The following is a 112,413-nucleotide window of genomic DNA, read 5'->3' on the forward strand; positions in this document are numbered from 1 at the left end:
GGTAACGAACTCGCCGGCCTCGACGCGGAAGTCGAGGCGCTCGAGCACGACGTGGTCGCCGTAGTGCTTCTCCAGGCGCTTGGCTTCGAGCAGGCTCATGGCTTGTCTCCCTCTTCGGCGTGGTACCAGGGGAAGGCGAGTCGCGAGGTGCGCGCCAGCAGCTGGTCGAGCAGGAAGGCCAGCAGGGTGATCCAGGCCACGTAGGGCAGGATCACATCCATCGACAGGTAGCGACGCACCAGGAAGATGCGATAGCCCAAGCCTTCCTGGGCGGCGATGGCCTCGGCGGCGATCAGGAACAGCCAGGCCGTGCCCAGCGCCAGCCGAGTGGCGTTGAGCAGCCTCGGCGTCAACTGCGGCAGGAGTACCCGAACCAGCACCTGCCAGGAGTTGCCGCCCAGGGTCTGGGCCTTGATCAGCTGTTCGTCGGGCAGGCGCAGGGCGTGGCCCTGGAGGTCGCGAATCAGGAAGGGCGTCACCCCGATCACGATCAGCGCGATCTTGGCGGCCTCCCCGGTGCCGAAGGCGATGAACAGGATCGGCAGAATCGCCATGGGCGGAATCAGCGAGATCACCGTCACCAGCGGCGAGAACTTGGCGCGGATCAGCGGCAGGCCACCGTTGATGAGCCCCACGCTGAGGCCGATCAGCGCGCTGATGGCGACCCCGATCAGCAGCCGTTCGAGGCTGGCGAAGGTATCCGCCCAGAGCACGACCTGCCCGGTGCGCTGATTCTCCTCGCTGGCCATGATGTAGAAGGTGTTGGCCATGGTCGCCGGGGCCGGCAGCAGCCGATCATTGGGATTCTCGGCGAGCCGCGCATTGGAGAGGCTCAGGTAGACCATCGCCACGACCAGGAAGGGCAGCAGGCCCAGCAGCCAGCGGCCACCGCGGGAGGGGGTGAGATTGATCAGGCGTTTCATGAAGGCTCCACGTCAGGGTAAGGGGGCAAGCGAGCTGCCCACTGGGGGCAACTCACTCCTGACGGCTGGCTTACTGTTGTGCGTCGATATAGGCCTGGGTGAAGCTCGGGTCGAAGCGCAGCTTGATGTTGCCCTCGTCGCCGAATATGCCCTGTGGGGTCTCGATTCCCACCACGCCGGGATCGGGCGCCATGTCGCCGAGCAGGCCGTGTTCGAAGCTGAACTCGGCGACCCGCTGCATGGTCTCGAGCAGGTCGTCGCTCTCGATCAGCTCGAGGGCCTCGGCGGGATCGGTGTAGAGGTAGGTGGCGTCGAGCTGGGCGCGATAGCCCGCAAGGTCGGTGCCGGCGGCCTCGGCCATTTGCGAGAGCGCCTCTTCATCCTCTTCTGCCATCAGCGCCATGGTCTCGTACCAGGCGCCGACCAGGGCGTGGCCAAGTTCGGGGTAGTCGGCCAGGGTCTGGGTATTGACCACCATCAGGTCGAGGATCTCGCCGGGAATCTCGCTCGAATCGAAGGCCAGGGTGCTGCCTTCGAGCTCGGTCACGGTGGAGAGTTGGGGGTTCCAGGTCACCACCGCGTCGATGCTGTCGCGGCTGGCGAACAGCCCGGCGATATCGGCGTCGCCGGTATTGACGGTGGAGACATCGCGCTCGCTCATGCCGACGCTGTCGAGCGCCCGGGCCAGCAGGTAGTGGGAGACACTGAACTGCACCAGGTTGACGTCACGTCCGGCGATGTCCTCGAGGCTGTCGGCATTCTTCAGCACCACGCCGTCGTTGCCGTCGGAGTAGTCGCCTACGATCAGCGCGGTGGAGTCGACGCCGCTGGCGGCGGGAATGGTCAGGGCGTCCATATTGGTCATGGCGCAGCCGTCGACGTTGCCGGAGGTGAACTGGTTGATCGATTCGACGTAGTCGTTGACCTGGATGATGTCGATCTCGATACCGTACTGCTCGGCCCAGCGATCGACGATGCCTGCCTCGTCGGCATAGCCCCAGGGCATCCAGCCGGCATAGATCGACCAGCAGACGCTGAACTGGTCGCGTTCCTGGGCCTGTAGGGGGGCGGTACTCAGGGCAGAGACCATCAGCGTGGTGGTGATGGCGGCGGCGAGGGGGAGTCGCTTGGCGGAGCGGGGACGCAGTGGCTGGGACATGGTGGCCTCCAATGGGCTCGAGAAAATGTCGGGGGGCATCGGCGCATCCTGCTGCACCTTATCCTCCCGGGCTTTTCTCCCGCCGTGTAACCTTGCGCCTCGAAGTGGAGTGCCCCTGCGAGCACCTCATCTCTTGCGCCGGGTCGACAGCTCTCGGACCAGTCATCGCATCGGGGTAAGTGGTGATGCGATCGGAACCCTAGCCGTCCATTGGAAACTGAATTGTCTGGCAGCCGATGATGCACTACCGATACCCCGTATCTCCCTGTTCAAGGCAAGATGAATGCCCGAGGCGAGGTTATCGTCGGTTAAACAGCAGCTTGAAGGTGTCTGGTTGCTCGTGTTGTCAGGCAGCGGCGGCATCGTCGCTTATTGTTGGTGCAAAAGCCGCACCGAATGTATTGATATGGTGCGCCGAAGTGGCGCGTGTACCCGGTTTGGGCTCGCTAAAGCGGCGTCTTGCTTGCCTCGCCGGGGATCTCCCTGACCAGGCGTGGCATCAGGAAGCCCGGCAGCACCTCCCGCAGGCCCGCGACCAGTTCGCGGGCCTCTTCGTCGGGCACGTCGAAATGCGCCGCGCCCGCCACCGGGTCGAGCACGTGCAGGTAGTAGGGCAGCACGCCGGCCTCGAACAGCCGCTCCGAGAGCTCGGCCAGCGACTCGACCGAGTCGTTGATGCCGCGCAGCAGCACGCTCTGGTTGAGCAGGGTGACCCCTGCGTTCTTTAGCCGTTCACAGGCCTCGACCACTGCCTGATCGATCTCGTTGGCATGGTTGATGTGCAGCACCATCACCTTCTGCAGCCGGGTGTTGCCGAGCCAGTCGAGCAGGACGTCGTCGACGCGATCCGGGATCACCACCGGCAGGCGGGTGTGAAGGCGCAGGCGCTCGAGATGGGGAATCGCCTCGAGGCGCTCGACGAGCCAGGCCAACTGGCGGTCGCTGGCGGCCAGCGGGTCACCGCCGGAGAGGATCGCCTCCCGGATGCTCGGGTCGCTGCGCAGCGTGTCCAGCGAGCCCTCCCACTGCGCGCGAGAGGGGCTGTTGGCGTCGTAGGGGAAGTGACGGCGGAAGCAGTAGCGGCAGTTCACCGCGCAGGCGGGGCTCGCAATCAGCAGCACGCGGCCGGCGTACTTGTGAATCAGCCCCGGCCCCGGCGTGTGCGCGGCCTCTTCCAGCGGATCGGCTACGTAGCCGGGTACGCTCTCGCCCTCGGCACTCAGCGGCAGCACCTGGCGCAGCAGAGGGTCGTGGGGATCGCCGGGGCGCATGCGCGCCAGGAACGCCTCGGGCACGCGCACCTCGAACAGCGCGTGACCGCCCTCGGCGCCGGGCAGCCAGGTGTCGTCCAGCCCCAGGCGCCGGCACAGCTCGCGCGGGTCGCGAATCGCCCGCGACAGCTGATTCTGCCAGGCGCTCTGCAGCGTCAAGGGCGTCACGTCAGCGCCCGGCGTTTCCGGTCTCTGCAAAAGGGCGGAGCTTCGGGTTATCATGCGGCACACCAGTCACAATGGGGCGAGGGTTCGATTCCTCGTCGTACGGTACGTTGCGCGTCCGGAGCCTACCGCGGCGCGCCCGATCATTCGAGAGGCAACATGGCTAGCTATTCTACCAACGAATTCAAGGGCGGTCTGAAGGTGATGCTGGACGGCGACCCCTGCGCGATCGTCGAGAACGAATTCGTCAAGCCGGGCAAGGGCCAGGCGTTCAACCGCGTGAAGCTGCGCAACCTGATCACCGGCCGCGTGTGGGAGCGCACCTTCAAGTCGGGCGAGAGCCTGGAAGGCGCCGACGTGGTGGACCTGGAGATGGAGTATCTCTACACCGACGGCGACATGTGGCACTTCATGAAGACCGACGGTTCCTTCGAGCAGTACGCGGTGGAGAAGAAGGCGCTGGGCGATACCGCCAAGTGGCTCAAGGAGCAGGTGGTCTACACCGTGACGCTGTGGAACGACAACGCCATCAGCGTGACGCCGCCCAACTTCATCGAGCTGGAAGTGGTCGAGACCGACCCGGGCCTGAAGGGCGATACCGCCCAGGGCGGCTCCAAGCCGGCCACGCTCTCTTCCGGCGCCGTGGTGCGGGTGCCGCTGTTCATCAACCAGGGTGAAGTGCTGAAAGTCGATACTCGCTCTGGTGAGTACGTTTCTAGAGCATAAAGGGCTGGCGTGCGGCGCCGCCGACAAGCCGCGGTTCAACGTAGGCCACGCTATTCCGGCGTGGCCTTCATCATTGTGGAGACCGTGTCATGGCAACTGACTGGCGCCCCACGGCGAGTATCGAGACGCTGCGCGAGCGGGCGCGGCTGCTGGCCGAGGTGCGGAGGTTCTTCGCTGCGCGCGGTGTGCTGGAGGTGGAAACGCCGGTGCTGGGCCACGGCGGCAGCACCGACGTGCACCTGGCCTCGCTGTCGCTGGCGGCGACCACGCCGGCGGGGCGCGAGCGGCTGTGGCTGCAGACGTCACCTGAGTTCCACATGAAGCGGCTGTTGGCCGCAGGTAGCGGGCCGATCTTCCAGCTCGCCCGCAGCTTTCGCGACGGTGAGGTGGGCGGGCGACACAACATCGAGTTCACCATGCTGGAGTGGTATCGCCCGGGCTTCTCTCTCGACGCGCTGATCGAGGAGACCGTGGCGCTGATTCGTCAGGTGCTCGGTCAAAAATCGGGGGGTGAGGCAGGGTCGCTGCGCCGACGGCGCTACCGCGAGCTGTTCCGCGAGGCGCTGGAGCTCGACCCCTTCGGCGTCGAGCTCGGTGAGCTGCGGCGGCTGGCCGGCCAGCGCGGTGGCCTCGACATGGGCGATGCCGCCCGCGACGACTGCCTCGACCTGCTGATGAGCCTGGTCATCGAACCCACCCTGGGGCGCGAGGGAATCGACGTGGTGGTGGACTACCCGGCGAGCCAGGCGGCCCTGGCGCGGCGCCATCGCGACCCGGAGGATGGCGAGTGGGTCGCCTCGCGCTTCGAGGTCTATCTTGCCGGGCTGGAGCTCGCCAACGGCTACGACGAGCTCACCGATGCCGACGAGCAGCGTGAGCGCTTCGCCGAGGACAACGCCGCCCGGCGACAGCTGGGCCTGCCCGAAGTGGACGTCGACCGGCGCCTGCTGGCCGCGCTGGAGCACGGCATGCCGGACGGCAGCGGCGTGGCGCTGGGCATCGACCGGTTGATTCAGCTGGCGCTAGGGAAAACGAGCGTGGCGGAGGTGATGGCTTTCGCCACGCCCAATTGCTGATACAGGCTTCGTCTGAAAGCCGGCGGGCGAAGCCTAGACGAACGCCGGGCCGGGATCGGGCACCCCACCCAGCGACTGACCCATGCTGACCTTGGTCTTGGGGGCCAGCGCGGCGTCGAAATCGACCTTGCCGCCGAAGGCCAGCACCACCGTGGAGCCGAGCTTGAAGCGACCCATCTCCGCCCCGCGCTCCAGGTGGATCGGCTGGTCGAAGCGGATGCGCTGCACCTGGCCCGAGAGCGGCGTGACCTGGCCGGCCCACACCGTCTCGATGGCGGCGACGATCATGGCGCCGACCAGCACCACGGCCATGGGGCCGTGCTCGGTATCGAAGTGGCACACCAGGCGCTCGTTGCGGGCGAACAGGTTGGGCACGTGGTCGGTGGTGGCGGCGTTGACCGAGAACAGCCGCCCCGGCACGTAGACCATCTCGGTCAGGGTGCCGGCCAGCGGCATGTGCACGCGGTGGTAATCCTTGGGCGAGAGGTAGACGTTGGCATAGCTGCCGCCGCTGTAGCGCTTGGCTGCCTCGGCGTCGCCGCCCAGCAGGTCGATCATCGAGAAGCGGTGCCCCTTGGCCTGCAGCAGCTTGTCGGCCTCGACGGGGCCGAACTGGGACAGGTTGCCGTCGGCAGGGCACAGCAGGCCCTCGCCCAGGGGGCGGGCGTCCGGCTTCAGCTCGCGGGTGAAGAAGTCGTTGAAGGTGGCATAGGCGGTGGGATCCGGCTCGGCGGCCTCGCCCATGTCGACCTTGAACACCTTGATGAAGGCGCGGATCAGCGCATTCTTGAGCCAGGCCACGCGGGTTTCGGCTAGGCAGCCCACCAGCCGCGAGAGCAGGTGATGGGGAATCGGATACTGGATCAGGGCGAAGAACTTGGCAGGGGTCACGAAGGAGTCATTCCTCAAGAGGGGGTGGAAGAAAGAAGAAGGAAGAGGGAAGAAGGAAGAGGCGAGCCCTTGCCCTGCCAGGTGCAAAGCACTGATCTTCCCTCTTCGAGCGGCGCAGCCGCGTCTTCCAGCTTACTTCTCTATCGGCGTATCGTCGCGGTTGCCCCACTCCTTCCAGGAGCCGGCGTAGCCGCGTATTTTCTCGAAGCCCAGCGCCTTGCCCACCAGCCAGGTGAAGCCGCTGCGGTGGTGACTCTGGCAGTGAGTGACCACTTCCATGTCCGGGGTGAGCCCCAGCGCCTCGAGTTCGGTGATCAGCTCGGCGTAGTCGCGGATGCGCAGCGCACGCTCCTTGTCCATGGCCTCGGTCCACTCCATGTTGACCGCGCCGGGAATGTGCCCGAGCTGTCGGTTCTCGCCCTTCTCGCCGCGATACTCCGCCGGCGAGCGGGCATCCCATACTGCAAAGCCCTTTTCACCCAGCCGCTCCTGCAGCTCCAGCCGGTCGATGGCGACCTGCGGATGCAGGAATTCGGCCTCGTACTCGCTGGGCGTCGCTGCGCTCGGCTCATGGGAAACGGGCTGGCCGGCCTGACGCCAGGCGTGGATGCCGCCGTTGAGGTAGGAGTAACGGGTATGCCCGATCAGCTCCAGGGTCCACAACAGGCGTCCGGCCCAGCCGCCGCCCTCGTCGTCATAGGCCACCACGTGGGTATCGCGGGTCAGGCCCAGCGACGAGAACAGCCGCGACAGCGCCTCGGGGCTCGGCACCTCGTTGGGCACCTCGCCCTCGCCACGCATCAGGCGGCGAAAATCGAGGAATACGGCGCCGGGCACGTGGCCCTCGTCGTAGCTCTCCGACCTCAGCGGCACGTCGACGATCAACAGTTGGGGATCGTCCAGATGCTCGGCGAGCTGCTCCGGTTCGACGATCAGCGGCAGCAGATTCTCTTCGGAACTCATGGCGCTCTCCTTATCTCATGGTCGCGATGCGGCCGAATCAGGTCTCGTTGAGACTATCGACGATATGGCGATAGCTGGCAAAACGCTGGGAATGAATGTCGCCGCGTTCCACGGCCTCGAGCAGGGCGCAGCCGGGCTCGTGGCGGTGGCTGCAGTCGCGAAAGCGGCAGCGGCCGAGGAAGTCGCGAAACTCGATGAAGCCTTCGGCGACCTGGCGTTCGTCCAGATGCACGAGGCCGAATTCGCGAATGCCGGGCGAGTCGATCAGCTCGGCGTCGTCGGCCGTCGGCAGCCGGTAGAGGCGCGCCGTGGTGGTGGTGTGGGTGCCCTTGCGCGAGTCCTTCGACAGCGCACCGATACGCAGCGACTCATCCGGCAGCAGCCGGTCGATCAGCGACGACTTGCCCACGCCGCTCTGGCCGACGAACACCGAGGTGCGTCCGGCCAGGCGCTCGTGCAGTGCGTCGAGCCCCGTTGCCCGCGCCGTGGTGGTGGCCACCACCGGATAGCCGAGCGCCTCGTAGCGCGACAGCAGGGCGCGCAGCTCGCCGCCGCTTTCGGGCAGCAGGTCGATCTTGTTGAGCACCAGCACCGGAGTGATGCCGGTGGCCTCGGCGGCCACCAGATAGCGGTCGATCAGGTTGGGGTGCGGTGCCGGCTCCGCGGCGAAGACGATCAGGATCTGGTCGATGTTGGCCGCCACCGGCTTCAGCTGGCCGCGAGCGTCGGGGCGTTCCAGCACGTTCTGGCGTTCGCTGCGCGCCACCACCACGCCCTCGCTGACGTTGCCCTCGGCATCCTCGGCGGCACGCCAGATGACCCGGTCGCCGGTCACCAGCCCTTCGAGGTTGGCGCGCAGGTGGCAGCGCACCGTCGGCCCGTCGCCGTCCGCCTGCACGTCGAGGGTGCGGCCGAAATGGGCGATGACCCGACCGGGTCGCTCGGGGCCGTATTCGCCGGCGGCAAGCTTCTGTGAGTCCTTGACGTCGCGCTGCTCGGCGCGCTTGGCGCGCTCGGCCTGTATCTTCTCGATGCGCCAGCGCTGCTGACGGCTCAACTTGCGTTTGCTCATGGGCGCCCGAAGATCGTTACAATAGCGTCATTGTACCCAGCGTGGTCCGGCCTGTCCTGCCGCGCCCTTCAACTCTGGAGCCTGACCGATGCCCAACACTGCCGCGCCACGCGAGGACCTGCTGGTGTGGATCGACCTCGAGATGACCGGACTCGACCCCGAGCGCGAGCGCATCATCGAGGTGGCCACCCTGATTACCGACAACGATCTCAACCTGGTGGCCGAGGGGCCCGTGCTCGCGGTGCACCAGCCCGACAGCCTGCTGGCGGCGATGGATGAGTGGAACCAGAAGACCCACGGCGAGTCGGGCCTGGTCGAGCGGGTGAAGCAGAGCCGGGTCGATACCGCCGAGGCCGAGCGGCAGACCCTGGAATTCCTTAGAGCCTACGTCGCCCCGGGTTCGTCGCCCATGTGCGGCAACAGCGTGCATCAGGACCGGCGCTTCCTCGAACGCGAGATGCCCGAGCTGCTGGCTTTCTTCCACTACCGCAACCTGGACGTCTCCACCGTCAAGGAGCTGGCCAAGCGCTGGAACCCAGGGGCGCTGGCCGGCTTCAGCAAGCGCAACACTCACCAGGCGCTGGACGACATCCGCGAGTCGCTGGCGGAGCTGGCGCACTACCGCAATACCTTTTTGCGCCTGGCCGGTGGCGAGCGCGACGAAGAGGAGTAGGAGCGCCCCTGGCTGGCACCACCAAGGGTGAGCGGCGCCGGGGACAGCTCGAAGAGGAGGTTATTTGCCATGGGTGAGGCGGATTCCGCCGAACGGGCTGGCCATGGATGGCCAGCCCCGGTCCTGCAAGCGGAGCAGGATGCGAGAGCGAAGCAGGGCAAATATAGCGCCCAGGGATGGGTTTACAGCGCCTCCTCGCAGGGCTGTCGCCGGTAAAGCCGCGGCCGTATCGAAGGACTGTCGCCGGTAAAGCCGCGGCCCACCACAGTCAGATGCTTGCTATCAGCCGGTCACGCTTCTCCCGCTGCCGTTCGAGCGCCCAGCGCACGTGCTCGCGTACCAGGTCGGAGGGGTAGGCGAGGCGGGCGTGCAGTGCCGCCTCTACGCTCTCGCTCCAGGGGGCGTTGCCCAGCCCCACCGCCAGATTGCGTAGCCAGCGCTCGTAGCCGATGCGGCGGATCGGGCTGCCGGCGGTCTTGTCGAGGAACTCCTCCTCGCCCCAGGCGAAGAGTGACACCAGACTGGCGCGATCCAGATCGTGGCGCGGGGCGAAGTCCTCCTCCTGCGTGGCGCGGGTGAAGCGGGTGAAGGGGCAGACCAACTGGCAGTCGTCGCAGCCGAACACGCGGTTGCCCATGGCCTCGCGATAGCGTTCGGGGATGGCGCCGAACAGCTCGATGGTGAGATAGGAGATGCAGGCGCGGGCGTCGACCACCTTGTCCTCGACGATGGCGCCGGTGGGGCAGGCCGTGCGACAGGCGCTGCAGCTGCCGCAGTGTTCGCCATCGAAGGGCGGGTCGACGGGCAGCGGCAGGTCGACGTAGAGTTCGCCGAGAAAGAACAGCGAGCCGGCCCGGGGGTTGAGCAGCATGGCGTTCTTGCCCACCCAGCCGAGCCCGGCCTTGCGCGCCAGGGCGCGCTCCATCACCGGCGCCGAGTCGACGAAGGCGCGGTAGCCGAAGGGACCGATCTCGTCCTCGATCCACTTGGCCAGGGTGGCCAGGCGCTTGCGCATCAGCTTGTGGTAGTCGCGGCCCACCGCGTAGCGCGACACATAGGCCGTCTGCGGCTGCCCCAGCACCTTGGCGCTCTCGACCTCGGCCGGCAGGTAGTCCAGGCGCACGCTGATCACCCGCAGCGTGCCGGGCACGAGTTCCTCGGGTCGGGTGCGCTTGCTGCCGTGCTTGGCCATGAAGCCCATCTCGCCGTGGTATCCGGCCTCCAGCCAGCGCTGCAGATGACGCTCGTCCTCGGCCAGATCGACGTCGGCGATGCCCACCTGCTGGAAACCAAGTTCCCGTCCCCAGGTCTTGATGGTAGTGGCCAACTGGTCCAGCGCGCTGTCTTGCAGGATCGCGGGAAGGGTCATGATCGAGAAAAAACCGGGCAAAAATGAAGCGGGGGGATTGGCGAAAGCGCCACGGTGCTTACACTCCCATGATAAAGCAATGCCGGCAGGGAGACACGGGATGTCCGGGAATCATTCAAGCGAACCGCAGGTCATGCTGCGCCCGTTGTATCGTGCCGAACAGGTGCGTGAGCTCGACCGGCGCACCATCGCGGGGGGAATCGAGGGCTTCGCCCTGATGCAACGCGCCGCCACCGCTGCCTGGCAGAGCCTCAGGGCGCGCTGGCCCGGCATCAAGCGTATCAGCGTGCTGTGCGGTGGCGGCAACAATGGCGGCGATGGCCATGTGCTGGCGGCGCTGGCGGCAGTGGCAGGCGTGGCGGTGCAGCGTATCGCCGTAAAACCCCTCGAGGAACTCGAGGGCGATGCCGCACGGGCCGCGGAGATGGCCACGGCAGCCGGCGTCGGCTGCGAGCCTTGGCGTCGGGGTATCGCCTTCGACGGTGAAGTGATCGTCGACGCGCTGCTCGGCACCGGGCTCAGCGGCGAGGTGCGCGGTGCTTTCCGCGAGGCCATCGAGGCGATCAATGCCTGCGGGCTGCCGGTGCTGGCCATCGACATTCCCAGCGGCCTGGCCGCCGACACCGGGGCGGAGCTCGGCGTGGCCGTACGGGCCAGCCGCACCGTCACCTTCATCGGCGACAAGATCGGCCTGCATACCGGGCGCGCCCCCGCGCTGGCCGGTGAGGTCCATTTTCGTGCCCTGGGCGTCGATGCCCGTCAGCATGCCGATCTGCCGGCGGCGGCGGAGCTGCTCGACCAGGAGCTGATCAAGGCGTGGCTGCCGTCGCGTGCCCGCGATGCTCACAAGGGCGCCATGGGCCATGTGCTGGTGCTGGGAGGCGCCCCGGGCTTCGGCGGCGCGGCGCTGCTCGCCAGCGAGGCGGCGGCGCGACTGGGCGCCGGCAAGATCAGCCTGGCCACGGCGCCGGCGCATGTCACGGCCTGCCTGACCTATCGCCCCGAGGTGATGGTGCATGGCCTGCGCGGTGCCGCCGAGCTCGGCGAGCTGCCGGAGCGGGCCGATGTGCTGGTGGTCGGGCCCGGCCTGGGGCAGGGGGCCTGGGGGCAGGGCATGCTGCAGGCGGCGTTGGCCGCTTCACGACCGCTGGTGGTGGACGCCGATGGACTCAACCTGCTGGCCTCTCACTTCACCGGTCAGCGGCGTGACGACTGGATCCTGACCCCGCACCCGGGAGAAGCGGGGCGGCTGCTGGGCTGTCGTGCGGCGGAGGTGGAAGCCGACCGTCCCGCGGCGGCGCATGAGCTGCAGCGGCGTTACGGCGGCGTCGTCGTGCTCAAGGGGGCCGGTAGCCTGGTGGCGGGGCCCGCCGGTCTGGCAGTCTGCCCATACGGCAATCCCGGCATGGCGTCGGGGGGGATGGGCGACGTTCTCTCCGGCATGCTCGGGGCGCTGCTGGCTCAGGGGCTGCCGCTGGAAGCGGCGGCCAGAATCGGGGTCATGACACATGCCCTGGCTGCCGACATGGCCGTACGCGACGCGGGGGAGCGTGGCCTGCTGGCGGCCGATCTGGCATCCTATGCCCGAGTTATCGTCAACCCGGATTTCGAGCCGGGACTTCATTCGTTGGCAGGGGGCCATTGATGCGCATAAGACTCGTGGACGAAGACCGTCAGGTCGTCTTCGGGCAGTGCCTGGGTAGGGCCTTGAAAGGACGCGGCCGTCTCTACCTCGAAGGGGAGCTGGGGGCGGGCAAGACCACCCTGGCCCGCGGTATCCTGCGTGCCTACGGCCATGCCGGAGCGGTCAAGAGCCCCACCTATACCCTGGTCGAGCCCTATGAATTGGCAGGCGGCCGCCTCTATCATTTCGATCTCTATCGGCTAGGCGATCCCGAGGAGCTCGAGTTCATCGGCGGACGCGACCTGTTTGCCGAAGATGCTCTGTGCATCGTCGAGTGGCCGAGCCGCGGGCGGGGCTGGCTGCCGCAGCCCGATCTGAAGGTGACCCTGTCGCTGCACGGCGCCGGGCGCCAGGCCATGCTCGAAGCGTATACCGCACATGGCCGGGCAGCACTCGACGAGCTGCGACAGGAGCTGGCTCAGGCCGATCTGATCAGCGCTGAAGAGCGAGATACGCCGTGATGATCTCCCGATCCTCGCCGAGGGGCCAACAAGGGCTGCTGCGCACCATGCTCCGTGCTGTGTTCAGCCTGCTCCTGTTGGCATCCTGGTACGTGGCCATGCCCGCGCAGGCGGCTCAGGTCGACAATATCCGCCTGTGGGCGGCGCCCGACCATGCGCGCCTGGTGTTCGATCTTTCCGGCCATGCCGAGGCCAACGTCTTCACCCTGGACAACCCGCGTCGGCTGGTCATCGACCTCGAGCAGAGCCGGCTCGACACCGACCTCGCCTCGCTCGACCTGCAAGGCAGTGCCATCACCGCCGTGCGCAGCGGCGTGCGCGATGGCAGCGGCCTGCGCGTGGTGCTGGAGCTCTCACGCGAAGTGGAACCTCGCCATTTCACCCTGCCGCCCAACGATCAGTACGGGCATCGTCTGGTCGTGGACATGGAGTACCCGGGCGAAAGCGCGGTGGAAAACCCCATCGACCCGATCGAGGCGATGATCCGCGAGCAGGAGATGGCGGCCAGCCGGCATCGAAGTGAGGCGTCTTCCAGCGAGGCACCCCGTATCGACCCGGAGGTCGTGGCGCGACAGCCGGCGGCGCCGCATCCGCGGCGCGACATCATCATCGCCATCGACCCCGGCCATGGCGGCGAGGACCCCGGCGCCATCGGCCCCGGCGGCACCCGCGAGAAGGACGTGGTGATGGAGATCAGCCGTCGCCTGCAGCGGCTGGTCGACGGTGCCGAAGGCTTCCGCGCCGTGATGATCCGCGACGGCGACTATTACGTCGGGCTGCGCCAGCGCACTCGCATTGCCCGCGAGCAGAAGGCCGACTTCTTCGTCTCGATCCACGCCGATGCCTTCAACAGCCCGCGGCCGAACGGCAGCTCGGTCTATGCGCTGTCGCAGAGCGGTGCTACCTCGGAGACGGCCCAGTGGCTGGCTGCCAGCGAGAACCGGGCCGATCTGATCGGCGGCGTCGACGGCAATCTCTCGCTCAACGACAAGGACGAGGTACTGCGCGGCGTGCTGCTCGACCTGACCATGACCGCCACCCTCAACGACTCGCTGGCCATCGGCGGCCAGGTGCTCGACCAGCTGGGCCGGGTCAACCGGCTGCACCGCTCGCGCGTGGAGCAGGCCGGCTTCATGGTGCTGAAGTCGCCGGACATCCCGTCGCTGCTGATCGAGACGGGCTTCATCTCCAATCCCGACGAGGAGCGCCGCCTGCGCGACTCGGGGCACCAGCAGCGGCTGGCCGAATCGATCTTCTCCGGTATCGAGGCGCACTTCCGCAGCAACCCGCCGCCGGCCAGCCTGCTGGCCTGGCAGCGCGACAACCGGCGTACGCCCTCCAGCAACGAGTATCGCATCCAGCCCGGCGATACACTGTCGCAGATCGCGGCTCGTCACGGGGTGCCGGTGGCGCAGCTCAAGCAGGCCAACGACATTAACGGTGACGTGATTCGCGTCGGCCAGGTACTCCGGATTCCGCGCTCATGACGGTGCTCGACGCTACCCGGCGTATCCGCGTTCTCGACCCCCGGCTGGCCAACCAGATCGCCGCCGGCGAGGTAGTGGAGCGCCCGGCGTCGGTGGTCAAGGAGCTGGTCGAGAACGCCATCGATGCCGGCAGCCGCCGTATCGAGGTGGAGCTGGAGGCCGGCGGCGCCCGGCTGATCCGGGTGCGCGACGACGGTAGCGGTATCGCCGAGGAGGACCTGCCGCTGGCGCTGTCGCGGCATGCCACCAGCAAGATCGCCTCGCTGGAGGATCTGGAGGGTGTGGCCAGCCTCGGCTTTCGCGGCGAGGCGCTGGCGTCGATCAGTTCGGTGTCGCGCCTCGAGCTCGTCGCCAACGTCGAGGACGACCCGCGCGGTGGCTGGCGCGTGGTGGCGGAGGGGCGCCAGATGGAGCCTCGCGTCACCCCGGCACCGCATCCCCGTGGCACCTCGGTGACGGTGCGCGACCTGTTCTTCAATACCCCGGCGCGGCGCAAGTTCCTGCGTACCGAGAAGACCGAGTACGGCCATGTGGAAGAGGCCTTTCGCCGCCTGGCACTGTCGCGCTATGACATCGCCTGGGTGCTGCGTCACAACCAGAAGACCGTGCACCAGCTGCCGGCGGGGGACGATCCGACCCGCCGCGAGCGCCGTATCGCTGCGCTGCTGGGCAAGAGCTTCCTCGACAATGCCCTGCATCTCGACCTCTCGGCCGGTGGCCTGCGGCTGTGGGGCTGGGTCGGCCTACCCACCCATTCCCGCGCCCAGGCCGACCAGCAGTACTTCTTCGTCAACGGCCGCGTGGTGCGCGACCGGCTGGTGGCACATGCCATTCGCCAGGCCTATCGCGACGTGCTGTTCCATGGCCGGCACCCGGTGTTCGTGCTCTACCTGGAGGTCGACCCCACGGTGGTGGACGTCAACGTGCACCCCACCAAGCATGAGGTGCGCTTCCGCGATGGCCGCCTGGTGCACGATTTCCTCTTCTCCAGCCTGCACCGGGCGCTGGCCGAGGCGCGCCCGGCGGAACGCGAGGCCCACGCCGATGGCGCTGTAGCCGAGCAGGACGATACCGCAGAGGTGCGCGAGCCTGCACCGCGCTGGCAGCAGCAGCCCATGGCGCTGCACGCCACGGGCGAATCACCGGAGCGGGTCACCGCCGATCGCGTGCGTGCCTTCATGAACGGCTATCGTGCGCTGCATCCTGAGCACGAGGAGCGCCTGCTGACGCCGCAGCCAGCCGAGGCCGGGGCGGATGCCGCCGTGGCATCGCCGCCGGTGGAGGGTGCCGTTGGCGTGGGCCAGGCAGCGGCGCTGCCCGCCTCGGAAGAGGGCAGTGGCATCCCACCCCTGGGCTTCGCCATCGCCCAACTGCACGGCATCTACATCCTTTCCCAGACCGCCCAGGGCATGATCATCGTCGACATGCACGCGGCCCACGAGCGTATCGTCTACGAGCGCATGAAGGCTCAGGTCCACGGCGGCGCGCTGCAGACGCAGCCGCTGCTGGTACCGGTCTCGCTGGCAGCGAGCCATGCCGAGGTGGCTACCGCCGAGGCCGAGCGAGAGGCGTTTGCCCGCCTGGGCGTCGAACTGGACGTGGCCGGTCCGGAGACGCTGCTGGTACGCCAGGTGCCGGCACTGCTGGCCGATGCCGACGTCGAGCCCCTGATTCGCGACATGCTGGAAGACCTGGAGCGTTACGGGCGCTCCGACCGTCTCGAGGCCAGTATCAACGAGCTGTTGGCCACCATGGCCTGTCATGGCAGTGTGCGTGCCAACCGGCGCCTGAGCGTGGCCGAGATGAATGCGCTGTTGCGTGACATGGAGCGCACCGAGCGCAGTGGCCAGTGCAACCACGGCCGCCCCACCTGGACCGAAATGTCGCTCAAGCAGCTCGATCGCCTGTTCCTGCGCGGTCAGTAGTGAGGAAGCGCTGACTGATGTCGCAACGTCGCCCCCTGGCCATTCTGCTGATGGGCCCCACTGCCGCCGGCAAGACCGATCTGGCCATCGAGCTGTACGAACGGCTCGACTGCGAGCTGATCAGCATGGACTCGGCCATGGTCTACCGCGGCATGGATATCGGCAGCGCCAAACCCTCGCCCCAGGAGCTGGCGCGCGCCCCGCATCGCCTGATCGATATCCGCGATCCGGCGGAGCCCTATTCGGCGGCGGACTTCCGCGAGGATGCGCGTTGCGAGATGCGGCAAATTACCGCAGCCGGACGCATCCCGCTGCTGGTGGGCGGCACCATGATGTATGCCAAGCGACTGCTCGAAGGGGTCGCCAACCTGCCGGCGGCAGATCCGGCCATTCGCGCCGAACTGGCCAGAGAGGCCGAACGGCGCGGCCTGGCGGGGCTGCATGACGAGCTGGCACGGGTCGATCCCGAGGCGGCCCGGCGCATTCACCCCAACGATCCGCAGCGCCTGATGCGGGCCCTGGAGGTCTATCGCGCCAGCGGTACGACCCTCACCGAACTGTGGCGTCGACAACAACCTGAAACCTTCCCATGGGAAGTGCTGTCGATAGGATTCACGCCTTTCGATCGTCGCGTGCTGCACGAGCGGATCGCTGCGCGTTTCGAGGTCATGCTGGAGGCCGGTCTCGTCGCGGAAGTCGAGGCGCTGCGTTCGCGCGGCGACCTGCACTTGGGCCTGCCGTCCATGAAGAGCGTGGGCTATCGTCAGGTGTGGGAATACCTCGACGGGCAGGGTGACGTCGACCAGCTGCGCCACCGTACCATCGTGGCGACTCGGCAGTTGGCCAAGCGTCAATTGACCTGGCTGCGCAGCTGGCCGGCGCTACACTGGGTCGATAGTCAGAACCGGTCGGCGCTGGAGGAAGTCCTGAAATTCGTGCGTGAATCGGGCTCTTAGCGTAAGATGATGGCTTCGAGTGGCCAGGGGACCAGGCCAAGCCGGCATGGTGTCATGTCGCAAGACAGACAACCCAAGAACACAACTTTCACCCCTCAAGAGAACGTTTTAGGGAGAGGTAAAATGTCCAAAGGGCAATCCCTTCAAGACCCATACCTGAACATCCTGCGCAAGGAGCGCATTCCGGTTTCGATTTTCCTGGTCAACGGCATCAAGCTGCAGGGACAGATCGAGTCGTTCGATCAGTTCGTGATTCTGCTGCGCAACACGGTCAGCCAGATGGTCTACAAGCACGCCATCTCCACTGTGGTGCCTTCGCGCAACGTGCGGCTGCCGCCGCAGGATCCCGCGGCCCAGCCGGACAGCAACGCGTGAGGTATTGATTGTTTTTTGAACGACCCGACGCCGGCGAAACGGCAGTATTGGTCCATGTGGACTTCCAGGACGAGCGCGAGCGCGAGGATCCGGGCGAGTTCATGGAACTGGTCCGTTCCGCCGGAGCCGAACCTGCGATGCTGCTTACCGGCAGCCGGCATCGGCCCGATCCGCGTACCTTCATCGGTAGCGGCAAGGTGGAGGAGCTGCGCGAAGCGCTGCAGGTGCATGGTGCCGAGCTGGTCATCTTCAACCACGGCTTGAGCCCCTCCCAGGAGCGTAACCTGGAGCGGGAGCTCAAGTGCCGGGTGCTGGACCGCACCGGGCTGATACTCGATATCTTCGCCCAGCGTGCGCGTACCCACGAGGGCAAGCTGCAGGTCGAACTGGCGCAGCTGGAGTACATGTCCACCCGCCTGGTGCGAGGCTGGACCCACCTGGAGCGTCAGAAGGGCGGTATCGGCCTGCGCGGACCCGGTGAGACCCAGTTGGAGACCGACCGCCGCCTGCTGCGGGCGCGTATCAAGGCAATCCACAAGCGGCTCGACAAGGTGCGTAGCCAGCGCAGCCAGAATCGTCGTGCCCGCGAACGAGCCGAAATTCCCAGCGTGTCGCTGGTCGGTTATACCAACGCCGGCAAGTCGACGCTGTTCAATGCGCTGACCGAGGCGAAGGTCTACGCGGCGGACCAGCTGTTCGCCACCCTCGACCCGACCCTGCGGCGGCTCGAGGTCGGTGACGTCGGTCCGGTGGTGTTGGCGGATACCGTAGGTTTCATTCGTCATCTTCCGCACAAGCTGGTGGAGGCTTTCCAGGCCACCCTGCAGGAGGCGACCGAGGCATCGCTATTGGTCCACGTGATCGATGCCGCCGATCCCGATCGCGAGCTCAACGTGGAGCAGGTCGAGAACGTGCTCGACGAGATCGGAGCGCTCGACGTGCCGATGCTCAAGGTGATGAACAAGATCGACCTGCTCGACAGCGCGCCGCGAATCGAGCGCGACGGGCAGGGGCGACCCGAAGTGGTGTGGCTCTCGGCCCGCGACGGGCGGGGGCTCGAACTGCTGGGCCAGGCGCTGTCGGAGCGCCTGGCGGATAACGTGATCGAGTTCAGCATGCAGCTGTCACCGCAGCAGGGCCGTCTGCGCGCGGGCATGCATGAACTCGGTGCCGTACAAGAAGAACATTACGAGGAGGGGGGCAAGGTGCGGCTCGACGTGCGCCTGCCTCGCCGTGACTTCCTGCAGTTGATGGCTCGCCTGGGAGAGCGGGCGGAAGACTATCTTCCGTCCGAGCTGCACGAGCGGCCAGTATGGGATGCGTGACGACTGCGGTGTCCTGATCGACTGGATCGACTTCCCCTAGAAATAACGGCGGCGGAACCTACCGGCGCCCTACAGGATGGCAACCGGCCTCTCCGTGCGGCTGAGCGAAGCGCCGACAGAGAGGCAACGCAGAGTGGAGACGACGTATGGCTTGGAATGAGCCGGGTGGCGGCAACCAGCATGACCCCTGGAGCGGTGGGGGCCGACGCGGTGGCGGCAGTGGCGGTAACGGCAGTGGGGGCGGCGGTGGCAACCGTGGCGGCAACCAGGGCCCACCCGACCTTGACGAAGCGCTGAAGAAATTTCAGGACAAGCTCAACAGCATGCTCGGCGGTCGCGGCGGCAAGGGCGGCGGCGGTCAAGGCGGCAAGGGCGGCGGTCGACCACGCAACACCTTCGCGCTGCCCGGGCTGCTGTTGATCATCGCCTTGGGCATCTGGGGGGCGATGGGCTTCTATCTGGTCGATCAGGCCGAGCGCGGCGTGGTGCTGCGCTTCGGTGAGTTCCAGACCGTCGTCGGCCCCGGCCTGCACTGGAATCCGCCGTTGATCGATGACGTGCGCATGGTCAACGTGACCCGCGTACGCTCGCTGACCCAGACCCAGTCGATGCTGACCCGCGACGAGAATATCGTCGAGGTCGAGATCTCGGCGCAGTATCAGGTCAACAACCCGCGCGACTTCGTGCTCAACGTGCGCAACCCGGAGCTCTCCATCGAGAACGCTCTGGACAGTGCGCTGCGTCACGTGGTGGGTGGCACCGACATGATCGAGATCCTGACCTCCGGTCGTGAGATCCTCGGCAGCTCGGTGGCGAGCCGCCTGCAGACCTACCTGGACAGCTACGGCACCGGCATTCGTCTGCAGACCATCAACATCGAGTCGACCTCGGCGCCGGCACCCGTCATCGATGCCTTCGACGACGTGATCCGGGCGCGCGAGGATCGTCAGCGGACCATCAACGAAGGCATGGCCTACGCCAACGCCATCATCCCGGCCGCTCAGGGTCAGGCGCAGCGCCTGGTCGAGCAGGGGCAGGGTTATCGTGAATCGGTGGTGGCCGAGGCCCAGGGTCAGGTCAACCGCTTCAACGCGCTGCTGGCTCAGTACCGCAACGCACCGGAGATCATGCGTGAGCGTCTCTACATCGACGCCATGGCCGATGTCTTCGCCCGCACGCCGAAGGTGCTGATCGACGTACGCGACGATGCACCGCTGATGTATCTGCCGCTCGACCAGCGCCCCGGTGGCCAGACTGGCGGTGGTGAAGGCAACGGTGAGGCGGCTCGCGGCGAAAGCGGCGAACTCGACCCCCGCGTGCTCGAGCGCCTGCGTACGACCAGCTCGGCGCAGGGTGGCAATACCGGTGGTATCCGCAGGGAGGGCCGCTAAATGGTGAACAACCGTTCCTTGATCATCGTGGGCGGCCTCGCTGCCGTGGCCTGGCTGGCCAGCAACAGCCTCTACGTGGTCGACGAGACCGAGCGTGCCGTCAAGCTGCGCTTCGGTGAGGTCATCGAAGAGAACATCCAGCCCGGGCTGCACTTCAAGGTGCCGATCACCCAGACGGTGCGCAAGTTCGACACCCGTGTGCTGACGCTGGATACCGATACCAGCCGCTACCTGACCCTCGAGCAGAAGGCGGTGATCGTGGACTCCTACGTCAAGTGGCAGGTGGTCAACCCCACCCGCTACTACGAGGCTACCGCCGGCGACGAGATGATGGCGATCCGCCTGATCCAGCCGCGGGTCGACGAGAGCCTGCGTAACGAGTTCGGTCGCCTGGATCTGCAGCAGATCATCGCCGAGCGTCGCGACGACCTGATGATCCGGCCGACTCAGGAACTCGATGCACTGATGCGCGAGGAGCTGGGGGTGTCGATCCTCGACATTCGTGTCAAGCGGATCGACCTGCCCGAGGACGTCTCCGCCGCGGTATTCGACCGCATGCGCTCCGAGCGTGAGCGGGAAGCGCGCGAGTGGCGCGCCCAGGGTCAGGAGGAGGCCGAGCGGATTCGCGCCAACGCCGACCGTCGTCGCCAGGTGCTGCTGGCCCAGGCCACCGAGCGGGCCGAGACCCTGCGTGGTGAAGGCGATGCCGAAGCGGCAGCGATCTTCTCCGAGGCCTACGGCCAGAATCAGGAGTTCTTCACCTTCTGGCGCAGCATCAACGCCTATCGCGAGAGCTTCGACGGCGAGCGGGACATGCTGGTGCTCGATCCGACCAGCGACTTCTTCCGCTACCTGCGCAGCCCGGCGATCCAGAACGACGAATGACCCCAACCCTCGGCCGGCCGCGGGTCGGCCGAGGCTCGTTGGCCCCGCAAGCGGGGTTCAACCTGGCGTCAAACGTGATAGAATCCCTGAACCGGGCGTGGCCCGGTTTTTTTGTGGGCCTTTTTTACCTTCGAAACCCTTTTCGCCCCGCCCAATCGTCTTGCAGGATTGACCATATGACCATCGCTGACCGCTGGCTGCTGCCCGACGGCATGGATGAGGTGCTGCCGCCCCAGGCGAGCCGCATGGAGGAGCTGCGCCGTACGCTGCTCGATCTCTATTACCGCTGGGGATACGACCAGGTCATGCCGCCGCCGGTGGAGTTTCTCGACTCTCTGTTGACCGGTACCGGTACCGACCTGGACCTGCAGACCTTCAAGCTGACCGACCAGCTCACCGGCCGCCTGATGGGCGTGAGCGCCGACGTGACGCCTCAGGTGGCGCGGATGGATGCGCACTCCATGCGCCATCAGGGGCCGGCGCGTCTGTGCTACTGCACCAACGTACTGCGGGCCAAGGCCGACCAGTATCAGGGCGGCCGCAGCCCGGTGCAGGTCGGCGTCGAGCTGTTCGGCCACGCGGGCCTGGAAGCCGACCTCGAGATCCTGCGGCTGGCGCTGCTGAGCCTCAAGGCGGCGGGGGCCGCCGAGCTGCACTTGGCGCTGGGCCATATTGGCATCTATCGTAGCCTGGTACAGGCAGCGGCACTGGATCACGACCGTGAGCGGGCGCTGTTCGAAGCGCTGGAGCTGAAGTCGCCCGGCGCCCTGGCCGAGCAGGTCGAAGCCAGCGTACCCGACCCGGCGCTGGCGGAGATGTTCCGTGCGCTGGGACGCCTGCATGGCGGTGCCGAGGTGCTGGAGTCCGCACGCGAGGCCTTCGCCGGCGCCCCCGCGGCGGTGGCAGAAGCGCTGGCTCAGCTGCGTGCGCTGCATCAGGGCGTGATCGAGGAGCATCCCGAGGTCGAGATATACTTCGACCTGGCCGAGCTGCGTGGCTATCAGTATCACACCGGCATGATGTTTGCGGCTTTCGTGCCGGGCTACGGTCAGGCCTTGGCCAAGGGCGGGCGCTACGACGATACGGGGCGCGCCTTCGGGCGTGCGCGACCCGCCACCGGCTTCTCCATGGATCTCAAGCTGCTCGCCACGCTGGTACAGAGCGAGCCGGCCTGCGACGGCATCTGGGCACCGGCCGCCGGAGACGGGCTGAGCGAGGCGATTGCCGCGTTGCGCGACAGCGGTCACCGGGTGGTACAGGCACTGCCGGGGCAGACGACATCCCCCGAGGTGCATCGCTGCAGCCGCCGTCTGAGCCTGGTCGACGGGCGCTGGCAGACGGTGGCACTCTAGGCCTAGGCCAGATTTGGACGACACCGGCATGCGGGCCGGAACACGAGCGCGGCCCGCGGGCCGGATCATCGACGCGCACTTACGCGGCGCTGACACGAGAGACGAGACACAATGGGCAAGAATGTAGTCGTGCTGGGCACCCAGTGGGGTGATGAAGGCAAGGGCAAGGTAGTCGATCTGCTGACCGAATCCGCGGCGGCGGTGGTCCGTTTCCAGGGCGGACACAACGCCGGCCATACGCTGGTCATCGACGGCGAGAAGACCGTGCTGCACCTGATTCCCTCGGGTATCCTGCGCCAGGACAAGACCTGCGTCATCGGCAACGGCGTGGTGCTCTCCCCCGAGGCGCTGATCAAGGAGATCCGCGAGCTCGAGGCCAAGGGCGTGCCGGTGCGCGAGCGGCTGCGTCTCTCGCCGGCGTGCCCGCTGATCCTGCCCTACCATGTGCGCCTCGACCTGGCGCGTGAAAAGGCCCGCGGCGTGGCCAAGATCGGCACCACCGGTCGCGGCATCGGGCCGGCCTATGAGGACAAGGTGGCCCGTCGCGGCCTGCGCCTGGGCGACATGCTGCATCGCGAACGTTTCGCCTCCAAGCTGGGCGAGGTGCTCGACTACCACAACTTCGTGCTGGTCAACTACCACGGCGAGAAGGCGGTGGACTTCCAGCAGATCCTCGACGAGGCCATGGAGATGGCCGAAGAGCTGCGTCCCATGGTCTGCGATACCGTAGGCCTGGTGCACGAGCTGCGCCGCGCCGGAGAGAACATCCTGTTCGAAGGGGCGCAGGGCTCGCTGCTCGACATCGATCACGGCACCTATCCGTTCGTCACCAGCTCCAATACCACCGCCGGCGGCACCGCCACCGGTTCCGGCGTTGGCCCGCTCTATCTCGATTACGTACTCGGCATCACCAAGGCCTACACCACCCGGGTCGGCTCCGGCCCGTTCCCCACCGAGCTATTCGACGAGCACGGCCGGCATCTGGCCGAGCGCGGCCATGAGTTCGGCGCCACCACCGGGCGTCCGCGCCGCTGCGGCTGGTTCGACGCCGTGGCCCTGCGTCATGCGGTGCAGATCAACTCGGTTTCGGGCATCTGCCTGACCAAGCTCGACGTGCTCGACGGGCTGGAGAACATCCGGGTCTGCGTGGGCTATCGCAGCAAGGATGGTGAGGTGATGGAGAACCCCGTCGATTCCGAGGGCTACGAAGCGGTGGAGCCGCTCTACGAGGACCTGCCGGGCTGGAGCGAGTCGACGCTGGGGGCCAAGCGCATCGAAGACCTGCCGGCCAATGCACGCGCCTACATCAGCTACCTCGAGGAGAAGGTGGGCACCTCGATCGACATCGTCTCGACCGGTCCCGACCGTAACGAGACCATCGTGCTGCGTAACCCCTTCGACGCCTGATCGTGTCGGGGTGCTATCGACAGTAACGAACGAGGCCGGCCAAGCGCCGGCCTCGTTCGTTAGGCGCAGGATCGCGGTAACGCCACCTAGCCCGATGCGGTGGGTTCGCAGGCGGGTCGATCTACTCCTCCACTTCCACTTCACCGGCGGCGGCGATGGCTTCCTCGTCGGAGAGCAACTGGCGCAGCGTCTCAACGGCGAGCTGCCCCTCGCTTTCGAAGACATTGTCCAGCCACAGCAGGGCCTGCTCCTGGTTGGCCTGCAGGCCGCGGGAAGTGAGGTAGGCCTCGGCCAGAGCCAGACGTGCGCTGTGGTGCCCTTGGCTGGCGGCCTCGTAGAGGTAGTCGGCGCCTCGCTGCGGGTCGCGCTCCACCGTCACCCCGCGCAGATACTCGCGGCCGAGCGAGGCCTGCGCCCCCGGGTGGCCCTGCTCCGCGGCGGTCAACAACAGCTCATGGCCGCGCTCGACATCCTGGGCTATGGCGCCGTCGCCGCGCATCAGCGCAAGGCCGAGCGCCGCCGTGGCGTAATCTGCACCGCCATCGATGGCCTGCTGATACCAGCGTTCCGCTTCCTCGGCGTTCTGCTCGACCCCTTCACCATGCTGATAGGCCTCGCCCAGTGCGAAAGCGGCGTTCGGCATGCCTGCATCGGCGGCCTGCTGTAGCAGCTCCAGACCGCGGTCGATGTCCTGCTCCACATGGTTGCCGGTCAGGTAGGCTTCACCCAGATTGGCCCGTGCGCCGGTGTGGCCCCGGGCCACGGCGGCTTCCAGGTACTCGACGCCCGTTGCGTCATCGCCCCGATCCATGTACAGGCGGCCGAGGCTTGCGGCGGCCCCGGCATGGCCGGCCTGATGGGCTTGCCCCAGCCAGTACTCCGCCCGGCTCTGGTCGCGTTCGACGCCTTCACCGTCGAGAAAGGCACGACCGAGATCGGCCATGGCGCCAGGGTGGCCGTCTTCCGCCGCCGCCACCAGGGCCTGGATATCGCCCTGGGCGCCCAGGTCGCGCTGGACGTAGGTCAGGGCATCGTCGGCGGACTCGTGCCCCGCCTCCTGAGCGCGAGTGAGCCAGCGATTGGCCTCGGCGAGATCGCGCTCCACGCCCTCGCCATGGCGATAGGCGCGGCCCAGTACCACCATGGCATAGGCATCGCCCTCATGGGCAGCCTGGGTCACCAGTCGGATACCTTCGCGGGGATCGCCGTCCAGGCTGCCATCCAGATACGCTTCGCCGAGTTGGGTCAGCGCCGTGGTGTCACCGGCCTGGGCGGCGTGCTCGAGAAGCTCGCGCCCCCTGACTGGGTCATAGGGCAGCACCTCGCCGGCGAGATAGGCGGAGCCCAGTATGCGCATGGCCCCGCTCTGGCCGCGCTCGGCGGCCTGTTCCAGCAGCTCCTCGGCGCGAGTGGGATCGGGTGCCGTGCCGCGCCCTTCGAGCAGGGCACCGCCGAGCTGCTCGGTGGCCCAGGGGTGGCCGAGTTCATGGCTGCGTTCGAGATAGTCGACGGCAATGTAGGGCTGGCCCGCGACCCGTTCGTCATCCAGGTAGAGCGAGCCCAGTTGTGCCAACGCCAGCGGGTGATCCTGCTCGGCGGCCTGTTCGAGTAGGCCCATGCCGCGGGGCAGGTCGTTGAGCCCGGCCTGGCCTTCCACCAGGGCGCGCCCCAGGATCACTCGAGCATCGGTCGAGCCGGCTTCGATCGCCTCGCGCAGCCAGCGCTCGGCACGTACCGGTTCGGGACGGCCGGTGTCGGGTTCGAGCAGGGCCTGGCCCAGGTGGGTCATGGCATCGACGCTGCCTTGGCTCGCTGCATCCTCCAGCAGCTCGAGACCCTGCTGACGATCTCCGTCCCGGGTCAGGTCGCGCCCGGCTCGGGCCAGGGCATCGAGATCGCCCGCTTCGGCCGCCTGCTGCAACCAGTGGATGCGTTGGTTGGGCTGGTCGCCGAGCAGTCCGTCCTCGCTGTGTAACGACGCCAGCTGCAGCATGGCATTGACGTCGCCCTGGGCCGCCTCGTTTTCGAGGATGTCGGCGTAGCGCTGGGCGTAGTCCATCGAGCGAGCCGGATCTTGCTCCAGCCAGCCGCCGGGAGCATGGGCTTCTGCCAGAGCCTCGAGGGCATCTGGCTCACCGCGCGCGGCTGCTTCGCTGTAGAGCCGGTGGGCCAGTTCGGGATCGGCCTCGACGCCTTCGCCGCCTTCGGCCAGCAGATGGGCCAGCAGCACCTCTGCGTTGCGGTCGAGGTCGGCCTCCTTGGCTTGCCACAGAAGGTAGTAGGCGAGTACGTCGTTGCGCTCCACGCCTCTGCCTTCCAGATAAAGGCGGCCCAGATTGAGCGAGGCATGGCCGTGGATCGGCGAGGGCCGTTCGATGGCCTTGCCGTAGAGCCGTGCGGCCTCGACGCGATCGACTTCCACGCCCTGGCCGCGTTCGTAGAGCTTGCCCATCTCGTAGAAGGCGGGGGGGAAGCCCATTTCCATCAGCGGCTGCAACTGCTCGATGGCTTCGTCGTAACGCCCTTGGGCGATGGTATCCTGGGCAGCGTTGATGCGATCCCAGTCATAGCCATCCATCGGGGCCTCGATATCGACCTCGAACCAGCTCGAATACTCAGCGGGCACGGGGCCGGCATGCCCACCGTCGGGAGACTCTTGGCTGATGGCGCAGCCGGCCAGCCAGGCCGACAGGGTTATCGCTGCGGTGAATCGCAGCGAGGGGATGAGTCGAGTCCTGTTCGCTATTGGTTCCATGTGTTCCCCTCTCTATGTCGTGTCGTGTGGCAGTTGGCTCCGATTCAGTTTCCCAGGCCGCGGAACGCTTCGGTGCTGCGCTGCTCCTCATCCATGTAGAGGTGCTCCTGTGCATCGGGATCCATGAAGTAGAGCGTGACGAAGCCGCCCGCACTGCGGTTGTAGGTAGGGCGTACCCGGGTCACGAAGTCGGCCATCGGCTCGTGCTCGTAGTGGCTCAGGTAGATGTCCATCCAGGTGAAGTACTGTGGGTCACGCAGGAAGCCCATGAACTGTTCGAGTGGCGCGTAGTCGCCCAGCGCCGCCGGGTCGTCCAGAATCACGAACAGGAAGTCGACGGCATCGTGGATGGTGCTGCCCTGGTACTCCAGGTCGAAGATGTCGTAACCCTGACGGTGGATCACCTGCATGTTGGTGATCAGATAGTTGAGGGCATAGTTCTGGTAGTGGGTGGCGCGCCGTCCGCGACTCACTTCGAGAGGCAGTGCGCCGCTTTCGGTCATGTCGTGCAGTGCCGAATAGATAGCGCTGACGCCGAAGCGGAACAGATCGTCATCCTCGACCAGCACCCCGACCATGCTGGCGTAGAGTGCGCGGCGATAGAAGTGGTTGTTGCAGCAGCTCTCCTCAGGCTCGCCGGGAATTGCCGAGTGCTGCAGGGCGAGGCCGTGGAGCCACCGCTCCACTTCCGCTTTTTCTTCCTCGAAACCTTCGACGTGAGGACGCACGATGGAGTAGGCCATGGCAGCGGCGAACAGCATCGATTCCGAGGCGAACCAGGCTTGGGGTTCCAACGAATCGTAGCGGAAGGTGGTCAACGCCTTGGCCTCGGCCCAGCCGTGCAGATACTGCACCAGGCAGTCGGCATAGAAGGTATCGCCCGTGGCGACGAAGGCTCCGGCCAGGTCCGATACGCTGTCCTCGAAGGCGAACAGCGGCTCGGTGGCCAGCTCCCATTCATCGGGGTTGGGGTAGAAGCCCGGTATGCCGCCGCGGGTCGTGATCGGTTCGAAATTGAGCTTCTGACGACAGCTGAGCCCGAGCCCCGCCTCCTCCTTGACCTGCAGCAGCAGGGGATTCTGGGTTTCGCGCAGCAGGGCCATGCGCGCCTCGACATCGAAGTAGCTGGCATCGGTGTCGTTGACTTGGTAGTCGGAGAGGTCGAGCGCCATGCGCTCCTCTCGCGAGAGGGTGTCGGCCATCACCGCGCTGCCACCCAACGCCAGCAGGGCGGCGGGCAACAACGACAGCACGGGGTGTCGGATAAGTCCTTTTACTGCAGCAAGGGGCATGATCGGCGTCGCTCCATTGGCGCTCGAACGTGGGTGTCAGGGGGTGTAGAAACGGAAGGCGGCAAAGTCGACGTATTGATCGCGGGGCGTGCGCCACCCTTCACCGGTGCCGCCGAAGAAGGTCGAGAACATCAGGCCGTCGATGGTGAGGTCGGGCGTGGTGCGAAACACTACGTTCTGGTGCTCCAGCACCGGACGACCATCGACCCAGAGCCTGGCAATGCCGTTATCCTGACCGGGATCGTTGAGCACCACCTCCTGCTCGATGGTCACCCACTGACCGAGCGGAAAGTGCCAGAAGCCGCGCCCGATGGATTCACCCTCGAAGCCGACCACATAGGGGTAGAGTTCTCCCTCGCCCTCCTCGCGCCACATCAGGCGCATCGAAAAGCCGCTCACGCCATCGACCTCTTCACCGCCCGAGGGGGCTTCCCCGCCATACAGGCCCGGCAGCTTGCCGCCGCGGACGAAGTCGAAATCGGCGGGAAAGCGGACCATATAGCTCAGGCAGGCTTGCTCGGCGCCCTGAAACGAGGGGGGATCGCTGTAGAAACCGGCGCCGCCGCGGGGCTCCTCGCCCGGTGACGAGGTGCCGGCGGGGTAGTGCACGCGCAGGCCTGGCTCGTCGATACCGGTCTGTCCGGCTCCCAGACGCTCGACGTTTTCATCGGTACCCCAGTGGCGCGTGGTGTGGAAGTTCTGGCGCACGGAGGCGTGGCCGTCTCTGTACGCTGCATCTGCAGCCTGGCGCGGCCGCGGGGTTTCTATCGCTCTGTAGCGCTGTGAGCAGGCTTCGACCTGGGGAATGCCGACGAGGGCATCGGCGCCCTCGTCGCTGTGGCCGGCCGCTGCCGGCAGCAGGGTCAACCCCCCCAGCAGCAGGCCGGTATACATGCCGACGGTCCTGCGTTCCTTAGCTGTCGTCGGTAACTTCATCGTTGTCCTCCATGGCTGCGCGGTAGATGTCGTCGCCGAACTGGATGACCGAGCGCACCCCTTGCCAGATCCGCTCCGAGGCGGCGCCCAGCAGCGGGGCTTCGGTAAAGCGCACGTCCACCGGTTGGCCGACGCTCTCGGCCGGCAGCGGCTCCTCCGGTACCAGCAGCACGCTGGCCACGTTCTGCTGCTGTCGCACCCAACTGGGAAACCCGGCGCGCGGCTGGCGTTCGACGTCCAGCGCAACGTTGCGCACCCGAGCGCGAATGGGCTGGTTGGCATTGGCCAGGGTAACGTAGGCCTGCTGGTCGGGGTCGATGCGGCTGATGTCGTTCATGTGCACCAACGCCTCGACCAGCACGTCGTCCTCGTCGGTGCGGATCAGTGTCATGATCCGTTCGCTCTCGTTGATGTAGACCCCGTCGGCACTGCTCAGCGCCCATGCCACCAGACAGTCGCAGGGGCTGTAGATGTCATTGCTGGCCATACGGGCCTCGAGGGCGGCGATACGCGAGCTCTCGTAGTCGCGCACCGTTTCGAACTGGTCGATACGCGCCTGGGCGATCTCCGGCGAGACGGACTCGAAGGTCATGGTGTCGCCGCTGGCCGGCTGGGCCGAGTTGGCCAGGCTGACTTCCTGCATGCCGCCTTCGATGTGTTCGCGCAGGTTGTCGAGCAGCCGGTTGTTGTAGTCCAGCGCCGCCTCGGCAAGGATCAGATCGGACTCCAGGTCGCTGTTGATCACGTTGGTCAAAAGCTGGTCGCGCTCGACCTGGTCGCCGGCCACCAGTTCGTGTTCGCCGAGAATGCCCGGACTGGGCGCACGAATATCGATGCGCGGTGCCGTCACGGCGGCGAAACTGGGCTCGATCAGCATGAAGTTGCGGTAGGCGGTGGCGGCGCCTACCAGCACCAGCACGCCGATGGCGGCGAACAGCAGGATGTAGCGCCCCATGGGCTTGGGCGGGCGCGCCGGCGGCAGCGCTCTGGACGCCTGACGCTTGCGCGGCGTCTGGGGGTCTTCGCCGCCTATCAGTCCTTCGACGTTGGGCGAGCGGCCGCTGAGGGCGCTGCGGATGATCTGACGCAGCAGCTCGCGGTGCTGCGGCTCGATCTCGGTGATCTCGAAGCTGACGTCGTAGCCCTCGCCGCGGGCTGCGGGCGTGGTGCGCAGGCACTCCGCCTTCAGCGGGACGATCAGCTCGGTGGCACCTGCCATCATCAGCAGTGAGGCGGTGATGCGCTGGCCGGGCTGATAATCCCGCCGGCTGTGGGCGGAAAAGCCGCCCAGGGAGACGTCGTTGCCGCTCAGCTCCGTATCGCTGTCGGCCAGATCGACGCGAAAGGGCAGGGTGACGCGAATGTAGCCACGCTCGTCACGGCGCTCATGCTGCAGGCGGTCGCCGCGAGTCAGGCGCACGCTGTCGTGATCGGCGCCTTCCGGCTCGCCGGCAGCGTCGGGTTGCTTCCTTGCGCGGCTCCCACCCAGGGTAGGCTCGTGTCGCTTGGGGTCGTCGTTGGAAAAATGATCAGCCATCCGTAGGTCGCTCCTTGCGTCAGGGTTGAGTCGTCGCCACTTCCGTTTGGGCGGCGGGCTCGACCCTGAGTCTTACGTTGACGAGGGTCAGGTTGTGTTCATCGAGGGCCAGCTGGCAGGAGGCATCCACGGTGCACTGCACGGCATCCTGGATCGGCTCGCCATCGGGGCCCCGCATCAGTTCCGCCAAGGCGGGCGATATCGCCAGCGTGGTGCGCTCATTGCCATGAATCTGCTTGTCGCTCGGCCGGGCGCTTTGTTGCAGGGTGTCGATCAGGTCGCCTTCCAGCCGAAAGTGTCCTGGCGGGAGTCGTACCGCGTCATTGGTTCTGTCGGCAATGGCGGCACCGATCCAGCGATCGAGCCGCTCCGGCTGCTGGTTGCGCTCCCAGGTCTGGTCCCGGGCGATATGCAGCGATGTGCGGTCGGGCGGCTCCATCACGCCGGTCGACAGGATCAGCACGAACAGCAGCACGCCGTAGGCAAAGCCATGCAGTACGTGGCCCATTCGGCGCTGTCTGCGGGCCGCCACCGGATCGTCCGGCTCGCCGGCGGAAATGCCCTGGCGTGACCACTTCTGCCGGTTGAAGCGGAAGCTGACGTAGGTCTTCAGCATCGCGCCCCACACCTGGTTGTAGTAGATCAGCGGGATCCACAGCAGGCTGAATCGCCCGCGCTGCCAGGCAAGGATGAGAGTGGCGATGCCACGGGTCATCAGGATCCACAGCACGTAGGCGAAGAAGAACGAGGGCCTGACGAACAGCGATACCAGGGTCACCACGGTGGGGCCGACGAGGGTCGTCCACATGGAGAGGCGCTGATCGATCAGGCTCCACCAGGTAAACATGCCCATCGGGCGAGGCCCCAGCGCAATGGCGCGGTTGCTGGTGCGCAGCATGTTGCCGTACCAGCGACGCATCAGGTCGGTGGTCGAGGCAAAGAAACGCCGACGATCGGGCAGCTCCTCGAATCCCGTCACGTAGACGTCGGGAATGTAGAGCATGCGCCAGCCTTTCTTCAGCAGCCAGAACCACGAGGACTTGTCGTCACCCGAGAGGAACTTGAAGTTGCCGAAGCGCCAATGGTCGACATGGTCGCTCTCGATCAGCTCGATGAAGTCGGGCTGAGTCGCCAGGTCGGCACGGAACACGCTGTAGCGGCCGGTGAGCACCAGCAGTCGACGCGATACCGACATCGAGCTCATCATCAGGTGGCGCTGCGCATAGCGCAGGTCGTACCACTCGCGGGTGGCGTCGTTGCCGGTCACCTCGGCACGGTTGTTGGTGGTCAGCGCCCCCAGGTCGTCCTGGGACACGAAGAAGGAGAGCGAACGGGACAGCGTGCCCGGCTCGAGCCGGATATCGCCATCCATCGAGATCAACAGCGATCCCGGCGCCGGCAGGCGCCGGGAGATCGCCCGCAGCACCTCGGCCATGGCCGAGCGCTTGCCGTCCCCCTTCTGGAACATGTAGCGCACTTCGACGTTCTGCGGCCAGCCGTGCTCGTCCATGACGTGAGTGATGACATCCACGTCGGTACGATCCGAGACGGAGGCGAAGATCGTCGTCGGCACGCCGTAGGTGTGAGCTTCCCTGACCAGAGCGTCATAGACCTGGAAGTTGACCCGAGCCTCGATGCGAAACGAGGTGCACAGCACGAACAGCTCCGGTGGCTTTTCGTGCTCGCCCACCGCATCGGCCTCGGCCCGCATGCGTGGGAAGAGCACACGGTTGTACCAGACCGAGCGGATTGCCTGCACCGCCCACCAGGAGTAGCGCCAGATGGCAATCGTCCCGATGACGAAGAAGAAGCTCTGCGACTCGGGCGAAAACACATCCGTCGGCAGCTCGCTGACGATCAGTATCAGCAGCGCCATGCCGAACACGAAGGTGGTCAGCTCCGTGACTCGGCTGGCGACGGTGTGGTCGCGGGGAGTAGCGGACATTGCAGCTCCTCACGCCAGCACGGGTCGTACGGAGTCACCTCGACCGATACCGTAGTAGGCGAGCCCGGCTCGCTTGACGGTCTCGGGTTGGAACAGATTGCGACCATCCACCAGCACCGGCTCCTCGAGCTTGTCGTGCAGCTCGGCGAAGTCGATGGTGCGGAAGGCCTTCCATTCGGTGCAGATCACCAGCGCGTGGGCGCCCTCCAGGGTATCGTCGCGGCGTTCGGCCAGTACCAGATCGTCGCGCTCGCCGTAGATACGGCGACACTCGTCGGAGGCTTCCGGATCGTAGGCCTGGACACGCGCGCCGGCGTCCCACAGCGCTTCCATCAGCGCGCGGCTGGGCGCCTCGCGCATGTCGTCGGTATTGGGCTTGAAGGCCAGCCCCCAGATGGCGATGGTCTTGCCTGCCAATTGACCGTCGAAGGCCTGGCAGAGCTTCTCGAACAGCTTGTTCTTCTGCCGCGCATTGACCCGCTCTACCGCCTTGATCATCTCGGCCGGATGGCCGATCTCCTCGGCGGTGTGGGCCAGCGCCTTGACGTCCTTGGGAAAGCAGGAGCCGCCGTAGCCGCAGCCGGGATAGATGAAGCTGTAGCCGATGCGCGGGTCGGAGCCGATGCCGTGGCGAACCTCTTCGACGTCGGCGCCGAGGCGCTCGGCGAGGTTGGCGACTTCGTTGATGAAGCTGATCTTGGTCGCCAGCATGGCGTTGGCGGCGTACTTGGTCAGCTCGGCGCTGCGCACGCCCATGAACATCATCTTGTCGCGCTGACGGTTATACGGCCCGTAGCACTCCAGCATGGCCTGCTTGACGCGCTCCGAATCGGTGCCGACGACGATGCGCGAGCCGCGGGAGAAATCCTCTATTGCAGCACCTTCCTTGAGAAACTCCGGATTGGAGCAGACGTCGAACTCCAGGTCGACGCCGCGTTTCTCGAGCTCGGCGGCAATCGTGCGTTCCACCTTGCTGGCCGTGCCGACCGGCACGGTCGACTTGTCGACGACGATCTTGTAGTCGTTCATGTACTGGCCGATGGTTTCGGCGACCTTCAGCACGTACTTGAGGTCGGCGCTGCCATCCTCGTCGGAGGGGGTGCCCACGGCGATGAACTGCAGCAGACCGAACTCGACCGCCTTGGCGGCATCGGTGGTGAACTCGATACGGCCGGCAGCCTTGTTCTTGCCGATCAGATCTTCCAGGCCGGGCTCGTAGATGGGAACTTCGCCGGCGTTCAGCCGTGCGACCTTGTCCTGGTCGACGTCCACGCACATGACCTGGTGGCCGACATCGGCCAGACAGGCGCCGGTGACCAGTCCCACATAGCCTGATCCGAAGATGGTGATTTTCATGATCGTCATCGCTCCTTGCAGTGATGCCCTGTTCATCCAATCAACGCCGCCTGCGCCGGTATCCACCGACGCTAACGGCGCACAGGGCCGGGTTTTCTTCGTTAGCGTGTCATACGGTAGGCAACATCCACGCCAACTGGAAAAAAGTCTTTCCAATCAGAAAGCTGGCGTGAAGATAAAGAATTGTTATCAGACATGATGGTGCTGTTGTGTCGCCATTAGGAGACGTCTCAGGCGCAAAGTTCACTGAGCCTTGCAGATCAAGGGCTTGATCTGTCTCCTAACAGCGACAAGGATAGGAGGTGTTTGGGTAATATATTGATTGAATTTGTTTTGTTGAGTAAGGAAGGGGTGTTTCCGAGCAGCGACGCCCTTACTCGCTGGCCGACCTTGCCGCTACCCGGGCTTCCATACGTGTCAGGAACACGCTCATGATGCGCTCGTAGAGCTGGCGTCCGAGCAGGGCATCCTCGATACCGGCATCCACGTTGGGGTTGTCGTTGACCTCGATGACCACGACCCGCTCTCCCGCCTGCTTGATGTCGACGCCATAGAGCCCGTTGCCGATCAGGCGCGTGGCCTTCAAGGCTGCCTTGATGACCGCCGATGGCACCTCGGACGGATCGTGGGTGGTGAAACCGCCGCTCTTCACGCGTGCTCCCGAGTGGTCATAGATCTGCCAATGACCGCGGGCCATGTAATAGCGGCTGGCGAACAGCACCTGGCCGTCCAGCACGCCGATACGCCAGTCGTACTCGGTGGGCAGCCACTCCTGCAGCAGCAGCAGCGCGGAGTCGTCGAACAGCCGTCTGGTTTCGCGCTCGAGCTGCTCCAGCGACTCGACCTTGACCACGCCGCGGGAGAAGGAGCCGTCGGGAATCTTCAGCACCATGGGAAAGCTCATGCCGGCGACGCGCTCGGCCAGCGGGCGTCGGTCGCGGCGCTTGAGCAGGACCCCCTCCGGTGCCGGGACGCCCCGTGCCCGGAGCAGCGCATGCAGGTAGACCTTGTTGGTACAGCGCAGGATGTCCCGCGGCGAGTCGATCACCACCAGCCCCTCATGCTCGGCGAGCCTTGCCATGCGGTAGGTGTGATGGTCCAGCGCGGTGGTTTCGCGGATGAAGAGGCCGTCGAATTCGGCCAGTCGGCCGGCGTCGCGCCGGGTGATCAGCGATACGTCGATGCCCAGCTTGCGTCCGGCGCGAATGAAGGCCTTGAGCGCACTGGTGTTGCTGGGCGGCATGACCTCCTTGGGATCGACCAGGATGGCCAGGTCGAAGCGGTAGCGGCGGCGCGCCTTGGGGGTGCGCCATACCTTGCGCGAGTGGCGGTTCAGCGCCGAGGCGAACAGGTCCTGCTCGTCGACGTTGAGATCGCGCAGCGCCACCGGCTTGAGGCGGGCCAGGCGCCACAGGTCGTGGCGCCGCACCAGGCGTGCCTCGAGCAGCGGACAGGGCAGGCGCTCGAAGAGCTTGCGGGCGAGACGGCCCAGCTCGGGTTCGAGGCATTCGCCGAACAGCACCCGCAGCGTCACGCTGTCGCCGGCGAGGCGGCCCTGGCGTGCCAGTTCGCCCAACAGCGGGGCCAGCGTATCCAGCTGCAGATCGACCAGCGCCTTGCGCGACAGCTCGTTGAGGGTCTCCACGCTCGGCAGCACCCGCTGCCCACGGGCCTGGGCGAGCAGGGAGACGTAGTAGCCGGTACCCAGGTAGTCGAGTTCGCCGCACAGATTGATCACATGGGTGCTGCGGTCCTGGTCGGCGGCACTGCGGTGACGGCGGTCCAGGGCAAGGAAGTCGTCAGCGCTGATCAGGTCCTCGGAGGGGTAGTAGGGCTGCCAGTCTTCCTGTCGATCGACGACGATACGCAAGGGGCACATGGTGAGTTCCGTTCGGTTGAAAACGATGGCAGAGCGCTGCCGAATGCGGCCAGCATGCCGCTGCAACTTCCAGTCGACAAGCGTGTCGACTGGTGAAATGATTTCATGATCCCGATCCACCAACAGCAGTGTCGGGACGACTATCGTGTCCCTACGACATATGATGATTGCAGCCCGTTGCGGCCCGTTGCGGAGAGTTCGATGAGCGTTACGTTGCGTCAGGCCCGTCCTCAGGATCTGGACGCACTCTATCGCCTGGAACAGCTGGCCTTCAGCGGCGACCGCTTCAGCCGCCGGCAGCTTTGGCACCTGTTGAATCGCGCTCATGCCGAGACCCTGCTTGCCGAGGCAGAGGATGGGCGACTGCTGGGCTACGGCACCTTGCTGTTCCGGCGCGGCAGCCGACGAGCCCGGCTCTACTCCTTCTGTGTCCACCCGGAAGCGCGTGGTAGCGGCTTGGGGCGTCGCCTGCTCGAAGCGCTGGAGCGCCTGGCCGTGGCTCAGGGGGCCGATGCCCTGGGGCTCGAGGTGAGAGCCGACAACCGTATCGCGCTGGGGTTGTATCGCCGCATGGGGTTTCGTCTGGAGCGATGGCTCGACGATTACTACGAAGACGGCTGTGCCGGCTGGCAGATGGGCAAGTCGCTCGTCGCAGCAGAAGATCCGGTTGAAGAAGCCTCCTAGACGCGCAGGGGGCAGCCTAGGCTGGTAGACTTTTCGGCGTACCGGGCAAACAGGGAAAAGCCATGCCTTCTTTCGATATCGTTTCCGAATATGACAAGCACGAAGCCAGCAACGCGGTGGATCAGGCCAATCGCGAGATCCAGAGCCGCTTCGACTTCAAAGGCGTCAAGGCCAGCTTCGAGCTGAACGGCGACACGGTGCTGCTCGAAGCCGAAGTCGATTTCCAGCTCAAGCAGATGCTCGACGTCTTGCGCAACCGTCTCATCGCCCGTGGCATCGATGCGCGCTGCATGGACGTGCAGGAGCCCGAGCTTTCCGGCGTGCGCGCCCGCCAGGAGGTCAAGCTCAAGCAGGGGCTGGAGCAGAAGGAGGCCAAGGACATCGTCAAGCGCATCAAGGACAGCAAGCTCAAGGTCCAGGCCCAGATTCAGGGTGAGAAGGTGCGCGTCACCGGCAAGAAGCGTGACGATCTGCAGGATGTGATTGCCATGCTGCGCGGCGAGGGCGGCCCAGACCTGGCACTTCAGTTCGACAATTTCCGCGATTGAGCGGTGCGGTAGTGCGCCATCGGCCCGTCAGCGGTCGATGGCAAATCTTGACCTGGGGCAAGCAAGCCGCAGCCCACCCTTGAAATTTCCTCCGACGTCACCAATTTTACCCTTGCTGACACAGGGCCGAATGGCCTGCCCGTTGCGTCACGTGTTTGGAAGAACAGGAGGTGGCGTATGAACCTGCAGAAATTCTCTCCCTGGAACTGGTTCAAGAGCGAGAGTGCCGATGCCGGCACGCCGGTGCCCGTCGAGCCGCGTCGCGGCGAGCTCTCGCCGTTGCTCGGCATGCACCAGGAGCTCGACCGCTGGATGAACGACGTCATGCGTCAGTTCGGCATGCCTTCCCTGGAGAGCCGCTTTGGCGAGATTCCCGGCCTGCTGCGGCCGCAGCTCGACATTGCCGAGCGCGATGACGAGTACCTGATCAGCGTCGAGGTGCCGGGTGTCGAAGAGAAGGACGTCAAACTCACCTTGGATGACCATCGCCTGGTGATCGAAGGCGAGAAACGCCAGGAAAGCACCACCAAGGAAGACAAGTTCCAGCGTATCGAGCGCTCCTATGGCAGTTTCCGCCGGGTGCTGGATCTTCCCGCCGATGCTCGCACCGAAGAGATCAGGGCCAGCTTTGCCAATGGCGTGCTCGAGGTGCACGTACCTCGCAGCGGCGAGGTCAAGTCGCAGCGTCGTGAAATTCCCATTCACTAACGAAAATGGACTCCGTCAGCTCGCCTCCGGGCGGGCTTTCTTTTTTCTAACGCGTCCATAGGGATGGCTGATTGGCTCGCACTGGCGAGATGCGCTTCAATGAGGAGAGCTGGCAACGCCGAATTGGAGCTACCTGCATGCATTCGCTTCGACGCGCTCTCTATATCGCTCTGGCATGGGTCAGCTTCGGGCTCGGCGTCATCGGTGTCTTCGTGCCGCTGATGCCGACGACCTGTTTCATGCTGCTGGCGGTATGGGCGGCCTCTCGCGGCTCACCGAGCTTCGCTCGGTGGATACGTGAGCACCCGCGCTTCGGTCCCACCGTGGTGGCCTGGGAGGGCGAGCGCGCCATTCCTCGTCACGCCAAATGGCTTGCCGGCGCCATGCTGGCCTTCTCGATCCTGGTGCTCCTCTTCACCCTGAGTGTGGTGTGGCTGAAAGTGCTGCTGGTGAGCGGTCTGACCCTGCTGGGGCTGTGGATCGTCACGCGCCCCGAACCCGTTCGGCTGGCAGGCGACTCGGCGCGTTTCGTGCGCCGCTGACGCAATGCGCCTTTGAGGTTGGGGAGCCGCCAACCGTACAATGGGCGCCGACCATGGACAGGAGTCTTCCCGATGTCTGAACCCAAGCCGACGTATCGCCATGACTATCGGCCGCCCGCCTACCGTGTGACCCATGTCGGGTTGACCTTCGAGCTCGATCCCGCGGCGACCCGAGTCAAGGCGAGCCTGCAACTGGAGCGCAATCCGGAGCGCGAGGCCGATGCGCCCCTCGAGCTCGACGGTGAGCAACTGATCCTGAAGTCAATCGCCATCGACGGCCAGCCCTTGTCCGGCGACGAGTACACGCTCGGCGAGAGCGGGCTGACCCTGCACCGTCCACCCCAGCGCTTCCGCCTGGACACTGAAGTGGAGATCGCGCCCAGGGAGAACACGGCGCTGGAAGGGCTCTATCTCTCCAACGGCATGTACTGCACCCAGTGCGAGGCCGAGGGCTTTCGCCGCATCACCTACTACCCGGATCGCCCGGACGTGATGGCCACCTTCTCCACTACCGTGATCGGCGACAAGGCGAGCCTGCCGGTGCTGCTCTCCAACGGCAACCCGGTGGAGCGGGGCGAGCTGCCCGGTGGGCGCCACTTCGTCACCTGGGACGATCCCTTCCCCAAGCCCAGCTACCTGTTTGCGCTGGTGGCCGGCGACCTCGAGAAGGTCGAGGATCGCTTCACGACCATGAGCGGGCGCGAGGTCACGCTGCAGATCTGGGTCGAGGAGGAGAACCTGGGCAAGACCGACCACGCCATGGCCTCGCTCAAGCGCGCCATGCAGTGGGACGAGGAGACCTACGGACGCGAATACGATCTCGACCTGTTCATGATCGTGGCGGTCAACGATTTCAACATGGGCGCCATGGAGAACAAGGGGCTCAACATCTTCAACTCGGCGGCGGTGCTGACCCATCCGCATACCGCCACCGATGCGACGTTCCAGCGGGTCGAGGGCATCGTCGCCCACGAGTACTTCCACAACTGGTCGGGCAACCGCGTTACCTGCCGCGACTGGTTCCAGCTCTCGCTGAAGGAGGGCTTCACCGTCTTTCGCGACCAGTGCTTCTCCGCCGACGTCAATTCGGCGCCGGTCAAGCGCATCGAGGACGTGGCCTTCTTCCGCACCGCCCAGTTTGCCGAGGATGCCGGTCCCACCGCGCACCCGGTGCGCCCCGATCACTACATCGAGATCGGCAATTTCTATACCCTGACCATCTACGAGAAGGGCGCCGAGGTGGTGCGCATGCTGTGCAACCTGGTGGGCTGGGAGGCCTTCCGCCGCGGCAGCGATCTCTACTTCGAGCGCTTCGACGGACAGGCGGTGACCATCGAGGACTTCGTCGAGTGCATGGCCGAAGCCTCGGGGCAGGATCTCTCCCAGTTCATGCGCTGGTACTCCCAGGCCGGCACCCCGGAGATCGATGCCTACGGCGAGTACGACTATGCCCACGCCGAATATCGCCTGACGCTGCGTCAGCGCACGCCGGCCACCCCCGGCCAGCCCGACAAGCAGCCGCTGCACATTCCCATTCGCATGGGCCTGGTGGGCACCAAGAGCGGCCGCGACCTACCCTTGACGCTTGACGGTGAGTCGCTGGGCAGCGATGGCGTGATCCACCTGCGCGAAGAGGAACAGACCTACGTCTTCACCGACGTTTCCGAGGCCCCGATACCCTCGTTGCTGCGCGGCTTCTCGGCGCCGGTGCAGCTGCGCTTCCCCTACGGCCGCGAGGATCTGGCCTTCCTGCTGGCCAACGACTCGGATGGCTTCAATCGCTGGGACGCGGGGCAGCGCCTGGCGATGCTGGCGCTGGACGATCTCATCGCCGCGCATCGCAACGGCGTGGAGAAGGTCATGGACCCGCGCGTGGTCGAGGCCTTACGCGCCCTGCTCGAGCGCGGCGGCGACGACAAGGCGGTGCTGGCTGAGATGCTGACGCTACCGAGCGAGGCCTACATCGCCGAGCAGCAGCCGCTGGTGGACGTCGAGGCGATCCACGCGGCACGCACCTTCGTCAAGCAGTCGCTGGCAGCGACCCTGCGCGACGACTTCATGCGTGTCTTTGAAGAGAACGTGAGCGATGCACCCTACGCGCCGGAGCCCGAGCAGATCGCCCGGCGCAGCCTGAAGAACGTGGCGCTCTCCTATCTCATGGCCATCGAGGACGAACAGGCCATCGAGCTTGCCCGGCGGCAGTTCGAGGCCGACCACAACATGACCGACGTGCGCCATGCGCTGACACTGCTGACCCACAGCAGTCGTGACGATCTGGCCACCCCCGCACTGCGCGCCTTCGGCGAGAAGTGGGCTCACGACTCGCTGGTGATGGATCAGTGGTTCACCATTCAGGTCACCCGGCCTCAGCCGGATGCCCTCGATCGGGTCAGACACCTGATGGCCCATCCCGCCTTCTCGCTGAAGAACCCCAACAAGGTACGTGCTCTGGTCGGCGCCTTCGCCAACCAGAACCGCATCAACTTCCATCGTGCCGACGGGGAGGGCTACCGGCTGCTGAGCGACGTGGTGATCGAGCTCAACCGGCTCAACCCGGAGATTGCCGCGCGGCTGGTCACGCCGCTGACGCGCTGGCAGCGCTTCGACGAGTCGCGCCAGGCGCTGATGAAGGGCGAACTCGAACGCATCCGCGCCGAGAAGCTCTCGCCCAACGTCTATGAGGTGATCGAAAAGGCTCTTGCCTGAGTAATTTCCTGCTGCGCTCGGTATCCGACGGGTTATCAAGCGCAGCAGCAAAGCCTCCGCCCAATCAATAGATCAGCCAGCTCAGCACCGTAACCCCCAGCACCGCCCAGATCAGGGTGGCGACGATGCGTCGGCGCAGCAGGGCGCGTAGCGCCAGGTAGAGCAGCCACAGGCCGAGCAGCAGCACCGCCAGGCTGACCAGGGTGGCGGGGATGCCCAGCGCGCTGGCCAGGCCGTCGAAGAAGCCCCGGGCGGAGGCGCCCAGGTTGTAGAAGAAGACGATCAGCAGGTCGACCACGAAGCGAATGATCTCGCCCAGGGTTTCGCCCAGCCAGGAGAAGAACTCTTGCATGCGCAGATCCGTGTTCGGCTTACTCGATCATGTCGAGCACGGTGCCTACGATATCATCCATCGTGACCAGGCCCAGCAACTTGTTGTCGTCCAGCACCAGCACCCGCTTGACCACACTGTCGGTCATCAGGCTGGCGACGTGGCGCACGTCCAGCGACTCGCCGACGCCGATGGCCGGCTTGGCACAGACGTCGTAGACGTTGATCAGGTCGATGTCGCCGTTCTCGGCGACGATGGTCTTGAGGATATTGGTATAGGTGATCAACCCCCAGGCATCGTGGGGATCCTGCTGCTCCACCACCAGACTCTTTAGATTGTGGCGCTTCATCAGGCTCAGCGCATCGCGCAGGGTGGCGAAGGGGGATACCGTCACCACGTCGCGGTTCATGATGTCCTTGACCAGCATCTCGTTCTCTCCGTCAATCTCGCGCTCAAACGTCTTGCCTGAGCCGCTCTTCGAAGCGTTTGACCTGTGCCATGTCGATACCTCCCAGGTGTTCCACCGGTAGCGTCATGACCAGGCCGCGGGAATCCTCGCCGGTGGGATTGAGCACCTGGCGGATGGCCTTGAGCACCTTCAGCGACAGTCCCTTCTCGAGGGTCAGCAGCATGATGCTCTGACTGCCTTCGTAGGTCAGGCCGAAGAAGGTCTTCTTGCGCTCGCCGCCGATGCCGCGTCCGGTCATCAGCGTCATGCCCACCGCGCCGGCCTCGGTGGCGGCGTCGATGCACTCCTGTTCGAGGTCTTCCGGCACGATGGCGACCAACAGCGAAAACTTCATCTCGTCTTGCCTCCCGGCTTTGCCACTCTCTCCATCACGATGGCATAGCTCATGACGGTCACGATAGGAAAGATCGAGGCGAAGGCGATCAGCCCGAAGCCGTCGATCAACACGTTTCGACCCTCGATCTGACTGGCCAGGCCGATCCCCAGAGCGGTGACCAGCGGCACCGTCACCTCGGACGTTGTAACGCCACCCAGGTCGAAGGCCAGCGCCACGATGTAGCGGGGCGCCAGGGCGGTGAGCAGGATCACCAGCACATAGCCGCCGATGATGTAGTAGTGGATCGAATCGCCGCTGATGATGCGATGCACGCCGATGGTGATGCCGATCGCCACGCCCAAGGCAACCAGGATGCGAATGACGTTGCCCTGAATCTTGCCGGCGGCGGCTTCTTCGGCCTGCTGACCCACGGCGATCAGCGCCGGTTCGGCCATGGTGGTGGCAAAGCCGATGCAGAAGGCGAACAGGTAGACCCACAGCCAGGTATCGAAGCCGATCAACTGGGCGGCCATGCTCTGGCCGATGGGGAACAGGCCGAGCTTGAGACCCACCACGAAGGCATAGAGCCCGACGATCACCAGGGCGAAGCCGATGCCCACCTTGAGCGGGCTGGCCAGGGGGTGGCGCAGCACGGCGTACTGGAAGAACAGAATGACCAGGATGATCGGCAGTACGTCGCGCAGCATGCCGAACAGGTCGAGGATCATCGTCACCCAGCCGGCGGGTGGGGCGACGTCGGCTTCGGCGTGCAGCATCTCGGCGCTGCCGGCCAGGGTGACCGGGTCGGCGTAGACCAGGATCCCGTAGAGCTGCACGCTGATCATCGGCACCATGACCGCTAGCGCCACCAGGCCGAAGCCGTCGACCAGCGGGTTGCGACCGCGAATAGAGGCGGCCAGACCGATGCCCAGCGCGGCGATCAGCGGTACGGTGACGATGTTGGTGGTCACGCCGCCGGAGTCGTAAGCCAGGCCGACGATCTCCTCGGGAGCGAAGAAGGTGACCAGCACCACCACGACGTAGCCGACGATCATGTACCAGTGCAGCGGATGGCCGAGGATCACCCGGAACACCCCCAGCGCCATCACCAGGCCCACCGAACTGGCCACGATCAGGCGCAGCGTCAGGGCATCGATGCGGCCATCGCTGATGAGGGCGGCCTGCTCGGCCACGGCGATCAGCGCCGGCTCGGCAATGACGGCAGAAAAACCGATGGCGAAGCCGAACAGCATCAGCAGCGGCATCGAGCCGCGCCGGGTGAACTGGTTGGCGAGTCGCTTGCCTACCGGGAAGATGCTAAGTTCCAGCCCTTGCAGGAACAGGGCCACGCCCAGGGCCACGATCAGCAGTCCTGCCGCCATGCCCAGGCCGCCCTCGGGCCACTCGCGCAGCAGCAGCGCCTGGAATGCCACCACCACGATGATGATCGGCAGCAGGTTGCGCAGGGCATGGGCCAATGCGTGCAGAAAATCCTTGAATTGCTCTACCAAGACCGACTCCCTGGCAATATCGGTTGGGCAATGGTGTCGAGTAGCGTTGGTGGCGCGATGCAGCAGGCGGTTGGCCCGTGCGGCTGCCACACTATACCATCGGCCCATGACAGTTAGCAGGCGCTAATGCAGGCTCCGTGATTGATCCATATCAAGGCGGGGTCGATGGCTGCGGACAGGAGAACGCAAATGAACATGACAGTGATCGTCACTCTGGTGGTGCTGGCGCTGCTGGTGATCTACGGGGCCAGTATCTACAACCGCCTGGTCTCGCTGAAGAATCGCTATCAGAACGCCTTCGCCCAGATCGAGGTACAGCTCAAGCGACGCTACGACCTGATTCCCAACCTGGTCGAGACTGCCAAGGCCTATATGGCGCACGAACGCGATACGCTGACCGCCGTGACCGAGGCGCGCAATGCCGCGCTTGCCGGACTGAAGTCGGCAGCGGCCAGGCCGGGCGAGCCCGGCGCCATGGCCGAGCTGGCCGGTGCCGAAGGAGCTCTGGGCGCCGCCCTGGGGCGGCTCAACGTGGTGATGGAGGCCTACCCGGACCTGAAGGCGTCGGAGAACATGCGCCAGCTCTCCGAGACCCTGACCAGCACCGAGAATCGCGTGGCCTTTGCCCGCCAGGCCTTCAACGATGCGGTCATGCAGTACAACACCTACAAGCAGAGTTTCCCGCCGGTGCTGCTGGCCGGTCCGCTGGGGCACCGCGAGGATGCGGCGCTGCTGGAGTTCGACGACAGCGCCGAGATTCAGGCGGCGCCTCGCGTCAGCTTCTGACGGTACGCCGCGATGGATTTCTTCGGCGCCCAGGCGCAGGCTCGCCGCTTGACCCTGTGGCTGGTGGTTCTGCTGCTGGTGGCGGTGGTGGGCATGGTGGTGGCCACGGTGCTGGTAGTGACCCTGGCAGTGGCCCTGCTCGAGGGCGGCCAGCCGGGAGCCGATCCGCTGGGCCTGGCGTTCGATCCGCTGCTGCTCGGTGGCGTGACGCTTGGGGTCCTGGCGGTGGTGGTGGCGGGCAGTCTGGCGCGTCACCTGCAGCTGCGCGCAGGGGGCGCGGCGGTGGCCGAGGCGCTTGGCGGTAGGCCGATCAACGCCGACACCCGCGATCCCGACGAGCGCCGGCTGCTCAACGTGGTGGAGGAGATGGCCATCGCCTCGGGCCTGCCGGTGCCGCTGGTCTACGTACTCGAAGAGTCGGGCATCAATGCCTTCGCCGCCGGGCACACGCCGCAGGATGCCGCCATCGGCGTCACCCGCGGGGCCATCGAGAGCCTCTCGCGGGACGAACTGCAGGGTGTCGTGGCGCATGAGTTCAGCCACGTGCTGCATGGCGACATGCGCCTCAACATGCGCCTGATCGCGCTGCTCTACGGCATCCTGGTGGTCGGTCTGGTCGGGCGCATGTTGCTGCGTGGCACGGCCACTCGGCGCATGGTGCGCGGCTCGCGCCAGAACAATGCTCAGATCGTGCTGTTGGGGGCCGGCCTGGCGCTGATGCTGGTGGGCTTCATCGGCACGCTGTGCGGCAACCTGATCAAGGCCGCGGTGAGCCGCCAACGTGAGTTCCTCGCCGATGCCAGCGCCGTGCAGTACACCCGTAATCCGGCCGGTCTGGCCGACGCCCTGAAGCGTGTGGCAGCGCATGCACAGGGCTCCGAGCTGCGGGCGTCGCAAGCCGAGGAGTTCAGTCACCTCTACTTCAGTCGCGGCGTGTCCGGCTTGCGCGGCTTGACCGCCACGCATCCGCCGCTGGTGACGCGCATCCGCCGCCTCGAGCCCGAATGGGATGGCAAGTTGCCCGAGCCACGGCAGGCGTCGCCCGGGGTTGCCCAGCAAGAGCCTGAGGCGACAGCGGCGACGGCTACCGGCAGCAGCGCCTTCCTGGCCACCGGCGGGGAGCTGTCACAGCGGGTCGGCGAGCCGCGCGACACCGATCTGCAGGGCGCCCGCGGGACCCTGGCCGAGATCGATCCTCGCCTGCTGCAGGCCGTCCACGAGCCCTATGCGGCACGCGCCGTCATCTACGGCATTCTGATGGGGGCGGATCCCGAGAGCCGGACCCGACAGCGCGAGGCACTGGTAGATGCCGCCATGCCGGAGGTGCTGGCGGAGCTGGAACGCCTCGACCAGCCGCTGCGCAGCGTGCGGCCGGGTCAGCGGCTGGCGCTGATCGAACTCTGCCTGCCCATGCTGCGCCAGCTGTCGGTGGCGCAATATGCACGACTCCACGAATGCCTCGAGCGCCTGATGGCCGCCGAGCATCGCCCCGGCGCCCTGCAGTGGGCGTTGCACCGGCTGGTGACGGTGGGCAGCCAGGGGGGGACGTCATCACGTGGCCGCCGACTGTCGCTGGCGCAGGTCGGGGATGCCGTGGAGCTGCTGCTGTCGAGCCTGGCCCGGGCGGGCAGCGATGACCAGGAACGGGCGAGGGCGGCCTTCGACAGGGCGCTCGAGCGATTGGACATGGCCCTGACGCTGCGGCCTGAGCCGGCGTCGCCGCAGGCACTCGACGCCGCCCTGGCGCGCTGTCGGCAGTTGACCGACGTCGAGCGAGCCCGGCTGCTCGATGCCATGCTCGAGTGCGTGATGCACGACGGCCAGGTGGCGCCGGAGGAAGCCGAGCTGCTGCGGGCCGTGGCCTGGGCGCTGGAGTGCCCGTTGCCATTGACCCTGAATTGAGGCGGATGAGGGATCGTTTCTCGCTGTCGTTGTCCAATGCCCAGGAGGGCAAGACCCGGCGGCTTGCAGCAGCTGTCGGGCTCTGCTGGAATAGGGGCCTTTTGCTGGTCTCATATGGATGGGAGAACGCCGATGGCCAAGACACCCTGGATTCCTGCCGCCGTGGCATTGACGCTTGCCCTTGGGCTGGCGGGCTGCGGCGACAATGGCGAAGAGGCTGACGCGACACCCCAGCCCGAAGAGCCGGTCACCGAGGCCGAGCCCGACATCGAGGTGACGGAGGACGAGCCTGAGACGCCGCCGCCGGCGGCCGAGGAAGAGGTGCCGACCGAGGACGAGTCGTTACCGGCCATCCCGGAAGAGGATGCCGCCGAGCTGGAAGCCAACGGCGAGATCGAGGCCGACGCCGAGACGCTGGGGGAGTCCCCGGTCGACACGCTAGAAGAGGGCGGTGCACTGCCCGGTGAGCCGACCCGCTCCGACATCGATGCCATCATCGAGGACACCGAGCGTCGCTTCGAGGAGGCCCAGCGCCAGATCGACCAGCAGTTCGAGGAGGTGGAGCAGAGTCCCCCGGCCCTGGAACCCATGGAGAGCGACGACGATTTCAGCACCCGGCTCGAACCGATAGGCGGGGACGAGCGCGACACGACGACCGAAATCGACCGCGAAGCGGAGCGCACCGGGGAGGTGACGCAGTCCGACATCGACGCCTGGCTCGAAGAGACCGAGCGCCGCTTCGAAGAAGCGCAGCGTCAGCTGGAAGCGCAGTTCGAGGAAGCCGAGCGGCGTGAACCGGAAAGCGAAGCGCCGCGCTTCGAGATCGAGGAGTGAGCAGCCGGGATCCGGCTAGCAACATGAAAAAGGCCCACTCACACGAGTGGGCCTTTCGTCAGGCAGACATCAGGTCCAGCCGAGGACGTACCTCAGTTGGCAACCCGGATGTTGGAGGCCTGAAGGCCCTTCTTGCCCTGGGTCACTTCGAAGGTCACCTTCTGACCGTCCTGCAGGGTCTTGAAGCCTTCAGCCTGAATTTCGGAGAAGTGTGCGAACAGGTCATCGCCGCCGTCGTCCGGAGAGATGAAGCCGTAGCCCTTGGTATCGTTGAACCACTTGACAGTGCCAGTTGCCATTGTCGATTTTCCTTGCTTACTGATTGATCGTACTGGGCACTCGGAATACCGGGGCCCGAAGTGCGTGGCAAGAGAAAAAAGTGCGCTTCGGGTGTACCATGACTCGCCATGCTTGGCTCGCCTTACAGCGTCACGTCTTTCCACTTTCAAGCCTACGCAGCGGAAGCCCCTGGAGAAGGCGCTGTTTGCAGTGAGTCGCTCGCCCCAGGCTGGCCGCCCGCTCAATCCACTGTAGATAGAAAAGATCCTAGCGTCCAGAGAATCTATTGCCTTGCATGGGCATATTTAACGGAGTCCTTATATGGTGGATGCCCAGTTCTGGCCCTTTCTCATCGCCATCACGCTGCTGTCGATGAGCCCGGGGGTGGACACCCTGCTGGTGATACGCAATACCGCCCGTGGCGGCATCCGCGATGGCGTGCTCACCAGCCTCGCCATCTGCTGCGGCCTGTTCGTGCATGCCACCATCTCGGCGCTGGGCATCTCGCTGATCCTGCTGCAATCGGCCTGGGCGTTCAGCGCCCTGAAGATGGCCGGTGCGGCGTACCTGATCTGGCTGGGCATCAACGGCCTGCTGGCGGCGCGGCGCGGCAACGGACTACCGCTGGGGGCCGTGCAGGGCGAGCGCCAGGCCGTGCCGCTGTGGCGCCCGCTGCGCGAGGGGCTGCTCTCCAACGTGCTCAACCCAAAGACCGTGGTCTTCTACATGGCCTTCCTGCCTCAGTTCATTGCCCCCACCGACCCGGCGCTGCTCAAGTCGCTGTGGTTGGCCGGAGTGCATTTCGTGATTGCCAACGTCTGGCAGATCGCCATCGTCTTCATGGTCGGTAGTGCGGGCCGCTGGCTGGGCAGCCGTCTCTTTGCGCGGGCGCTCAACGGGGCCACGGGCGCGGTGCTCATCCTGTTCGGGGTCAGGCTGGCGCTGGAACGGCAGCCAGCCTGACCCCGTGCGGGTTGGCGTGACGGCTCAGTTGCGTGCCAGCAGGGAGGCGTCGTAGCGCACTGTCTTCTCTGCCTGGCTGAGCATCGCCACGCCCTCGCTGCTGCCACCGTTGGCCAGGCTCTCGAAGATCACCCGGTAGGAGAGTACCGCCTGCACGTAGTCGCGGGTCTCGCGGAAGGGAATCGCTTCGACGAACAGGTCGAACTCTTCCGGCGCATCGCGCAGCCAGCGGTCCACGCGGCCGGGGCCGGCGTTGTAGGCCGCGGCGGCGGCCAGGCGGTTGCCACGGTAGCGATTGGTCATGTCGCGAATGTAGGTGCTGCCCAGGCGGATGTTGAGCTCGGGGTCGAGGACGCCATAGGGTCCCGGGTCGCTGATGCCGAGCTGCCGGCTGAGCTGGGTGGCGGTGCCCGGCATGATCTGCATCAGCCCGCGGGCGCCGGCCGGTGACAGCGCCACCGGATTGTAGGCGCTCTCACGCCGGGCGATACCCATCAGCAGGAAGGGGTCCACTCCGGTCTGCCGTCCCCAGTAGAGGAAATGCTCGCGATAGGCTTCGGGGAAACGCCAGTCGAGCGCGTCCCACAGCTGAGCGGTAATGGTGGTCTGCACCAGCCGTGCATGCCAGCCGCGGCGTTGGGCATAGTCGGCCAACGCTCTGGCCTCGCGCGGCGAGGCGGTGGCCACCGCATGCAGCCATTCGCTGTTGGCCAGCCCATCCTCACCGATGCGCAGCAGGGCTTCGGTGCGCTGTACCGCCGGCCAGCGGGCCACCTCATTGCGATAGCTCTCGTCGAAGTTGTTGCGCTCCAGGTTGAGTGAGTAGGGGCGTCCGATGCGATCTGCGGCGGCGAAGCCGAAGAAGTTGCGCCCCTGGGCGGCCTGCGCATAGGCCACTTCGGCACGCTCGCTGTCGCCCAGTTGCTCATGGGCGCGTGCCTTCCAGTACTGCCAGCGGCTGTTGTCACGGCTGTCCTCGGGCATCATCTCCACCCAATCGAGAACGCCGGCCCAGTCGCGGTTGGCCAGGGCGTGGCGAATGCGCAGCTCCAGCACCCGCGTGGTGGCGATGCGCGGCAGGGCCTCGTCGACCCAGTGCATGTTGTGATCGATGCCGCGTACCAGCGAATAGAAGGCCAGGTCCTCCTCGATGGCGTGGCGATGGCGCTCCTCGATCGGCAGGTGCGGGGCGATCTTGCGCCACGCCTCGTAGGCGGCTTCGGTATCGGCACGGATGAAGCCGTGCATGGCCGAGACGAACAGCGGGCCGCTGCCACGGCACTCGGGGCCGATGCACGAGGGAACGCGGGTGACGTCGGCGTAGCTGCGCTGCAGGCGCTCCACGGCGTCGATGCCGTCCTGCCAGCGGCTGCCCAGCAGGCGACCCAGGTAGCTGACAAGGCCGGTTTCTCCCTGTTCCCAGGCCAGCATCTTGCGCTCCCAGATATCGAACTCGCTGATGTCGCCGCTGGCGCGCAGACGGTCGAACAAGGTATCGCAGGCCGATGGCTGGGAGCTCCCCACGTGCCATAGCTGGCGGCCACCCTCGGCGGCGGCCTGGGGGTCGCTGCCGAGCAGCGCCGTGTAGTAGTAACACTGCCGCTCGGTGCCGCTGGGCTCGCCGTCGGCCACGGCGAGCAGGCTGCCGAAGCGTCCGGCGGCGCCATAGCGAGCGATCGCCTGGCCGCGCATCCAGTCGCTGAGGGGCGAGTCCTGATGGCGCTCGATGAAATCGAGGATCTGGCCAGGCTCGGCCTGGGGCAGGCGGTTACGCAGGCGGTGATACTCCACATAGCCTTCCAGCACATGACCGCTGATGGCGGCCTGATCGATGCGCTCCCACTGCTGGCTGCGCGCGGCTTCGAGAGCGCTGCGCAGGGCACTGTCGCTGGGCTGGGCATGCGCGGTGACGGAAAAGCTCAAGGCCGCCGCGGTGAGCAGGGCGGCCGCGCGGTACAAAGGGAAAAAATGGCGCATGTTGAACGGCCTCCGGAAGGGCGGTGACGAACCTCTGTATCCTGGCCCATTGGAGCCGTTTTGAGTAGACCGTGAGGTCGCTTTCTCGTTCAGCACGACTCACGTTCCATCATCGGAACTCTTGTCTCGCCGACGGGCGGCGTCTAGTCTGCGAGACTGGATCAAACGCTTGTTGGGGGAAGGGTGAGTATATCTGACGAGTTGCATGTAGGGGCTGGGGCGACAGGCCGAAGTCCCGAACGATGGCGAGCCGGCCTGTCCCGCTTCGTCAACGTCATACCGCATACCCGCGAGCTGGGCCTCGAGGTGGTGGAAGTCGCACCGCCCAGGGTGCACATGCGCCTGCCCTGGCGCGACGAGCTGCTGGGCGACACCGAACGCGGATTGGTGCACGGCGGTGTGCTGACCATGCTGCTCGACACCGTATGCGGCTCGGCGGTGCTGTGCGGGCTGCCGTCGCCGGAGGTCTGTCCCACGCTCGATCTGCGGGTCGATCACTATCGCCCGGCCCTGGCCGGCCAGCCGATCATGGCCGAGGCTCGCGTGCTGCGCGTGACCGGCGCCATGGTCTTCACCGAAGGGACGCTGTGGCAGGACCCGCAGCGGCCCATTGCCCGCGGCATCGGCAACTTCGTACGGCTCGGGCCGCGCAACACGCCGCCGGGTTTCGCCGAGGCGCTGTTCGGGGAGGATGACCATGCCTGAAGGATTCCACGACGTGGCCTGGCTGGCCAGGACGCGCGCCGAAGGGGACGTTGCCGCCTGGCTCGAGCGGCTGCCCTATGCCCGTTACATCGGCGTCTCGGCAACGCCGGACGCTGCCGGCGACGGCCTGATCTTCCATCTCGAACCGCGTGAGCACAACATCGGCAACGTACTGCTGCCGGCGCTGCACGGCGGCGTGGTGGCTGCCTTCATGGAAACCGCAGGCACCCTCGATCTGATGCTCTCGGCTCGCGAGCCGCGCCTGCCCCGTGTCGTCGACTTCTCCATCGACTACCTGCGCACCGCCCGGGTGGTGACCACCCACGCCAGGTGCCAACTGCTGCGCGAGGGGCGTCGTCTGGCCAACGTTCAGGTCACGGCCTGGCAGGAAGCGGAGCAGCAGCCGGTGGCCACCGCACGCCTGCACCTGGTGCTGGGCGTGCCGGAAGCGAGCGACGCTTGAAAAGCGGGATGTGGACCCCATATCGCTGAACAGTTCTGAAACGGCGGCGTGTCACGCGCCGCCGCGGGTTCAAGCGATGAGGTAACCGATCCATGTCCACGACCGCTCACGAGGAAACCCTCGGCTTCCAGACCGAGGTGAAGCAGCTGCTGCACCTGATGATCCACTCCCTGTACTCCAACCGGGAGATCTTCCTGCGCGAGCTGATTTCCAATGCCGCCGACGCCTGCGACAAGCTGCGCTACGCGGCGCTGGACAACGATGCCCTGTACGAGGGCGACAGCGAGCTGCGCATCGAGATCGAGCATGACGAGAAGGCTCGCACCGTGACCGTGCGCGACAACGGTATCGGCATGAACCGTGACGAGGTGATCAAGAACCTCGGCACCATCGCCCGCAGCGGCACCGCCGAGTTCCTCAAGCAGCTCTCCGGCGAGCAGCAGAAGGATGCCCGCCTGATCGGTCAGTTCGGCGTCGGTTTCTACTCCAGCTTCATCGTCGCCGACGAGGTCACGGTACGCACCCGCAAGGCGGGCAGCGACAAGGCCGAGGGCGTCGAGTGGCGCTCCAGGGGCGAGGGTGAGTTCACCGTGGCCGACGTCGAGCGCGAGGTACACGGTACCGAGATCGTCCTGCACCTGAAGAAGGACGCCAAGGAGTTCGCCGACGACTTCCGCCTCAGGAGCCTGGTACGCAAGTACTCCGACCACATCGAGGTGCCGGTGCGCATGCCCAAGGTCGAGACCGCCCGCGACGACGAGGGCAAGGAGATCGAGGGCAGCGAGGTTACCACCTGGGAGACCGTCAACGAAGCCACCGCACTGTGGGTGCGACCCAAGGGCGAGATCTCCGACGACGAGTACAAGGCCTTCTACAAGCACGTGGCCCATGACTTCGCCGATCCGCTGACCTGGAGCCACAACAAGGTCGAGGGCAAGCTGGAGTACACCAGCCTGCTTTACGTGCCGGGTCGGGCGCCCTTCGACCTCTATGAGCGCGACGGCTCCCGCGGCGTCAAGCTCTACGTCCAGCGCGTCTTCATCATGGACGACGCCGAGCAGTTCCTGCCGCTCTACCTGCGCTTCGTCAAGGGCGTGCTCGACACCCGTGAGCTGTCGCTCAACGTCTCCCGCGAACTGCTGCAGCAGGACCCCAAGGTCGAGAAGATCAAGAGCGCGCTGACCAAGCGGGCGCTGGACATGCTCAAGAAGCTGGCCAAGGACAAGGAGGCCTACCAGACCTTCTGGAACGTCTTCGGCAGCGTGCTCAAGGAGGGTCCGGCGGAGGACTTCGCCAACCGCGAGAAGATCGCCGCCCTGCTGCGCTTCTCCAGCACTCACACCGACAGCGCCACCCAGGACCAGTCACTGGCCGACTACGTCGCGCGCATGAAGGAAGGGCAGGAAAAGATCTACTACATCGTCGCCGACGGCTTCAACGCGGCGAAATCGAGCCCGCACCTGGAGATCTTCCGCAAGAAGGGCATCGAGGTGCTGCTGCTGCACGATCGCATCGACGAGTGGCTGATGAGCCACCTGCACGAGTTCGAAGGCAAGCGCTTCGTCGACGTGGCCAAGGGCGAGCTCGACCTCGGCGAGATCGAGGGCGAGGAGGAGAAGAAAGCTCAGGAGGAGACCGCCAAGGCCAAGGAGGCGCTGGTCAAGCGGGTCAAGGAGGCGCTGGGCGACGCCGTGCAGGAGGTCAAGGTGACCCACCGGCTGACCGACTCGCCGGCCTGCGTGGTGCTGCCGGAGCACGAGATGGGCTACCAGATGCGCCGCATCATGGAGGCCGCCGGCCAGAAGATGCCCGAGGTCAAGCCGATCCTCGAACTCAACCCGGGCCATGCCCTGGTGGAGCGGCTCGAGGCCGCCGAGGGCGAGCGCTTCGACGATCTGGCGCGGGTGCTGCTCGACCAGGCGATCATTGCCGAAGGCGGCCACCTCGACGATCCGGCGGCCTACGTACGTCGCCTCAATGCGCTGTTGACCGCCTGACGTAAGGTTGACGACATAGCACTTTGGGCCGCTTTCGGGCGGCCTTTTCGTATCTATTCGCGTCTTCTCGTCCTCTCTTGACGTCAACGTCAACAAGCTTTTTTTTCGCAATTTCAGCTGGATAGTATTGCCCGCGAGCAGGGGGGAAAGGGCTGCGCTGCTGTTGTGCATCGCAGTAAGGTCAGGTATGAATAGTCGGATTGCCTAACCAGAAAGTTCAATAACCATAAAGGGAGATCCAACGTGAAGATTGGTGCACCCAAGGAGCTCGCCACGGGAGAAGCGCGCGTCGCGCTCACCCCTGACAGTGCACAGCTCATACAGAAGCTTGGACACGAGTGTTTGATAGAAACCGGGGCCGGCGTTGCCGCCGGCTTCGACGACGAGGCCTATCGGGCCGTCGGCGTGAGCGTGGCGGAGAGTGCCGAAGCGCTGTGGCGCGACGCCGAGATCGTGATCAAGGTGCGCGAGCCGAGCGAGGCGGAAGCCGAGCTGCTGCGCGAGGGCCAGACCCTGATCAGCTTCTTCTGGCCGGCCCAGAACGAGGCGCTGCTGGAGCGTTGTCGCGCCAAGGGCGCCACCGTCATCGCCATGGACATGGTGCCGCGGATCTCCCGCGCCCAGAAGATGGACGCGCTCTCCTCCATGGCCAACATCGCCGGCTACCGGGCGGTGATCGAGGCGGGCAACAACTTCGGACGCTTCTTCACCGGCCAGGTGACGGCGGCGGGCAAGGTGCCGCCGGCCAAGGTGCTGGTCATCGGCGCCGGTGTGGCCGGCCTTGCCGCCATCGGCACGGCGACCAGCCTGGGTGCCGTGGTGCGCGCCTTCGACGTGCGTCCCGAGGTGGCCGAGCAGATCGAGTCCATGGGCGCCGAGTTCCTGTTCCTCGACTTCGAGGAAGCCCAGGACGGCTCCGGCACCGGCGGCTACGCCGCGCCCTCGAGCCCCGAGTTCCGCGAGAAGCAGCTGGCGCTGTTCCGCGAGCAGGCCCCCGAGGTCGACATCGTCATCACCACCGCGCTGATCCCGGGTCGTCCAGCGCCCAAGCTGTGGCTCGAGGACATGGTCAAGGCGATGAAGCCGGGCTCGGTGATCGTCGACCTGGCCGCCGAGAAGGGCGGCAACTGCGATCTCACCGTGCCGAACGAGAAGGTGGTCACCGACAACGGGGTGACCGTCGTCGGTTACACCGACTTCCCGTCGCGCATGGCGACCCAGTCGTCGCTGCTCTACGCCACCAACATTCGTCACATGCTCACCGATCTGACGCCGGAAAAGGACGGCGCGATCGTGCATGACATGGAAGACGACGTGATTCGCGGTGCCACCGTGACGCACCAGGGCGAGATCACCTTCCCGCCGCCGCCGCCCAAGGTGAAGGCCATTGCCGCGGCCAAGCCCAAGGAGAAGGCCAAGGAGCTGACGCCCGAGGAGAAGCGCGCGGCAGAGCTTGCCACCTTCAAGGAACAGACCAAGCGTCAGGTCACGCTGCTGGGCATCGGTGGAGCGCTGATGCTGCTGCTCGGGCAGATCGCCCCGGCCTCGTTCATGCAGCACTTCATCGTCTTCGTGCTGGCCTGCTTCGTCGGTTTCCAGGTGATCTGGAACGTCAGCCACTCGCTGCATACGCCGCTGATGGCGGTGACCAATGCCATCTCCGGTATCATCGTGCTCGGTGCCGTGCTGCAGATCGGCTCGGGTAACTGGATCGTGGTGCTTCTGGCGGCGATCTCGGTATTGATCGCCACCATCAACATCGTGGGCGGCTTCCTGGTGACACGCCGGATGCTGGCCATGTTCCAGAAATCCTGAGCGGCGGAGTGACGAACATGTTAGGACAAGGTTTTGTTTCCGCCGCGGCGATAGCGGCAAGTGTGCTCTTCGTGCTCTCCCTGGGCGGGTTGAGCAATCAGGAGAAGGCCAAGCGGGCGGTATGGTACGGCATTGTCGGCATGGCGGTGGCGGTGCTGTTCACCGCCTTCGGCCCGGGCATCGGCAACTACTGGCTGATGATCCCGATGATCGCGATCGGTTCGGTGATCGGCTGGAAGGTGGCCAAGAGTGTGGCCATGACCGAGATGCCGCAGCTGGTGGCGGCGCTGCACAGCTTCGTCGGCCTCGCTGCGGTATTCGTGGCCTGGAACGCCGATCTCGAGCGGCGCCGGGTGCTGGCCGCCCAGGCGCTGGATGCCGGTCATCAGGAGTTCTCCGCCTTCGCCGCCCTGGTGGCGACCAAGGCACCGGACGAACTCACCTTCCTGCAGTTGGAGGTGGTGTTCGCCATCTTCATCGGCGCGGTGACCTTCACCGGCTCGGTGATAGCCTTCGGCAAGCTGGCCGGCAAGGTGGACGGCAAGCCGCAGAAGCTGCCCGGCGGCCATCTGCTCAACGCCGGGGCCGCGGCGCTCTGTCTGCTGCTGGCGGTGCTCTATCTCAACGGCGCCGGTTTCTGGACGCTGCTGCTGCTCGCGGCGCTGTCGTTCTTCATCGGCTGGCACCTGATTATGGGCATCGGCGGCGCCGACATGCCGGTGGTGGTGTCGATGCTCAACAGCTACTCCGGCTGGGCGGCGGCGGCGATCGGCTTCACGCTCTCCAACGACCTGCTGATCGTTACCGGCGCGCTGGTGGGCTCCTCGGGGGCGATTCTCTCCTACATCATGTGCAAGGCGATGAACCGCAACTTCGTCAGCGTCATTCTGGGCGGCTTCGGCGGTACCCAGGGGCCGGCGGCCGAGGTCGAGGGCGAGCAGGTGGCCATCGACGCCGCCGGTGTGGCGAGCACGCTCAACAACGCCGACAGCGTGGTCATCGTGCCGGGCTACGGCATGGCCGTGGCTCAGGCTCAGAACGCCGTGAGCGAACTGGTGCGCAAGCTGCGCTCAGCCGGCAAGGAGGTGCGTTTCGCCATCCACCCGGTGGCCGGGCGCCTGCCGGGGCACATGAACGTGCTGCTGGCCGAAGCCAAGGTGCCCTACGACATCGTGCTGGAGATGGACGAGATCAACGACGACTTCCCCAAGACCGACGTAACCATCGTCATCGGCTCCAACGATATCGTCAACCCGGCGGCGCAGGACGACCCCAACAGCCCGATCGCCGGCATGCCGGTACTCGAGGTTTGGAAGTCCAGCGTGGTGTTCGTCTGCAAGCGGGGCCAGGGTACCGGCTACTCCGGCATCGAGAACCCGCTGTTCTACAAGGAGAACACGCGGATGTTCTACGGTGACGCCCGGGAGAGCATCGACTCCCTGCTGTCGCTGATCGACTGAACCGGTCGCGGGAGCGTCGTCCCGCACCGAACGTTGGTGTGAATGCCCCCGAAAGGGGGCATTCTTCGTTACACTCAGGGCAATTTCATCCGTTCCATCGACCGATTTCGCGGGGCAGACATGGCAGACGAACCCATGCGGGTAGCAGTTCTGGGGGGCGGCAGCTTCGGTACCGCGCTGGCGAGCATCGCCGCCGACAACGGCGCCAGGGTGTGCCAATGGCTGCGGGATCCGCAGCTTGCGGAGCAGATCAATCGGGAGCATCGCAATTCACGCTACCTGCCGGACTACGCCATCAATCCGGCGGTGCGCGCCTCGAGCGACATGCAGGCCGTGCTCAAAGGGGCCGAGCTGGTGCTGGTGGCGATTCCCTCCCAGGCCTTCCGCGACGTGGTGCGCCAGGCGCGGCCCTGGCTCAACGCCGACCAGATCCTGGTCAGTACCACCAAGGGCATCCAGGAGGAAGGCTTCAAGCTGATGAGCCAGATCCTCGAGGAGGAGACCGGCTTTGCCCACATCGGCGTGATTTCCGGGCCCAATCTGGCTACCGAGATCGCCCAGAAGCAGCTCACTGCCACCGTGGTGGCCAGCGACGATGCACTGACCCGCACCCGCGTGCAGCAGGCGCTGAGTTGCGACTACTTTCGCGTCTACGCCAGCAACGACCGCTATGGGGTGGAGCTGGGCGGCTCATTGAAGAACATCTATGCCATTGCTGCCGGCATGGCCGCGGCGCTGGGCATGGGCGAGAACACCCGCAGCATGCTGATGACCCGGGCGCTGGCCGAGATGGGACGTTTCGCCGTCAGCCTCGGGGCCAACCCCATGACCTTCCTGGGCCTTGCCGGGGTGGGCGATCTGATCGTGACCTGTTCCTCGCAGCTCTCGCGCAACTATCGCGTGGGCTACGCCCTGGGCCAGGGCAAGAACCTGGACGAGGCGGTCGAGGCGCTGGGACAGGTGGCCGAGGGGGTCAACACGGTACGTCTGGTGCGCGACAAGGCGCGCAAGGACGGCGTCTACATGCCGCTGGCCGAGGGGTTGTATCAGGTGCTGTTCGAGGGCGTGCCGGCGCGGGAGATGGCGCGCATGCTGATGCGCGGCGAGCAGAGCAGCGACGTGGAGTTCGTGCTGCCGCGGGAGGCCGTGCAGCAGGCCCACCGGCGCGTCGAAGCGGGCGAGGAGAAGCCATGACGTCGCGCCTCTATGTCATGCGCCACGGCGAAGCCGGTCCGGGTCGGCCGGACCACGAGCGCGAACTGACCGCCCGCGGCCACGCCGAGGCCGGGCACATGGCCGAGTGGCTCGCGCGGCAGTCGCTGGAAGGCGCCCGGCTCTTCAGCAGTCCCTACCGGCGCGCCCGGCAGACCGCGGCTCACGTCGCCGGGGCGCTTGGCATCGATACCGTGGAACTCCCCATCATCACTCCCGACGACTCGCCCGGCGCCGTGTGCGAGTGGCTGCTGAACATGAGCGATGGCCAGCCCATCGTGCTGGTCAGCCACATGCCGCTGGTCGGGCTGCTCACCGGGCAACTGGTGGAGGGGAGCTCCGACCGCGGCCTCGCTTTCCCCACCGCTGCCGTGGCCGAGCTGGAGAGTGAGGTGTGGGCGGCGGGCTGCGCCCGGCTGCTGCGCTTCATGGCACCTCACGACATCTGCTGAGGCCAAGGCATAGCCCTATATCCAGCCGATGACTTTCAGGGCGAACACCCCCAACGTGATGGTCACGCTGGCCATCAGCGTGGTCAGGGCGATGATGTTGGCCGAGAGGGCCGCATTGCCGCCCATCGCCTTGGTCATCACGAAGGCCGCGGCCGCCGTCGGGCTGGCGAAGAACAGGAACAGTACGCCCAGTTCACGCCCCTCGAAGCCGACCAGCCAGGCAGCGAGAATCGCGATCACGGGCAGGGTGATCATCTTCATCAGACTGGCGCCCATGGCCAGGCTGCCCGAGGCCCTGATCGAACCCAGCGACAGGGTGGCGCCGATGCAGATCAGCGCCAGTGGCAGCGTCAGCGAGGCGAAGTACTGTCCCGAGGTCATCGCCCAGCCGGGCAGGCGCAGCTCCAGCGCCGCCACCGGGATGGCGGCGACCACGGCAAGGATCAGCGGATTGCGGGCGATATGGCTGGCGATGCTGCGCCAGTCGGCGCTCTTGCCTTCCTGATAGGTGGCCAGCACGATGACCGAGAAGGCGTTGTAGGTCAGGATCACCACGCCGAGCAGCAGGCCGCCGGCGGAAAGTCCGTAGTCGCCGTACATGCCGGCCGCCAGCGCCAGGCCGACGATGCCGCAGTTGCCGCGAAACGCGCCCTGCACGTAGACGCCGCGGTCGGCATAGGGCACGCGCAGAATGGCCCAGCCCCAGGAGAGCAGGAAGCTGCCCAGCGTGGCCAGGGCGAAGAAGGCCAGCATGGCGGGATTGAGCGTGGTATCCAGGTCGGCGCGAATGATGCTGAGGAAGATCAGCGTCGGCATGGTGGCCTTGAACACCAGGCTCGAGGCAGTGGAGATGAAGGCCTGATCGATCCAGCCCAGGCGCTTCAGGCCCAGGCCGATGAAGACCATGGCGAAGACCGGCAGGGTGATCTCCAGGGTGGCGAAAAAGAGTTCGTATAGGCCCATGTCAGCGTGTGAGCCACAGGCCGACGAAGATGGCAACGGTCACGGTGACGAAGAACACACGGTTGCGCGTGCGAGTATCGCGCGGGGGGCGAGGGGAGCGAGGCATGACGGGACTCCAGAACAGGGCGAACGGTATGAAGCGGAGGTCGACTTGGCGGAATAGAGTAAACCCGTTAGCCTGCTATCGCCACTGCCGGCCAGCTCCGACTCCGGATTCTCCTCATGACTGAACGTTCCACCGCTTCGCGACCGCGCCTGGTCTTCGCTCACGCCAACGGTTTTCCCGGCATGAGCTACCGTAGCCTGCTGGCTCCCCTGCATGAGCGTTTCGACATTCACCCCGTCGACCGCCTGGGCCATCATCCCGACTACCCGGTCGGTGCCAACTGGCTGGCGCTGCGCGACGAGCTGCTCGAGCACGTGCTCGACGATGAGAGTCCTGTGATCGGCGTGGGGCACTCCATGGGCGGCGTGCTGATGGCCATGGCGGCGGAGCATGCGCCGCAGCGCTTTCGCTGCGTGGTGATGCTCGACCCGCCACTGATGCTGGGGCTCGATGCCTGGAGCATGAAGGTCGCCAAGCGCTTCGGCTTCGTCGACCGGGTCACCCCGGCGGGCAAGAGTCACGGTCGCCGGGCCTCCTGGCCCGACCGTGAGGCAATGGCCAATCATTTGCGCCGTCGCGGTCTGTTCCGCCGTTTTACCCCCGAAGCCCTGTACGACTATGTGGAAGGCGGGACTCGGCTGCGTGACGACGGTGCCGCCGAACTGATCTACGACCCGGCGATCGAGACCGAGATCTTCCGCAATCTGCCCGATCATCTGACACGTTTGCCGCGCCGGCTCAGGATTCCTTTCGGCGTGCTGGTCGGCAGCGACTCCGATCTGATCACGCCCAGGCGCCGCCGCCGGTTGGCTGCCCACGGCATTCCGCTGGCGCCGGTGCCGGGTACCCACATGTTCCCCATGGAGCACCCCGAGGAGACGCGGCAGGCGCTGCTGGCGATGCTCGACCGACTGCTGGAGGGCGGGGCATGAGCGAGGCGCAACCCCTGACCCTGGCCGGCGGTCGCCTGGCGGCACTCGCCTGGGGCGAGCCGAGCGCCCCCACCTGGCTGGCACTGCACGGCTGGCTGGACAACGCCGCGAGCTTCTCCCGCCTGGCGCCGCTGCTGTGCACAAGGCTCGGCGTGCGCATCGTGGCGCTGGACTTCTCCGGCCACGGCCACTCGCTGCATGGCGCGGGCGACTACGCCCTGTGGGACTATTGCCACGACCTGCTGGATGCTGCCGACGAGCTGGACCTCGAGCGCGTGAGCGTGCTGGCGCACTCCATGGGGGCGGGAGTGGCCTGTCTCACCGCGGCGGCGCTGCCGGAGCGCATCGAGCGACTGGTCCTGATCGATGGTCTGGGTGCCGTGACCACGCCTGCCGAGGAGAGCGCCGCTCAACTGCGCAAGGGATTGCGTGCCGCCAGACGCCCGAGGTCGGCGTCGCCGCGCTATCCTGATAGCAGTACCGCCGTGGCGGCACGTGTGGCCGGTGGCGTGACACCGATCGATGCCGAAACCGCGACGCCGCTGGTGGAGCGTAACCTGATGCGTGAGAGCGACGGTCACGTGCGTCTGCGTACCGATGGCAGGCTGCTGTGGCCTTCACCGCTGCGCCTGAGTCCGGAGCAGGTGTTGGCCCTGCTCGGCGCGATCCAGGCGCCGGTGCTGTTGATCGAGGGCGAGAAAGGCATACTGGCCGAACGTGAGAACGCCCAGGCGGCGCGTGCGGCAGTCCCTCACCTGACGCGAAACGTATTGCCGGGCGGGCACCATCTGCACCTGGAGCCCGCCAACGTGGCCGCGGTGGCGCGAGCCATCGAGACGTGGCTGGAACCGCGTCGAACATGTTCCCGGGAGAGGTGAGATGAGCAGCAGTCAGGCGGTGGAACAGGGCAAGCGCGTAGCGCTGACGCTGGGCAGCGGCGGGGCGCGCGGCTACGCTCATATCGGCGTGATCGAGGTGCTCGAGGCGCGGGGCTACGAGATCGCCGCCATTTCCGGCTGCTCAATGGGTGCGGTCATCGCCGGCGTTCATGCCGCGGGTCAGCTCGAGGCCTATCGCGACTGGGTCTGCAAGCTCGACTACTTCGACGTGCTCAAGCTGGTCGACGTCACCTGGAGCCCGATGGGGGCGATGCGGGCCAGCAAGGTCATGAGCAAGCTTGAGGAGCTCATCGGCGACATCCAGATCGAGGAGCTGCCGATCCCGTTGACCACCGTCGCCACCGATCTGGCGCGACAGCGGGAGGTGTGGTTCCAGTCGGGTCCGCTGCTGCGTGCGATCCGTGCTTCCATCGCCATACCGGGCGTCATCACCCCGGTGCACATCGGCGACAGCACCCTGGTCGACGGCGGCCTGCTCAACCCGCTGCCGATCACGCCGACGGTATCGTCCCATGCCGACATGATGCTGGCCGTCAACGTGACCGCTCACAGCGCCCGGCCGGTGACGCTGAACGATCTGATGCCCACCGAAGAACAAGAGATGGTGGAAGCGCAGGCCGTGGCCAAGGGCTGGATGGACGTGCGTGGCGCCACGCGCTGGCTGTTCGAAGGGTTCGGCGCCGCGGAGCAGGAGGCCGGTGCGGCGGACGGCAAGAGCGTGCGCGCGTCCAATGGGCGACGGGCCTGGGGCCGGCTCGACATGATCCTGGCCTCGTTCGACATCACCCAGGCCTCGCTGGCCAAGTACAAGATCGCGGGCTATCCCCCCGACGTGTTGATCGAGGTGCCCAAGACGGTGTGCGGGGCCTTCGAATTTCACCGCGCCGAGGCGCTGATTCGCCTGGGGCGCCATCTGGCCATGGAGGCGCTGGACCGCTACGAGGGGCGCACGCAGAGCGGCCACGGCGGCTCGGGAGGCATCATCGTCGAGCCGCCGCAGATGCCCGCCGAGCGCGAGTCGGGCGGAGGCCAGGCAAGCTAGAAGGCTTGCCCATGGCGCCGGAGCAGGACATAGACGGCACCGGTGCCCCCATCGCTTTCCTTGGCCGAGCAGAAGGCCAGCACCGTCGGCCATTCGCGCAGCCAGGCGTTGACGTGACTCTTGATCACCGGGTAATCCGCCGTGCTGCCCCACGCCTTGCCGTGAACCACCAGCACGCAGCGCATGCGGCTGCCCACCGCTTCCTTGAGAAAGCCTTCCAGCTCCAGGCGCGCCTCGTCGAGGCTGTAGCCGTGCAGGTCCAACCCTGCCTCCCAGGCGATCTGGCCGCGCTTCAGCTGGCTGCGGGTGCGGTAGGGCAGGTCGGGCAGGGCGAAGTCGAGGAATTCCGAAGGGCGCACCGGCTCCACGCGACCGTCGCTGGTGCGGCTGGCGCTCTCCGTCGTGTCGGCGGCCACCGCCGCTGCGCGACGTTCCGCCGCCGCCGGGTCGCGACGTTTGGGCCGCCCCGGGTCGGCACGATTGATGGCGATGCGGCGCACGCCGGCCTCGCGCAGCGCCTGGCGAAAGGCGTTGCTGTCGTCGTCATCGTCGTCGGGCGGGCGGCGTTGGCTCATGCGAGGCTCGGGTGGTGTCGTCGAGCGGCCAGTATAACGGCCTGAGCGCGGCTGTGAACCGCCTGTCGCCGCGGGTACAATCGGGACATCGAACCCAACCGACTGTGCAGGACCTTTCGTGGCCAACTCCACCGATTCCCGCTCGACCCTGACTCTGGACGACGAGGCGCTGTGTCGCGACCTCCATACGCTGCGCGACTACCTGCGCTGGGCCGCCAGCGAATTTCACCTGGCCGGCTTGCACCACGGCCATGGTACCGACTCCCCCTGGGACGAAGCCGTGGCGCTGACGCTGGGCGCCCTGCACCTGCCCTGGAACGTCGACCCGGCGGTGCTCGACGCACGCCTGCTCCCCGTGGAGCGAGCGCGTATCGTCGCGCTGGTGCGTGAGCGCATCACCTCGCGTCGGCCGCTACCCTATCTGCTGGGCGAGGCATTCTTCGCCGGCTTTGCCTTCGATGTCGACGAGCGGGTGCTGATCCCGCGTTCGCCCATCGCCGAGCTGATCGAGAGCGGCTTTGCCGCCTGGTTCCCCGAGGAGCCGCCGGCGCGGGTGCTGGACCTGTGCACCGGCTCGGGCTGCATCGGCATCGCCACGGCGCTGCACCTGCCCACCTGTGAGGTGGATCTTTCCGACGTCAGCGCCGACGCCCTGGCCGTGGCCAGACAGAACATCCAGCGCCACGACCTGGGTGTGCGGGCGCGGGCGGTGCTCTCCGACCTGTTCGAGGGACTGGCCGGTCAGCGCTACGACCTGATCGTCTCCAACCCGCCCTACGTCGATGCCCGCGACCTTGCCACCATGCCCGCCGAATATCGTCACGAGCCGGCGCTGGCACTCGGCGCCGGGGCCGACGGCCTCGACATCGTGCGCCGTATCCTGCGCGAAGCGCGGCGTTACCTGACCGATCACGGCGTGTTGATCGTCGAGGTCGGCAACTCCGACCGTCATCTGGAAGCGGCCTTCCCCGAGGTACCTTTCCTGTGGCTCGACTTCGAGCGCGGCGGGCAGGGCGTGTTCGCCCTCACCGCCGCAGAACTCGACGCCCATGCGGCGTCCTTCGCCTGATCCAACCACACGATATCGGGAGGCACGCCCATGTCCGGCAACACCTTCGGCAAGCTGTTCACCGTTACCACCTTCGGCGAGAGCCACGGCCCGGCGCTGGGCGCCATCGTCGACGGCTGCCCACCGGGGCTGCCGCTCAGCGAAGCCGATCTGCAGCACGACCTCGACCGTCGTCGTCCCGGTACCTCGCGGCATACCACCCAGCGTCGCGAGCCCGATCAGGTGCGCATTCTCTCCGGGGTGTTCGAGGGCGTGACCACCGGCACGCCCATCGGCCTGCTGATCGAGAACACCGACCAGCGCTCCAAGGATTACGGCAACATCAAGGACCAGTTCCGTCCCGCCCACGCCGACTACACCTACCACCACAAGTACGGCATCCGCGACTATCGCGGCGGCGGCCGTTCCAGCGCCCGGGAAACCGCCATGCGCGTGGCCGTCGGCGCCATCGCCAAGAAGTACCTGGCCGGCCAGGGCATCAGCGTGCGCGGCTACATGAGTCAGCTCGGCCCGCTGGAGATCGCCTTCAAGCAGTGGGAGTCGGTCGACGACAATCCCTTCTTCTGTCCCGACCCCGAGCGGGTGCCCGAACTCGAGGCCTTCATGGATCAGCTGCGCCGCGACCAGGACTCGGTGGGTGCCAAGATCACCGTGGTGGCCGAAGGACTGCCACCGGGACTGGGCGAGCCGGTGTTCGATCGCCTGGATGCCGATCTGGCCCACGCCCTGATGAGCATCAATGCGGTGAAGGGAGTGGAGATCGGTGATGGCTTTGCCGCGGTGGCGCAGCGTGGCAGCGAGCACCGCGACGAGATGACCCCCGAGGGGTTTCTCTCCAACCATGCCGGCGGCGTGCTCGGCGGCATCTCCTCGGGGCAGCCGTTGATTGCACATCTGGCGCTCAAGCCCACTTCCAGCATCACCCTGCCCGGGCGCAGCATCGACGTGCACGGCAACCCGGTCGAGGTGGTGACCAAGGGGCGCCACGACCCTTGCGTAGGCATCCGCGCCACGCCCATCGCCGAGGCAATGATGGCGCTGACGCTGATGGATCACCTGCTGCGTCACCGGGCGCAGAATGGTGACGTGAGGGTCGCGACGCCGGTCTTGCGTTGAGGAGCGTCGGCAGCGGGGGCGTTGCGTCTGGAGCCGAGTTGCTACACTGAGAGCACACTGAAGCAGAGATGAGCCATGAAGATAAACGTCGAGTTCGACCTGACGCCCGAGGAGTTTCGTCGTGCCCTGGGCCTGCCCGATGTGGAAGCCTTTCAGCAGGAGCTGCTCAACCGGATCCAGAAGCAGATGGAGTCCGGCGTCGAGGGTTACGACCCAATGAGCCTGATGAAACCTTTCCTGCAGCAGGGCTTTACCCAGGACATGAGCCAGGGGCTCTCCCAGGGGCTGGCCAGCTTCGGCACCTACCAGCAGATGATGCTCGACATGCTGCGCCAAGCGGGAAGCTCGATGGGCAAGGCGGCGCAGGAGCCGGCGGCGGAGGCTGAACCCAAGCGTGCGGAGAAGTCGGCTGGCAAGACGGGAGCGGCCGAGGCGCGCTCGCGCTCTCGGCGTTCGGAGTAGCTGGCGTCGGGAGAGCGTTCTTCGTTCTGCGGAAGTGGAAGGGTGTTGCAGTGAGAGCCTGGTCAGGCTACGATTTGTGCGGTGCAGCATGAGTGCCGCCTAAGGTCGCGCCCGGCGTTTTACGTTGGGCATCCTGGGTAGCCGAAGACTGGCCGATACCGGTGCGCGCTGCTCCCCGCATGTTCACGGTCCACAGGAGGTTGCCCCCATGCAGGACAAGATGCTCGATGAATTCAATCAGCAGACGCGGCGGTTCTTCGAACCCATGCGCAAGCTCAACTCGCTGATGCTCGGCAATATGGAGAAGATGACCGAGTACCAGCTCGAGGCGATGAAGCGCTACAGCCAGATGGGCACCGAGCGCATGCGCAGCGCTTCCGAGATTCGCGATGCCCAGGACCTGCAGGCATTCGGTGCCCAGCAGGCCGAGATGATGAGCGAACTCTCGCGGCAGATGATGGAAGATGCCCAGGCGCTGGGCGAAATGAGCCAGCAGTTCCGCGCCGAGCTGGAGCAACTGTTCGGCGAGGTCAGTCAGGAGCTGAGCGATACGGCCAAGCAGGCGGAAGCGAGTGCCAAGCCGGCCGCATCGGGCAAAACCGACGCTCCGGCCAAGTCCGACGCTCCGGCCAAGGCCACGTCGCGCAAGAGCTGAAAGCCATTCGACCGCTTCGGGGTCGGCTCTCGCCGACCTCTCCACGGAGCTGATGTCTCGCTCCGTGGAGGCGCTCGGTCGGGCGCGCGCATCGAATCGAAGAAGAAGGTTCTCATATAGGAGAGGGCGATGCAGTCAGGGGACGAGGTTTTCTCCCAGGCCGAACTGGAAGAGTGGAACGAGCAGCTCAAGGAGATGGGGCAGCACTACCAGGCCCTGATGCAGGAACTGCTAGAGCGCATGGCGCCCGACGCGGCCGCCGACTCCATTCAGGCCGACATGCGCGAGGCCTTCCAGGCCGGCGCCGAGTCGCTGATGCGCAATCCTCAACTGCTGTGGCAGACCCAGGCGCGCCTCATCCAGGATCAGTACCAACTGTGGCAGCAGGGCCTGCAGGCGCTGAGCGGGAATCTGGGCGAGCCGCTGGTGGTGCCGCCCAAGAACGACCGGCGCTTCAAGGACGAGGCCTGGCAGCAGGAGCCGTTCTACCGCGCCATCCTGCAGCAGTACCTGTTGTTCTCCGGCGCCGTGGAAGAGCTCGTCGAGCAGCTCGACGGCCTGCCCGAGAAGCAGAAGCGCAACCTGGCGTTCTATGCCCGCCAGCTGGTCAATGCCATGGCACCGACCAACTTCGTCACCACCAACCCCGAGGTGATGCGCCGTACCCTGGAGACCAAGGGCCAGAACCTGATCGAAGGGCTGGCTCAGCTGCGCCGCGACCTGGCCAACTCGGCCGACGGGCTCAACGTGGCCATGACCGACCGCAGCGCCTTCGAGATCGGGCGCAACATCGCCGTGACGCCCGGCTACGTGGTCTACGAGAACGAGCTGATCCAACTGATCCAGTACACGCCGACCACCGACACGGTGTTCAAGACGCCGCTGCTCGTCGTGCCGCCCTGGATCAACAAGTACTACATCCTCGACCTGCGTCAGGACAATTCGCTGGTCAAGTGGTTGGTGGACCAGGGCCACACCGTGTTCCTGATCTCCTGGCGCAACCCGGGCCCCGCGCAGCGCGATCTGACCTGGGCCGACTACATGCAGATGGGGCCGGTCGCCGCCATGGAGGCCATCGAGCAGGCCTGTGGCGAGAAGTCGGTCAACCTGCTCAGCTACTGCATCGGCGGCACCCTGACCGCGTCCACCGTGGCCTACCTCACCAGCACCCGGCGTGGGCGCAAGGTCAAGTCGGTCACCTACATGGCCACGCTGCAGGACTTCCGCGATCCTGGCGAGCTCGGCGTGCTGCTCAGCGAGCCGATCCTGGCGGGAATCGAGGCGCGCATGGAGCAGGACGGCTATCTCGATGGCCGCTCCATGGCCTATACCTTCAACCTGCTGCGCGAGAACGACCTGTTCTGGTCCTTTTATGTCAGCAACTACCTGAAGGGCGAGAATCCCGCGCCGTTCGACTTGCTCTACTGGAACACCGACGGCACCAACCTGCCGGCCGGTACCCACGGCTGGTACCTGCGCCACATGTATCTGGAGAATCGCCTGGTGGAACCCGGCGGCATCGAGCTGGACGGGGTCAAGATCGACCTGCGCAAGATCTCCACGCCGAGCTACTTCGTCTCCACCCGCGAGGACCACATCGCCAAGTGGAACAGCACCTATTACGGCGCGCTGCTGCCCAAGGGGCCGGTCACCTTCGTGCTGGGCGGCTCCGGCCACATTGCCGGCATCGTCAATCCGCCCGTGCGCAACAAGTACGGCTACTGGACCAACGGCGAGCTGCCTGAGGATCATGAAGCCTGGCTTGCCGGCGCCGAGTTCCACGAGGGCTCCTGGTGGCCTCACTGGCAGCAGTGGATGACCGAAGGCGGCTATGCCGATGCCGACAAGATGGTACCGGCACGCCAGCCGGGCGAGGGCGAACTCAAGCTGCTGGAAGAAGCGCCGGGTCGCTACGTGCGCATGACCATTCCCGAGGTACTGGGTGAGGTGCCGGCCAAGCCGGAGTGATCCACCATTGCCCAACGCAACGAGGCCCGCTGATGCGGGCCTCGTCGTTTATTGGGTTTTCAGATAGTGCCTAGAACCGCCGTCGGCGGCGCTCTGGCAACCGCAGGCCCGGCAGCACCAGCAGCGCGCTGAGCAGCCACACCGGCCAACTGCCGGTGCGGGTGAAGGGCGTCAGACCCTGCATCGGTACGGCCTCGGCGAGCAGTGCCACGGTCTCGAACTGAGGTGCCCTGGCCACCACCTGACCGTACTGGTCGATCACGGCGGTCACCCCGTTGCTGGTGGCGCGTACCACGTAGCGGCCGTTTTCCAGCGCCCGCAGGCGGGCCATCTGCAGGTGCTGCAGCGGGCCGATCGACTCGCCGAACCAGGTATCGTTGGATACCGTCAGCAGCAATTCGCTGTCGCGGGCCTGCTGTGCCACCAGATCGGCGTAGATGATCTCGTAGCAGATGGCGTTGCCGATCACCGTGCCGGCGGCGCGGATCGGCCGCTGCCCCGAGGGCCCGGGATTCATGGCCGGCATCGGCAGATCGAAGAAGGCGATGGTGCCGCGCAGCCAGCGCTCCAGCGGCAGGTACTCACCGAAGGGCACCAGGCGCTCCTTGCGGTATTGGCCTTCGGCGTTGCCCAGCCCGATCACGCTGTTGTAGTAGAGCCCGCGGTCCTCGCGCTGGAGAATGCCGGTGAGCAGGGCGCTACCCGGCACCAGGTGGGCCTGGGCCCGGGCCAGCAGTGGCTCGGCCTCGTCTTCGAACATCGGCAGCGCCGCCTCGGGCCAGACGATCAGGTCGGCGTCGTCGGCGTAGGCCCGCGTCATCTCCAGATAGGTATTGGCGGCGATGCGCTGGCCCTCGGGTGTCCACTTGATCAACTGGTCGAGGTTGCCCTGCAGCAGGGCGACCCGCAGCGGCTCGCCTGCCGGCTCGGTCCACTGCGTGGGCAGCGTCAGTGGGACCAGCCACATGGCGGCGATGGGCGCGGCCGCCCACCAGCGACGACGCAGGAACTCCGCACCCAGGGTACCGCTGAGCGCAACGATCAGCGAGAGCAGGTAGACCCCGCCGATGGGTGCCCAGGGCGCCAGCGGCGAATCGACCTGAGAGCTGCCCAGCAGCAGCCACGGGAAACCGGTGAACAGCCAGGTGCGCAGCCATTCGCCCAGCACCCATGCACCGGCGAAGGTAAGGAAAGCCAGGCGGGGGCCACATACCAGGCGGTAGAGCCATAGCGCGGCGGCAACGAACAGCGCCATGGCGCAGACGAACAGCGCGGTGAGGAAGAGCGCCAGCGGCATCCCGGTGTAGCCGTAGTCGTGGATCGACACGTAGACCCAGGAGGCACCGGAGCCGAACAGGCCGACCCCGTAGCACCAGCCGAGGAAGGCGGCCTGGCGTGCCCCCAGGGGCCGAATCGCCCAGTAGACGAGCCCTGCGGCCAGCGGTCCCAGCCACCACAGTTCATAGGGCGAGGCAGTCAGCGTGGTCAGAACGCCGGCAACGAGCGCGGCCAGATAGCCGAGTGCGGGCGTCGGACGTTTATTTTTCATGGGAGTTGGCATCCTGAGGCAGCCGGGTCAATCCTGGGGTGGCGTTGCTTCGTCCTGCAGAACGGCTTCCAGCAGGCGTATGCGCCGATTGTCTGCATTGAGTACGGTGAAGCGCCAGCCGCCGAGCTCGGTATGCTCTCCGCGCCCGGGCAAGTGGCCGAAGCGCTGCATCACCAGCCCGCCGACGGTATCGAACTCGTCGTCGGAGAAGCGCGTGCCGAAGCGCTCGTTGAAATCCTCGATCGGGGTCAGCGCGCGAATGGCGTAGCGCCCCTCGCCGAGAGTGCGGATGTCGTCGTCCTCGTCGGTGTCGTGCTCGTCCTCGATGTCACCGACGATCTGTTCGAGGATGTCCTCGATGGTGACGATACCGGCGGTGCCGCCGTACTCGTCGACCACTACCGCCATGTGGTTGTGAGTATCGCGAAACTCCTTGAGCAGGCTGTTGAGCCGCTTCGACTCCGGCACGAACATGGCCGGGCGCAGCACGTCCTCGAGCGAGAAGCGCTCGCGCTCCTCGGCGGGGCGGTTGAGCAGCTTCAGCAGATCCTTGACCAACAGCAGCCCCTTGACCTCGTCGAGGTTTTCGCCGATGACCGGGTAGCGCGAATGACCGGTCTCGTCGATCAGGGCCAGGTACTCCTCGGCGGGCTGATCCACGGCGATGGCGGCCACCTGGGAACGCGGGATCAGCACCTCACGAACCTGCTGGTCGCTGATCTGCAGTGCGCCTTCGATGATCATCATGGCGTCCTGGTCCAGCTTGAGGCGGGTGGCCGCCTCGCGCAGGAACTCCATCAGCTCCTCCCGCGAGCTGGGGCCTTCGCTGTCCCCTGAGAGGGCGCCGAGCAGTTTGTCGAGCCACGACCTTCCGCTTTGGCCACTCGTTCGGTCTTCACTCATCGCTAGAGTCTCTCGTCCATGCTGTCGTCTTGTTGTTCGGTGCGATCCGCTGCATAGGGATCGGCGATGTCGAGGTCCGCCAGGATCTCGCGCTCGAGCTGCTCCATCGCCTCGGCTTCCTCATCCTCGAGGTGGTCGTGGCCAAGCAGGTGCAGCATGCCGTGTACCACCAGGTGAGCATAGTGATGTTCGAGGCGCTTGCACTGCTCGGCGGCCTCGCGCGCCACCACCGGGTGGCACAGCACCAGATCGCCGAGCAGCGGCAGCGAAATGCCGGGCGGGCCATCGAAGGGAAAGGAGAGCACGTTGGTGGGCTTGTCGCGACCGCGATAGTCGCGATTCAGCGCCTGGCCTTCATCGGCGTCGACGAAGCGCACGGTGACCTCGTGGCGCGTCTCCCCAGGGAAGCGCGCCAGCACCGCGGCGATCCAGCCCTCCAGCGCAGCCTGCGCCGGCAGTTCCCGGTCGGCTAGTGCAATCTGGCGGTCGACGATGGGCGCCGGGATCATTTTTCGCCGCCGTCCCTGTTGCGCTCACGCTCCTGACGCAGGGCTTCGCGCTCCCGTTCGCGGGCTTCGCGGCGGGCGCGTTCCTGCACTTCCTGCTCGGCCTCGAAGCTCTCGTAGGCTTCGATGATGCGCTGCACCAGCGGATGTCGCACCACGTCCTTGGCGGCGAAATGCGTCACCCCGATGCCGGCGGTACCCCTGAGCACCTCGAGCACCTGGATCAGCCCGGAGCTCTGGCCGCGGGGCAGGTCGACCTGAGTCACGTCGCCGGTGATCACCGCGGTGGAGCCGAAACCGATGCGGGTCAGGAACATCTTCATCTGCTCGCGGGTGGTGTTCTGGCTCTCGTCGAGAATGATGAAGGCGTTGTTAAGCGTGCGTCCGCGCATGTAGGCCAGCGGAGCGATCTCGATCACCTGGCGCTCGATCAGCTTGCCCACCTGCTCGAAGCCGAGCATCTCGTAGAGCGCATCGTAGAGCGGGCGCAGGTAGGGGTCGATCTTCTGGGCCAGATCGCCCGGCAGGAAACCGAGCTTCTCTCCCGCCTCCACGGCCGGACGCACCAGCAGGATGCGACGCACCTCCTGCTGGTTGAGCGCTTCCACCGCTGCGGCGACGGCCAGGTAGGTCTTGCCGGTGCCGGCTGGGCCGATGCCGAAGTTGATGTCGTGCTGACGGATGCTGGCGACGTAGTTCTGCTGGTTCTGCCCACGCGGCTTGATCAGCACCTTGGGCGTACGCAGCAGCACCTCGCCGTCGGCGGGGCCTTCCTCTTCGTCGAGCGCCTCGCGCCCCGACTCCTGAAGGAACAGATGCACGGTATCCGGTGACAGGGGGCTGGCTTCGGCCTCGCGATAGAGGTGCTCCAGCACGTTGGCGGCGGCCTTGACCCGATGGCCGGGACCGGCCAGTTGAAAGACATTGCCGCGATTGCGCAGGGTGACGCCGAGGCGTGACTCGACCAGTTTGAGATGCTCGTCCCTTTGGCCGCAAAGGTTGGCGAGACGCTGTGGATCGTTGGGCTCTAGGCTCAATGTGATGATGCGGTTGGCCTGTGCGGCGTGTTGACTCAAGGTGTCGGAATCCATGCGTTGCGTGTGTTGGCTCCCAGCTTAATGCCCTGCCTTTCGGCAGGGCAATGCTTTCCACTCACGTTGCCCGTCTGGGGCCGTAGAGAGTGCCTGTCTGCCATTATTGTAGCGTCGGGGAAGCCAGTTCGCCGCGCAGTGAATTGGGCAGTGCCTCGGTGATGGTCACCTCGACGAAGTGGCCGATCAGCTCGGTGGGGTTGGCAGCGCTGAAGTTGACCACGCGGTTGTTCTCGGTGCGTCCGGACAGCTGCCCGGGATCCCTGGGCGAGAACCCGCTGACCAGGATGCGCTGCGTGGTGCCCACCATGCGCCGCGAGATCTGCATCGCCTGCTGATTGATGCGTTCCTGCAGGATCGCCAGGCGCTGCTTCTTGACGCTCTCCGGGGTGTCATCGGGCAGTGCCGCGGCCGGCGTGCCGGGCCGTGCCGAATAGACGAAGCTGAAGGAGTGGTCGAAGCCGATGCGATGGATCAGGTCCATGGTGGCCTCGAAGTCCTCCTTGGTTTCGCCGGGAAAACCGACGATGAAGTCGGAAGAGAAGCTGATGTCGGGGCGCAGGGCGCGAATGCGCTCCATCTTCTCCACGTACTCCTCGACCGTGTGGCCGCGCTTCATGGCGGCCAGGATACGGTCGGAGCCGGCCTGGACCGGCAGGTGCAGGTGGCTGACCAGCTCGGGAATCTCGCCGTAGGCCTCGATCAGGCTGTCGCTGAACTCCACCGGGTGCGAGGTGGTGAAGCGGATGCGGTCGATGCCCTCCACCGCTGCCACGCAGGCGATCAGCTCGGCCAGATCGATCTCGTCGCCGAGCCGGTTCTCGCCGCGGTAGGCGTTGACGTTCTGGCCCAGCAGGTTGATTTCGCGCACGCCCTGGTCGGCGAGGTGGATCACCTCGTCCATCACCGCCTCGAAGGGGCGTGAGACCTCTTCGCCGCGGGTATAGGGCACCACGCAGAAGGTGCAGTACTTGGAGCAGCCCTCCATCACCGAGACGAAGGCACTGGCCCCGTCGGAGCTCGGCTTGGGCAGGTGATCGAACTTCTCGATCTCGGGAAAGGTGACGTCGACCACCGAAATCTGATCGTTGCGGCGGGCATCGAGCATCGCCGGTACGCGGTGCAGAGTCTGGGGGCCGAACACCATGTCGACGTAAGGCGCACGCTTGCGCAGCGCCTCGCCTTCCTGGCTGGCTACGCAGCCGCCCACGCCGATCACCAGATCGGGGTTGGCCTCCTTGAGTTTCTTCCAGCGGCCGAGCTGGTGGAAGACCTTTTCCTGGGCCTTCTCACGAATCGAGCAGGTATTGAGCAGGATGACGTCGGCTTCGCCTTCGTCGTCGGTCAATTCGAGCTGGTGAGATTCGCCGAGCAGATCCGCCATGCGTGCGGAGTCGTACTCGTTCATCTGGCAGCCGTGGGTCTTGATGAAGAGTTTCTTCGCCATAGGATAGAGGGTCGGTCGTCCGACGCGTGCGTCACCGGTGAGTGGAGTGTCGCGGGAATTGGCCTTGTGGCCGTCCTCGAAGGTGGCGGTATTATACGGAAGGCAGCCTGATGGGGCCAGTAGGGGCACCGCGTCCAGGGATGCCTGTGGTACGCTAGCCCCTTGGCGGTCCCGTAGCGGGACATCTAATTAGCGCAACCGAACGTTGAGGACAGACGGCCTTATGGCGGCCAAGGCGATCTATCGGGTGGTTTTCCACCAGCAGGGTGAAGTCTGGGAGCTCTATGCCAGAGAGATCTACCAGAGCGAACTTTGGGGTTTCATCGAGGTCGAGGAATTTGTCTTCGAGGACGGCTCGAAGCTGGTCGTCGACCCCTCTGCCGACCGCCTGCGTCACACTTTCGATGGCGTCAAGCGCAGCTATCTGCCGCTCAACGCCATCGTGCGTATCGACGAGGTGGAGCGTGAGGGACCGGCCAGGGCCGTCAAGAGCGAGGGGCGCATTGCGGAGTTTCCGCGTGGTCCGATGCTGCCGCCGAAGAGCGAGCGCTGAAAACAATGAACGCAGGGAAACGGCATGCCCGCGGTCTGCTCAGGAAATGACCATCCTGCCGCAGGCCAGTATCGGAGTGCCAGACAGCCGCCTTTCCAGCGGTTTTCCCGGGGTTTATCCACAGTTCCTGTGGATAGGCCAGTGCAAGAGAGATTTGCCAGGGGCTTGCCGAGGGCAGGCCCCTGGCTTGGATAGCCAGGACATCGGCATGAAGCATCGATTCAGGTTTTTTCTCGCAGGCGTCGCGCTGGGCTTGGCGGCGTCTCCGCTGCATGCCCAGCAGGCGGACGACAACGCGCGTTGGGTTTCCGATGAGCTGACCACCTACGTGCGCAGCGGCCCGACCGACGGCTATCGCATCGTCGGTACCCTGACGGCCGGCGAGCCGGTTACCCTGCTCGAGACCAGCGGCAACTACAGCCGGGTCGAGAACGGTGACGGCAATCGTGTATGGATACTGAGTAACGAGCTGCAGTCGTCACCGAGTGCGAGCTACCAGTTGCCGCGCCTGGAGGAGCAGGTGGCAGAGCTCGAGGCCGAGCTGGGCGGCATCAACGAGACCTGGGAGAACCGGGTCTCGGCCATGACCGAAACCCTCGAGGTGCGTGAGCAGCGCATCGCCGAGCTGGAGGCGCGTAACCGCGAGCTCGACAGCGAGGCCGACCGCTCGCGCAGTACCATCCGCCAGCTCCAGGCACGCCTGGACACCCAGGAAGAGGATCTGCTGATGCGCTACTTCATGTACGGCGGTGGCGTCGCCGGCGCCGGTCTGCTGGTCGGATTGATCATTCCTCACCTGCCGCGCAAGCGGCGCAAGCGCGACCGCTGGTTCTGATGACGAGGCATGGACGATGACGCGTGAATGGCTCGACCGCTGGCGCGAGGGACGTATCGGCTTTCATCGCCACGACACGCATCCGGCGCTGGTACGCCATTGGCCTACGCTGAAGATCCGCGCGGGCACCAAGGTGCTGGTGCCGCTGTGCGGCAAGAGCCTGGACATGCGCTGGCTGGCAAGTCGCGACCACCCCGTGCTGGGCATCGAACTGTCGCGGGAGGCGATCGAGCAGTTCGTCGACGAAGGCACCGGCGAGGTGTCCCGTTACCAGCAGGAGCCGTTCGCGATCTGTCGGCAGGGCAGCGTGGAGCTATGGTGCGGCGATTTCTTCCACTTCCATATCGAGCAGGCGGCCGAGATCGGAGCCTTCTACGATCGTGCCGCGCTGATCGCTCTGCCGCCCGCGACTCGCCAGCGTTATGCCTTTCATCTCGCGCAGCTGATCCCGCCCGGCATACACGGCCTGCTGATCTCGCTGTCCCGCGCGCCGGGAGACGAGAGCGCCGGCCCGCCTTATCACGTGCCGGCCGATGAGGTTCGTGAGCTGTTCGAGCCCAACTTTCAGGTCACTCACCTGGAGGATGGCGAGCCGGAAGCGGGTAGCGGCTTCCGCGAGAGCGTGTGGGCCCTTACCCGGCGTGGCCCCATGACCTGAGTGGTGTCGATGAGCGCGCACGTGCCAACAGCAAAGGGCCGCCCCTGGGGCGGCCCTTTGGCATCGTGGCTGGGCAGGAGTGGCTTGAGGCCGAGAGCTCAGCGAGCCAGCAATTGGGCCAGCTCCGGGTCGCTGAAGGCGCGATCCAGGGCGTCGCCAATCAGATCGTTGAGCATGCGGCGGTTGGCGTCACGCCCCGGGCGCACGGCGTAGCTCTGGGTGCGGCGGGCAGTGTAAGTGCCGGTGTAGGTGGTGCCCTGGTTGGTCACCTTGACCTCGAGTACCGCTTCCAGCCGCGCTTCATCGATGACCGGGCGGTTCTCGCCACGCTCATAGCCGAGGTGCAACAGTGTGACCGTCAGCCCCGGGCGTCCGCTACCCGGCTGGGTGGTCGGTGAAAAGCCCATGTCGCGAACGGCCCGTTCCGCCTCGCGCTGCAGGTTCGGTATCAGCTCGTGGGCGCTGACCGTAATGACCGCGGTGGACATGGCGCTGCCGGTGCGCGTGCCGATTACCTCGCTGTCGCGCTCGTCCACGGCGGCTACCGTGACGGTCTGGCCGCTGCCCGTCTGGGGAACGGCGGCGCTGCGCTGCGGGTTCAATTGGAGATAATGGGGGCTGGCACAGCCGGCCAGCAGGGCGGTGGCCAACAGAACTGCTGCGGCACACAAGGCATGACGTCGATTCATTCTCGCTCCCGGATTCGTCTTGCGGGGCCAGGGGGCGGCCCTGGGTTGGCCGTGCATGAGGCAGCAGAAAGATACTCGCCTCAGTCACTTGTGCAGTATATCGCCCGACGCGTTGCGGGCAACAGCGTTGCGCCAGGCGTAGGCATTACGGTTACACTCTGTTTTTCACTCGACGAAGATCGAGCCTTTCGCCTCGCAGGAGAGGAAGATACCGCATGATACGTCCTGCCACGACCGAGGACATACCGCAGCTGGTCGACATCTGGCTGCGTGCCTCGCTGCTGGCCCATGACTTCATTCCCGCCGGGTTCTGGCATGAACGCGCCAACGACATGGCGAGCCTCTATCTGCCCGGTGCGGAAACCTACGTGCTCGAGGCCGCCGGGCGCGCCGTGGGGTTTGCCGCGCTCAACGACGATCACCTCGAGGCGCTGTTCATCGACCCCGAGCTGCAGAGCTTCGGCCACGGCACCCATCTGATGGCGCATGCCATGAGCAAGCGGGAGCGGATTACCCTGTGCGTCTACTCACGCAACGTGCGTGCCGTCTCCTTCTATCGCCGCCTGGGCTTCCAGGTACTCGAGGAGCGCACGGAGCCGCTCAGCGGCGAGCAGGAGACCCTCATGGCCTGGTCGCGTACGCCGGGTGGGGTAGGCTGACCCGCTCAGCTTACCGCTTCGGCCAGCGGAGCAGCCTGCGCGCGCCGTTCATCGGGAAAACGGTGCCAGCGCCGAGGAACGGCGTACAGGCGCGTGCCGCGGGTGAGGTGAAGCCTCTCGTAATCGGCATGGCTCACGGTGGCCAGCCAGGGCTCGCCCAGCCAGTCCGCCTCCAGCTCCACGCGCACTTCGGCGCCCACCGGTGAAATGGCGGTCACGCATACCGGCAGGTGAGCGTGCTGTGTGGCGCTGGGCGCGAGTTCCAGCTCGTGGGGGCGCAGCAGCAGCTCTTCGGGGCCGTCCTTGAGATCCACGGCCAGGCGTGCATCGCCACAGGTCAGCACGCCGTTGCGCACCGTGCCTTCGAGGTGATTGACGTCGCCCAGGAACTCGAACACGAAGCGGTTGGCCGGATGACGATAGAGTTCGTCGGGGGTGTCGATCTGCTCGATGCGGCCGTTGCTCATCACCACCACGCGGTCGGAGAGCTCCAGCGCCTCCTCCTGATCGTGGGTGACGAACAGGCTGGTGAAGTTGAGCTCGTCGTGCAGATGGCGCAGCCAGCGGCGCAGCTCCTGGCGAACCTTGGCATCCAGCGCGCCGAAGGGTTCGTCGAGCAGCAGCACGTCGGGGCGCAGGGCCAGGGCGCGTGCCAGCGAGACCCGCTGCTGCTGACCGCCGGAGAGCTGGGCGGGGTAGCGGTGGGCCATATGCTCGAGCTTGACCATCTCCAGCAGGCGATGCACCCGGCTGCGAATCTCGCCGCTCGAGGGACGACTCTTGCGCGGCATCACCGTGAGGCCGAAGGCCACGTTGTCGAACACCGTCATGTGTCGGAACAGCGCGTAGTGCTGGAACACGAAGCCGATGCGCCGGTCGCGCACGTGCAGATGGGTCACGTCGCGCTCGCCGAACAGGATGCGGGCGCCGGCCACGTTGTCTGCCGTTTCCAGTCCGGCAATGATGCGCAGCAGCGTGGTCTTGCCGGAGCCGGAGGGGCCGAGCAGGCCGACCAGCTCGCCTTCGGCGATGTCCAGATCGATCGGCTCCAGCGCCTGGGTCCTGCCGAAGTGCTTGCCGATCTCGTGAAGGCGGATGCTCATGGGTGAACCTCCCGGCGCGCAGCGCGCCATTCCAGGCCGGCCTTGGCGACCAGCGTGAGCAGGGCGATCAGTGCCAGCAGCGATGCGCTGGCGAAGGCGCCCACGGTATTGTAGTCCTGATAGAGCTGCTCCAGGTGCAGCGGCAGGGTGTTGGTCTGACCGCGGATGGCACCGGAAACCACGGAGACGGCGCCGAACTCGCCCACTGCCCGGGCGTTGGTCAGGATCACGCCATAGAGCAGCGCCCAGCGGATGTTGGGCAGGGTGACCCGGCGGAAGATCGTCCAGCCCGGGGCACCCAGGGTCACGGCGGCCTCTTCCTCGCGAGAGCCCTGAGCCTGCATCAGCGGGATCAGCTCGCGGGCAACGAAGGGGCAGGTGACGAAGATGGTCACCAGCAGGATGCCGGGCCAGGCGAACATCAACTGAATGTCGTGGCCGTCGAGCCAGTTGCCCAGCCAGCCGGTGCGGCCGTAGAGCAGCAGGTAGACCAGGCCCGCCACCACCGGGGATACGGCGAAGGGAATGTCGATCAGGGTCTGCAGGATGCGCCGCCCCGGGAAGCGGAAGCGGGTCACCAGCCAGGCCAGCGCCACGCCGAACACCAGGCACACCGGAATCGTCAGCACGGCGATGAACAGGGTCAGCTGAATCGCCGCCAGGGTGTAGTGGTTGGTGACGTTGGCCCAGAACACGTCGATGCCCCGGGCGAAGGCCTGGGCGAAGATCGCCACCAGCGGCAGCAGCAGGAACAGGGCCGCCAGCACCACGGCGGCGCCGATCAGCAGACGCCGAACGGCGATGCCATCTCCGATTCGTTGCATCAGCCGTGTCCTCCGTGCAGGCGCTTGATGAAGCGGCCCTGCCAGACGTTGATGGCGAGCAGCAGGGCCAGCGAGACGAACAGCACCACCGAGGCGATGGCCGAGGCGCCGGCATAGTCGTACTCCTGCAGGCGCACGAAGATCATCAGTGCGGTGATCTCGGTCTCGTAGGGCATGTTGCCGGCGATGAAGATGATCGCGCCGAATTCACCCAGCGAGCGCACGAAGGCGAGCCCGGTGCCGGTCACCAGGGCCGGCCACAGGTGCGGCAGGATCACGCGGCGAAAGCCGGTGAAGTCCGAGGCGCCGAGGGTCAGCGCAGCCTCGTCCATCTCGTTAGGCATGTCCTCCAGCACCGGCTGCACCGTACGCACGACGAAGGGGATGCTGGTGAAGGACATGGCCAGAGCGATGCCCACCCAGGTGTAGGCCACCTGCAATCCGAGCGGCTCGAGCAGCTGCCCCATCCAGCCGTTGCTGGAGTAGAGCGTGGCCAGGGTGATGCCGGCCACGGCGGTGGGCAGGGCGAAGGGCAGGTCCATCAGCGCATCGAGCAGGCGCTTGCCAGGGAAGGTGTAGCGCACCAGCACCCAGGCCAGCAGCAGGCCGAAGGCGGCGTTGACGACGGCCGCCACGGCGGCGGCGCCGATGGTCACCACGTAGCTGGCCACCACCCGTTCGTTGGTGACGATCGCCCAGTACTCGGCCAGGCTCAGCCCCGCCAATTGGCCGAACAGGCCGGTCATGGGCAGCAGCAGCATCAGCGAGACGAAGGTCAGGCTGATGCCCAGCGAAAGGCCAAAACCCGGCAGCACCCGCTTGGGGGTGCTGCCGAGGCCGATGGCGAAAGTACGGCTACTCATCATGTCTCGCTTGCGTCGCGCATGTCAGGCGCCGTGGCAATCAGCGACGGCGCTGCAGCTGGTCGAGCAACCCGCCGCTGCCGAAGTGGGTTTCCATCGCCTCTTCCCAGCTACCGGCGATGTCCTCGACCAGCAGCAGCTCGGTCTCGGGGAACTGATCGGCGAACTCTTCGACGACCGTTTCGTGATGCACGCGGTAGTTGAAGCCGGCCAGCTGGCGCTGGGCCTCCTCGCTGTAGAGGTACTCCAGGTAGGCCTGGGCCAGGTCCAGATTGCCGTTGCGCTCGGCGTTGGGCTCGACCACGGCCACCGGGAACTCGGCCAGGATGCTGACCGGCGGCACGATCACTTCGTAGTCGTCGGTGCCGTACTCCTGGCGAATGTTGTTGACCTCGGATTCGAAGCTGATCAGCACGTCGCCGAGGCCGCGCTCGATGAAGCTGGTGGTGGCGCCGCGACCGCCGGTGTCGAACACTGCCACGTTGCGCAGGAAGGTGCGCATGAAGTCGTGGATCTGCTCCTCGTCGCCGTCGAACTGCTGCTGAGCGAAGCCCCAGGCGGCCAGGTAGGTGTAGCGGCCGTTGCCCGAGGTCTTGGGGTTGGGGAAGACCATGCGCACGTCTTCACGCACCAGGTCGTCCCAGCTCTCGATGCCCTTGGGGTTGTCCTTGCGCACCAGGAAGGCGGTGGTGGAGTAGTAGGGCGAGGCGTTGTTGGGCAGTTTCTCCTGCCAGTCCTCGGCCACCAGGCCGGCATCGGCCAGTACCTGGACGTCGGTCACCTGGTTGTAGGTCACCACGTCGGCACGCAGTCCCTGCAGAATGGCGCGGGCCTGGGCCGAGGAGCCGCCGTGGGATTGCTGAATGCCGATCTGCTCGCCGTGCTCCGCCTGCCAGTGGTTGCGGAACTCGGGGTTGATCGCGGCAAACAGCTCACGGGCGATGTCGTAGGAGGAGTTGAGGATCTCGCGCTCGGCAGCCATCGCCGGCGCTGCCAGGCCAAGACCCAGGGCAGCGGCGATCAGGGTGCGGCGAAGAGAGGGAAGTCGCATTGGGCGTCTCCGGCAAAGGGAACTTGGTAGCAAGAGTATGGCCGACCAAGTGGAATTACAATCCGTGTTTTTATTCTATTTTTCTATAAGCTTCATTGGCGCTGTCTGTCGGGTGCCCGGCGGTCGGGGCAGTCTGTTAATATGACGCCTCTTTCCCCGTGCGATGGCTGTTATCCCCATGAGCGACATGAACCGCGACTTCCTGATTGCCCCCTCCATTCTCTCCGCCGATTTCGCCCGGCTGGGCGAGGAAGTCGACCGGGTCCTGGCCGCCGGGGCGGATATCGTCCACTTCGACGTCATGGACAACCATTACGTGCCCAATCTGACCATCGGTCCCATGGTCTGCGAGGCGCTGCGCAAGCACGGCGTCACCGCGCCCATCGATGCCCACCTGATGGTCAAGCCGGTGGACCGCCTGATTGGCGACTTCATCGATGCCGGGGCAAGCTACATCACCTTCCATCCGGAGGCGTCCGAGCATATCGACCGCTCGCTGCAGCTGATCCGCAGCGGCGGCTGCAAGGCTGGCCTGGTGTTCAATCCGGCCACGCCGCTCTCCTATCTCGATTACGTGATGGACAAGGTCGACATGATCCTGCTGATGAGCGTCAACCCCGGTTTCGGCGGGCAGGCCTTCATCCCGGGTACGCTGGACAAGCTGCGCGAGGCACGCCGTCGCATCGACGCCTCGGGCCGCGACATTCGGCTCGAGATCGACGGCGGGGTGAAGGTCGACAACATTGCCGAGATCGCCCGTGCCGGTGCCGACACCTTCGTCGCCGGTTCGGCAGTCTTCGGTGCCGGCCGCGATGGCGACCCCAACCGTTACGACAGCGTCATTCGCGCCTTCCGCGAACAGCTGGCGACGGTATAGCCCGCGCGCGATGAACCATTCGGCGTCCGTTACGTGGTACCTCTACCTGCTCGAAACCCGGCGAGGGATGCTCTACACCGGCATCACCACCGACGTCGCCCGGCGCCTGGCGCAGCATGAGGCGGGGCAGGGCGCCAAGGCCCTGCGCGGACGCGGGCCGCTGACACTGGTGCACCATGAGCCGGTGGGCAGCCATGGCGAGGCGCTGCGGCTCGAGGCCGAGGTCAAGCGTCTCTCGGCAGCACGCAAGCGGGCCTGGCTTCAGTCTCGGCGGGAACGGGCCCAGGAGCATAAGGAAACAGCATGCACGCCATCCTCGACGACATCCGCCTGATCAGCTTCGACCTGGACGGCACCCTGGTGGACTCCGTGCCCGATCTGGCGGTGGCCGTGGATGCCAGTCTGGCCGAATGCGGGCTGCCCGCCGCCGGTGAGGCGCGGGTGCGCAACTGGGTGGGCAACGGCTCATGGAAGCTCGTCGAGCGGGCGTTGACCTTCGCCCGGCAGGCGCCCCCCGACGAGGCGCTGCTGGCGCGGGCCCATGAGGCCTTTCTCGTCCACTACGGGCGCGATCCCGGCTCGCGTACGCGGCTCTATCCCGGCGTGCGCGAAGCGCTGGATGCGCTGCGCAGTGACGACAGAATACTGACCCTGGTGACCAACAAGCCGTTCGCGTTCATCCGCCCGATCCTGGCGCAGCTCGGGCTCGAAGCGCACTTCGCGCTGTGTCTGGGGGGCGACAGCCTGCCGCAGAAGAAGCCCGACCCAGCGCCGCTGCTGCACGTGGCGGCGCATTTCGGCCTGCCGCCCTCGGCCTGTCTGATGGTGGGCGACTCCCGCCACGACGTTGCCGCCGGCCGGGCCGCCGGCTTCCGCACCCTGGCCGTACCCTACGGCTACAACCATGGCGAACCGGTGCGCGACAGCCGCCCGGATGCGCTGGTTGATTCACTGGCGGAACTCGTTTAGGGTGATTTTCGATCCTTATCAATGACCTCGGAATCCTTCCGTTTGCCTATTCCTGCGGGAAACGCTTCGATGGACAGCATGATGCTGCATGACGACACCTTAACCCGTGGTTGCCTGCGTCGGGCAGCTGACACGACGGTGCCCTTTTCTGCCCAGCCCGCCGCTTGGCGATGGTGAAGCTCGCTGAAGCATCACCCTGATTCACCATCCGTCACCGTCATATCTCGAGGGCCCCGTCATGATGACTCCCGAACGTTTCCGTGCGCTGGCCGAGGCCGGCTTCAACCGCATTCCGGTCACCCGTGAGGTGCTGGCCGATCTCGACACCCCGCTGTCGACCTATCTCAAGCTGGCCGACGAGCCATGGACCTTCCTGCTCGAATCGGTGCAGGGCGGCGAAAAGTGGGGGCGCTACTCGATCATCGGCCTGCCTTCTCACGAGCGCATCGAAGTGCGCGGCTTCACCATCAGTCACGTACGCCAGGGCGAGTGCATCGAACGCGTGGAGGTGGCGGATCCGCTGGCCTGGATCGAGGCGTTCCAGGGGCGTTTCCGGGTGCCCAACCTGGACGATCAGCCGCGCTTCGACGGCGGCCTGGTAGGCTACTTCGGCTACGACACCATCCGCTACATCGAACCGCGGCTGAGGGGCGTGGAAAAACCCGATCCGCTGGGCGTGCCCGACATCCTGCTGATGGTGTGCGACGAGCTGGTGGTGTTCGACAACCTCTCGGGCCGGCTGACGCTGTGGACCCATGCCGACCCTGCCGCTGCGGATGCCTTTGCCACGGCGGTGGCGCGTCTCGAGAGCCTGGAGCGGCGCCTGCGCAGCTCGGGCGTTCAGGCCGCCAGCCCCGGCACCGGACGCAGTGCGGTGGAGGAGGGGCACTTTACCTCGGGCTTCACCGAGGCCGGTTTCAAGGCGGCGGTGGAGAAGATCAAGGAGTACGTACTGGCCGGCGACGTCATGCAGTGCGTACCGTCGCAGCGCATGTCGATTCCCTATCGTGCCTCGCCGCTTGACCTGTACCGCGCGCTGCGCAGCCTCAACCCATCGCCCTACATGTTCTTCTTCAACTTGGGCGACCATCATGTGGTGGGCTCCTCTCCGGAGATCCTCACGCGGCTGGAGGATGGCGAGGTCACGGTACGGCCCATCGCCGGCACCCGGGTGCGCGGCAAGACCGAGGAGGAGGACCGGGCGCTCGAGGCCGAACTGCTGGCCGACCCCAAGGAGATCGCCGAGCATCTCATGCTGATCGATCTGGGGCGCAACGACGTGGGGCGCATCAGCGAGACGGGTTCGGTGCAGGTGACCGACCAGATGGCCGTGGAACGCTACTCCCACGTGATGCACATCGTTTCCAACGTCACCGGACGCCTGAAGCCGGGTCTCAGCGCCATGGACGTGCTGCGCGCCACCTTCCCGGCGGGCACGCTTTCGGGGGCACCCAAGATCCGCGCCATGGAGATCATCGACGAGCTGGAGCCGGTCAAGCGCGGCATCTATTCCGGCGCGGTCGGGTATCTCTCCTGGCACGGCAACATGGATACCGCGATCGCCATTCGTACCGCGGTGATCAAGGATGGTGAGCTGCATGTGCAGGCCGGGGCCGGCGTGGTGGCCGATTCCGTACCCGAGATGGAGTGGCAGGAGACGCTCAACAAGGGGCGCGCCATCTTCCGCGCCGTGGCCATGGCCGAAAAGGGCCTGGACAACCTCTAGGCCAAGTCTTGCTGCGGGCTAGGACTCTCTGCGCTTGACCCTACGGCGTTCGGCGCCCCTGCCATGACGAGCAGGGGCACCGTGGGTCGCGCCGAGAAACGCTCATTCGTCCTCGGCCTCGTCCCGTTCTGGCGCTTCGGTTTCTTCTGCGTCTTCGCCTTCTGGCGACTCTTCACCCTCTACCGCGTCGGCCTCGCTGTCGCGCTCTTCGGCTTCTCTCTCTTCGGCTTCGCCCATCGTCAGGGCGGTGCGGATCAGCTTGGCGTTGTGACGCATCATGGCCACGTAGTTCGTGGCATCGCCATCGGGTTCGCTGAGGGAGTCGACATACAGCGGGCCGGCGATCGGCAGTTCCGTGTCGGCGGCGATGCTGCGGATGTAGCGGTCCGAGAGGGTGCTTTCCCAGAACAGGGCGCCTGGCTGGCTCTGCTCGATCAAGTCGACGATGCGCATGACCTGCTGGGGCGAGCCCTCGGTTTCGGCATTGCTGCCCCACACGCCGTCATGGCGAAAGCCGTAGGCATCGGCAAAATAGACGAAGGCCGCTTCCGTGGTGATCAGCAGCCGCTGCTCCTCGGGAATCGGGGCGAGCAGTTCGCCGATCTCCTCGTGCAGGCGGGCCAGGGTTTCCGTGGCCGCAGCGGCACGTGCCTGGAAATTGTCGGCGGCCTCGGGGTGAAGCTCGCTGAGCTGGTCGGCGATCACCTTCATGTAGGCTGCCACGGCGCGCGGGTCCATCCACAGGTGCGGGTCGGGCTCCCCGGTGTATTCACCCGTGACGATGGGCCGAGTCGGGTATTCCGTGGCTTCCGCTACCGGTACCAGCGGTGCACGGTTGCCCACCGTGGCGTAAACCTGGCGCATCCACTGCTCGAGCTGGTAGCCGTTGTAGAAGACGAGGTCGGCATCCTCCAGCGCAATGAAATTGTTGGGTGTCAGCTCCCACTCATGGACTTCGGCACCTACCGGAGTCAGCACCACCAGTTCGATATCGTTACCGCCGACTTTGTTGACCAGGTCGCCAAGAATCGAGAAGCTGGCGACCACTTTGGGATTGGCTGCCGCCGCCGTCACGCTGCCGACCATGGCGGCGAGAGGCAGGGTCAGCCAGATACAGGCACGGCGGGTAAAGCGCATCGTCAATCTCCTTTTCGCGGTAGCGCACTGCCCGATGATAGAGACTGGGAGGTACGCTGGCCAGCCGCGACTGTCCCGGCCGCCGACGAACGCGTCGGCCGGAGGCATCTTGCGTTGACAGCTCGGCTGCCTGGGCGGCACTATTGCGTCATGAACGCAAACGCCTATATGCCGAATTCGATCCAGTGGTGGCGCTCCTGAGCGAGGGGCGGCGCGCTGACGACTGAACGAAATGCCGCCGTCGGGCGGCTTTTTTGTGTCCGAAGCAGAACCTGCACGGCTGGCCGCGCACGACGAAACATTGAAAAGATTCGCTGGAACAGGACCTTCTCGCCATGTCCGTGCTGATGATCGACAACTATGACAGCTTCACCTTCAACGTGGTGCAGTATCTTGGCGAACTCGGTGCCGAGGTAGCCACCTATCGCAACGACGCCATTACCCTGGAGCAGATGGAAGCGCTGGCGCCGAGCCACCTGGTGATCTCGCCCGGCCCTTGCACCCCCAACGAGGCGGGCATCTCGTTGGCTGCCATTCGGCACTTCGCCGGTCGTCTGCCGATCCTCGGCATCTGCCTCGGTCATCAGGCGATCGGTCAGGTCTATGGCGGCAAGGTGGTGCGCGCCCCGCAGGTGATGCACGGCAAGACCTCGCGCATCCGTCATAATGGTCTTGGTGTCTTCGCCGGTCTCGAGGATCCGCTGGAGGTCACGCGCTACCACTCACTGGTCGTGGAAGCCGACACGCTGCCCGAGTGCCTCGAGGTGACCTCCTGGACCGACGACGATGACGTGACCCCCGGACTGATCATGGGGCTGCGTCACCGTGAGCTGGATATCGAAGGCGTGCAGTTCCACCCGGAGTCGATTCTGACGCGTCAGGGGCATGAGCTGCTGGCCAATTTTCTCAAGCGCCGCTGAGCCGCCCGTAAAGAGGAGTGCCTGCCCATGCAGATGCGAGACGCCATTGCCGCGGTGATGCGCCGTGAAAACCTTAGCTTCGATCAGACCCATGCCGTCATGCAGCAGATCATGACCGGCGAGGCCAGCGATGCGCAGATCGGCGGTTTTCTGGTCGGTCTGGCGATGAAGGGGGAGACGGCCGAGGAGATCGGTGCCGCCGCCCAGGTGATGCGCGAGCTGATGAAGCGTGTCCACCTTCAGCGCAGCGAGAACGTGGTGGACATCGTCGGCACCGGCGGCGACGGCGCCAACCTGTTCAACGTCTCGACCGCTTCCAGCTTCGTTGCCGCGGCTGCCGGCGCCCAGGTGGCCAAGCACGGCAATCGCAGCGTTTCATCCTCTTCGGGCAGCGCCGATCTGTTCGACATGGCGGGCATTCATCTCGATCTCCGGCCGGAGCAGGTGGCGCGCTGCATCGAGCACGTCGGGGTCGGCTTCATGTTCGCCCCCAACCATCATCCCGCCATGCGTTTCGCCATCGGCCCGCGGCGCGAGATGGGAGTGCGCACCCTGTTCAACATCCTCGGGCCGTTGACCAATCCCGCCGGGGCGCCGAACCAGGTGCTGGGGGTCTATTCGGCCGAGCTGGTGCCGCTGATGGCCGAGGTGCTGCGTCAGCTCGGCAGCCGCCACGTCATGGTGGTTCATGCCGAGGACGGTCTCGACGAGATCTCCCTGGCGGCGCCGACCCAGGTGGCCGAGCTGAAGGACGGCGAGATTCGCCGTTACACCATCGCGCCCGAGGACTTCGGCATCGAGCGGCAGGCACTGAGTCCCTTGAAAGTGGTCAGCGCCGAGGACAGTCTGCGGCTGGTGCGCGAGGCGCTGGTGGGCGAGGGGCCGGCGGCCGACATCGTCTCTCTCAACGCCGGAGCGGCGCTCTACTGCGCGGGTGTCGCCGATACCCTCAAAGAGGGCGTGATGATGGCCCAGGACGCTCAGGCCTCCAAGCTGCCTCTCGAGAAAATGAAGGAGCTGGCCGACTTCACCCGCGTACTGGTTTCCTGAGCGTCACGGCTCTCCCGGGTCGGCTGTCGGCAATGCCACCAGACTCAGGAGTTTGTCTTCGCGCAGGCAAACCATGCCGGTGATCTCGCGGCCGGCCGTCCAGCCGTTGCCCAGGTCTTCGAGCAATCGCAGGCGAACGGGGCCGATGCCCTGCCAGGACATGAGTTCGGCGGCGGGAAAGTGGAACATGCGACCCACCAGCGGGTAGAGCGCCTTGAACAGGCTCTCTTTGAGGGAGAAGGTCGCGCTTACCATCAGTCCCACGCTCGACGACGGCAGCGTTTCCATGCGAACGAGCTCCTCGGCGGTCAGTATCCTTCTGGCCAGCCGGCGGGCCTGCTCCTCGTTCAGCAACCGTTCGGCATCGAGACCGACACCCTGATAGACCTGGCGATGGGCGACCAGGGCCGCGGCCCAGCCGTCGCTATGAGTGATGGCTCCCACGCAGCCCTCGGGCCAGCACGGCGAGCGATCCTCGTTCATGCTTGGGGTTGCGTCCCTGCCATCCAGCAGCTGCAGGGCACGGCGTGCGCACAGCCGCCCGGCAACGTATTCCGCCCGCCGTTTGGCAATGGCGTCATGCAAGCGGGGCGGGAGAACGACGTCATGGCGTTCACCGAGAGCATCGCCAGCGGCCGGCTCGTCGAGGCGGGCAGGGTCGAAGCGAGTCGCCACCAGGCAGGTGCCAGGAAGGGGCGAGGCCCAGGGCCAGTCGCTGCTGAAAGGACCGATAACAGGGTCGACAAAAGAAGAGGAGCTGTCCATGGGCGAATTCTTGCATGGGCCACGGGCTGTCGTCATGTATCCTGACTATTCGCGCCGGAGAGAGACGAGCGATGTGCCGACTTTGGGTAGCGTCGCGTTCCATGTCGAACCGCAGATAGGTAATATGGGGCGCTCACCGGCTTCAACCGCGGCCAGCGCCGCCCGTACCGAGACAGCACCATGAGCCCAACCAAGGACGCCCCGACCATTCTCACCCGCATCCTGGCCCGCAAGGACGAGGAAGTGGCAGAGCGCAGCCGCGCCGTGTCCGAAGCCGAGCTGCTGACCTTGGCCGAACGGCAGAGCGCCCCCCGCGGTTTCATCGCGGCACTCGACCGGCGCATCGCCGAGGGCGATCCGGCGGTGATCGCCGAGATTAAGAAGGCCTCGCCCTCCAAGGGCGTGATCCGCGAAGACTTCCAGCCTGCCGAGATTGCGGCGAGCTATGCTGACGGCGGTGCCGCCTGCCTCTCGGTGCTGACCGACGCCGACTTCTTCCAGGGCCACGAGGACTTCCTCATCGCCGCGCGTGAGGCGTGCGAGCTGCCGGTGATCCGCAAGGATTTCATCGTCCATGGCTATCAGGTCAGCGAGGCGCGCGCCATCGGCGCCGACTGCATCCTGCTGATCGTCGCCGCGCTGGAAGATGCCCAGATGGCCGATCTCTACCAGCAGGCAACGGCGCTGGGCATGGATGTCCTGGTCGAGGTGCATGACGCCCTGGAACTCGAGCGTGCGCTCAAGCTCGGCATCGGCCTGGTGGGCATCAACAACCGTAACCTGCATACCTTCGATACCCGCCTGGAAACCACGCTGGAGCTGTTGCCGCGGATTCCTGCCGGGGTCACCGTGGTCACGGAGTCCGGCATTCATACCCAGGCCGATGTGCTGCGCATGCGCGAGCACGACGTACATGGCTTTCTGGTCGGCGAGGCCTTCATGCGCGAGCAGGAACCGGGTGAAGCGTTGCGGCGGCTGTTCTACTGAACGGGTTGAAATCAGGGACCAAAAGGGCAGCCGCGTTGGCTGCCCTTTTTCGTCGGCAGAACAATAGCGAGTGTTCTAATGTGTTTATGTGCAGTCCAGCACATCAGGAGCCCTCATGTTTGACCACGTCAAGTTTGGTGTCAGCGACTATGTAGCTAGCAAGGCCTTTTTCCTTAAAGCTCTCGAGCCGCTTGGGGTAATAGGAGGTGCGGAAGGTGAGCCGTCATACGGCATCGAACTCTGCGGTAAGGGAGGCGCCTCGCTGTGCCTGTACCAGGCCAAGGAGAAGCCTGCCCCTCTTCATATCGCGTTCCATGCCGACACTCGACAGCAGGTCGATGACTTCTATCATGCGGCCTTGAAGGCCGGGGGCAAGGACAACGGTGCTCCTGGTCTGCGTCCGAACTATCATGCGAACTACTATGCCGCCTTCGTCATCGGCCCGGATGGGCACAACGTCGAAGCGGTGTGCCACGAGCCCGTGTCTCCTTCCTTTTGCTCTTCCCATATTAGGTAAATTTAACTTGGGTGCTTTGCCGAAGTCGCTCGGTGTCTTGTCGAGCGATTTTTCAAGTCCAGGAGAAGAAGTCATGATGAAGCCGGTTTGCTGGTTCGAGATCTACGTGCAGGACATGGCTCGTGCAAAGGCCTTCTACGAGGCTGTATTCGACGTGCAGTTGGAAGAACTGCCGAGCCCAAGCGCCGATGAAGAGATGCTGGCCTTCCCCGGTGCCATGGAGGAGGCTGCGGGAAGTTCGGGAGCGCTCGTGAAGAGTGGCAACTGGCAGCCCGGCACCGCCGGTACGGGGACGGTCGTCTACTTTGCCTGCGAAGACTGCGCCGTACAGGTGGCGCGGGTGGCCGCGAGTGGTGGCAAGGTGCTTCAGGAGAAGATTTCCATTGGCGACTACGGCTTTGCGGCGCTGATTGCCGATACCGAGGGCAATTCGATCGGGCTTCATTCGATGAGGTAGAGAACATTGCCGCTACAAAGTGTGCAATGAGATGGCAATGACAGCAATGGAGATATCCAAAGCGCGATGGACGAGTGCATGAAACCGGTCATTCAAGAAGAGATATCCGGCTGCGGTATTGCCGCGAGCGCTGCGATCGCCGGCATTACCTACGCCGAGACTAAGAAGAAGGCTAACTCTCTGGGTATTTATGCCGAGGACCCGACACTATGGTCGAGTACCGAGCATGTTCGCAGGCTTCTGCGCGAACTCAATGTTTCAGTCGGCACAAAGACAATACCTTTTGAGGCATGGGAGCGGCTTCCAGACAAGGCGCTCCTGGCGATTAAATGGAGGGTGGAGCGGGGAAAGCCATTCTGGCATTGGGTCGTTTTCGTCAGGGATGGGGTCAATGCGGTCGTGCTTGATTCCAAGAAAGGCTTGAAATCCAATGTTCGCAGGGACTTCGGACGTATGAAGCCCAAGTGGTATATCGCAGTGGCCAACTGACGCTGGGCAGCAGTGTGTGGCCACCTCAGAAAGGAAAAAGCAGGGAAAGCGATGAACCAAGACGAAATCAAGGCATTGTTCGATCAGCAGGCTTCCAGCTATGACGCCCAGTGGGCGAAGACGTTGCCGATTCGGAACTGCCTGCACTTGCTACTGGATGCGGCCTTTGCCGAGCTACCCGAAGAGGCACAAGTGCTCTGCGTGGGAGTAGGAACGGGAGCGGAGCTGTCTCACCTTGCTCGTAACAATCCCACTTGGAAGTTCACTGCCGTAGAGCCCTCTAACGCAATGCTGGACATCTGCCGGAAGCAGGCGGAAACGGAGGGTTTCGCGGGGCGCTGTCAATTTCACGAGGGCTATCTGGAATCACTTCCTGGCGCCCAGATATTCGATGCTGCTACCTGCTTGCTGGTGTCGCAATTCATTCTCGACCGGCAGGCCCGTTCCGACTTCTTTCACGAAATAGCCCGCAGGCTCAAGCCGGGTGGGCTTCTCGCGAGTTCTGACTTGGCCTCGGATGTGGCATCACCCGAGTATGAGGTGTTGCTGCGCGCCTGGATGAACATGATGGCGCAGGCGGATATCACGCCTGAGGGAATGGCGCGCATGCGCAAGGCCTATGCCAACGACGTTGGCGTACTTCCGCCGAGTAGGGTGGCTGCCATCATAGAGGCCGGAGGCTTCGAGCCACCCGTGCAGTTCTTCCAGGCCGGCTTGATTCACGCCTGGCTGTCGAAGCGCACCGCAAGCAGCGCCGTCCATGGGTCGAGGAGGCGATATGAGCGTCTCTAACTATCTCGTCGTCACTCCTCATGCAAGCCAATTCCCCCGACCTATTACTTTCAAAAAAGGTGTCCTTCTCACCGTTGACGAAAAATACGAGGAAAGGAGGGCTGGGAGAACTGGTTTTTTTGCAGTGCGCCAGGGCAGGAGCCGGGCTGGGTGCCGTTAGAGAAGCTGAAGAAAGTCGATGATTAAAGGGGGCTTGGCGGTGCCCTTGCAAGCGGCTGCAAGGCTGACTGTCGTAGGTTTCTGCATACGCGGGGTCTTCATGCTTAGCAAGAATCGGACGAGGCGCCGTGGCGACTGATTTACTAGGCTGCCAACCTTGGCGGCTGCTCACTCCCTATCGAGATTAGCGAAGAAGTGCGCCATGGCTTCTATTGCCTCATTGTCGACGCCGCGCATGATATCGATCATGGTGGTGTCCGGGCCACCGCGGGTACGCTCACGATAGGCCTTCATCGCGTAAGCGAGATAATCCTCACGCTGGCCTGCCAGGCGCGGCATCTGCTCGCGACCCTGATAGTCAGAGCCATGACAGCTGGCACAGCGCTGCTGGCGGGAGAGCGCTCGCCCTTTCTCCGCCAGTGCTTCGTCGCGCTCGCCTTCCGGCGTGGCGACGGGCTGCTCGGCGTAGTAGGCAGCAAGTGCTTGAATCTCGGCGTCGCTGAGCCCCCGGGCCTGAGATGTCATCTCATCCGAGCGACGTAGCCGCTCGCGGAAGTAGATCATCTGGTTGGTGATGGCCAGGGCCGGCTGTCCGGCCAGCGAAGGCGTGTTCTCCCGCGTCGAGTTGCCATCCTCGCCGTGGCAGGCGGCGCAGACCTGCACCTGTGCTTCCAGGGGCAGGCCTGCTGCCGGGCCGCTCTCCGACCAGACCGGCAGGGCCAGCAGCAGCCCCGCCAAGCCCGTCGATACGATGGGAAGGCGCTGCCAGGGCAACGTGCGTCCATCACGGCGCATGGCCTCACTCCATGTACTCAGGGGTTTCATAACTGATGCGATAGATCGCACCGTTTTGCTCGTCGGAAACCAGCAGGGAGCCGTCCGGCATTTGCAGCACGTCTACTGGACGGCCAGAGAAGGCATTCTCACGTGGATCAAGCAGACCCACCATGAAGGGTGAGATGGCAGCACGCTCACCATCCTCGGAGAGATGGGCCACCTGCACGTCGTAACCGTCACTCAATGTGCGGTTCCAAGAGCCGCGGCGAGCGATGAATATGGCGTTTCGGTACTCCTCGGGGAACATGTCGCCGGTGTAGAAGCGCATTCCCAAGGCGGCGGTATGGCCACCCATCAGTGCAGCGGGCATGGTAACGCCGTCACAGGCCCCTTCCGAGCCGAGCTCTGGATCGATTACGCCGTGCGCATGGCAATAAGGGAAGCCGAAGTGTTCTCCGGATTCACTGAGACGATTCAGTTCATCCTGCGGACCGTGTTCGCCCAACCAATCCTGTCCGTTGTCGGTGAACCAGAGTTCGCCCGTTTCCGGATGGAAGTCGAAGCCCACGCTGTTACGCACACCGCGTGCCTCCACCCTCATGTCGGAGCCATCAGGCTCGAAGCTGTGAATGGTGGCGTGGGTATCCTCGTCGACTTCGCAGCCATTACAAGGGGCGCCCACTGGAATGTAGAGCCGGCCATCGGGACCGAAGGCGAGGAACTTCCAGCCGTGGTGCTCGTCGTCCGGTAAGCCGAAGGCCTCGGTCAGCTCTTCGGGCTCGGCGACGTCGTCGGCCAACTGCGACTCGATATCGTCGTAACGGAAGATGCGGTTGATGGCTGCGACGTAAAGGCTGCCATCCTTGAAGGCCACGCCGTTGGGCTGGGTCAAGCCTTCGGCGATGATCACATGCTCACGCTCGTCGCCGTTGTCACGCACCGCGTAGACACGGCCGATACTTCGGGTGCCCACGAACAGTGTGCCATCGTCGCCGCGTGCCATCATGCGGGCGCCGGGCATACCGTGGGCCCAGATCTCGGCGCTGAAGCCGTCGGGCATGCGTAGTTGGTCGAGCGGTATGTCTTCTTTCTCCGTCACTGTCAGTGGTGTGGCATGTGGGGCGAGCGGTGAGTCAGCCATCTCGGCGGAGCGACCCTGGGCCCAGGCGGGCTCGTGTTCATCGGCCTGCAGGGGAGTGGCGAGACCGAGTGCGATCGCGCCCGCCGCACTCAGGGCAAGGGGAAACTGGCGTGAGGGGATCATGTCGGTTCCTTGTTGTTATTCGGCGGATCCTGAATGGACCGCACATACTTCAACAAGCCTAGGAGCCGGTTCGCGGGAAATCGATTGCTTTTATCTATCGACTGAATAGCCACAAAAGCGCCGAGATGAGTACGCTGAGCAGAACCATGGTGGCGATGGGGAAATAGAACGAGAAGTTCTCGCGGCGTATGGCGATATCTCCCGGCAGTTGGCCAAGCGGCAGCTTGGAGAGCCATGGCCAGAGCAGGCCGATGAGCACGATACACAGGCCAATGACGATCAGGGTGCGGGACATCCTGCCTCCTGTTCCGTTTGACTTGCGCTGACCGAGAACAAACCGTACCGGCGAGTGACGGTACGGTTGAGACTGGCTAGCGCTTACTGCTCGGCGCTGAAGGGCAGGGATGAGTGGTGCAGCACGATGCGCAGCTCACCTTCGTCATCCAGGTGATAACCCCAGGTCTTGTCCACGGTGGTGGTGTTGCCTTCGGCATCGAGGATGGACACGTTGCCCATGGTCAGGGCGACGTCGCCGCTGATCAGGATGGCGGCATTTTCGATTGTGACTTCCTGCCAGCCCTTCAGGGCAAAGCCGCTGTCTTCACTGTACTCATCGCTGTGGCCGACGAAGTAGGCCAGTGCGCCTTCGGGCGTCGTACGGAAGGTTTGCGGCGCGGCGGCCAGAGTAGGTTTGAAGAGTACCGCACCCATGTCGTAGCCGTAGGCGCTCTCGATCACTTCCTGTGCCAGTTCGCGGGCGGCGTCGATGCCTTCCGCCTCATAGATAGTGGAAATGGCAACCAGGGCGTCGCCCCAGGCTTGTTGTGCCGCCAGCACCTGCTCTTCGGTGATGTCGCCACCCAAGTGAGTGACCTGTGCGGCACTGGCCAGGCCAGCAGTGCCAAGGCCGAGCCCGAGAGCCGTGGCAGTCAATAGCGTCTTGAGTTTCATCATCCCTCTCCTGTCGATAAGTCCATGTAAGGTCTAGTGATCGAGCCTGCAAGCTTACCAGCTCAGCCGGCGCAGGTGGGTCAGAATTCCCTGCAGCGGGTGCGGCAGGGCCTGGCCGGAGAGGCGGCTGGCCTGGCTGCGGCAGGAGTAACCGGTGGCCAGCAGGCGGCCCCGGTTGGTCTCGTCCTCGACCACCGGCTGCCACGACTGGGCGTAGATGGTCTTCGAGGTTTCCCGGTTGCGCGCTTCGTGGCCGTAGGTGCCGGACATGCCGCAGCAGCCGCTGGCGACGAGTTCGAGCTCGAAGCCGAAGGCGGCGAACACCTGCTGCCACGCCTTGGGGCTGCCCGGGGCATTGGTCTTCTCGGTGCAGTGGGAGAGCAGCCGGAAGCTCGGGTCGTCGAGTTTCTGAAGCTCCCGGGCCAGGGCCGGCGGCACCAGGCGCTTGCCCTGAGCCACCAGCCACTCCTGCAGCATCAGCACCTCGGGCACGGCAGCGGGGCCCAGCGCCTTCACGTACTCCTGGCGGTAGGTGAGGGTCATGGCCGGGTCGATGCCCACCAGCGGCACGCCGAACTCGGCCAGGGCGCGCAGCCGTCGCGCCTGCTTCTCCGCGGTGCGCTCGAAGGCGCCAAGGAAGCCCTGCACGTGCAGCGGCTTGCCGTTGGCCGTATAGGGGGCGACGAACACCTTGATGTCCAGACGCGAGAGCAGCTCGACGATGTCCATCACCAATTCTGCCTCGAAGTGGCTGGTGAAGGCGTCCTGCACGATCACTACGCTTCTGGCCTTCTGCGCCTCGCTGAGCAGACCCAGCGAGATCGGCGTCGCCTCGGCGACACCCCAGGCACGCAGCTGCTTGGTCAGTCGTGCGCGAGAGAGGCGCGGGCTGTCGACCAGGCCGACGTGCTGGGACAGCAGGCGGTCCACCAGGCGCTGATTCAGCGCGGCGTTGTACAGCGGCGCGGCATGGGCGAGATAAGGCACGAAGAACTCCATGCCGCCGATCAGGTAATCCCGCAGCGGGCGCAGGTAGCGGCCGTGGTAGACCTCGAGGAACTGCGAGCGCGAGTCCGGCACGTTGACCTTGATCGGGCACTGGCCGGCGCAGGACTTGCAGGCCAGGCAGCCCGCCATGGCGTCGTAGACCTCATGGGAGAAGTCGGCCTCGTCGCGGCGGCGCCAGGTGTTGCGCGCCCGCGCCGGGAACGAGGTGATGAAGCCCCATACCCCCTCGCGGCGCTTCTCTTTTGCCTCTTCGACCAGGTCGATCCCGGCCTTGCCCTGCAGGCGCAGCCACTCGCGGACGAGGCTGGCGCGTCCCTTGGGCGAGTGGATGCGGTCGCGGGTCGCCTTCCACGAGGGGCACATGGCGTCGTCGGGATCGTAGTTGTAGCAGGCGCCGTTGCCGTTGCAGTACACCGTGGCGGCGTGGGCCTGCCATGCGCGCTCGTCGATCTGGCGGTCGAGCTGGCCGCGGGTGGGCACGCCGTCGATGGTCAGCAGGCCCGGGTCGACCCACTTCACCGCATCCTCGCTGACGCTAGTTGTCGACGCTGTGCCCGCGGCTTCGGGCGGGATGGAGGGCTCCGCGGCTTCGGGCGGGATGGAGGGAGTCGCGATCTTGCCGGGGTTCAGCTGGTTGTGCGGGTCGAAGGCGGCCTTGACCCGCTGCAGGCTGGGGTAGAGCTCGCCGAAGAACTTGGGCGCGTATTCGGAGCGCACGCCCTTGCCGTGCTCGCCCCAGAGCAGGCCGCCGTACTTGTGGGTCAGCTCCGCCACCTCGTCGGAGACTTCGCGGATCAGCCGCTCCTGCTCGGGATCCTTCATGTCGATGGCGGGGCGCACGTGCAGCACGCCGGCATCGACGTGGCCGAACATGCCGTAGCTGAGCCCGCGGGCGTCCAGCGCGGCGCGGAACTCGGCGATGAAGTCGGCCAGATGCTCCGGCGGCACCGCGGTATCCTCGACGAAGGGGATCGGCCGCTTCTCGCCCTTCTCGTCGACCCTGGCATTGCCCAGCAAACCCACGGCGCGCTTGCGCATGCCGTAGACCTGCTGGATCTGGGCGCGCCCCTGGGCGAGGGTGTAGCCGAGGCGCGGTACGCTCTCATCCGCTTCCAGGTGACGACAGAAGGCGGCCACCCGCTCGGCAAGCCGCTCGGGGTCGTCGTCATTGAATTCGATCAGGTTGATGCCGCGGATGGCCACCGCCTGGCGCTCGGCCGTGACGGTATCGCCCTCGGCAGATCCCTGGGGCGCCTCGCTGGGAAAGAACTCCGCCACGCTGTCCCAGACGAAGTCCTCCATGGCCAGCAGCAGCACCTTGTCGTCCACCGTCTCGATGGAGGTGGGTTTCGCCGCAGAAGCCATCAAGGCCTTGGCGTCGCGCAGGGCATCCATGAAGCCCGCATAGCGCACGTTGACCAGGGTCGAGTGCTTGGGGATCGGCAGCACGTTGAGTACCGCCTCGTTGAGGAACCCCAGCGAGCCCTCCGAGCCGCACAGCAGGCTGTTCATGTCGAGGCGGCCTTGCGCGTCCCTGAGATGCGCCAGGTCGTAGCCGGTCAGGCAGCGGTTGAGCGGCGGAAACTTGGCCGCGATCAGCTCGCGCTGGGTGTCGATGATTTCCCGCGCGGTGCGGTAGGCGTTGCCGATCGCGCCGCTGTGGTGACACAGCGTCTCCAGCTCGGCGTCTTCCACCGGGCGGCTCACCAGCCGCTCGCCGCCGAGCAGCACGGTGTCGAGTTCGAGCACGTGATCGCGGGTCTTGCCGTACTCGCAGCTGCCCTGGCCGCTGGCGTCGGTGGAGATCATGCCGCCGATGGTGGCGCGGTTGGAGGTGGAGAGCTCAGGCGCGAAGAACAGCCCATGAGGTTTCAACGCCGCATTGAGCTGATCCTTGACCACCCCGGCCTGCACCCGCACCCGGCGGTTCTCGACGTCGATCTCCAGTATCCGGTTCATATGGCGCGAGACGTCCACCACCAGGCCGTCGGTGAGCGACTGGCCGTTGGTGCCGGTGCCGCCGCCGCGGGGCGTGAGCACCACCTGACGATGCTTGGGCTCGGCGGCGAGCCGGGCGATGCGTTCGAGATCCTCGGCGTGGCGCGGGAACAGTGCCGCCTGGGGCAGGCGCTGGTAGATCGAATTGTCGGTGGCCAGCACGGTGCGGCTGGCGTAGTCCGGGGCGATCTCGCCCTCGAAGCCGGAGGCCTTCAGCGCCTCGAGAAAACGCAGGTAATGCGCGCTCAGCCCCTCGATGACGGGAGCGTCGGCGGTGTCCAGTCTTGCGATCATGGCTAGTCGTATCGGTCGTTTGATGCCACCCGGGGGCGGGACGGCAGGGAATGACGCTACTTTACCGCGAGCGGGCGGGGGACGCATCCCGCCACGGCCAGGAGCCGCGGCGGGATGCCGACGCGCGTGGACTCAGGCGTGGCCGGCAGCGGGCTGGGCAGTGGCCGAGGCGCGGCCGGCCCGGGCGCTCCACGTCAGGGTGGCGAGGAACAGTGCCAGGCCCAGGAAGTCCAGTGCCAGCTGACCGTGGGGCCAGAGCATCAGGGCACCCATGGGGAACATCGCCAGGCGCAGCCACCAGGGTAGTTCGTGCTCCAGGAAGCCCTCGAGGCCGGCGATGATCGCATAGATGCCGAACAGGGCGAAGGCGAACACCGTGAGCATCTCGGCAGGAGAACCGGTGATCAGCGGCGACCAGACGAACAGCAGGGGGATGATGTAGAGCCCCTTGGCGATCTTCCAGGCGGTGAAGCCGGTGCGCATCGGCGGTGTCCTGGCGATGGCCGCGGCGGCAAACGCCGTGAGGCATACCGGCGGGGTGACGTTGGAGTCCTGGGAGAGCCAGAAGATCACCATGTGGGCCGCCACCAGCAGCAGGGTCAGGGTGTGGGGCGAGAGCGCTTGCTCGTAGAGCTGGCGGCGGAAGTCATCGGGCACCAGGGTGAGCAGCTCGCGGGCGCTGGCTGCGTCCATGGGAGCGCTCAGGGCCTCCAGGCTCTCCGGAGCGGCAAGCATGAAGATCGCCTTGGCCTGCTCGGGCAACTGACCGGCCATCAGCAGCTCCACCAGTTGGCCGTGAGCCATCAGACCGTAGAGGGCCGGCGCCGAGAGGGTGCCCAGCACGATATAGGCGGCGGTGACCGGCAGACCCATGCCCAGTACCAGGGAGGCGATGGCAATCAGCACGATGGTGATCAGCAGGCTGCCACCGGCCCAGTCGGTGATCATCAGCGAGAAGGTGTTGCCGATGCCGGTAGTGGAGACCACGTTGACGATCAGACCCACGGTGAGCAGCAGGATCGCCGTGGTGATCATGTTACGGGTGCCAAGCACCAGGGCTTCCATCACCACCGTTGGGGTCATGGGGTTGCGCGATAGCCAGGAGGCCACCACCACCGAGAGGATGGCGATGCCGGCAGCGTAGGTGGGGGTGAAGCCGTAGATCAGTGCGGCCACCAGCACCACCAGCGGCAGCAGGAAGTGCCAGCCGCCCTTGAGCACCTCGAGGAAGCGCGGCGCCTCTTCGGTCTCGACGTGCTGGGCGCCGCTGCGCTTGGCCTCGATGCGCACGAACATCGCCACCGAGAGGAAGTAGAGCAGCGCCGGCAGGGCCGCCACGCCGATGATGGTGAGGTAGGAGACCTGGGTATAGGAGGCCATGATGAAGGCGCCGGCGCCCATCACCGGAGGCATCAACTGGCCGCCGGTGGAGGCCGCGGCCTCGACCCCGGCGGCGAAGCGCGGCGGGAAGCCGGCCTTGCGCATCAGCGGGATGGTGATCACCCCGGTGGAGACGGTGTTGGCGACGCTGGAGCCGGACACCGAGCCCATCAACCCGGAGGAGAAGACCGCGACGAAGCCGGGGCCGCCAATGAAGCGCCCGGCGGCGCAGCGGGCCAGCTCGATGATGAAGTCGCCGGCGCCGGAGCGCACCAGGAAGGCGCCGAACAGGATGAACATGAAGACGTACGACCAGGAGATGCGGGCGATGGAGCCCAGCATGCCGTCGCCGCCCAGATAGCTGCGAAACAGCACCGTCTCCCAGGAGAGGCCGGGGAAGCCGAACACCCCGCCTACGTGGCGCCCCCACCAGGCCACGTAGGTGAGCGCCACCAGACAGAGCAGCGGGATGAACCAGCCGGTGGTGCGACGAGCGAACTCCAGCACCAGGCCGAGGGCGACGATGGAGACGATCCAGTCGGCGGTGGAGAAGCGTACCCCGCGGGCGTAGAGGGCGTCCTCGAAGCCGATCAGGTAGAAGGCGCAGCCCAGCGCCGCCAGGCCGAGCAGGATGTCCACCGCCAGCACCAGGCGTTGGCCGCCGACGGAGCGGGCCCTGAGCATGGGCACCGAGAGGGCGCAGAGCAGGCCGAACATGCCGAAGTGCAGGGCGCTGACCCACACCTCGGAGAGGGTGCCGAGGGTGTTGAAGTAGAGATGCGACAGGGCCACGACGATGGCCAGGGCGAACAGCAGCCGGCCGAGCCAGGGATGCTCGAGGCGCTCGGGGGCTTCGCTGGCGGCGTCGTCGCGCACCTCGGGAGTGGGCGTTGCGTTCATGGGCGTTCTCGCGGAGCTGGCGTGGATGGGAAGGCGTTGTCGGTGGTCAGGCTCGGGGCTTGCCGGCGACAGGCCTGCGGCGGTACGGGGCTGTTGCCGGTGACAAGCCTCCGAGAAGGCGCTGTGAACCCCTCCCTGGGCGCTACCGACGCCATCCCTGGCGTAGGACCTTCTCTTCGGCTTGTCCCCGGCCGCCCCTTCAGAGGCTCAGTTCACTGTTCTCGCCTAGCCCTCGAGCAGATGCTCGGGGATCTCCAGCCCCTGCTCCTGGAAGTAGCGGGCAGCGCCGGGGTGCAGCGGCATGGGCAGGCCGTCCAGGGCCTTCTCGAGGGCCATGTCGCGGGTCGCCGGATGGATGTTGTTGAGGAAGGGCAGGTTCTCGAACATCGCCTTGGTGATCTGGTAGACGTGCTCTTCCGGGACGTCGGCGTTGACCACCAGAATGTTGGGCTGGGCGATGGTGTGAACCGGCTCGTCCTGGCTCGGGTAGGTGCCGGCGGGGATCTCGTAGGGGGTCCACACCGGGTAGTCGGCGTTGATCCGCTCGAGCTGCTCTTCCGTCACGTTCAGGATGGAGAGGTTGTTGCCCATGTTGGCGAAGGCGCTGGTCACCGCGGAGGCGGGCACCCCGGCGGGGATGTTCATGCCGTCGATGTTGCCGTTCTGCATGGAGTCGGCGCTGGGGCCGTAGCCCAGGTAGGCGAGGTTCATCTGCTCGGGGTCGATCTCGAGACCGGCAAGAATCTGCCGACCGGAACCTTCGGTACCCGAGTTGCGGGCGCCGATGGAGAAGCCGCGGCCGTAGAGGTTGGACAGGTCGTCGATGGTACCGCTCTCCACCCGATTGCTGCGCATCACGAAGTGCTCGACGTTCTGCCACAGCATGGAGATGGAGCGTACGTTGTCGTAGGCCTTGGGTACCGGGCCCTCACCGTGCCAGGCCCAGGCGCCGTAGAGGGCCTGGAGGATGCCGAACTGGGCCTGGTTGTCGTCCATCAGACGCAGGTTCTCGGCGGAGCCGGCGGAGCTGATGGCGGAGACCGAGATGTTGTGGGTCGGCTCCAGCTTGACGCGGACCAGGGTGGAGAGGGCGACGCCCACCGGGTAGAAGGTGCCACCGGTGGTGGCGGTGCCCATGATGTATTGGCCGCTGCCGTTGTCGGTACGGGCGGCCGCGGCCGCGGTTGCGGCACCGAGGCCAAGGGCGGCGGCGGTGGCAAGGCAGAGGGCGGACTTGAGGAACTGGCGCTTGTGCATGGCGGGTCTCCGTATGTCGAGCGTTGTGGTTATGAGACGCTCTGACATAGCGACAAGCCTGCCAGTTTCGGTGACACCCTATGTATTTCAGTGAGTTGTGCTGAGAAGCCGTGAAACCGCCTGGGCCTGGGTGAGTGCTGTCGGCAATTATTTGCCGACATGGCGGCGCCCCATCGGCAAGATCTTGCCGATGGGCGGGGCGGGCTCAGCTGTCGTAGCTGCCGTCGAGGAAGGCCTCGCGGCGCAAGCCGTGCTTCTGCATCTTCTGGTTGAGGGTGCGGCGCGGCAGCTCCAGCTCCTCCATCACCGCCTGGATGTTGCCGCCGTGACGGCCCAGGGCGGCACGCAGCAGGGCTGCTTCGAAGGCGGTCACCTGGGCGGCCAGGGAGTTCTCGTCCGCGGCAGCGGCCGTGCCCAGGCAGGGGATCTCCAGGCCGAGGATGAAACGAGTAGCGGCGTTGCGCAGCTCGCGCAGATTGCCCGGCCAGGCGTGACGCTCGAGGGCCTGGGATAGAGCGGCGTCGGGCTCGCGCAGGGGGCGGTCGTGAACCTCGGCGGCCTGATGGCAGAAGTGGCGGAAGAGCAGGGCGATGTCCTCGCGGCGCTCGCGCAGCGGCGGCAGCGCCAGCTCGGCGATGGCCAGCCGGTAGTAGAGGTCCTCGCGAAAGCCGCCTTCGGCGGCCAGAGCCAGCAGGTCCACCTTGGTGGCCGCTACTACCCGCAGGTCGATCCGCTGCACGGCGTTGCTGCCCAGGCGGGTGATCTCACCCTCCTGCAGGGCGCGCAGCAGCTTGACCTGGGCCGCCAGCGGCAGCGACTCCACCTCGTCGAGGAATAGGGTGCCGCCGCTGGCATGCTCCAGCTTGCCGATACGTCGCTCCTGGGCGCCGGTGAAGGCGCCCTTTTCGTGGCCGAAGAGCTCCGATTCGATCAGCTCCGGCGCCAGGGCACCGCAGTTGAGGGCCACGAAAGGGGTATCGGGGCCGGGGCCGAGCTCGTGGAGGCAGCGCGCCACCACCTCCTTGCCGCTGCCGGTCTCGCCGTGCACCAGCACGTTGGCGCGCACCGGGGCCAGGTTGGCGAGCTGGTCGCGCAGGCGTAGCATGGCCGGCGCCCGCCCCAGCAGGCGGCCGGCCAGATCGCCCTCTCGCAGGGCATGGCGCAGACGGCGATTCTCCAGGGCCAGACGGCGCCGTTCGAGAGCGCGGCGCACGCACTCCTCGAGGCGCTCCGGGGAGAAGGGCTTCTCGACGAAGTCCCAGGCGCCGGCTTGCATTGCCGCGACTGCCATGGGCACGTCGCCATGGCCGGTGATCAGTACCACCGGTGGCGGTTCTTCGAGGCGCTGCACCGCATCCAGCAGCGCCAGGCCATCTATGCCGGGCATCTTCACGTCGCTGACCAGTACGCCGCAGGCGTCGCCGGCGGCCAGCGCCGCCAGGGCCGCTGTGGCTTCGGCGAAGGGGCGCACCGCCAGGTCCGATACTTCGAGCCATTGGCCGAGTGACTCGCGCACGTCGGGATCGTCATCCACCAGCCATATCGGCAATTCGTCAATGCTCACCATGGGGCTCTCCTGAAACAGCGGGGGCGGCAGGCAAGGCTACCCGGAAGTGAGCACCGCCTTCGGGTCGGTTGGCGGCGGCGATGCTTCCGCCCAGGTCCTGGACGATGCCGAAGCTGATGAACAGCCCCAGGCCCAGGCCGTCGCCCACTGCCTTGGTGGTGAAGAAGGGGTCGAAGAGGTGAGACAGGGCGTCCGCCTCGATCCCCGGTCCGTTGTCGGCCACGCCGAGCACCACCTGCCCGCCCTCACGGTGCAGGCTGATCTCCAGGCGTGGTACGGCGCCGCCGCGCAGGGCGTCGAGAGCGTTGCGCAACAGGTTGGTGAGCAACTGTTCGAGGCGCAGCGGGTCGCCCAGCACTCGCAGCGGTGGCCGCAGGGGATCGGGGCGCACCAGGCTCACCCCCTGCTCGGCGATGCGCTCGTCGAGCAGCTCCAGCACGAAGTCGAGCCGCTCGGCCAGATCCACCGGCTCCTGGCGGTCGCCGCGACGGGCGAACAGCTTGAGCTGGCGAATCAGGGCGTCCTGGCGTTCGCACAGCGTCTGGATGCGCTGGAAGTTGGCCTCGGCAGCATCCGAGCGGCCGCGGGCGAGCAGCCGCTCGCCGTTGGCGGCGAAGGTACGGATGCCCGACAGCGGCTGGTTGAGTTCGTGGGCGATGCCGGCGGCCATGGTGCCCAGGGCGGCCAACTTGCCGGCCTGGACCAGCTCTGCCTGGGTTGCCTCCAGCTCCCGGGTGCGCGCCGCGACCCGCGCTTCAAGGCGTTCGTTGGCCTCGCGGACGATGTGGGCCTCGCGGTCGCGCAGGCGCTGACGCTTCTGCCGCTCACGTAGCCAGAGTCCCAGCAGCAGCAGGGCAAGGGTGGCGCCGGCGGCAGCCAGCAGGGCATTGCGGGCGCTGACGTAGAGTGGGCGTACCGGCGCCAGATAGTGCATGGTCCAGCCCAGGGTAGCCTGAGGTTGGCTCAGATCGAGGAAGCGCTCGCCCAGATCGCCGCCGCCAATGCGCAGGGAGCCGTCGGCCAGTCGCTCGCCCAGGGGAAGCAATGGTTCGTCAAGAAATTGGCGCTGGTCGCGGATCTCCGCCAGGGCATCGGGCGAGAGCTCGCCGAGGCGGCGGTAGCGCCACTCCGGGCGGCTGGAGAGGATCACCACACCGTTGGCGTCGGAGAGCAGCACCTTTTCGCCGGCGCGCCGCCAGCTCTCCTGCAGCGATTCCAGCGAGACCTTGAGGGCGAGCACGCCCAGAGGCGCTCCATCGGGCCCGCCCGTCACGGCGGCGGAGACGAAGTAGCCCGGCCGGCTGGTGGTGCTGCCGATAGCGAAGAATTCTCCCCGGCCTGCTGCCATGGCATCGCGGAAGTAAGGGCGAAAGGGATAGCGGTGGCCGAGGAAGCTGTCCTCGCTGGCATGGTTGCTGGCCGCCACGGTCACCCCCTCGGCATCCATCAGGAAGATCGCCTCGGCGCCGGAGCGCTCGGCCACCTCTGCCAGATGAGCGTTGACCTGGGCATCGAAAATGCCCGCTTCGTCGAGCAGCACCGCTTGCACCTGGGGCTGGCGAACCAGCAGTCCCGGCAGGTAGGCGAAGCTCTCCAAAGCACCCTGCAGAGTGGTGGTATAGAGCGTCAATCGTGTCTGGGCGTGGCGCTCGGCCTCACGCGCCGCCTGGGTATACTGCCACTGCCATACCGCCCAGAGCCCGGCGGCCACCAGCAGCCCGCAGCCCATCAGCAGGGCGAGGCGCCAGGTGCGCGGGGTCACGCCGACCACCCCGGCAGGGGCAGGGGGTGGGCGGTGTGGCGAAGGGAGTGGATGAGTGGCATGGAGAGGATGATAGGGCCATCCGGACGTACGGGGAAGGCGGGCGCGTGGCGCCTTCTCGGCCTTTTGCCTACAATGGACGGCTCGATTTTCCGATTCACCGACTGTTACGGACCGGATTCCATGCTCGATCCCAAACTGCTGCGCAGCGACCTCGATACGGTTGCCCAACGACTGGCCAAACGTGGCTTTACCCTCGATACCGAACGGCTCGAGGCGCTGGAGTCCCGGCGTCGTGACTTGCAGACCGAGACCGAGTCCCTGCAGAACGAGCGCAATACCCGCTCCAAGGCGATCGGCAAGGCCAAGGCATCCGGCGAGGACATCCAGCCGCTGCTCGACGAGGTGAGTGACCTCGGCGACCGCCTCGATGCCGCCAAGCGGCAGCTAGCGGAAGTTCAGGAGGAGTGGGATGCCCTGGTCAGCGGCATTCCCAACCTGCCCCACGACAGCGTGCCGGCAGGCGAGAGCGAGGAGGACAACGTCGAGCTGCACCGCTGGGGCACGCCGCGCGAGTTCGACTTCGAAGTGCGCGACCACGTCGATCTGGGCGGGCTCAAGGGCGAGCTGGACTTCGAGCTGGCGGCCAAGCTGACCGGCTCACGCTTCGCCGTGATGCGCGGGCAGATCGCTCGCCTGCATCGGGCGCTGACCCAGTTCATGCTCGACAAGCAGACCCTCGAGCATGGCTACGAGGAGTGCTACGTTCCCTACATGGTCAACGAAGCCTCGCTGTTCGGCACCGGGCAGCTGCCCAAGTTCGGCGAGGATCTGTTCCGGCTGGACGACGAGCGCAGCTACCACCTGATTCCCACCGCCGAGGTGCCGCTGACCAACTTCGCTCGCGACGAGATCCTCGACCACAAGGTGCTGCCGCTCAAGCTCACTGCCCACACGCCGTGCTTTCGCAGCGAGGCGGGCTCCCACGGCCGCGACACCCGCGGCATGATTCGCCAGCACCAGTTCGACAAGGTCGAGATGGTGCAACTGGTGGAGCCGGAGAAGAGCTACGCGGCGCTCGAAGAGATGCGCGGCCACGCCGAGGCGATCCTGCAGGCGCTGGAGCTGCCCTACCGGGTCGTCACGCTGTGTACCGGTGACATGGGCTTTGGCGCGGCCAAGACCTACGACCTGGAGGTGTGGCTGCCGAGCCAGAAGACCTACCGCGAGATCTCCTCGGTCTCCAACTGCGAGGATTTCCAGGCGCGGCGCATGCAGGCGCGCTTCCGTCATCCCGAGCAGAAGAAGCCACAGTTACTGCATACCCTCAACGGCTCGGGACTGGCGGTGGGACGCTGCCTCATCGCGGTGATGGAAAACCATCAGAATGCCGATGGCTCCATCACCGTGCCCGAGGCGCTGCGCCCCTATCTGGGCGGGCTTGCCACCCTCAATTCTCGATCTCCCAACTGACGTTGACACCCGCCTCGATGACGATCGTCCCGGGGCGGTATTCGGCCTGTACCGCACTCTCGCGGGCATCGGCGCTCATCGCCATCATGCGCGGCGTATAGATCGGCGAGCGCGTCTCGCTGATCGACGTGACGGCCCCGAGCGAAACGCCCATGGTGCGTGCCATCAGTTCGGCCTTGTGACGCGCTTTTTCCAGTGCCTTGACCAGCGCCTCGTCGGTGGCAGCATCGCGGTCGGTCAGGTCGTAGCTGATACCGTCCATGGCATTGACGCCTGCCTCGGTGAGCGCATCGAGCAGCCGCGGCAGGCGCTCGAGGTCGTCGATGCGAACCTGGAAGGGACGCTCCAGGCGGGTGCGCATCAACATTTCCTGATCGCCGTCGCTGCGCCGCGGGGTGGGCACGTATTCCGGCTGAACCGCGAGCGAGCCGGCGCTGATGTCGTCGCGCTCCACGCCGGCTTCCTCGAGAGCCCGTATCAAGGCTGTGGCGCGTTCTTCCAGGCGGTCCCGCGCCTCGCGCAGGGCGTTGCTGTCGGTCTCCTCATCCTGGGGCGATACGGCGGGAGTGCGTTCCCACAGTCGGGCGCTGAGCGTGGCCCGGTCCGGTACTACCTCGAGCTGGGCTTCTGCCTGTACGTCCAGGCGGGCACGGGGTTCGTCGGCGTGAGCGCTGACGCCCACCAGCGAGACGACAGCGAGCAGACTGCCCAGCGCCAGGCAGCGAAAACGAATCGGAAACATCGGTAGGCCTCCATGCGGCAATGATCAGGGGGGAGCTGGCCGGCGAGGGCTCTGCCGGCGCCGCCGGTCGGGTGTGTTTGTGCACCCGACCGGTACGGGTCATGATAAGCAGGACACGCCACACATGGATAGATGGCATGCTTCACCGCGACGACAATGTGCGCTACGGGCTTCCGCTCACCCTCACGCTGGCGCTGGCAGCGCTGGTGATCATCGTTGCCGGCATTCGCGCCGGTGCCGACCTGATCATTCCGATCCTGCTGGGTCTGTTCATCGCCGTGATCTGTACCTCGCCGGTGAACTGGCTGCAGCGGCTGGGTCTGAGTCCGCGCCTGGCGGTGCTGGTCACGCTGCTGGTGATCGGCGGCTTCCTGTCGCTGGTGGGGCTGCTGGTGGTCAACGCCTTCGGCACCTTCATCGAAGCCCTGCCGGGCATCGAGAGGCGGCTTTACGAGCACTACCTCAACGTGCTCGACAGCCTCGCGGCCATGGGCCTGGCGATCAATCCGGATACGCTCGCCGGCCTGGTCGAGGGAGAAGACGAGGGGGGCTGGCTGTCGTTTCTGCTGGGGGGGCTCGGCAACCTGCTGATGCAGAGCATGGTGGTGGCGCTGCTGGTGGTCTTCATGCTGTTCGAGACCCTCAATTTTCGCCGCAAGGTGGCTTACGCCCTCGACGACCCGGAAGCCAGCCTGCGCCGTTTTCAGGAGTTCAGCGAAACCCTCAAGCGCTATCTGGCGGTCAAGACCCTAGTCAGTCTGCTCACGGGCGTGATGGCCTGGTTGGCCTGCCTGCTGGCCGGTGTGGACTTCCCGCTGCTGTGGGGCGTGCTGGCCTTCGCCCTCAACTACATCCCCAATATCGGTTCCGCCATTGCCGCGGTGCCGCCGGTCCTGTTGCTGCTGCTGTCTCAGGATGGCGGCCTGGCCTCGGCCTTCGGGTTGGCCATGGCCTACCTGGGCATCAACTTCGTGCTGGGCAACCTGGTCGAACCGCGGCTGATGGGACGTGCCTTGGGGCTGTCGACCTTCGTCGCCTTTCTCTCGCTGGTGGTGTGGGGCTGGATGCTGGGAGTGGTCGGCATGCTGCTCTCGGTGGTGCTGACCATGACACTCAAGATCGCCCTGGACAGCCATCCCCAGACCCGCTGGATGGCCTACATGCTGGGGCCGGGCAAGCGGCCCATGAGCGACCGTATCGCTGCCGAGGGGGCTCCGAGCGAGCCTGTTCTCGACGATGATGAGGCTCGCCACTCCTCTCGCATGACGAAAACGCCCCGGCCGGAGCCGGGGCGAGACGAGCGGTGATACCTACAGGGGTTGAGACCTACAGGGGTTGAAACCTACAGGGATCAGGCGTTCTGATCGATGAACTGCACCAGCTGAGACTTGGACTGAGCGCCAACCAGGGAGGCGACCTTGGAGCCCGACTTGAACAGCATCACGGTGGGAACGCCGCGCACGCCCTGCTCGGCGGCGATCTCGGGGGCGTCGTCTACGTTGATGCTGACCACCTTGAGGCTGTCGGCGCGCTCTTCGGCAACCTCGTCGATCACCGGAGCCATGACCTTGCACGGGCCGCACCAGGGGGCCCAGAACTTCAGCAGTACGGTTTGCTCAGCCTTCAGGACTTCCTGCTCGAAGTTGGCATTGGTGACATCGACGTTATTGGCCATGTGATTCTCCAGTTACGTTGCGCTACATCGAGCGAATCGGGTGACATGCATTGGGCACGTCCGGTCGGCAGATGGTAGCGGGCAGCCGTGTCTCTGGCAAATACCCATGCAAGCGCTCTTTCTGCGCGTCCATCGCTGACGCTGGCTCACCCACCTTCACTGCCCGGACGGCTGCTGTTGCGGAACACTTCGTTTTGGTGAGCTCTCGTTGCCTCTATGTGCCGATTGTTGTCCGAATGTTCGCTAGTCTTCTGATTGAGCAGCGGTTTTTCGTTGAGCCATCTTTTCGACAGTTTAGACAAGCCAGGTGCCATTGACTAACGTGCATAGCACGGAGCAGAAGGTATATGGACATGGCTTGGCTCCGAGCGCCACGTGGATGGCCGAACTCGTCGCATCATGAAGCAATGGCTGCTCGTCGCCGGGCCTCGACAGGGAGATGCGCGTCATGACGACACGCTGTACGGTCGTGTTGGATGGACAGCCACTCAGTGGCCGAGCCGATCAGCCGCTGATCGACTTTCTCAAGGAGCGAGGCGTCGATCTACCGCACGTCTGCTACCACCCCTCGCTGGGCGCACTGGAAACCTGCGATGCTTGCTGGGTCGAGGTCGGCGGCGAGCTCAAGCGCGGCTGCACGCTGAACAGCGCCGAAGGGCTGACGGTGAGCCTCGGCAGCCAGCGGGCCCGGGCCGCGCGGGAAGAGGGCATGGATCGCCTGTTGGCCAAGCACGAGCTCTACTGCACCGTGTGCGAGAACAACAACGGCGACTGCACTCTGCACAACACCATGGTGGACATGCAGATCCCCATCCAGCGCTATGAGTTTCAGCGCAAGCCCCACGAGAAGGACACCTCGAGCCCTTTCTACACCTACGATCCCGATCAGTGCATTCTCTGCGGGCGCTGCGTGGAGGCGTGCCAGAACGTCGAGGTCAACGAGACGCTCTCCATCGACTTTGCCAGCGAGAATCCACGCGTGCTGTGGGACGGCGGCAAGGAGATCAACGACTCCAGCTGCGTGCACTGTGGCCACTGCGTCACCGTCTGCCCCTGCAATGCGCTGATGGAGAACAGCATGGACGGCAAGGCGGGACCGTTCACCGCCATGCCCTGGTCGCTCAAGCGGCCGATGATCGAGATCATCAAGAAGCTCGAGACGACCACCGGGGCGGTGCCGGTCTCCGGGCTCTCGGAAATCGACATGCACCTGCGCCAGCCCGAGATCAAGCGCACCAAGACGGTATGTACCTACTGCGGCGTTGGCTGCTCCTTCGAGATGTGGACCCGCGACCGCCACATCCTCAAGGTGCAACCTGTCCCCGAGGCGCCGGCCAACGGTATCTCCACCTGCATCAAGGGCAAGTTCGCCTGGGACTTCGTCAACAGTAAGCAGCGCCTGACCATGCCGCTGATCCGCGACAACGGCCGCTTTCGCGAAGCGAGCTGGGACGAGGCGCTGGACCTGGTGGCGCGCCGCCTGCTCGAGGTGCGCGAGGCCCACGGGCCGGACAGCCTGGGCTTCATCGGCTCCAGCAAGGGCAGCAACGAGCAGGCCTACCTGGTGCAGAAGATCGCCCGGCGCATCATCGGCACCAACAACGTCGATAACTCCTCGCGCTACTGCCAGAACCCGGCCACCAAGGGGCTGTTCCGCACCGTCGGCTACGGCGGCGATTCCGGCACCATCGAGGACATCGAGAAAGCCGAGGTGGTGGTGATCGTCGGCAGCAACACCGCCGAGAACCATCCGGTGATCGCTGCCCGCATCAAGGCGGCGCAGAAGCTGCGCGGGCAGAAGCTGATCGTGGTCGACCCGCGCAAGCACGAGATGGCCGAACGGGCTGACCTGTTCCTGCGACCGAACTCCGGCACCGATCTGGTCTGGGCCTCGGCGCTGTCGCGCTACATGTTCGATCACGACCTGGCCGATCGCGAGTTCCTTGCGCGTTGGGTCAACGGTGTGGAGGAGTACCGCCAGTCTCTCGCGCCTTTCACCCTGGCGTTCGCCGAGGCCGAGACGGGCATCGCGCGCCAGGATCTGGCCGAAGCCGCCGAGACCATCGGTCGGGCGCAGCGCGTCTGCCTGCTGTGGGCCATGGGCATCACCCAGCACAGCCACGGCTCGGACGCCAGCACGGCGCTCTCCAACCTGTTGCTGGTCACCGGCAACTACGGCAAGCCGGGCACCGGCGGCTACCCCATGCGCGGCCACAACAACGTGCAGGGGGCCAGCGACTTCGGCTGCCTGCGCGACCGCTACCCCGGCTACGACCACGTGGAGGACGACGAGGCGAGAAAGCGCTGGGCCGAAGGGTGGGGCATCTCACCGGAAGAGCTTTCAAGTGAAGCCGGCCATGGCAATTTCCTGATGGTGCAGGCGGCCGACGAGGGCGAGATCAAGGCCATGTACATCGTCGGCGAGGAGACGGCCTTTTCCGACTCCAATACCCACAATGTGCTCTCCGGCTTCGAGAAGCTCGAGTTCATGGTGGTACAGGACATGTTCCTCAGCCGCACCGCCGAGTATGCCGACGTGGTGCTGCCTGCTTGTCCCAGCGTCGAGCAGGAGGGCACCTACGTCAACACCGAGCGGCGCATCCAGCGCTCCTACCAGGTGCTCGAACCGCTGGGCGACAGCCGCCCCGACTGGCGCATCCTGACCGACCTCGCCGCTCGCATGGGGCACGATTGGGGCTACACCCACCCCGCCGAGATCATGGCGGAGTGCGCCCGCATCGCGCCGATGTTCGCCGGGGTCAGCTATGCGCGGCTCAAGGGCTGGAAGTCCCAACTGTGGCCGGTGTCGGCGGACGGCACCGATTCGCCGCTGCTCTACACCGACGGCTTCGCCAACGAGGACGGCAAGGCCAACCTGCATCCGCTGGAGTGGCAGCCGCCCGAAGAGGCCCCCGACGACGAATACGACCTGCTGCTGGACAACGGCCGTCTGCGCGAGCACTTCCAGGGCACCAACCAGACGGGTCGCAGCGAGGGGGTTCGGCAGCAGCTTCCGCACGGCTTCGTCGAGGTCAGCCCGGAGCTTGCCGCCGAGCGCGGCATCGAGGAGGGCACCTGGGTGCGGATAACCTCGCGCCGCGACAGCATCGAATTTCCTGCCGTCATCACCGACCGGGTGCGCGGCAAGACGCTGTTCATGCCCATCCATTTCGGCAAGACGGGGGTCAATCTGCTCACCGGTGAGCACAACGACCCTGACGTGCAGACCCCCGCCTACAAGGAAACCGCGGTGAAACTCGAGGTGCTCGACAAGCGTGGTACCCCGCCGTTGCCCGCCCACAACTACCGCTACGGCCGGCCCACGCCAACGCAGGGCGTCGAGGTCGAGGTGAAGTGGATGCGGGGAGACTACACGCCGCCGCCCGCCCAGCAGTCCAACCCGAGGAAAATGTGATGGCCGAACGAATCTCCCACGACGTGACGCCGCCCAAGATCGGCCCCGACGCCCATGAAGAGCTGGAGCGACTGCTGCAGACGCTGCATGAGCATGGCGTGCTGCGCCTGGCCAACGACGTGGTTGGCGCCAACACCAGCATCGCCAGCGTGGTGGTGGATGGGTTGGGCAAGGCGTCCACTCTCAACGCCATTCAGAACCTGGCGATTCTCGGCATGATGCTGTCGGAGATCCCGCCGGAGCGTTTCTACCGCGTGACCTTCGCCGTCAAGGAGGCGCTCGACCGTGTCGGCCAGCACCGGCCGGTGCAGGAGGGCGGCGACGCACCCGGTATCAGCGGCGCCTACCGCATGCTCAACGACGATGAGTTGTGGCGCGCCGTGGCACCGCTGGCGGATGGGCTCAAGGCATTTGCCGAGCGTCTCGACAAACCGGTGGACAAGCCGGTCAGCGACTATTTCGGCAAGCCGACCAGCGGCCCCTGACGCTGGTGGCAAGCCATATCGCGCTCATGGTCGGAAGGCGCTTTTGACGTTATGCTATTTGGTGATTAGGCAGAAACGTCTAATCACCAATGCATCTCTTGCCGGGCGTCAGGGAGTCGTGTCGACCATGAAACTGCAGCAGCTTCGCTATGTGTGGGAAGTTACCCGGCACAACCTCAACGTGTCGGCAACGGCCCAGAGCCTGT

At 65.8% G+C, this 112,413-nt stretch carries 105 protein-coding genes and 1 riboswitch (2 of these 106 running past the window's edge); of the genes, 59 read left to right on the plus strand and 46 right to left on the minus strand.

The window, feature by feature from the left end; translation table 11 throughout:
* From C4S71_RS04735 to epmB, 4 genes are all read right to left on the minus strand, one after another.
* Positions 1-99: the 5' end (the start) of an ABC transporter ATP-binding protein gene (locus C4S71_RS04735; RefSeq protein WP_103968374.1), read on the minus strand. The gene continues 696 nt to the left of window position 1, outside the view; 99 of the gene's 795 nt are visible here — the first part of the coding sequence; its start codon is at positions 97-99; its stop codon lies beyond the left edge, outside the window.
* Complete coding sequence (locus C4S71_RS04740; RefSeq protein ID WP_103968375.1) at positions 96-923, minus strand: ABC transporter permease; 828 nt, start codon at positions 921-923, stop codon at positions 96-98. Before C4S71_RS04740 ends, C4S71_RS04735 begins: the two co-directional genes overlap by 4 nt.
* 70 nt (positions 924-993) lie before the next feature.
* Complete coding sequence (locus tag C4S71_RS04745; protein WP_103968449.1) at positions 994-2,082, minus strand: putative urea ABC transporter substrate-binding protein; 1,089 nt, start codon at positions 2,080-2,082, stop codon at positions 994-996.
* Between the two features lie 61 nt (positions 2,083-2,143).
* Positions 2,144-2,296, minus strand: a riboswitch (guanidine-I (ykkC/yxkD leader).
* A 232-nt stretch (positions 2,297-2,528) separates the two neighbouring features.
* Entirely contained in the window at positions 2,529-3,575 is a 1,047-nt protein-coding gene (gene epmB, locus C4S71_RS04750) for an EF-P beta-lysylation protein EpmB (RefSeq protein ID WP_234244396.1), read from the minus strand.
* A gap of 102 nt (positions 3,576-3,677) precedes the next feature.
* On the opposite strand from epmB, the gene efp reads away from it, so the two are divergent.
* Positions 3,678-4,244: an elongation factor P gene (gene efp / locus C4S71_RS04755; RefSeq protein ID WP_103968377.1), complete on the plus strand. Its 567-nt coding sequence runs from the start codon at positions 3,678-3,680 to the stop codon at positions 4,242-4,244.
* An 89-nt stretch (positions 4,245-4,333) separates the two neighbouring features.
* Complete coding sequence (gene epmA / locus C4S71_RS04760) at positions 4,334-5,320, plus strand: EF-P lysine aminoacylase EpmA (protein ID WP_103968378.1); 987 nt, start codon at positions 4,334-4,336, stop codon at positions 5,318-5,320.
* A 33-nt stretch (positions 5,321-5,353) separates the two neighbouring features.
* On the opposite strand, the gene asd is transcribed toward epmA, so the two are convergent.
* The 3 genes from asd to rsgA all read right to left on the minus strand — a co-directional run bounded on the left by asd (position 5,354) and on the right by rsgA (position 8,246).
* Complete coding sequence (asd, locus tag C4S71_RS04765) at positions 5,354-6,211, minus strand: archaetidylserine decarboxylase (RefSeq protein ID WP_103968379.1); 858 nt, start codon at positions 6,209-6,211, stop codon at positions 5,354-5,356.
* 132 nt (positions 6,212-6,343) lie between these two features.
* Positions 6,344-7,174, minus strand: a complete 831-nt coding sequence (locus C4S71_RS04770; protein WP_103968380.1) for a sulfurtransferase — start codon at positions 7,172-7,174, stop codon at positions 6,344-6,346.
* Positions 7,175-7,211: 37 nt separating this feature from the next.
* Positions 7,212-8,246 (minus strand): small ribosomal subunit biogenesis GTPase RsgA, encoded by a 1,035-nt coding sequence (gene rsgA, locus C4S71_RS04775; RefSeq protein WP_103968381.1) that lies wholly within the window; start codon positions 8,244-8,246, stop codon positions 7,212-7,214.
* An 88-nt stretch (positions 8,247-8,334) separates the two neighbouring features.
* Here rsgA and orn point away from each other — a divergent pair, with 88 nt between their 5' ends.
* Complete coding sequence (orn, locus tag C4S71_RS04780) at positions 8,335-8,919, plus strand: oligoribonuclease (RefSeq protein ID WP_103968382.1); 585 nt, start codon at positions 8,335-8,337, stop codon at positions 8,917-8,919.
* 268 nt (positions 8,920-9,187) lie between these two features.
* On the opposite strand, the gene queG is transcribed toward orn, so the two are convergent.
* On the minus strand, positions 9,188-10,288 hold the full coding sequence (gene queG / locus C4S71_RS04785) for a tRNA epoxyqueuosine(34) reductase QueG (protein WP_103968383.1): 1,101 nt from the start codon (positions 10,286-10,288) through the stop codon (positions 9,188-9,190).
* 133 nt (positions 10,289-10,421) lie between these two features.
* Here queG and C4S71_RS04790 point away from each other — a divergent pair, with 133 nt between their 5' ends.
* The 11 genes from C4S71_RS04790 to C4S71_RS04840 all read left to right on the plus strand — a co-directional run bounded on the left by C4S71_RS04790 (position 10,422) and on the right by C4S71_RS04840 (position 23,536).
* A complete protein-coding gene (locus tag C4S71_RS04790; RefSeq protein ID WP_234278179.1) occupies positions 10,422-11,933 on the plus strand; it encodes an NAD(P)H-hydrate dehydratase in 1,512 nt (503 codons plus the stop codon).
* On the plus strand, positions 11,933-12,433 hold the full coding sequence (tsaE, locus tag C4S71_RS04795) for a tRNA (adenosine(37)-N6)-threonylcarbamoyltransferase complex ATPase subunit type 1 TsaE (protein ID WP_103968385.1): 501 nt from the start codon (positions 11,933-11,935) through the stop codon (positions 12,431-12,433). The genes C4S71_RS04790 and tsaE overlap by 1 nt, the downstream gene beginning before the upstream one ends.
* A gap of 47 nt (positions 12,434-12,480) precedes the next feature.
* A complete protein-coding gene (locus tag C4S71_RS04800; RefSeq protein WP_103968450.1) occupies positions 12,481-13,920 on the plus strand; it encodes an N-acetylmuramoyl-L-alanine amidase in 1,440 nt (479 codons plus the stop codon).
* Positions 13,917-15,845, plus strand: a complete 1,929-nt coding sequence (gene mutL, locus C4S71_RS04805; protein ID WP_103968386.1) for a DNA mismatch repair endonuclease MutL — start codon at positions 13,917-13,919, stop codon at positions 15,843-15,845. The genes C4S71_RS04800 and mutL overlap by 4 nt, the downstream gene beginning before the upstream one ends.
* Positions 15,846-15,862: 17 nt before the next feature.
* Positions 15,863-16,801: a tRNA (adenosine(37)-N6)-dimethylallyltransferase MiaA gene (miaA, locus tag C4S71_RS04810; protein ID WP_103968387.1), complete on the plus strand. Its 939-nt coding sequence runs from the start codon at positions 15,863-15,865 to the stop codon at positions 16,799-16,801.
* A gap of 123 nt (positions 16,802-16,924) precedes the next feature.
* The gene (gene hfq, locus C4S71_RS04815; protein WP_103968388.1) at positions 16,925-17,176 is read left to right on the plus strand and encodes an RNA chaperone Hfq; all 252 of its coding nucleotides are present in this window, start codon (positions 16,925-16,927) and stop codon (positions 17,174-17,176) included.
* An 8-nt stretch (positions 17,177-17,184) separates the two neighbouring features.
* Positions 17,185-18,501, plus strand: a complete 1,317-nt coding sequence (hflX, locus tag C4S71_RS04820; RefSeq protein WP_103968389.1) for a ribosome rescue GTPase HflX — start codon at positions 17,185-17,187, stop codon at positions 18,499-18,501.
* A gap of 146 nt (positions 18,502-18,647) precedes the next feature.
* Complete coding sequence (hflK, locus tag C4S71_RS04825) at positions 18,648-19,892, plus strand: FtsH protease activity modulator HflK (protein WP_103968390.1); 1,245 nt, start codon at positions 18,648-18,650, stop codon at positions 19,890-19,892.
* Positions 19,893-20,777 carry a protease modulator HflC gene (gene hflC / locus C4S71_RS04830; RefSeq protein ID WP_010627320.1) on the plus strand — a complete coding sequence of 295 codons (885 nt, stop codon included), beginning with the start codon at positions 19,893-19,895 and terminating at the stop codon, positions 20,775-20,777. It begins immediately after the preceding gene.
* A 176-nt stretch (positions 20,778-20,953) separates the two neighbouring features.
* Positions 20,954-22,129: an ATP phosphoribosyltransferase regulatory subunit gene (locus C4S71_RS04835; RefSeq protein WP_103968391.1), complete on the plus strand. Its 1,176-nt coding sequence runs from the start codon at positions 20,954-20,956 to the stop codon at positions 22,127-22,129.
* Between the two features lie 111 nt (positions 22,130-22,240).
* Positions 22,241-23,536, plus strand: coding sequence for an adenylosuccinate synthase (locus tag C4S71_RS04840; RefSeq protein ID WP_086511582.1), 1,296 nt, complete (start codon positions 22,241-22,243; stop codon positions 23,534-23,536).
* 121 nt (positions 23,537-23,657) lie between these two features.
* On the opposite strand, the gene C4S71_RS04845 is transcribed toward C4S71_RS04840, so the two are convergent.
* From C4S71_RS04845 to C4S71_RS04870, 6 genes are read right to left on the minus strand one after another with little or no spacing between them, the layout of a single operon-like run.
* Positions 23,658-26,291 carry a tetratricopeptide repeat protein gene (locus tag C4S71_RS04845; protein ID WP_103968392.1) on the minus strand — a complete coding sequence of 878 codons (2,634 nt, stop codon included), beginning with the start codon at positions 26,289-26,291 and terminating at the stop codon, positions 23,658-23,660.
* 44 nt (positions 26,292-26,335) lie between these two features.
* The gene (locus tag C4S71_RS04850) at positions 26,336-27,583 is read right to left on the minus strand and encodes an alginate lyase family protein (protein ID WP_103968393.1); all 1,248 of its coding nucleotides are present in this window, start codon (positions 27,581-27,583) and stop codon (positions 26,336-26,338) included.
* A gap of 36 nt (positions 27,584-27,619) precedes the next feature.
* A complete protein-coding gene (locus C4S71_RS04855) occupies positions 27,620-28,477 on the minus strand; it encodes a polysaccharide lyase (protein ID WP_103968394.1) in 858 nt (285 codons plus the stop codon).
* Between the two features lie 19 nt (positions 28,478-28,496).
* The gene (locus tag C4S71_RS04860; RefSeq protein WP_103968395.1) at positions 28,497-30,056 is read right to left on the minus strand and encodes a PilZ domain-containing protein; all 1,560 of its coding nucleotides are present in this window, start codon (positions 30,054-30,056) and stop codon (positions 28,497-28,499) included.
* Between the two features lie 19 nt (positions 30,057-30,075).
* Complete coding sequence (locus C4S71_RS04865; RefSeq protein WP_086511587.1) at positions 30,076-32,001, minus strand: glycosyltransferase; 1,926 nt, start codon at positions 31,999-32,001, stop codon at positions 30,076-30,078.
* A gap of 9 nt (positions 32,002-32,010) precedes the next feature.
* Positions 32,011-33,357, minus strand: a complete 1,347-nt coding sequence (locus tag C4S71_RS04870; RefSeq protein ID WP_103968451.1) for a UDP-glucose dehydrogenase family protein — start codon at positions 33,355-33,357, stop codon at positions 32,011-32,013.
* Here C4S71_RS04870 and C4S71_RS22275 point away from each other — a divergent pair.
* Positions 33,356-33,556, plus strand: coding sequence for a hypothetical protein (locus tag C4S71_RS22275; protein ID WP_146064583.1), 201 nt, complete (start codon positions 33,356-33,358; stop codon positions 33,554-33,556). The genes C4S71_RS04870 and C4S71_RS22275 overlap by 2 nt on opposite strands.
* A 174-nt stretch (positions 33,557-33,730) precedes the next feature.
* Here the strand turns inward: C4S71_RS22275 and C4S71_RS04875 are convergent, their stop codons facing one another.
* A complete protein-coding gene (locus C4S71_RS04875; RefSeq protein WP_103968396.1) occupies positions 33,731-35,236 on the minus strand; it encodes a RimK family protein in 1,506 nt (501 codons plus the stop codon).
* Between the two features lie 201 nt (positions 35,237-35,437).
* On the opposite strand from C4S71_RS04875, the gene C4S71_RS04880 reads away from it, so the two are divergent.
* The 5 genes from C4S71_RS04880 (at position 35,438) to pepN (ending at position 40,424) form a co-directional block, all read left to right on the plus strand.
* A complete protein-coding gene (locus tag C4S71_RS04880; RefSeq protein WP_086511589.1) occupies positions 35,438-35,920 on the plus strand; it encodes a GNAT family N-acetyltransferase in 483 nt (160 codons plus the stop codon).
* A 62-nt stretch (positions 35,921-35,982) separates the two neighbouring features.
* Positions 35,983-36,468 carry a YajQ family cyclic di-GMP-binding protein gene (locus C4S71_RS04885; RefSeq protein WP_086511590.1) on the plus strand — a complete coding sequence of 162 codons (486 nt, stop codon included), beginning with the start codon at positions 35,983-35,985 and terminating at the stop codon, positions 36,466-36,468.
* Positions 36,469-36,645: 177 nt separating this feature from the next.
* A complete protein-coding gene (locus C4S71_RS04890; protein ID WP_086511591.1) occupies positions 36,646-37,176 on the plus strand; it encodes an Hsp20/alpha crystallin family protein in 531 nt (176 codons plus the stop codon).
* Between the two features lie 137 nt (positions 37,177-37,313).
* Entirely contained in the window at positions 37,314-37,718 is a 405-nt protein-coding gene (locus tag C4S71_RS04895; protein WP_103968397.1) for a YbaN family protein, read from the plus strand.
* A 72-nt stretch (positions 37,719-37,790) separates the two neighbouring features.
* Positions 37,791-40,424, plus strand: coding sequence for an aminopeptidase N (gene pepN, locus C4S71_RS04900; RefSeq protein ID WP_103968398.1), 2,634 nt, complete (start codon positions 37,791-37,793; stop codon positions 40,422-40,424).
* Between the two features lie 64 nt (positions 40,425-40,488).
* On the opposite strand, the gene C4S71_RS04905 is transcribed toward pepN, so the two are convergent.
* The 4 genes from C4S71_RS04905 to C4S71_RS22990 are packed head-to-tail and all read right to left on the minus strand — an operon-like array spanning position 40,489 to position 43,051.
* Entirely contained in the window at positions 40,489-40,776 is a 288-nt protein-coding gene (locus C4S71_RS04905; RefSeq protein ID WP_086511594.1) for a hypothetical protein, read from the minus strand.
* A gap of 19 nt (positions 40,777-40,795) precedes the next feature.
* Complete coding sequence (locus tag C4S71_RS04910) at positions 40,796-41,182, minus strand: CBS domain-containing protein (RefSeq protein WP_010627336.1); 387 nt, start codon at positions 41,180-41,182, stop codon at positions 40,796-40,798.
* 25 nt (positions 41,183-41,207) lie between these two features.
* Positions 41,208-41,558: a P-II family nitrogen regulator gene (locus C4S71_RS04915; RefSeq protein ID WP_086511595.1), complete on the minus strand. Its 351-nt coding sequence runs from the start codon at positions 41,556-41,558 to the stop codon at positions 41,208-41,210.
* Entirely contained in the window at positions 41,555-43,051 is a 1,497-nt protein-coding gene (locus C4S71_RS22990; protein ID WP_307718937.1) for a DUF1538 domain-containing protein, read from the minus strand. Before C4S71_RS22990 ends, C4S71_RS04915 begins: the two co-directional genes overlap by 4 nt.
* A 189-nt stretch (positions 43,052-43,240) precedes the next feature.
* On the opposite strand from C4S71_RS22990, the gene C4S71_RS04925 reads away from it, so the two are divergent.
* The 3 genes from C4S71_RS04925 (at position 43,241) to C4S71_RS04935 (ending at position 46,573) form a co-directional block, all read left to right on the plus strand.
* Positions 43,241-43,837 carry a LemA family protein gene (locus C4S71_RS04925; RefSeq protein ID WP_086511597.1) on the plus strand — a complete coding sequence of 199 codons (597 nt, stop codon included), beginning with the start codon at positions 43,241-43,243 and terminating at the stop codon, positions 43,835-43,837.
* Positions 43,838-43,849: 12 nt separating this feature from the next.
* Positions 43,850-45,739, plus strand: a complete 1,890-nt coding sequence (locus tag C4S71_RS04930; RefSeq protein ID WP_103968400.1) for a M48 family metallopeptidase — start codon at positions 43,850-43,852, stop codon at positions 45,737-45,739.
* A gap of 132 nt (positions 45,740-45,871) precedes the next feature.
* A complete protein-coding gene (locus C4S71_RS04935) occupies positions 45,872-46,573 on the plus strand; it encodes a hypothetical protein (protein ID WP_086511599.1) in 702 nt (233 codons plus the stop codon).
* A gap of 92 nt (positions 46,574-46,665) precedes the next feature.
* Here the strand turns inward: C4S71_RS04935 and C4S71_RS04940 are convergent, their stop codons facing one another.
* Positions 46,666-46,872, minus strand: coding sequence for a cold-shock protein (locus C4S71_RS04940; protein ID WP_086511600.1), 207 nt, complete (start codon positions 46,870-46,872; stop codon positions 46,666-46,668).
* A 301-nt stretch (positions 46,873-47,173) separates the two neighbouring features.
* On the opposite strand from C4S71_RS04940, the gene C4S71_RS04945 reads away from it, so the two are divergent.
* Entirely contained in the window at positions 47,174-47,815 is a 642-nt protein-coding gene (locus C4S71_RS04945) for a LysE family translocator (protein ID WP_086511601.1), read from the plus strand.
* A gap of 24 nt (positions 47,816-47,839) precedes the next feature.
* Here the strand turns inward: C4S71_RS04945 and C4S71_RS04950 are convergent, their stop codons facing one another.
* Positions 47,840-49,792: a transglycosylase SLT domain-containing protein gene (locus tag C4S71_RS04950; protein WP_103968401.1), complete on the minus strand. Its 1,953-nt coding sequence runs from the start codon at positions 49,790-49,792 to the stop codon at positions 47,840-47,842.
* 183 nt (positions 49,793-49,975) lie between these two features.
* Here C4S71_RS04950 and C4S71_RS04955 point away from each other — a divergent pair, with 183 nt between their 5' ends.
* From C4S71_RS04955 to sixA, 7 genes are all read left to right on the plus strand, one after another.
* Positions 49,976-50,497 carry a PaaI family thioesterase gene (locus C4S71_RS04955; RefSeq protein WP_103968402.1) on the plus strand — a complete coding sequence of 174 codons (522 nt, stop codon included), beginning with the start codon at positions 49,976-49,978 and terminating at the stop codon, positions 50,495-50,497.
* Positions 50,490-50,960, plus strand: coding sequence for a PaaI family thioesterase (locus tag C4S71_RS04960; RefSeq protein ID WP_103968403.1), 471 nt, complete (start codon positions 50,490-50,492; stop codon positions 50,958-50,960). Before C4S71_RS04955 ends, C4S71_RS04960 begins: the two co-directional genes overlap by 8 nt.
* A gap of 92 nt (positions 50,961-51,052) precedes the next feature.
* On the plus strand, positions 51,053-52,957 hold the full coding sequence (gene htpG / locus C4S71_RS04965; RefSeq protein WP_103968404.1) for a molecular chaperone HtpG: 1,905 nt from the start codon (positions 51,053-51,055) through the stop codon (positions 52,955-52,957).
* Between the two features lie 243 nt (positions 52,958-53,200).
* Entirely contained in the window at positions 53,201-54,772 is a 1,572-nt protein-coding gene (locus C4S71_RS04970; RefSeq protein WP_086511605.1) for a Re/Si-specific NAD(P)(+) transhydrogenase subunit alpha, read from the plus strand.
* A 17-nt stretch (positions 54,773-54,789) separates the two neighbouring features.
* A complete protein-coding gene (locus tag C4S71_RS04975) occupies positions 54,790-56,232 on the plus strand; it encodes an NAD(P)(+) transhydrogenase (Re/Si-specific) subunit beta (RefSeq protein WP_086511606.1) in 1,443 nt (480 codons plus the stop codon).
* A 120-nt stretch (positions 56,233-56,352) separates the two neighbouring features.
* Positions 56,353-57,426: an NAD(P)H-dependent glycerol-3-phosphate dehydrogenase gene (locus C4S71_RS04980; protein WP_103968452.1), complete on the plus strand. Its 1,074-nt coding sequence runs from the start codon at positions 56,353-56,355 to the stop codon at positions 57,424-57,426.
* Complete coding sequence (gene sixA / locus C4S71_RS04985; RefSeq protein WP_103968405.1) at positions 57,423-57,896, plus strand: phosphohistidine phosphatase SixA; 474 nt, start codon at positions 57,423-57,425, stop codon at positions 57,894-57,896. Before C4S71_RS04980 ends, sixA begins: the two co-directional genes overlap by 4 nt.
* Positions 57,897-57,911: 15 nt before the next feature.
* Here the strand turns inward: sixA and C4S71_RS04990 are convergent, their stop codons facing one another.
* Positions 57,912-58,859, minus strand: coding sequence for an AEC family transporter (locus C4S71_RS04990; RefSeq protein WP_086511608.1), 948 nt, complete (start codon positions 58,857-58,859; stop codon positions 57,912-57,914).
* Between the two features lie 222 nt (positions 58,860-59,081).
* Here C4S71_RS04990 and C4S71_RS04995 point away from each other — a divergent pair, with 222 nt between their 5' ends.
* The 3 genes from C4S71_RS04995 to C4S71_RS05005 are packed head-to-tail and all read left to right on the plus strand — an operon-like array spanning position 59,082 to position 61,838.
* Positions 59,082-59,897, plus strand: a complete 816-nt coding sequence (locus C4S71_RS04995) for an alpha/beta fold hydrolase (RefSeq protein WP_086511609.1) — start codon at positions 59,082-59,084, stop codon at positions 59,895-59,897.
* A complete protein-coding gene (locus tag C4S71_RS05000; RefSeq protein WP_086511610.1) occupies positions 59,894-60,775 on the plus strand; it encodes an alpha/beta fold hydrolase in 882 nt (293 codons plus the stop codon). Before C4S71_RS04995 ends, C4S71_RS05000 begins: the two co-directional genes overlap by 4 nt.
* 1 nt (position 60,776) lies before the next feature.
* The gene (locus tag C4S71_RS05005; protein ID WP_086511611.1) at positions 60,777-61,838 is read left to right on the plus strand and encodes a patatin-like phospholipase family protein; all 1,062 of its coding nucleotides are present in this window, start codon (positions 60,777-60,779) and stop codon (positions 61,836-61,838) included.
* Here the strand turns inward: C4S71_RS05005 and C4S71_RS05010 are convergent.
* Complete coding sequence (locus C4S71_RS05010; protein ID WP_103968406.1) at positions 61,835-62,413, minus strand: Smr/MutS family protein; 579 nt, start codon at positions 62,411-62,413, stop codon at positions 61,835-61,837. The genes C4S71_RS05005 and C4S71_RS05010 overlap by 4 nt on opposite strands.
* Positions 62,414-62,531: 118 nt before the next feature.
* Here C4S71_RS05010 and prmB point away from each other — a divergent pair, with 118 nt between their 5' ends.
* The 5 genes from prmB (at position 62,532) to phaC (ending at position 67,683) form a co-directional block, all read left to right on the plus strand.
* On the plus strand, positions 62,532-63,482 hold the full coding sequence (gene prmB / locus C4S71_RS05015) for a 50S ribosomal protein L3 N(5)-glutamine methyltransferase (protein ID WP_103968407.1): 951 nt from the start codon (positions 62,532-62,534) through the stop codon (positions 63,480-63,482).
* Between the two features lie 30 nt (positions 63,483-63,512).
* Positions 63,513-64,598: a chorismate synthase gene (gene aroC / locus C4S71_RS05020; RefSeq protein ID WP_103968408.1), complete on the plus strand. Its 1,086-nt coding sequence runs from the start codon at positions 63,513-63,515 to the stop codon at positions 64,596-64,598.
* A 75-nt stretch (positions 64,599-64,673) separates the two neighbouring features.
* Entirely contained in the window at positions 64,674-65,060 is a 387-nt protein-coding gene (locus tag C4S71_RS05025; RefSeq protein WP_103968409.1) for a DUF6489 family protein, read from the plus strand.
* A gap of 208 nt (positions 65,061-65,268) precedes the next feature.
* Positions 65,269-65,715, plus strand: coding sequence for a phasin family protein (locus C4S71_RS05030; protein ID WP_086511616.1), 447 nt, complete (start codon positions 65,269-65,271; stop codon positions 65,713-65,715).
* Between the two features lie 129 nt (positions 65,716-65,844).
* On the plus strand, positions 65,845-67,683 hold the full coding sequence (gene phaC / locus C4S71_RS05035; protein ID WP_103968410.1) for a class I poly(R)-hydroxyalkanoic acid synthase: 1,839 nt from the start codon (positions 65,845-65,847) through the stop codon (positions 67,681-67,683).
* Between the two features lie 70 nt (positions 67,684-67,753).
* On the opposite strand, the gene lnt is transcribed toward phaC, so the two are convergent.
* The 5 genes from lnt to miaB all read right to left on the minus strand — a co-directional run bounded on the left by lnt (position 67,754) and on the right by miaB (position 73,179).
* Positions 67,754-69,232: an apolipoprotein N-acyltransferase gene (gene lnt, locus C4S71_RS05040; protein WP_103968411.1), complete on the minus strand. Its 1,479-nt coding sequence runs from the start codon at positions 69,230-69,232 to the stop codon at positions 67,754-67,756.
* A gap of 27 nt (positions 69,233-69,259) precedes the next feature.
* Positions 69,260-70,135, minus strand: coding sequence for an HlyC/CorC family transporter (locus tag C4S71_RS05045; RefSeq protein WP_086511619.1), 876 nt, complete (start codon positions 70,133-70,135; stop codon positions 69,260-69,262).
* A 2-nt stretch (positions 70,136-70,137) separates the two neighbouring features.
* On the minus strand, positions 70,138-70,644 hold the full coding sequence (ybeY, locus tag C4S71_RS05050; RefSeq protein ID WP_086511620.1) for an rRNA maturation RNase YbeY: 507 nt from the start codon (positions 70,642-70,644) through the stop codon (positions 70,138-70,140).
* Positions 70,641-71,717 (minus strand): PhoH family protein, encoded by a 1,077-nt coding sequence (locus C4S71_RS05055; RefSeq protein ID WP_086511646.1) that lies wholly within the window; start codon positions 71,715-71,717, stop codon positions 70,641-70,643. Before C4S71_RS05055 ends, ybeY begins: the two co-directional genes overlap by 4 nt.
* Positions 71,718-71,835: 118 nt before the next feature.
* Entirely contained in the window at positions 71,836-73,179 is a 1,344-nt protein-coding gene (miaB, locus tag C4S71_RS05060) for a tRNA (N6-isopentenyl adenosine(37)-C2)-methylthiotransferase MiaB (protein ID WP_103968412.1), read from the minus strand.
* A gap of 223 nt (positions 73,180-73,402) precedes the next feature.
* Between miaB and C4S71_RS05065 the strand changes: the two genes are divergently transcribed.
* From C4S71_RS05065 to C4S71_RS05075, 3 genes are all read left to right on the plus strand, one after another.
* Complete coding sequence (locus C4S71_RS05065) at positions 73,403-73,732, plus strand: DUF1820 family protein (protein ID WP_086511622.1); 330 nt, start codon at positions 73,403-73,405, stop codon at positions 73,730-73,732.
* A 208-nt stretch (positions 73,733-73,940) separates the two neighbouring features.
* Complete coding sequence (locus tag C4S71_RS05070) at positions 73,941-74,567, plus strand: TIGR04211 family SH3 domain-containing protein (protein WP_103968413.1); 627 nt, start codon at positions 73,941-73,943, stop codon at positions 74,565-74,567.
* 16 nt (positions 74,568-74,583) lie between these two features.
* A complete protein-coding gene (locus C4S71_RS05075) occupies positions 74,584-75,225 on the plus strand; it encodes a thiopurine S-methyltransferase (protein WP_103968414.1) in 642 nt (213 codons plus the stop codon).
* 98 nt (positions 75,226-75,323) lie between these two features.
* Here C4S71_RS05075 and C4S71_RS05080 read toward each other — a convergent pair whose 3' ends face one another.
* Positions 75,324-75,914 (minus strand): YajG family lipoprotein, encoded by a 591-nt coding sequence (locus C4S71_RS05080; protein WP_103968415.1) that lies wholly within the window; start codon positions 75,912-75,914, stop codon positions 75,324-75,326.
* Positions 75,915-76,129: 215 nt separating this feature from the next.
* Between C4S71_RS05080 and C4S71_RS05085 the strand changes: the two genes are divergently transcribed.
* Positions 76,130-76,573: a GNAT family N-acetyltransferase gene (locus C4S71_RS05085; protein WP_103968416.1), complete on the plus strand. Its 444-nt coding sequence runs from the start codon at positions 76,130-76,132 to the stop codon at positions 76,571-76,573.
* 5 nt (positions 76,574-76,578) lie between these two features.
* On the opposite strand, the gene C4S71_RS05090 is transcribed toward C4S71_RS05085, so the two are convergent.
* The 4 genes from C4S71_RS05090 to cysP are packed head-to-tail and all read right to left on the minus strand — an operon-like array spanning position 76,579 to position 80,414.
* A complete protein-coding gene (locus tag C4S71_RS05090) occupies positions 76,579-77,676 on the minus strand; it encodes a sulfate/molybdate ABC transporter ATP-binding protein (protein WP_103968417.1) in 1,098 nt (365 codons plus the stop codon).
* On the minus strand, positions 77,673-78,500 hold the full coding sequence (gene cysW / locus C4S71_RS05095) for a sulfate ABC transporter permease subunit CysW (RefSeq protein WP_086511627.1): 828 nt from the start codon (positions 78,498-78,500) through the stop codon (positions 77,673-77,675). Before cysW ends, C4S71_RS05090 begins: the two co-directional genes overlap by 4 nt.
* On the minus strand, positions 78,500-79,363 hold the full coding sequence (cysT, locus tag C4S71_RS05100) for a sulfate ABC transporter permease subunit CysT (protein ID WP_086511628.1): 864 nt from the start codon (positions 79,361-79,363) through the stop codon (positions 78,500-78,502). Before cysT ends, cysW begins: the two co-directional genes overlap by 1 nt.
* Positions 79,364-79,403: 40 nt before the next feature.
* Positions 79,404-80,414: a thiosulfate ABC transporter substrate-binding protein CysP gene (cysP, locus tag C4S71_RS05105; RefSeq protein WP_086511629.1), complete on the minus strand. Its 1,011-nt coding sequence runs from the start codon at positions 80,412-80,414 to the stop codon at positions 79,404-79,406.
* Positions 80,415-80,592: 178 nt separating this feature from the next.
* Between cysP and rpe the strand changes: the two genes are divergently transcribed.
* The 4 genes from rpe (at position 80,593) to trpE (ending at position 83,986) form a co-directional block, all read left to right on the plus strand.
* Positions 80,593-81,291 carry a ribulose-phosphate 3-epimerase gene (gene rpe, locus C4S71_RS05110; protein WP_026037987.1) on the plus strand — a complete coding sequence of 233 codons (699 nt, stop codon included), beginning with the start codon at positions 80,593-80,595 and terminating at the stop codon, positions 81,289-81,291.
* A gap of 10 nt (positions 81,292-81,301) precedes the next feature.
* Positions 81,302-81,625: a GIY-YIG nuclease family protein gene (locus C4S71_RS05115; protein WP_086511630.1), complete on the plus strand. Its 324-nt coding sequence runs from the start codon at positions 81,302-81,304 to the stop codon at positions 81,623-81,625.
* Positions 81,595-82,260: a phosphoglycolate phosphatase gene (locus C4S71_RS05120; protein ID WP_103968418.1), complete on the plus strand. Its 666-nt coding sequence runs from the start codon at positions 81,595-81,597 to the stop codon at positions 82,258-82,260. The genes C4S71_RS05115 and C4S71_RS05120 overlap by 31 nt, the downstream gene beginning before the upstream one ends.
* Before the next feature lie 241 nt (positions 82,261-82,501).
* Positions 82,502-83,986, plus strand: a complete 1,485-nt coding sequence (gene trpE / locus C4S71_RS05125; RefSeq protein ID WP_103968453.1) for an anthranilate synthase component I — start codon at positions 82,502-82,504, stop codon at positions 83,984-83,986.
* A gap of 102 nt (positions 83,987-84,088) precedes the next feature.
* Here trpE and C4S71_RS05130 read toward each other — a convergent pair whose 3' ends face one another.
* Complete coding sequence (locus C4S71_RS05130) at positions 84,089-85,123, minus strand: metal ABC transporter solute-binding protein, Zn/Mn family (RefSeq protein ID WP_103968419.1); 1,035 nt, start codon at positions 85,121-85,123, stop codon at positions 84,089-84,091.
* Positions 85,124-85,458: 335 nt separating this feature from the next.
* Between C4S71_RS05130 and C4S71_RS05135 the strand changes: the two genes are divergently transcribed.
* Together C4S71_RS05135 and trpD are read left to right on the plus strand one after the other, a co-directional pair.
* The gene (locus C4S71_RS05135; RefSeq protein ID WP_086511633.1) at positions 85,459-86,043 is read left to right on the plus strand and encodes an anthranilate synthase component II; all 585 of its coding nucleotides are present in this window, start codon (positions 85,459-85,461) and stop codon (positions 86,041-86,043) included.
* Positions 86,044-86,070: 27 nt separating this feature from the next.
* Complete coding sequence (gene trpD, locus C4S71_RS05140) at positions 86,071-87,093, plus strand: anthranilate phosphoribosyltransferase (protein WP_103968420.1); 1,023 nt, start codon at positions 86,071-86,073, stop codon at positions 87,091-87,093.
* Positions 87,094-87,096: 3 nt separating this feature from the next.
* Here the strand turns inward: trpD and C4S71_RS05145 are convergent, their stop codons facing one another.
* Positions 87,097-87,858 (minus strand): 4'-phosphopantetheinyl transferase family protein, encoded by a 762-nt coding sequence (locus tag C4S71_RS05145; RefSeq protein ID WP_103968421.1) that lies wholly within the window; start codon positions 87,856-87,858, stop codon positions 87,097-87,099.
* Between the two features lie 180 nt (positions 87,859-88,038).
* Here C4S71_RS05145 and trpC point away from each other — a divergent pair, with 180 nt between their 5' ends.
* From trpC to C4S71_RS05170, 5 genes are all read left to right on the plus strand, one after another.
* Entirely contained in the window at positions 88,039-88,845 is an 807-nt protein-coding gene (gene trpC, locus C4S71_RS05150; protein WP_086511636.1) for an indole-3-glycerol phosphate synthase TrpC, read from the plus strand.
* A 115-nt stretch (positions 88,846-88,960) separates the two neighbouring features.
* A complete protein-coding gene (locus tag C4S71_RS05155; protein WP_103968422.1) occupies positions 88,961-89,362 on the plus strand; it encodes a VOC family protein in 402 nt (133 codons plus the stop codon).
* 73 nt (positions 89,363-89,435) lie between these two features.
* Positions 89,436-89,819, plus strand: coding sequence for a VOC family protein (locus C4S71_RS05160; protein WP_103968423.1), 384 nt, complete (start codon positions 89,436-89,438; stop codon positions 89,817-89,819).
* 78 nt (positions 89,820-89,897) lie between these two features.
* Entirely contained in the window at positions 89,898-90,308 is a 411-nt protein-coding gene (locus C4S71_RS05165; RefSeq protein WP_200825230.1) for a hypothetical protein, read from the plus strand.
* Positions 90,309-90,359: 51 nt separating this feature from the next.
* Positions 90,360-91,100 (plus strand): class I SAM-dependent methyltransferase, encoded by a 741-nt coding sequence (locus tag C4S71_RS05170; RefSeq protein WP_103968425.1) that lies wholly within the window; start codon positions 90,360-90,362, stop codon positions 91,098-91,100.
* Positions 91,101-91,427: 327 nt separating this feature from the next.
* Here C4S71_RS05170 and C4S71_RS05175 read toward each other — a convergent pair whose 3' ends face one another.
* The 9 genes from C4S71_RS05175 to C4S71_RS05215 form a co-directional block, all read right to left on the minus strand.
* Complete coding sequence (locus C4S71_RS05175) at positions 91,428-92,054, minus strand: c-type cytochrome (protein ID WP_160113356.1); 627 nt, start codon at positions 92,052-92,054, stop codon at positions 91,428-91,430.
* Positions 92,055-92,058: 4 nt separating this feature from the next.
* Positions 92,059-93,300, minus strand: coding sequence for a PQQ-dependent sugar dehydrogenase (locus C4S71_RS05180; protein WP_103968427.1), 1,242 nt, complete (start codon positions 93,298-93,300; stop codon positions 92,059-92,061).
* Between the two features lie 94 nt (positions 93,301-93,394).
* Positions 93,395-93,595, minus strand: a complete 201-nt coding sequence (locus tag C4S71_RS05185) for a DUF2905 domain-containing protein (protein ID WP_103968428.1) — start codon at positions 93,593-93,595, stop codon at positions 93,395-93,397.
* Between the two features lie 83 nt (positions 93,596-93,678).
* Positions 93,679-94,251: a phosphoribosyl-AMP cyclohydrolase gene (locus tag C4S71_RS05190; RefSeq protein ID WP_103968429.1), complete on the minus strand. Its 573-nt coding sequence runs from the start codon at positions 94,249-94,251 to the stop codon at positions 93,679-93,681.
* 54 nt (positions 94,252-94,305) lie between these two features.
* On the minus strand, positions 94,306-97,551 hold the full coding sequence (locus tag C4S71_RS05195) for an FAD-binding and (Fe-S)-binding domain-containing protein (RefSeq protein WP_103968430.1): 3,246 nt from the start codon (positions 97,549-97,551) through the stop codon (positions 94,306-94,308).
* Positions 97,552-97,683: 132 nt separating this feature from the next.
* Positions 97,684-99,831 (minus strand): TRAP transporter permease, encoded by a 2,148-nt coding sequence (locus C4S71_RS05200; protein ID WP_103968431.1) that lies wholly within the window; start codon positions 99,829-99,831, stop codon positions 97,684-97,686.
* Between the two features lie 225 nt (positions 99,832-100,056).
* Complete coding sequence (locus C4S71_RS05205) at positions 100,057-101,088, minus strand: TAXI family TRAP transporter solute-binding subunit (protein ID WP_103968432.1); 1,032 nt, start codon at positions 101,086-101,088, stop codon at positions 100,057-100,059.
* 205 nt (positions 101,089-101,293) lie between these two features.
* Positions 101,294-102,655 (minus strand): sigma-54-dependent transcriptional regulator, encoded by a 1,362-nt coding sequence (locus C4S71_RS05210; RefSeq protein WP_103968433.1) that lies wholly within the window; start codon positions 102,653-102,655, stop codon positions 101,294-101,296.
* Positions 102,642-104,417, minus strand: a complete 1,776-nt coding sequence (locus C4S71_RS05215; protein WP_103968434.1) for a sensor histidine kinase — start codon at positions 104,415-104,417, stop codon at positions 102,642-102,644. Before C4S71_RS05215 ends, C4S71_RS05210 begins: the two co-directional genes overlap by 14 nt.
* A 183-nt stretch (positions 104,418-104,600) precedes the next feature.
* Between C4S71_RS05215 and serS the strand changes: the two genes are divergently transcribed.
* Entirely contained in the window at positions 104,601-105,890 is a 1,290-nt protein-coding gene (gene serS / locus C4S71_RS05220) for a serine--tRNA ligase (RefSeq protein ID WP_103968454.1), read from the plus strand.
* Here the strand turns inward: serS and C4S71_RS05225 are convergent.
* Positions 105,868-106,632: an SIMPL domain-containing protein gene (locus C4S71_RS05225; RefSeq protein ID WP_103968435.1), complete on the minus strand. Its 765-nt coding sequence runs from the start codon at positions 106,630-106,632 to the stop codon at positions 105,868-105,870. The genes serS and C4S71_RS05225 overlap by 23 nt on opposite strands.
* A gap of 137 nt (positions 106,633-106,769) precedes the next feature.
* Here C4S71_RS05225 and C4S71_RS05230 point away from each other — a divergent pair, with 137 nt between their 5' ends.
* Positions 106,770-107,939, plus strand: a complete 1,170-nt coding sequence (locus tag C4S71_RS05230; protein ID WP_103968436.1) for an AI-2E family transporter — start codon at positions 106,770-106,772, stop codon at positions 107,937-107,939.
* Positions 107,940-107,983: 44 nt separating this feature from the next.
* Here C4S71_RS05230 and trxA read toward each other — a convergent pair whose 3' ends face one another.
* Complete coding sequence (gene trxA / locus C4S71_RS05235; protein WP_086511651.1) at positions 107,984-108,307, minus strand: thioredoxin; 324 nt, start codon at positions 108,305-108,307, stop codon at positions 107,984-107,986.
* 448 nt (positions 108,308-108,755) lie between these two features.
* Here trxA and fdhF point away from each other — a divergent pair, with 448 nt between their 5' ends.
* The 3 genes from fdhF to cysB form a co-directional block, all read left to right on the plus strand.
* On the plus strand, positions 108,756-111,722 hold the full coding sequence (fdhF, locus tag C4S71_RS05240; RefSeq protein WP_103968437.1) for a formate dehydrogenase subunit alpha: 2,967 nt from the start codon (positions 108,756-108,758) through the stop codon (positions 111,720-111,722).
* Entirely contained in the window at positions 111,722-112,207 is a 486-nt protein-coding gene (locus C4S71_RS05245; protein WP_086511653.1) for a helical membrane plugin domain-containing protein, read from the plus strand. The genes fdhF and C4S71_RS05245 overlap by 1 nt, the downstream gene beginning before the upstream one ends.
* A 127-nt stretch (positions 112,208-112,334) precedes the next feature.
* A protein-coding gene (gene cysB, locus C4S71_RS05250; protein WP_086511654.1) for an HTH-type transcriptional regulator CysB crosses the window boundary here: on the plus strand, positions 112,335-112,413 show its 5' portion. The gene runs 890 nt beyond the window's last position; only the first 79 of its 969 coding nucleotides appear in the window; its start codon is at positions 112,335-112,337; its stop codon lies beyond the right edge, outside the window.

The organism is Billgrantia desiderata (assembly GCF_900108215.1).
Lineage (GTDB): Bacteria > Pseudomonadota > Gammaproteobacteria > Pseudomonadales > Halomonadaceae > Halomonas > Halomonas desiderata.

Excerpts from the sequence above, each read along its gene's own strand:
- C4S71_RS04740 (WP_103968375.1), bottom strand. The coding sequence starts at position 923 with ATGAAACGCCTGATCAATCTCACCCCCTCCCGCGGTGGCCGCTGGCTG.
- C4S71_RS04745 (WP_103968449.1), bottom strand. The coding sequence starts at position 2,082 with ATGTCCCAGCCACTGCGTCCCCGCTCCGCCAAGCGACTCCCCCTCGCC.
- epmB (WP_234244396.1), bottom strand. The coding sequence starts at position 3,575 with ATGATAACCCGAAGCTCCGCCCTTTTGCAGAGACCGGAAACGCCGGGC.
- efp (WP_103968377.1), top strand. The coding sequence starts at position 3,678 with ATGGCTAGCTATTCTACCAACGAATTCAAGGGCGGTCTGAAGGTGATG.
- epmA (WP_103968378.1), top strand. The coding sequence starts at position 4,334 with ATGGCAACTGACTGGCGCCCCACGGCGAGTATCGAGACGCTGCGCGAG.
- C4S71_RS04770 (WP_103968380.1), bottom strand. The coding sequence starts at position 7,174 with ATGAGTTCCGAAGAGAATCTGCTGCCGCTGATCGTCGAACCGGAGCAG.
- rsgA (WP_103968381.1), bottom strand. The coding sequence starts at position 8,246 with ATGAGCAAACGCAAGTTGAGCCGTCAGCAGCGCTGGCGCATCGAGAAG.
- orn (WP_103968382.1), top strand. The coding sequence starts at position 8,335 with ATGCCCAACACTGCCGCGCCACGCGAGGACCTGCTGGTGTGGATCGAC.
- queG (WP_103968383.1), bottom strand. The coding sequence starts at position 10,288 with ATGACCCTTCCCGCGATCCTGCAAGACAGCGCGCTGGACCAGTTGGCC.
- C4S71_RS04790 (WP_234278179.1), top strand. The coding sequence starts at position 10,422 with ATGCTGCGCCCGTTGTATCGTGCCGAACAGGTGCGTGAGCTCGACCGG.
- tsaE (WP_103968385.1), top strand. The coding sequence starts at position 11,933 with ATGCGCATAAGACTCGTGGACGAAGACCGTCAGGTCGTCTTCGGGCAG.
- C4S71_RS04800 (WP_103968450.1), top strand. The coding sequence starts at position 12,481 with ATGCTCCGTGCTGTGTTCAGCCTGCTCCTGTTGGCATCCTGGTACGTG.
- mutL (WP_103968386.1), top strand. The coding sequence starts at position 13,917 with ATGACGGTGCTCGACGCTACCCGGCGTATCCGCGTTCTCGACCCCCGG.
- miaA (WP_103968387.1), top strand. The coding sequence starts at position 15,863 with ATGTCGCAACGTCGCCCCCTGGCCATTCTGCTGATGGGCCCCACTGCC.
- hfq (WP_103968388.1), top strand. The coding sequence starts at position 16,925 with ATGTCCAAAGGGCAATCCCTTCAAGACCCATACCTGAACATCCTGCGC.
- hflK (WP_103968390.1), top strand. The coding sequence starts at position 18,648 with ATGGCTTGGAATGAGCCGGGTGGCGGCAACCAGCATGACCCCTGGAGC.
- hflC (WP_010627320.1), top strand. The coding sequence starts at position 19,893 with ATGGTGAACAACCGTTCCTTGATCATCGTGGGCGGCCTCGCTGCCGTG.
- C4S71_RS04835 (WP_103968391.1), top strand. The coding sequence starts at position 20,954 with ATGACCATCGCTGACCGCTGGCTGCTGCCCGACGGCATGGATGAGGTG.
- C4S71_RS04840 (WP_086511582.1), top strand. The coding sequence starts at position 22,241 with ATGGGCAAGAATGTAGTCGTGCTGGGCACCCAGTGGGGTGATGAAGGC.
- C4S71_RS04845 (WP_103968392.1), bottom strand. The coding sequence starts at position 26,291 with ATGGAACCAATAGCGAACAGGACTCGACTCATCCCCTCGCTGCGATTC.
- C4S71_RS04850 (WP_103968393.1), bottom strand. The coding sequence starts at position 27,583 with ATGCCCCTTGCTGCAGTAAAAGGACTTATCCGACACCCCGTGCTGTCG.
- C4S71_RS04855 (WP_103968394.1), bottom strand. The coding sequence starts at position 28,477 with ATGTATACCGGCCTGCTGCTGGGGGGGTTGACCCTGCTGCCGGCAGCG.
- C4S71_RS04860 (WP_103968395.1), bottom strand. The coding sequence starts at position 30,056 with ATGGCTGATCATTTTTCCAACGACGACCCCAAGCGACACGAGCCTACC.
- C4S71_RS04865 (WP_086511587.1), bottom strand. The coding sequence starts at position 32,001 with ATGTCCGCTACTCCCCGCGACCACACCGTCGCCAGCCGAGTCACGGAG.
- C4S71_RS22275 (WP_146064583.1), top strand. The coding sequence starts at position 33,356 with ATGATCGTCATCGCTCCTTGCAGTGATGCCCTGTTCATCCAATCAACG.
- C4S71_RS04870 (WP_103968451.1), bottom strand. The coding sequence starts at position 33,357 with ATGAAAATCACCATCTTCGGATCAGGCTATGTGGGACTGGTCACCGGC.
- C4S71_RS04875 (WP_103968396.1), bottom strand. The coding sequence starts at position 35,236 with ATGTGCCCCTTGCGTATCGTCGTCGATCGACAGGAAGACTGGCAGCCC.
- C4S71_RS04880 (WP_086511589.1), top strand. The coding sequence starts at position 35,438 with ATGAGCGTTACGTTGCGTCAGGCCCGTCCTCAGGATCTGGACGCACTC.
- C4S71_RS04885 (WP_086511590.1), top strand. The coding sequence starts at position 35,983 with ATGCCTTCTTTCGATATCGTTTCCGAATATGACAAGCACGAAGCCAGC.
- C4S71_RS04890 (WP_086511591.1), top strand. The coding sequence starts at position 36,646 with ATGAACCTGCAGAAATTCTCTCCCTGGAACTGGTTCAAGAGCGAGAGT.
- C4S71_RS04895 (WP_103968397.1), top strand. The coding sequence starts at position 37,314 with ATGCATTCGCTTCGACGCGCTCTCTATATCGCTCTGGCATGGGTCAGC.
- pepN (WP_103968398.1), top strand. The coding sequence starts at position 37,791 with ATGTCTGAACCCAAGCCGACGTATCGCCATGACTATCGGCCGCCCGCC.
- C4S71_RS04905 (WP_086511594.1), bottom strand. The coding sequence starts at position 40,776 with ATGCAAGAGTTCTTCTCCTGGCTGGGCGAAACCCTGGGCGAGATCATT.
- C4S71_RS04910 (WP_010627336.1), bottom strand. The coding sequence starts at position 41,182 with ATGCTGGTCAAGGACATCATGAACCGCGACGTGGTGACGGTATCCCCC.
- C4S71_RS04915 (WP_086511595.1), bottom strand. The coding sequence starts at position 41,558 with ATGAAGTTTTCGCTGTTGGTCGCCATCGTGCCGGAAGACCTCGAACAG.
- C4S71_RS04925 (WP_086511597.1), top strand. The coding sequence starts at position 43,241 with ATGAACATGACAGTGATCGTCACTCTGGTGGTGCTGGCGCTGCTGGTG.
- C4S71_RS04930 (WP_103968400.1), top strand. The coding sequence starts at position 43,850 with ATGGATTTCTTCGGCGCCCAGGCGCAGGCTCGCCGCTTGACCCTGTGG.
- C4S71_RS04935 (WP_086511599.1), top strand. The coding sequence starts at position 45,872 with ATGGCCAAGACACCCTGGATTCCTGCCGCCGTGGCATTGACGCTTGCC.
- C4S71_RS04940 (WP_086511600.1), bottom strand. The coding sequence starts at position 46,872 with ATGGCAACTGGCACTGTCAAGTGGTTCAACGATACCAAGGGCTACGGC.
- C4S71_RS04945 (WP_086511601.1), top strand. The coding sequence starts at position 47,174 with ATGGTGGATGCCCAGTTCTGGCCCTTTCTCATCGCCATCACGCTGCTG.
- C4S71_RS04950 (WP_103968401.1), bottom strand. The coding sequence starts at position 49,792 with ATGCGCCATTTTTTCCCTTTGTACCGCGCGGCCGCCCTGCTCACCGCG.
- C4S71_RS04960 (WP_103968403.1), top strand. The coding sequence starts at position 50,490 with ATGCCTGAAGGATTCCACGACGTGGCCTGGCTGGCCAGGACGCGCGCC.
- htpG (WP_103968404.1), top strand. The coding sequence starts at position 51,053 with ATGTCCACGACCGCTCACGAGGAAACCCTCGGCTTCCAGACCGAGGTG.
- C4S71_RS04975 (WP_086511606.1), top strand. The coding sequence starts at position 54,790 with ATGTTAGGACAAGGTTTTGTTTCCGCCGCGGCGATAGCGGCAAGTGTG.
- C4S71_RS04980 (WP_103968452.1), top strand. The coding sequence starts at position 56,353 with ATGGCAGACGAACCCATGCGGGTAGCAGTTCTGGGGGGCGGCAGCTTC.
- sixA (WP_103968405.1), top strand. The coding sequence starts at position 57,423 with ATGACGTCGCGCCTCTATGTCATGCGCCACGGCGAAGCCGGTCCGGGT.
- C4S71_RS04990 (WP_086511608.1), bottom strand. The coding sequence starts at position 58,859 with ATGGGCCTATACGAACTCTTTTTCGCCACCCTGGAGATCACCCTGCCG.
- C4S71_RS04995 (WP_086511609.1), top strand. The coding sequence starts at position 59,082 with ATGACTGAACGTTCCACCGCTTCGCGACCGCGCCTGGTCTTCGCTCAC.
- C4S71_RS05000 (WP_086511610.1), top strand. The coding sequence starts at position 59,894 with ATGAGCGAGGCGCAACCCCTGACCCTGGCCGGCGGTCGCCTGGCGGCA.
- C4S71_RS05005 (WP_086511611.1), top strand. The coding sequence starts at position 60,777 with ATGAGCAGCAGTCAGGCGGTGGAACAGGGCAAGCGCGTAGCGCTGACG.
- C4S71_RS05010 (WP_103968406.1), bottom strand. The coding sequence starts at position 62,413 with ATGAGCCAACGCCGCCCGCCCGACGACGATGACGACGACAGCAACGCC.
- aroC (WP_103968408.1), top strand. The coding sequence starts at position 63,513 with ATGTCCGGCAACACCTTCGGCAAGCTGTTCACCGTTACCACCTTCGGC.
- C4S71_RS05025 (WP_103968409.1), top strand. The coding sequence starts at position 64,674 with ATGAAGATAAACGTCGAGTTCGACCTGACGCCCGAGGAGTTTCGTCGT.
- C4S71_RS05030 (WP_086511616.1), top strand. The coding sequence starts at position 65,269 with ATGCAGGACAAGATGCTCGATGAATTCAATCAGCAGACGCGGCGGTTC.
- phaC (WP_103968410.1), top strand. The coding sequence starts at position 65,845 with ATGCAGTCAGGGGACGAGGTTTTCTCCCAGGCCGAACTGGAAGAGTGG.
- lnt (WP_103968411.1), bottom strand. The coding sequence starts at position 69,232 with ATGAAAAATAAACGTCCGACGCCCGCACTCGGCTATCTGGCCGCGCTC.
- C4S71_RS05045 (WP_086511619.1), bottom strand. The coding sequence starts at position 70,135 with ATGAGTGAAGACCGAACGAGTGGCCAAAGCGGAAGGTCGTGGCTCGAC.
- ybeY (WP_086511620.1), bottom strand. The coding sequence starts at position 70,644 with ATGATCCCGGCGCCCATCGTCGACCGCCAGATTGCACTAGCCGACCGG.
- miaB (WP_103968412.1), bottom strand. The coding sequence starts at position 73,179 with ATGGCGAAGAAACTCTTCATCAAGACCCACGGCTGCCAGATGAACGAG.
- C4S71_RS05065 (WP_086511622.1), top strand. The coding sequence starts at position 73,403 with ATGGCGGCCAAGGCGATCTATCGGGTGGTTTTCCACCAGCAGGGTGAA.
- C4S71_RS05070 (WP_103968413.1), top strand. The coding sequence starts at position 73,941 with ATGAAGCATCGATTCAGGTTTTTTCTCGCAGGCGTCGCGCTGGGCTTG.
- C4S71_RS05075 (WP_103968414.1), top strand. The coding sequence starts at position 74,584 with ATGACGCGTGAATGGCTCGACCGCTGGCGCGAGGGACGTATCGGCTTT.
- C4S71_RS05080 (WP_103968415.1), bottom strand. The coding sequence starts at position 75,914 with ATGAATCGACGTCATGCCTTGTGTGCCGCAGCAGTTCTGTTGGCCACC.
- C4S71_RS05085 (WP_103968416.1), top strand. The coding sequence starts at position 76,130 with ATGATACGTCCTGCCACGACCGAGGACATACCGCAGCTGGTCGACATC.
- C4S71_RS05090 (WP_103968417.1), bottom strand. The coding sequence starts at position 77,676 with ATGAGCATCCGCCTTCACGAGATCGGCAAGCACTTCGGCAGGACCCAG.
- cysW (WP_086511627.1), bottom strand. The coding sequence starts at position 78,500 with ATGCAACGAATCGGAGATGGCATCGCCGTTCGGCGTCTGCTGATCGGC.
- cysT (WP_086511628.1), bottom strand. The coding sequence starts at position 79,363 with ATGAGTAGCCGTACTTTCGCCATCGGCCTCGGCAGCACCCCCAAGCGG.
- cysP (WP_086511629.1), bottom strand. The coding sequence starts at position 80,414 with ATGCGACTTCCCTCTCTTCGCCGCACCCTGATCGCCGCTGCCCTGGGT.
- rpe (WP_026037987.1), top strand. The coding sequence starts at position 80,593 with ATGAGCGACATGAACCGCGACTTCCTGATTGCCCCCTCCATTCTCTCC.
- C4S71_RS05115 (WP_086511630.1), top strand. The coding sequence starts at position 81,302 with ATGAACCATTCGGCGTCCGTTACGTGGTACCTCTACCTGCTCGAAACC.
- C4S71_RS05120 (WP_103968418.1), top strand. The coding sequence starts at position 81,595 with ATGCACGCCATCCTCGACGACATCCGCCTGATCAGCTTCGACCTGGAC.
- trpE (WP_103968453.1), top strand. The coding sequence starts at position 82,502 with ATGACTCCCGAACGTTTCCGTGCGCTGGCCGAGGCCGGCTTCAACCGC.
- C4S71_RS05130 (WP_103968419.1), bottom strand. The coding sequence starts at position 85,123 with ATGCGCTTTACCCGCCGTGCCTGTATCTGGCTGACCCTGCCTCTCGCC.
- C4S71_RS05135 (WP_086511633.1), top strand. The coding sequence starts at position 85,459 with ATGTCCGTGCTGATGATCGACAACTATGACAGCTTCACCTTCAACGTG.
- trpD (WP_103968420.1), top strand. The coding sequence starts at position 86,071 with ATGCAGATGCGAGACGCCATTGCCGCGGTGATGCGCCGTGAAAACCTT.
- C4S71_RS05145 (WP_103968421.1), bottom strand. The coding sequence starts at position 87,858 with ATGGACAGCTCCTCTTCTTTTGTCGACCCTGTTATCGGTCCTTTCAGC.
- trpC (WP_086511636.1), top strand. The coding sequence starts at position 88,039 with ATGAGCCCAACCAAGGACGCCCCGACCATTCTCACCCGCATCCTGGCC.
- C4S71_RS05155 (WP_103968422.1), top strand. The coding sequence starts at position 88,961 with ATGTTTGACCACGTCAAGTTTGGTGTCAGCGACTATGTAGCTAGCAAG.
- C4S71_RS05160 (WP_103968423.1), top strand. The coding sequence starts at position 89,436 with ATGATGAAGCCGGTTTGCTGGTTCGAGATCTACGTGCAGGACATGGCT.
- C4S71_RS05165 (WP_200825230.1), top strand. The coding sequence starts at position 89,898 with ATGAAACCGGTCATTCAAGAAGAGATATCCGGCTGCGGTATTGCCGCG.
- C4S71_RS05170 (WP_103968425.1), top strand. The coding sequence starts at position 90,360 with ATGAACCAAGACGAAATCAAGGCATTGTTCGATCAGCAGGCTTCCAGC.
- C4S71_RS05175 (WP_160113356.1), bottom strand. The coding sequence starts at position 92,054 with ATGCGCCGTGATGGACGCACGTTGCCCTGGCAGCGCCTTCCCATCGTA.
- C4S71_RS05180 (WP_103968427.1), bottom strand. The coding sequence starts at position 93,300 with ATGATCCCCTCACGCCAGTTTCCCCTTGCCCTGAGTGCGGCGGGCGCG.
- C4S71_RS05185 (WP_103968428.1), bottom strand. The coding sequence starts at position 93,595 with ATGTCCCGCACCCTGATCGTCATTGGCCTGTGTATCGTGCTCATCGGC.
- C4S71_RS05190 (WP_103968429.1), bottom strand. The coding sequence starts at position 94,251 with ATGAAACTCAAGACGCTATTGACTGCCACGGCTCTCGGGCTCGGCCTT.
- C4S71_RS05195 (WP_103968430.1), bottom strand. The coding sequence starts at position 97,551 with ATGATCGCAAGACTGGACACCGCCGACGCTCCCGTCATCGAGGGGCTG.
- C4S71_RS05200 (WP_103968431.1), bottom strand. The coding sequence starts at position 99,831 with ATGAACGCAACGCCCACTCCCGAGGTGCGCGACGACGCCGCCAGCGAA.
- C4S71_RS05205 (WP_103968432.1), bottom strand. The coding sequence starts at position 101,088 with ATGCACAAGCGCCAGTTCCTCAAGTCCGCCCTCTGCCTTGCCACCGCC.
- C4S71_RS05210 (WP_103968433.1), bottom strand. The coding sequence starts at position 102,655 with ATGGTGAGCATTGACGAATTGCCGATATGGCTGGTGGATGACGATCCC.
- serS (WP_103968454.1), top strand. The coding sequence starts at position 104,601 with ATGCTCGATCCCAAACTGCTGCGCAGCGACCTCGATACGGTTGCCCAA.
- C4S71_RS05225 (WP_103968435.1), bottom strand. The coding sequence starts at position 106,632 with ATGTTTCCGATTCGTTTTCGCTGCCTGGCGCTGGGCAGTCTGCTCGCT.
- C4S71_RS05230 (WP_103968436.1), top strand. The coding sequence starts at position 106,770 with ATGCTTCACCGCGACGACAATGTGCGCTACGGGCTTCCGCTCACCCTC.
- trxA (WP_086511651.1), bottom strand. The coding sequence starts at position 108,307 with ATGGCCAATAACGTCGATGTCACCAATGCCAACTTCGAGCAGGAAGTC.
- fdhF (WP_103968437.1), top strand. The coding sequence starts at position 108,756 with ATGACGACACGCTGTACGGTCGTGTTGGATGGACAGCCACTCAGTGGC.
- C4S71_RS05245 (WP_086511653.1), top strand. The coding sequence starts at position 111,722 with ATGGCCGAACGAATCTCCCACGACGTGACGCCGCCCAAGATCGGCCCC.